This window comes from Sporosarcina sp. P25, assembly GCF_002743235.1.
In the GTDB taxonomy this organism is placed as follows: Bacteria; Bacillota; Bacilli; order Bacillales_A; family Planococcaceae; genus Sporosarcina; species Sporosarcina ureae_B.
Window position 1 is genome coordinate 1 of sequence record NZ_PDYV01000001.1, and the last position, 115,343, is coordinate 115,343.

A 115,343-nucleotide genomic window follows, 5' to 3' on the forward strand; every position below is an offset into this window, starting at 1 on the left:
TGATTTTCGCTCAAAGAAGTTGGTCGAGCGCTCTATGTTGTTTGGTTTTCGCTCAAAGTCGGTCGAGCGCTCAATGTTGTTTGGTTTCCGCTCAAAGAAGTTGGTCGAGCGCTCTATGATGTTCGATTTTCGCTCAAACAACCCAGCCGAGCGCTCTATGCTGTTTGATTTCCGCTCAAACAACCCAGCCGAGCGCTCTATGCTGTTTGATTTCCGCTCAAACAATCCAGCCGAGCGCTCTATGATATTCGATTTCCGCTCAAACAACCCAGTCAAGCGCTCTACCACATTCAAAATTCGCCCCAATCACCCCGGCACCTAATCAAAAAAGGTTGTCTTTTCACCTCCCGTACAGTAAGCTGTAATCAAACGCGCTCAGACTTACCACAACTGAACAAGATAGACAAAAATGGAGCCCTTTCTTTATGAAAGGAGCTCCATCTAATTTGGTGGCGATAGTTTATTTAATTTCGATTCGCTCAGCAGGCATCGGCATTCCGATGAAATGACCTTGCATCGCATCGATGCCCATTTCTTTCAGCAACGCAAATTGCTGTTCATTGCTGACACCTTCTGCAATCGTATATAAGTTTATTTTTTTCGAAAGTTGAATCAATCCTTCAATCAATTTCTGTGTCTTCGGATTACTCAACAACGTATCGATAAAGACGCGGTCAATTTTGACACTGGTAATTGGCAAATGCTGCAAGTATCGCAACGATGCGTATCCAGAGCCGAAATCATCGAGAGTGAACTGTAAACCGAGGTTTTGCAGTTCGGACATTTGCGCCAGTACAGATTGTTCTTCTTCCGCTTTAAGCGCGAATTTTTCTGTGAACTCCAATTGTACTTTGTTTGCGGGGCATCCTGTTTCATTTAAGATGGAGATTAATCGGTCTTTCCATTGTGGGTTTAACGATTCACGAATGGATGAGTTGATGGAAATATTCATATCATTACCTGCCCGATGCCATTTCGTTACGAACGTCATCGCTTCTTCTGCTACATACGCACCGATTTCTTCAATCAGACCGTTTTCTTCTGCAATCGGAATCAATTCATCGGGACTGATGATGCCAAGATCTTCATCTTCCCAACGGACGAGCGCTTCGTAGCAAGTGATTTTCTCGCTCGCTACATCAAATTGCGGCAGATAGGCTACATGCAATGAATTGCGATCCAGTGCTGTCAGCATCTTGCGGTCGATTTCCAAACGGCGGTTTAGAATTTTATGAGACTCAGCTGATAAAGAAGCAATCCGTCCGCCACCTTGACTGATGACATCGGCTGCAGCAGTCATCGCGACTTTATATAGTTGCGTGTATGTTCTTTGATCTTCAGGGAAACGTACAATCCCACCGCTAATCGAAAGAGTTTGCGCATTGTGACTAAGATAGATAGGTTGTTGTTTTAAGAATTCATAGAAACCTTGAATATACCAATCACCGAAAGCTGTCAGCACGACAAAGCTATTCGTATCGATACGCGCAATGGGACTATCCTGGAAGTAGCGCTTTAATCGGTTGGTGAATTCTTGGATTAGCTGTGTCTCAGATTCTTGAGATTGCAGCTCTTTCATAGTGTAGTAATGATCGATTGTCAAATAAACGAATGAAAAATGCGTTGCTTTTGCGATAGAGTCATTGACTACTTGTTCCAGCTTATGGCGACTCATGAGTCCAGTTTCTACGTCAATGAATGCAATTTCTCCTAAGCGTTCCTGCAAGCGTACATCTTCTGTAATATCAAGTTCTAGAAAGAACACAGACTGAAGATCTCCGGCATTGGATAGAGTAGGGACGGCAAGTGTATTCACAAAGAATGGCTCACCAGTGCGCGTCATTTTTTCTATTTTACCTGCCCATGTTTTTCCGGACAGCAAACAATCCCAAATGGAGTTCGCTATTTCCTGACTTTGAGATCGATCCGAAAACATTTGCCAAAACGATTTACCTAAAATGCGTTTGGGAGTCCAACCACTAACAGTTAGGTAATTTTGGTTGGTATAGGTGATTAGACCTTCGCCATCAGTATGTGTAACTAATTGGTATTTATTTAGACTATCGACTAGGGCTTGGTGTTCGCTAGTCTCTGGTAACGGAATTGTATGCATAGAGGTACTCCTTTCCAATTCTACTATATGACTATTATAAATGAAGTTTACGCATTGTCTACAACTGGCATGAGAATTTTATACTATGTTGGTGAAAAAACAACAATCTAGTTAGGGGTGATGGATCATGTTGCGATTAAAAGGAATTATCATGATTATTGTAGGTTCGATGTTATGGGGCGCTACTGGACCGATGATGGAGTGGATTTTGGACTATAGCGAAATGTCAGTTTCTATGATGTTAATCCTACGTTTGACAATTGCGGGTGCTGTAGTGCTAGCGTTATTAAAAGCAAAAGGCATACAAATTGGTCGTCCAATGAGACAGAAGTTGTGGTTGCGTAAAATGGTAATGTTTGGTGTTATCGGAATGCTTGGCGTCCAGTACGGTTTCGTCCAAACCATTGCACATAGTGACGCAGTAGTCGCAACATTATTCCAGTTCGTTGCACCGGTCTATATCATCATACTGCTTTCGATCTTTCAGAAATCATTCCCGCCAGGTAGTCAAGTAATCGGTATGATCGTTGCTTTATTCGGTTTGATCTTGCTTTTGACAAACGGTTCATTCTCCAGCATTTCTTTAGATACGTCTGCGATTGTGTGGGGAGTAATTGTGGGATTTGCCTTCACTTTTTACACGTTATATCCCGTAGTTCTTATGTCGGAGTGGGGTGTATTACTCGTTGTCGGCTGGGGGATGTTCATTGGCGGCGTGACGTTATTCATCATCAACTTACCGATGTTCTTCATGAATCTTGGTGCATTGGTCAACGGTCCAGCGATGGGTATGTTATTACTCGTCATCATTATGGGAACGCTTGCATTCATCATGTTCCTGCAAAGTATGACGTATATTTCACCTGTTGAAACAAGCGTCCTTTCCAGTTTCGAACCGCTCACAGCGATGATTGTCTCTGTGTTCTGGCTCGGTCAGTCGATGGGTGTCTGGCAAATAAGTGGCGCGGCCATCATGCTTGTAGGGGTTATTTGGTTATCTATCGGAGGGAATCGCAAGAAGGAAAACGCTCCGTTCCCGGAATCAATCCAAGAGTACGACCACAGCGAAGTATAGATTTGCGCCTGTACACGCCATATTCCTATATGACATAATGAGGTAAAGACGGCACGTAAAGGGTGAATCAGATGAAGACGGTTTTCCGCTATGCACTACCTTATAAATGGCCAATGTTCATTGCCATTTTACTCATGTTACTTGAACTATCGGTCGAATTAATGCAGCCTCTGCTGATCGGTAGAATTATAGATGAAGGAATTATGAAAGAAGACTTGAACACGGTTTTGATTTGGGGGAGCGTCATGATGGGACTCGCCTTTGTGGCGCTCTTTTCGGGCGTCGTCAATTCCTATTTCGCTGCACATGCTGCACAAAGTTTCGGCTATGATCTTAGGCAAGCGTTGTTTCAGCGTGTCCAAACGTTTTCACTCGCGGCATTTTTGCGCTTTCCGACGTCGAGTCTCATTACACGTTTGACAAGTGACGTGACGCTTGCACAAAACGCGCTCTTCATGGGATTACGAATTATGGCACGTGCGCCGTTGATGGTGCTTGGAAGTTTGATAATGGCATTCGTCGTCAGTCCTAAACTTGCGGTATTCCTACTGATCGGTGCCCCTTTCTTAGCTGCATTCCTCATCGTCATGGCGCGCAAAGGAGTCCGTTTATTTGGACTAGTCCAGCGCCGTTTGGACGGTGTCAATCATCTCGTACAAGAAAATTTACAAGCGGTTCGTCTCATTAAAGCCTATTTACGAGGTGTTTTTGAAACGAACCGTTTTTCTAAAGCGGCAAGTGCGTTGAAAAAAGATAGTGTACAGGCGATGCGCTTAATGGAATTAATTTTACCAGTGTTACTGTTTATTATGAACGTTAGTTTTATGGCGGTACTTTGGTTCGGTGCAGATGAAGTCCGCAATTCCAATATGCCTGTTGGAGATGTCGTAGCGGTCGTCAACTATACGATGCGCATGACGAGTGCCTTCTCGATGTTCTCCTTTTTGATTGTGATCTTCTCTCGCGCAAAAGCATCTTCCGATCGAATGGAAGAACTGCTAGTTGCCGATGATGATCTTGAAAAGCTAGAGGTCGCTGACAATCGCCACCGAGGTGCAGTTTCCGTTCGTTTCGAACACGTATCATTCCGTTATCCAGGAACGACTGAAGACGTGCTCCAAGACGTGTCGTTTGAAGTTCCAGCGGGCGAGAAACTCGTCATCATGGGGGCTACCGGTTCCGGTAAATCGACGATGCTTCAACTACTCCCGCGCATGTTCACCGCAACGCAAGGTACGGTGTGGATTGATGGTAAAAACATAGCAGATTGCCGCTCGATACGTTACGAAACCTAATCGGCTACGTGCCGCAGCAATCGATCCTTTTTACGGGCTCGATCGCTGATAATCTGTCATGGGGCAAACCGAATGCCACTGCCGATGAAATCGAAAAGGCCGCTAAAAAAGCACAAATTCATTCGTCTGTCATGGACTTTACAGATGGCTATGAAACACGTGTCGGGCAGCGCGGTGTGAATTTATCTGGCGGTCAGAAACAGCGACTGTCGATTGCTCGCGCGTTGATTCGTACACCGTCTTTATTGATTTTGGATGATAGCACCAGTGCGCTCGATGTCAAAACTGAGTCTTCATTATGGAAAGCTTTGCAGGAAGAAGATACGACGATGCTGATCGTCACGCAAAAAATACAAACCGCTCAAATTGCTGATGCGATTTTATTAGTATCAGATGGCGTGATCGTCGGCTATGGTACGCATGAAGAGCTACTTCAAACGTCCAGCTTCTATCGGGAAATTGCGGAATCGCAACAGAATGGGGGAGTAGCATGATGCGAAAACCATTTGGTTATGAACCGATTATCCGGAAGGCAGATTTATCAAAAGTACAACGTAAAAAAGTGCAGAAAGCGGGTAACTGGAAGTCCGTGCTCGCACGAATTTGGCGTTTGGTTGATCAACAACGAGGGTTACTGATTACAGTGTTGACTCTTGTTTTAATCAGTTCAGCCCTAGCGCTAATTGGCCCCTTGATGATTGGACACATTATCGACCAGTTCATCATTCCGAAAAAAGTGGACGGGCTCAGTATACAGATTGGTTTATTACTGCTTGTGTATGCAGGCTTCTCATTGTCTACGTATTTTCAAAATTACTGGATGGTCGGAATCGCACAGCAAACTGTCTACCGTCTGCGGACGCAATTATTTGGCCATCTACAGAAGTTGCCAATTCGTTTCTTCGATAAACGCCAACACGGTGAATTGATGAGCCGCGTGACGAATGATATTGAAAACGTTAGTCAAACACTAAATTCTTCGTTGATTCAAGTGTTTTCTAGTGTGCTGACACTCGTCGGTACGGTATCCATCATGCTGTATCTCAGTCCGTTATTGACGTTGCTGACGATGATCATCGTTCCTTTAATGTTCATTGCGATGCGTTGGATCACTCGACGTACGGGTATTTTATTTAAAGAACAACAGCGCGCAATTGGTGAATTAAACGGCATGATTGAAGAAACGGTTTCGGGTCAACGAGTCGTCAAAGCGTTCTCGCAGGAACAGAACGTCATAGAAGAGTTCGCGCAAAAAAGCGAACGTCTTCGTACAGCAGGTTTCTGGGCGCAGACGTATTCAGGTTTCATTCCGAAAGTGATGAACACGCTGAATAATATGTCGTTTGCGATGGTTGCGGGAGTAGGCGGACTGCTGGCGGTGACAGGGTATGGTGGTGTAACGGTTGGAACGATTGTCATTTTCAGTGAGTACGCAAGGCAATTTACGCGCCCTTTGAACGATCTAGCCAATCAATTTAACACCGTACTTTCCGCCATTGCAGGTGCAGAGCGAGTGTTTGCTATTATGGACGAGCCTGTTGAAAAAGACGAAGCCACGAAGCAGATCGAAACATTACATGGCGATGTCGAGTTCCGCAATGTGACATTTAGTTATGAAGAGGAAGCGATTATCAAGAACCTCAGTTTTCATGTTCGATCAGGTGAAACAGCAGCTTTCGTTGGAGCGACAGGAGCAGGAAAGACGACCATCATGCAATTGCTGTCACGTTTTTACGAAGTAGATAGCGGACAAATCTTGCTCGACGGCATCCCAATCGATGAACTACCGCGTCAAACTGTGCGCAGCCAAATGGCCTTCGTCTTACAAGATCCATTCCTGTTCGAAGCGACCGTGCGCGAAAATATTCGTTACGGCCGACTCGACGCAACGGACGAAGAAGTGGAAGAGGCCGCCAAAAAGGCTAACGCCCACAGCTTCATTAACAAGTTATCGATGGGGTATGATACGGTGCTGACAGCGGGAGGGGAAGAAATTTCGCAAGGTCAAAAGCAACTGCTATCTATCGCCCGTGCATTATTGGCGGATCCGACGTTACTATTGCTTGATGAGGCGACAAGCAGTATCGACACGGTGACAGAGCTAGCGATTCAAGAAGCGCTAGAGCGCCTGATGGAAGGACGGACTAGTTTCGTCATCGCACATCGTCTGAATACAATCAAGCAGGCAGACAAAATTTTCGTACTGGCAGACGGCGAGCTAATCGAATCGGGCAGTCACGAAGAACTGCTGGAACGCAAAGGCGTGTTTAATGGGATGTTGAATCATGAAGAGTAAGTGGGGCTGGTTGTTCGTGGGCCTTTATTCCCGATCAACTAGTGTCTCTTTCTGATGTTTGAGAGTGGAATGAGGATGTCTGAACAGAGTTACTTGAATTTGAAACATTCAATAGGTTGAACACTTTTACACTTTATGGGCGTATAAATAGTAGAACTATGATTGTTCAAGAATCGAGCCAAAAAGGAGGATCTTTATGAGAAAGTTCTTTTATTACTTCGGATGGACAATGGGTATAGGGGTTATGATTTATTTAGGTGCTAAATATCAGTTCCTGTTGAAACAAGAATATATGAAAAATTATGAAGTACTATCATTTATTTTGTTTTCAACAATATTTCCTATTGGTATTGGGATACTGCTCAGGTTGCCAAAACTTATAATTGAAATGAAAGAGAATAGACAATGGACCTTTGATTGGGCTAAATTCATGGGGATTGGGTTGCCATCTCTTGGTGTATTATCTATGTGTGTATTAATATTTACACCAGCGGGGGAAAATATTCTTCCGTTTGTACCAGAAATCATGTATCCGGGAAATTCCACCATTCAAACAATAGCTGGCGTGGTGTTTGGGTTTATTTTGTTAGATAGTGTAAAGAAATAATGAATGGTATATATTAATGGGTGTCGTTGTTTGAGAAATGTTGTGGCTGAAACGAGCCAACTTGTTAAGTGATTTACGGGGTCGACAATGAGCAATAAAACTACTTTTGCCGTTATTTTACTTTCGGGAGGCTATGAACTAGCTCTTGATAGGTATGTAATACCAAGAACTTTAATGATTATTTTCGTATTGTCTTTTCTATTTAAATTAGGTTTGGTTTTAGTTGAGCAAAAGACATATAACTTTTCATCAGAATCGGGGGCATTACAAGCATAGCTTTGTTCCAGAATAGGACCATATTAAGATTGATTGAAATTCAGAAAGGGGGTGAAACTAATGGTTAGCAGTAGTATTGGAAATGTTAAAACTCATAAAAAAATCGGATGGGGTTCATTGTCGTTACTGCTATTTATATTGGGTTTATTATTTTCTGTCTCCTTTGGAAAATACGATGCTATTGGCGATTATATCTTGCGTCTCATACGTGTAAAACCTTGGTCAAATGTTAATACAGGTATGCATTATACAGTGTTTTATTCTCTTGCTTTTTATATACCAGCACTAATTATTGGTTATAAATTCAAGAGCGATTGGGGAGCAAAAGTAGGTAGAATTTTATCAACGATCTTGGTTCTTTCTATTCTGGTAACACTATTGTTTTTCGTGATTATTTAAAACTTTCAATAATCGGGGGCGATTGTGTAGCGTGGTTTATTTGCACTCGCCTAGTTGATCGGAGTGGAAGCCGGCGACTCCGGGAGGATCAGCGGGACAGGTGAAACACCTAGCGAGCGAAGCGAGGAGTGTGGTTCATCGCCCGCCCTCCGGAACGCGTCCGGCTGCAACGCAGATCAACGGGTTCTAACCCAAACTGTCAATTAGTAGTGGGATCGTAGGATTTACGAATTAATTTGGTTAGTATATCTTACTTTATTTACACTAAACCATTAATAAAAAGACATGCAAAAAACCGCTAATTCATATACGAATTAACGGTCCGCTTTATTCTGCATTTTGTACCAGCTATTACTTCTTCTCATCAATATGAAGAGACTTGTCGTCTGTAAACTGTACATCCAACTCGAATTCATCATACGTATCGAGACCGTACCACTGCAAAATGCGATCAATCGCTTCTTCTTTAGTAGTCCCGCTATCAATCAAAATTTCCATAAACATTTTATGCATATCGTCAATCGCTTCATTGCCTTCTAGATTGACTTCTTGGAACTCGTTGACGTACTCTGCATCACCAGGCTTTACATCTTCATAATCCGTCTCGATTTTCTTATTGTCTTTCTTGATCGTTAAATCGAAATCTGTGAAGCCGTAACCGTCACCCGTGTTTATGGTACTACCTTCACCCTCATTTTCAATGCTGACCGCATCGTCATTGTTTGGTGCTTCGTCTTTTGACCCGCAGCCTCCGAGAAGTAAAATAGATGAAACTCCTGCAATGGATAACATTCGCATTACTGACATAAGCGCCACCCTTTCTAAAGTATATACTACTTGTATTATCTCCTTAAAAGAGCGACCTTAAACAAAAAATGATCTCTTTGTAGACAGGTGGGTGAGGAAAAGCTTAATTAATTATACTTTCGCTCCATAATTGAACCGAGCATCTGTCGAATCGGTAAGACTTGTCCGCTTGGTAGTCGAATCTTTCCATGAAAATAGCCGACATATTGATTAACCGACATCTTGCGTACGATATAATCATCAAGTGTTGGACATTGGAAAAATGGTTTAAACGTCAACTGGATATCATCCGAAAATTTTGTGTGGATTTTCCATGCGCTTTTCGGGTCTTCCTTATCGCTATCGAATAGTACATCCTCATGAAATTTATACATAGTGCCTTCAACGAAGACGGCATTTTCCGTCAGTCCCGTACCGTCCGTCCAACTACCACCGAAATTCAAGCCAATCCGTTTACCACTTGTCCGCTGGGAAGCCATCGCCCAGTCCCAATTCGTTCGGGTATTCCACACGCCGCGGCCAAAATCACAAACGGCAAAACTGTAATATGGATTGAAATCAAAACGTCGATCACCAAAACGCACATATCCACCGGTCGGCATAATCGAATGTTTGGAAGTGAAGTGAAATGAGTCCCGACTTTTCGGAATGACTACATTCAATGATTCATCATTCTCGGGATGAATAATATGCAAATCTGCGTGCAATACTTCATTATCAAAATCAGGAATGACAATGGATAGATGCGTTTCGCCTTGCATATGAACGAATTGAATCGTAATATCGTCGTGTACGAACTTGATACTATCGAGGGCTTCCTCTGGCATTTTAATACGTCTTCCAAAAGGGAGAGTTACATGTTTTTCATAGAAACGCTGGGTTTCATAGTTGAGTATGTAAATTAGACAAATCACTTTATGATCCAGATGTACAATCGAGGTAGTTAATAAAATGTCTTCCCCGTAGATGCACCAATTGTTCCAGCGTTTCTTCTTCATGAACTGTCCTCTTAAATTGCTTCTCACTAAAGGGCTGCGTGCGTATCCTATTGATTCAGGATTCAGAAGCCCTTTGGAGTCACACAGAGAAACAATTTCAGACAACTCTTTTTCTTCATGCTGCATACTCTTAACCACCTTTCTTGCCTATTGTCTTTTAAACGAACAGTTGATATACTCTATATTGTACCAGATTTGAGGGGCATTAGCTCAGCTGGGAGAGCGTTGCGCTGGCAGTGCAAAGGTCAGGGGTTCGAGCCCCCTATGCTCCATAAAAGTAATGACGGCAGTTCTTGAGAGAAATCTCTTAGAACTGTCGTTTTTTTATTCGAGGCTATACTAGTATTACTATATTCCCCTTCGTCATGCATAATGAAACTATTTACTATTGTATAATTATTCACCACGATGTATATTAAATAGTATAGAAAGTAATCGTTATAAGATCTTATCCGATATAGGGAGTATACAAGCAAACGTATACATATACTTGTAGACAGTTGGTAGGTGGTATCTTATAATTGTATTAATTTAGAATATTTATACTAGTGAAGAGAGAGAAGGGGAAATGTATGAAGAAGATGTTTACAGCACTATTACTCATCCTAGTATTGGTCATCGCGGGATGTAGTAGTAACGATGGAGAGGCAGCATCAACAGAAAAGTCCACGTTGAAGAATATTAAAGACAACAAAAAATTGGTGATTGGAATTGCACCAGGTTATTTCCCTTTTGAAATGAAAAGCATCGAAGGCGGTTTTGTCGGCTACGATATCGATCTAGCAAACGCAGTAGGTGAAGCGCTCAATACGGAAGTGGAATTTAAGCAATTCGTATTTGACGGCTTAGGGCCGGCTTTGCAAATAGGTGAAGTCGATATGGTCATCGCAGGTATGACGATTCGTGGGGATCGTGCACTATCCATTAGCATGTCCAATCCTTACTATAAAACAGGTCAGGCGATCATGGTGCCAGCTGCCAATAAAGGTATCAAATCATGGGAAGAGCTTGACGTAAAAGGGAATAAAATCGCGGTAGGTATCGGAACTACGGGTGCGCTGCTTGCGAAGTCTCAGTTCAAAAATGCGGAAGTAGTAGATTTCGAAGATTTCCCGTTGGCAGCTACGACAATGGGTTCAGGACAAGCTGATGCAGTCGTTTACGATGAACCTGCTATTGCGGTATGGCGCTTAGAGCACGAAGGGGAAGTTCATCAGCTCGAAGGTTTGCTGTCTGCTGAAAACTTAGGGATTGCAGTGAAGAAAAATGATTTTGAAACGATTCAATGGTTGAATTCATTTTTGCATAGCTATGTGGATAGCCCGGAAGAATTAGCATCAAGAAGTCGCTGGTTTGAGGAAAGCGACTGGCTAGATAAGGTTTCGGGAGAATAATATGGGCGGTTATGAATATGACTTCAGTGTAATATCGCAAAATATGGATATCTTTATTGCAGGGGCGTTGAAAACACTTGAAATTTCAGCGATCGCATTATTACTGGCTATTCCTCTAGGTATTATGATTGGAATGGGTAGGATTTCCCGCAATAGTTTCATCCGTATTCTTTCCTCAGCTTATGTAGAAGTCATGCGCGGCGTGCCGTTGCTAGTATTGTTGATTTGGATTTTCTTTGTACTCGGCCAATTTTTAAAACTCGGTTCTTATTGGGCATCGATTATCGGTCTAGCTGTCTTTACCGCAGCATTCATAGCAGAAATTGTTCGTTCAGGAATACAAGGAGTGCCAAGAGGGCAGATGGAAGCGGCTCGTTCGTCAGGTATGACGTACTGGCAGGCAATGCGCTTGATCGTCTTACCGCAAGCGTTCCGACGAGTTCTACCGCCACTAGCTTCACAATTCATCATGCTAATTAAAGACTCTTCTTTGATCTCGGTCATCGGTGCAACGGAATTAACGTTGAACGCAAAGAATCTCGTTGCCACTAGTATGCGTTCCATTGAAGTATGGACATTCATCGGTTTCGTTTACTTTGCGATGACGTTCACGTTATCCATGATCATTCGGGCGATCGAACAAAAATTATTAGCGAGAGAAAATTCATGAAGTTTGATGTGAAGGAGTGCCAGAAATGATTTCTATAAAAAACGTAAATAAAACATTCGGTATGAACCAAGTGCTGACAGATGTCACGCTTGAAGTACCTAAATCAAACGTTGTGGCCATCATAGGCCCAAGTGGAGCAGGAAAGTCTACATTAATTCGCACGATCAATGCGCTCGAGCCAATTGATGACGGAGAAATTGTAGTAGACGGCGTTTCCATCCACGATAGAAAAGTGAATATTAATAAAGCGCGTTCTGAAATCGGCTTCGTTTTCCAAAGCTTTAATCTCTATCCTTTCCTCACGGCGTTGCAAAATGTCACACTTGCGCCTATCAATGTAAAAGGACTAAGCAAAAGTGCAGCGGAAACGCGAGGGAAGGAGTTACTGACTTCGCTTGGTCTCGGCGATAAATTCGACGCGTATCCGAACCGGCTATCAGGTGGTCAACAACAACGTGTCGCGATAGCACGTGCACTCGCAATGGATCCGCAAGTGATGCTTTTCGATGAGCCGACTTCAGCACTTGATCCTGAGATGGTCACCGAAGTTCTCGATGCGATCCGTAAACTTGCTGAAAGTGGTATGACGATGGTCGTCGTGACCCATGAAATGGGCTTCGCCAAAGAAATTTGCGATGAAATCATCTTCATGGCAGACGGTAAAGTCGTGGAACAGGCATCACCTGCCAAGTTCTTCACGAATCCTGATTCTGAACGTGCCCAAAACTTTTTATCGAAAGTGTTACATCATTAATTGAACGTCCCTCGTTGTCATATGATATGGCAAGGAGGGATTTTTTTGTACGATCGACAAGCAGCAGTAGACTATGCGGATAAGTGGTGGAATAGCAGAAACCCTGCCTTTCCAAGTTTTGAAGATGACTGTACGAATTTCATTTCACAATGTCTGTTGGCGGGTGGAGCACCTATGCATGGACAACCAAATCGCGAAAAGGGTTGGTGGATGCAAAAAGGTACGTGGAGCTTCAGTTATACCGTTGCTCACTCCATGCGATGGTACTTAGCAACATCTACAAAAGGACTGACTGCAACTCAAGTGAAAACGCCTCAAGAATTACAGTTGGGAGATGTCATTTCATATGATTTCCATGGGGATGGCCGTTTCGATCATACGACGATTGTGACTGCCAAGAATGGGGATATGCCGCTCGTCAATGCGCATACGTATGATGCGTATCATCGTACATGGGATTATAAAGACTCTTATGCTTACTCACCGAATGCGAAGTATATCTTCTTCAAAATTAATGATCATTTCTCATAATTGTCCAGTTTTGCATCAAAGTGTTTCTCATAGCCTCTAGTAACAGACTACCAAGTTAGGGTATAATGAAAAGCAGATACTTATTGCAAAGGAGAAGGTTGAGTGTGAATGAACAAGCATTATCGGTAAGAGAGGCCATCGTCACACGGCGCTCTATTAAGAATTTTAACGGACAACCGATCGAACCAGAGATCATTCCAGAAATTATAGAAGATGCCGTTTGGGCTCCAAACCACGGAAACCGTAATCCTTGGCGATTAATCGTAGCGATAGGTGAACAGTATGAACAGCTTTTGGACGTCTTGAAGGAGTTCGGTGTAGCAAATTGGAAGCAGCTTTCTGACGAGGATCTCGAAAAACAAATGAAGAAGTTCTCGACTGCCAGTGCAGCTGTATTCGTCATCGTACCTGAAGATGTACGCCAAAAAGAGCGGCTGGAGGATTACGCAGCAGCTAGCATACTAATTCAAAATATCCAATTGCTTGCTTGGGATAAAGGAATAGGTACTTGTTGGAAAACACCACCGTTCATCGACAACCCGAAATTTCGCGAACGTTTAGGTGTAGAGGCAGGCGAGCGCATCATCAGCATGTTGCAGTTCGGCTATTTCGACACATCGCCGAAAGCTCCACCGCGTAAGTCGGTAGAGGAAATCCTAACGTACTTTGGTAATTATGAGGACGAAGAAGAGGAATCTTGAGAGTAGTAAAGTACCATTCTTCATGTAAAACAGGCTACCCCTTTTGTGGAGTAGCCTGTTTTTGTTATGTGAAAAGGGGAGAGGCGCTCATAGTTTTTAGTGAGTGATCTATTGCCATGTCTGAGCGCTCAATGCCTCCGCGTAACCGCTCAATCCAGCGTCACGAGCGCTCAATGCCTCCGCGCAACCGCTCAATCCAACGTCACAACCGCTCTATCGCCCCAGTAGCCCCATCAACCCCCTCACAAATCACAACCCGAGTTTTTCAATTTCTCCATAATAACTACTGATGACACGCAATCCTTTATCGAAATTCTCCAAATGGAAATGTTCATTCGGTGCATGGAAGTTTTCGGTATCCAGTCCGAAGCCCATTAAGACAACGGGTAACTTAAGAATTTCATCAAATGCTGCAACGATGGGTATGGAGCCGCCACCGCGTGTATAGACGGTAGGTACACCGTATACTTGCTCGTATGCTCTGCCAGCTGCTTGAATCACTTCGTGGTCGTATGGTGTTAGGTAAGGCTTGCCTTTATCAAATTCAGTGACCGTTACTTCACATCCGACTGGTTCGTGTTTCGCAATGTGTGCACGTAGTTTTTCTATGATTTCATCTGGCTCTTGATCAGGAACTAGACGGCATGTGATTTTTGCACCTGCTTCGGAAGGGAGGACGGTTTTGATGCCTTCTCCTGAAAATCCACCAAATACACCGTTGATCTCGAGTGTAGGACGGGCCCATGTGCGTTCTGTGTACGTGTAGCCGGGCTCCCCAGTTAATTCTTTGACACCGACTTCTTTTTTCACTGCTTCTTTATCGAAGTCGAGAGCTGCCCAACCTGCGCGTTCTTCTTCCGTCAGATCGCGAACTTGATCGTAGAATCCGTCGATGGCGATAGTTCCTTCGGCGTCACGGAATGAAGCTAGAATTTCGACGAGTGCGTGGATTGGATTTTGAACACCGCCACCGTATAGTCCGGAGTGTAAGTCTCCTTTAGGACCTTTCACATCGATTTGTACGCCGGCTAATCCGCGCAGCCCGTAGCAAATGGCGGGCTGGCCAGGTCCGTACATGCCGGTATCTGAAATGACGATGAAATCTGCCGCCAGCTTATCTTGATTATTTTGGATATATTCTTCGAGGCTCGGGCTACCGATCTCTTCTTCCCCTTCAATAATCAGCTTGACGTTAACAGGGAGAGTGCCTTCAACATTCATCAGCGCTTCGATTGCTTTACTGTGCATAAACACTTGCCCTTTATCATCGCTTGCTCCGCGTGCATATAATTTATTATCACGGATTGTTGCTTCAAACGGAGGTGTTTCCCATAAGTGAAGCGGATCAACAGGTTGCACATCGTAGTGGCCATAGATCAGGATGGTTGGCTGACCTTCAGCATGTAACCAGTCTGCATAGACAACGGATTGTCCAGCCGTTTTTTCAATCGACACGTTTTCTAATCCGACAGTTTCGAATTCATTCGCCAGCCATTCCGCCGCTTTTTGCATATCGGATTGATGTTCGGAAAGTGCACTGATGCTTGGAATTGCCAAGAAGCTCGTTAACTCTTCCAAGTGGCGGTCACGGTTGTTTGTGAAATAGTGGTCCAATGCTTGTGATGAAGTCATAGTAAACCCTCTTTTCTTTGGATATTTTCTATATCACAGTATAGCAGAAATTCGTGATGTATTAAGGTTTAGACACTTATGGATAAGGGAACCGAATGATAAAAGTATACGTCCTACCTGTATGTAGCATTAACGATTCAGATTATATATGTGATATACTTATGCAATAAGAAATGTTGAATTCATGTTAATAATATCTGATGAATGATGACAAATAAATGGAGAAACGTTGGAGGAGACGCAATTGTTTATTGCACTGGGACTATGTTTATTATTGTCCTTCTTTTTATCGGGAAGTGAAACAGCTCTGACTGCTATCAATCGAATGAAAGTTCAGTTGCGTGCGGATCAGGGAGACATTAAATCGATAAAATTACGAAAATTGATTTCCAAGCCGGACCGTATGATTACGGCGATACTAATTGGAAATAATATTGCGAATATTTTGATGCCTACGATTGTGACGATGATTGCAATCGATAAAGGATTGAGTATTGGGTTACTGACAGGGATCTTGACGGTTGTTTTGATTATATTCGGAGAAGTATTACCGAAAACGATTGCTGCGACATTTGCGGATCGTATCGCGTATATTGTAGCGCCACCTATTTCGGTACTTGTGAAGTTATTGATTCCATTGACATTGGTTTTATCGTTGTTCACCAATTTCTTTGTTCGCTTGATTTCTAAAGGAACGGTGACGGAAGCAACGTTGACGAAAGAAGATGTGCGTTCGATGGTGGATATTGCGTCTACAGAAGGCACATTCGGTCAGGATGAATCAATCCGTCTAAAAGGTATGCTAGATTTCCGCGATAAAGATGTTAGCGATGTAATGGAAACACACCGTACGGATATTATTTCACTATCGATGGATTCTACGTATGAAGATGTACGCGACGTCGTATTGCAGTATTTCTATACCCGCTATCCAGTATATGAAGAGAGTATCGACAAAGTGGTCGGTATTTTTTATTCGAAAATGTTGATTGAGTGGTCCATGTATCCCGAGCGAAAGTTTTCCGAGGTAATTGATCGCCAACCTTTGTTCGTCGTGCAGACCGCAAGCGTAGAGCTCGTGTTTAAGCGTATGTTAACGCAAAAGAAACATATGGCGATTGTGCTAGATGAATATGGTGGGACACTTGGAATCGTCACACAGGAAGATATTATTGAAGAAATGATTGGACAGGATATAGAGGATGAAACGGACGTGGAGGAAGAGTCGATGGTTTTCGAAAAAGAAGAGAATCATTTAATCTGCCAAGGACGTTTAGAGATTGAAGACGTTATTGAACTACTCGACATAGAGTTACCAACAGATCATGATACAATCGGTGGATTTGTTTTTCAGGAAGTGGGTCATATTCCAGAAGAAGGCGAGAAGTTTAGTTATAATTCATTGTTGTTTGAGATTGAGGAAATGGACCGAACGCGGATTTTGCGCCTAAAGATTACCAAGCAGGAACCGAAAGAAGAGGTTATGGAAGCGTAGAATTTGTCAAGTAATCTTACATAATTGTAAGGTTACTGAAAGAGAAAGCGATAGTTCATAATGTGTTTGTCGGTGATAATAAGGGTACCAGTTATAAAACGGAGGCTACTTATTATGAAAAACGACTTAAACGCATTATACGAAGAATATGGACGCTATATATATCATTTATGTCTTAAACTCACTCGCAATAAGGAAGAAGCAGAAGATCTCATGCAAGACGTATGGGTAAAAGTAGTGCGCTACAGTGGTGAAATGAGTGAAGTCAACCGTATGAAGGCTTGGTTGACGACGATTTGTATGAACACATTCCGCGACCGTTACAGAAAAAATGTACGTCACAGTCAATACGTGATGAATCAACCTGATACATTAGACGTTCCGATCTTGGATTTGGTTCCCAGTAATGCGAAAACTCCTGCTGAGTTGATGGAACAAAGTGATATTTCCGAGCTAGTACAACAGAAGATCAGCGAGTTGGACGGTATTTACCGGAAGACGATTGAGTATTTCTATGTGAATCAATATTCGTTAGTAGAGATCGCAGGGTTGATGAGTGTATCAATCGGCACTGTGAAGTCCCGCTTGTTCCGCGCGAAGAAGTACCTAAAAGAGTTGCTCGTGCAAGACGAAGCAGCCCAAGAGTATGTAATGGCCTAAGCTCACACTTGCTGTGGGCTTTTTTTATGGGGCAGGAGGGGATGGAAGCTCCAGCTGGTGGATGCTTTCCCATGGGTCTGCGGTGAGCCAACCAGTTCGCTACGCTCTCTTTTGGTTGTCTCACCTGTTCAGGCTGATACATCAGGAATCGCCACCAGCTTCCGCTTCCATCCTGCGTTGATCGTGTTGGGACGTAGATAACTCACTGTAGATAGTCTGCAAATTATTGTTTTGTCTTAACGTATTTAAAGACAAGTACTAAAGTTCACAACCACTTACAGAACTTACTTTAATGCACAACAAAAAGTATCTCACACTCGCATTGCAAGGGATCTGCGCGTAGGAGGGGCGACTCCTGGAGGATCAGCCCGACAGGCGAGACAACTAAGAGAGCGCAGCGAACAGTTGGCTCGCCGCGGGCCCTCAGGAAAGCGTCCCCTCCGAAGCGCAAATCCCCACCCCCAATCCACAGTCATCCTCACTATTCCCAAACCCAAAAAACAACCTCCATCAGCTATACACTCGATGGAGGTTGTTCGTATTAATTCGTCGCTTCAGCGAGCTGCTTATTCAAATCCGCGAGGCGCTCTTCCATTTTAGATAGACGAAGCTCCGCGTTTTCAATCATCTTCACATGACCTGTCGACTCTAACTTCTCCATATCGCCCTGTAAGCTGATGTAGTCCATCTTCAGCTCCGCGATCTCTTGCTCCAGCTGATCCTTTGTCATAATGGAAAACTCCTATCATAATGTTTTCCTTTAGTGTAACATATTCTGCCTCGTGCGTTTAGGGAACTCCAGCAAATAACGGATAGCCTCAAGTACCTTTTCATCGCTTGTGCCGATATCGATCTGCAACTGCTTTTTGATGGCGCGTTCCTTACGTGCGTCATGCAACAACGGTTCCATGATTGCATTCAGTAAGTTCGACTGAGTCACTTTACGACCGAGACCAAGATGGGTAAAGCCATTTCGTTCGGTTGGAAAGCCGAGGTTTGATTCGAACTCGTTTTGGGCAAGTACAATACAAGGTACACCGATCACGGCTATTTCATATGGTGTATAGCCCGCATCACACAGAACCATATCGGCTTTAGAGAATAGCTCTGCACGGTTGTCCGGGGCTTGTACGACTTTCGTGTTCGGTCGACTCAATGCCATCATTTGGATTTCACTCACATCATGTTTATAATTCTGGCCGAGTAGCACCAGTACGGACAAAGGAATTTGTAACTGCTTTAAATGTCGCAACGCACGAAACGTGAGATTGCCCGGGTCTTCATCGCCGAATGAAATGACGAGTTGCGAAGAAGATGGAGATTTTCTCTTAAGGCCCGCCTGCCGAAAAGATTCCAGTGTAGCATCTGCCATGAATGTCTGAGGTCCTACAATATAGTGGTCGGCATAAAGTTCTTGGGTTTCCGGGTACAGCGTCTGGATCACCCAGTCTGCTAATTGTCCGCCATCACCGAAATCATCGAAATGTAGAATGCTTGGCACTAGTTCATGAATTTTAGTCATTTCTTCTTTATAGCTTGGACCACTGTCTCGAATCAAAAGATCAGGCTGAAGTTTGCCTATTAATTTAATGAAGGAAGAAGAACCGATTACTTTATGGCATGTGAAATTTTCGCTTGGGACAGGTGTTTCTTGATCGTGTAAAAAGATGACTTGTGCTTCGCTTTTTAGCATATTTGCCAGTATTAATGCACGGCGTAAAGGATAACTTCCCTTACCTTCAGTTATGGAAAGATAGATTACGATTGTTTTTTGGACTTGTTTTTCGATAGGAACCACCCTTTCTGAATCTGCTTGTTCCTCTTACCCTATGAAAAATGGGAATAGTTTATTACAATGGGAAGAAAGCAGTTCAGAAAGGCTTGGAAGAGGGAAGGAGGCGACCTACCTAATGTTCAATTCATTGATTATGGATTTAATGTTGGTCGTGTTAATTGGCGTAGCGTCGCAATGGATAGCATGGCGGACGAGGATGCCAGCGATTGTCGTGATGGCAATTGCCGGGTTATTGGTAGGACCAATTTTCGGTTTGATCAATCCGCAGCAATCCATGGGGGATCTATATTCACCCATCATTACATTCGCAGTGGCGATTATATTATTTGAAGGCAGTTTAAATCTCGATTTTAAAGAAATTAAAGGATTTGGACGTCCTGTTGCGCGAATCGTAACGTTCGGCGCGTTCATTGCGTGGATCGCTGGGTCACTAGCCGCTCACTATATCGCAGGATTGTCGTGGGAAGTGGCATTTATTATTGGAGGACTATTCATCGTCACAGGTCCTACCGTAATCTTGCCTTTACTTAGACAAGCGAGGTTAAAACCCCGTGCAGCCGCGATATTGAAGTGGGAAGGAATTGTCGTTGATCCATTCGGTGCACTTCTAGCAGTATTTGCATTTGAAGTTATCAAATTCATCAATGATGAAGTAACGGCCAAAGCGATGTTGCTATTTTTTGGTGCATCACTGTTTTCCGTACTTCTTGGTTGGGGAACGAGTCGAATTCTAGGAACAGCATTTGAAAAAGGTTGGGTACCGGAATATTTAAAAGCGCCGATATTATTCGGCCTCGTGTTATTTGTCTTCGTATTATCTGATGAAATCATGCATGAGACGGGCTTATTAGCTGTCACGGCGATGGGAATGACGATGGCGAATATGCATTTGACTACTTTAGAAGACATCCGTAATTTTAAAGAGAATATTTCGGTATTGCTTATCTCGGGAATTTTCGTCATGTTGACGGCGTCGTTAGATCCACATATCTTAATCGAAATTTTGAATCCGAAAATTATTCTATACGTACTTGCGATGCTATTTGTCGTCAGACCGCTATCGATATGGGTATCAACAATTGGTACGGATTTGACGAATCGTGAAAAAACACTTATTGGTTGGATTGCGCCACGAGGGATTGTGGCACTGACCGTATCGGGCTATTTCGCTACGATATTGCTTGAGAACGGCTATGAAGATGCGGAGCTCTTAACCGCTTTGACTTTCGCACTTGTATTTGCGACCGTCATCGTCCATGGCTTTTCGATTGGTTGGCTTGCAAAGAAACTTAATTTGACCACGCCGATTGAATCGGGTGTAGTACTAATCGGCAGTACAAGGTTCGTAGCGGAACTTGCGAAGAATATTAGTGACGCTGGTCACAAAGTTTTGGTTGTGGAAAATTCATGGGGCGGTCTTTCCAATGCGCGAAAACTTAGCGTGCCCACATATATGGGGGATATTTTATCCGAGCATACGGGCTATCATTTGGATTTGACACCATACCGTTATATGTTGGCGATGACAAAGACGGATACTTACAACTCACACGTATGCGCCGATTTCACGCCGGATCTAGGAAGAGACTTGTTGTTCCAAACGACCACACATAAACGAAGCGCTGATCAACAGTTCAACCTGGCAACAGGGCAATTCCTATTCACGCCGAACTTGTCCATCCACGAACTAGATGATCGTATCAACCAAGGGCATGTGTTCCGTAAAACGTTGCTGACGAAACAATACAGCTACACACAGTACTTACGCGAGCGCGATGACCAGTCCATATTGTTGTACATCATACGGGCAACTGGTGATATAGAGTTCTACACGGCAGAAAAAGAATTACAAGCACAAACAGGGGATACGATCGTAGCGCTCTCGACGTTGAATAAAACGATCGAGCGGACGATTGACCGACTCGAAGAAAAGAACGGCAAAGCGAGTGTGCCAAAAGAAGTCGTAGAGACGAAGTTCTTGGAAGATACACCGAATGAAAAACCAGCGATTCCAGGCGAGACTCCACCGAAGATCATGAAAGATTGAGTGAATGGAAGTGGACGGTGTTGCACGAGTGTTGGGGTTAGGGATTAGCGCTTCGGAAAGAACGCTCTCCGGAGTGCCCATCCTACACGTCAATCCCTCGTAATATAAGTAGGTGATACGTATTGTTATTCATTAAAGTTAGGACTATTATCGTTTCTATCTATAAACCAAGCCCTTGAACCTAAGTAGGTTTCAGGGCTTTACTAATTCAAACACTTTCGACAGTAAGTGATTAGAAATGGAATCTGATCTGCACTTGAACTTAACTAAGTTTAAAGTCAACAACTATTCGCACACTATCTAAAGTGACGTATCTGCGTAGCTCCACTATCAACGTAGGATTGAAGCGGAAGCTGGGGCGACTCCGGGAGGATCAGCGTGAGTTCGAGACCCTGGACTGAGCTGAAAGCGAGGGAAGCGGCTCGGGCCACGCCCTCCGGAAAGCGTCCCCAGCTGGAGCTTCAATCCCATGCACTAACTAACTATTCACTACAAACACCATTCGATCTTAAACTTCAGCACTTTCCACCACACACTACATCAATCAGTGAATAGCTTTGTTTGATCACATACGAAAAAGGGTACTTATACTACACATATTCCCATAACAAACACTAGTAAATACCGCCCGACTTGCATATCCATATAGTATGAAATGCGTACCGAGTGGATAAAATGAAAACACCAACCTGCGCGAATCCAATCTTTAGATGGATTGGCGGTTCACGCATTACTGCGTAAACTAGTTATACTAGCTACACGTGTAGAAAGTTTCTATTCGGAGGTGGATACCATGAATGCTGTAATAGGGTTTGCGAGCGCCGCCGAACAACTGCAACGGTATGACGCAGTCCATAGAAAGAATGCCGGAAACGCGTATGAACGTCAAGCAGATTTCCGTGAACAGGCGCAAAAGACCAAAGATGAACTAGTGGCATTGCTGCGCGGAAACTCGCAACCAATGGGAAAACTTGAAGAAACGCAAAAAGACTTCCAAAAGCTTGGCGCAGGACAGATGAAAAATATTTCGATTCCACTCGGCAACAACTTGGATGAAACGATTGATTTATGGCGTAAAGTCCGCAAAGAGGCATACTCTGAATCACCACCAACGACAGCGGATTATCAACTAGCCAGTAATGCATCAGCGAAGATCACACAAGCTGAACTACAATTGGCGTTACATAACCGAGCCAAAACTATACGTGATCAAATGGAGAGTGTTGACAGTACGATTACAACTGACAGACCAAATCGAATGCAACAGCAATATAGCCATGCATTTTCCGTCTATCAAATACAAAATCAAGCCCGAATGAATCAGTACGAAATGAATCAGCCACAAATGAATGTCAGCGTATGATTTGATTCCATTGAAAGTGAAGCCTGTTTTGCTGTAACTCAGTAAACGGGCTTTTTCGATGATTTATATTTTGCTAGCTTTCTATTAATACGAAGAGAAAGGAAGTCCTACATATGTCAAAGAAGAAGTTACCGAAAACCAATGCAATTCGCATCATCGAAAGCGAGAAGATACCCTATGAAATCCATAGCTATCAAACGGATGACGGACATAATGATGGGGTTTCAGTTGCGAATAAAACGAATTTACCGGTTTCTCACGTCTATAAAACGCTCGTTGCCATGGCGAGTAAAACAGACTTGCTTGTCTATATCATTCCCGTTTCGGACGAGCTAGACTTGAAAAAAGCAGCGAAAACAGCTGGTTTCAAAAAAGTCGAAATGCTACCTATGAAGGAATTGACGAAAGAAACAGGCTATGTCCGTGGCGGTTGTTCGCCAATCGGTATGAAACGCGAGTTACCGACATTCATTGATCAACAAGCCGAAACAATCGACTGTATTTATGTCAGTGCGGGCAAAGTCGGATTACAAATGAAATTGGCGCCACAGGACTTAGCACATGTCGCAAAAGCAAAATTCAGTGATGTTGTAAAGTAAGGACACAACAACTTTGTTGATTTCTGTTACAATGAATCAATGAAGACACTGATAACTAGAAGAAAGAAGAATGTATATGCGTAATTTATTAGCTTGGCGATGGATATTTTTCATCGGGGGAATGATGATTATGTCGCTTGGCATTTCGTTGATGATTAAAGGTCAGCGGCTTGGGATTGCTCCATGGGACGTGCTCCATCTTGGTTTGTATCAAAACTTCGGATTAACGATAGGATCCTGGAGTATTATATCTGGTTTTGTTATCATTTCGGTGACATCGATTATTTTGAGGCAATGGCCGAGAGTAGGTACATGGCTTAATATGTTGATCATCGGGTTATTTATCGACTTTTTCAACTGGCTTTTACCTGATGTCACTTCATTGACTGCGCAAATTATTTTTTTCATCATCGGTGTATTCGTCCTATCGTATGGGGTAGGAATATATGTGTCACCGAATCTTGGTGCTGGACCACGTGACAGCTTGATGCTGTTGTTTGTTGAAAAGTTTGGCTGGAGTCTTCGATTGGTACGGACTACGATTGAAGCCATTGCTACACTTATCGGTTTCTTACTTGGTGGACCAGTAGGAATTGGTACATTGGTTGTCGTCCTATTCACTGGTCAAATCATTCAGATCGCCTTACCACAATGCAAGAAAATGTTATTGAAGATCACGCATCAAACAGACGAAAAAGTTTTATTACACTATAAAGGAGCATAAGCCCACTCGGCTGTGCTTTTTTTATTTACCTATACATATGATGAAATGAAGAAAGAAAGGATGGTCAATATATACGGACATATTACAGAATATATGGGAACGGCTTATACAGGACAAGGCGTGCAGCATAAATATGAGGAGTTGCTCGTGGAATCAAAGAAGACCATATTTTTGAAGTGTTTGCCTACGCATTCCTTATCACAAGTGTTCAATGACTTGGCGGTTTACTTCGTCAATAGGGGCTATAGTGTGGATAGATTCATGAATCCTGGCCATGTGGATAAAACCGATGCACTTTTCGTTAAAGGACTGGAACTGTTCATCTTGCAGGCATCCCATCCGATTTCATTCGAGCCGACAGATCTTGGCAAACGCCATAAAGTCTTTTGTTTCTATGACGTCTATCACCTAGATCAGCTACTCGAACGGCATGACGAAGTAAGTGCTTTGTTGAAAGAAGAAAGATCACGTTTTAGTCAATCGTTGAAAGAGTTAAAACGAGCAAAAGCGATTCATGATGAATGGGAAGTAGTTAATATTGCCCGAATGGATTGGCCTCGCCACGAAGAAATTACGGAAGAATTAAAGCAACAATTATTTGGAACGATTGAACTAACGAAACCGGCCCATGTCTCGCATCGGATTGTCGGTTCATTGTCAGCTGGCAGCGCACATGACTTCATCCCGTCTATCACGAAACGTACGAAACGTCGCTTTCTGATCAAGGGTTTACCGGGCACAGGCAAGTCGACGATGATGCGAGCGTTAGGAGACGAAGCACAGCGACGTGGGCTAGATGTGCTGTACGGTTGGTGCGGATTGGATCCGGCAAGTATCGATTTAGTACTGTTTCCGGAGTTATCGGTGTGTCTGTTTGATTCGACGCAACCCCATGCCTACGATGCAGAAAGTCCGCGTGATGAATTGGTCGATATCGTGCCGTTATGTGCAGAAGATGAAGAAGCGGAAAAGCAAATTGACGATATACGACGTCGTTATCAAACGGTGATTGGAGAAGCGGGAAGTCAGATGCAAGCCGCTGTGCAATCACAAAACAGCGCAAGAATTCAAATGGACCGTGCGTTAAACGTGGAAGCGTTCGAGAAGAAGTTGCAGGATTTATATGCGTTTATTAAAGCAATTGAAGAGAAATGATTTTGTATAAGATATAAAAAAAACCGCAAATTTGCGGTTTTTTACTTGAATTTATGAATATAAAAGGCTTCATTATACAACCAGTCAAGTGCATCCTGATCGTTTGCAGCCCATCGTTTTTCCATGTCGGGTAACATCCAAACCGTCTGGGAGGCATGTGCGCGTAATGCGGCAATCTTTTTATCTGCTACGTTAGGTGTATGGTGCACAACATGCGGTTCACCAAGTTGATTCAACGTATCATTATCGAATGCTTTCATATACAGTAGCGGCCGATTCGCTTCCAGTATACGGCTCATCGCTTCAATCACAGCCACGCCTGTTGCGTTGTGGTCGGGATGTACAGCAAGCGTCGGGTGGAATGAGATGACTAAAGAAGGATGTAATTCATCAATGAGATCAGTCATCATGTTAACCAGTTTTTCAGGATCTTCAAATTCTATCGTTTTGTCGCGAAGTCCCATCATGCGTAAATCTGTCAATCCCATCGCATCACACGCATCCAGCAATTCTTGTTTCCGGATTTGTGGAAGCGTCTCGCGGTTTGCGAAAGGAGGATTACCGAGATTTCTACCCATTTCGCCGAGTGTCAAGCAAGCATACGTCACAGGTACGCCCATTTCAATATATTCTGCAATCGTTCCGGCGGTGCCGAATGATTCGTCATCGGGATGAGGGAATACAACGAGTACATGTCGTTCTTTTTGCAACATCAAATAATCTCCCTTCTTAATAAGCAAATGGCGTTTCACTGATTTCAAGCGCTACCGCAAGCTTTCCGTCAGGTCCAAGTCCCGCCATCAGTAAACGATTATGCTCGTCGACTGTATAATGTGTGATCCCTTGTGCATAAATCCAGCCACTCGGCAACTTCAGACCGACACGGTGCGGAGATTCGCCTGCCACTTTGCCAAGTTCGTAACGGATAATGACATTACGAATAAACGCGCCCGCATTGAAAAATCCTTCTTGGAAATGTGAAGCATACGATCCATTTGTCGTTTCCAAATGTATGTAGACATCTTTATTGGCAAAGGAGTTCAGTAACTCTTGTAAATGTTTCACGTCAACAGATTCCATACTCATCCTCCTAAATCTTGCAGTCATTTCGCTGCAATCTTTCTATTTAAGTAGTATATAGATATTGCGGTTTGAATGCGATTAGACGGCTCACTAAAGGTCGGAGTGCACCTTTTACGCATGTGTTATACTTCCTGCAGTTCTACCTGTGGCACGTCGAACTGATTTTTCGCACCGTGCATGACAGGTCCTACATACTCATTAAGCTTCCAGCCGTGTGCGATTGCTGCTGTGACAAACTGCTTCGCTTGAATAACCGCGTCTTTAATCGACAAGCCATTCGCCAAATTGGCTGTGATAGCGGCTGCAAATGTACAGCCCGCACCATGATTATGATACGTATCAGATCTTTTTGATTTGAGTAATGTATACGTCAATCCATCGTAGAATAAATCCACTGCTTCTTCATGATCGAGTTGTTTACCACCTTTGATCACGACATTACGTGCACCGAGTTCATGAATTTTCTGTGCTGCTACTTTCATGTCTTCGATTGTTTTCGGTGTTTTCATAGAAGCTAATTGTCCCGCTTCGAATAAGTTCGGCGTAACGATTTCTGCTTTTGGCAGGAGATATGTAATCATCGCATCCGTATTGCCGGGATTCAATACTTCATCTTCCCCTTTACACACCATAACAGGGTCGATCACCACGTGATCCAAACCGGATTCATCAATTGCCTGACCTGCCGTTTGAATGACTTCTTCTGTACTCAACATGCCTGTTTTGATAGCATCGACTCCAGTAGACAATGCCGTTTTCAATTGTGCTTTTACGACATCGATTGGCAATGAATAAACATTATGTGACCAATTTTGATCGGGATCCATCGTGACAACCACTGTCACTGCCGTCATGCCATACGTACCGTGCTCCTGAAAAGTTTTTAAATCCGCCTGAATACCTGCACCGCCTGATGTATCCGAGCCTGCAATCGTTAAGGTTTTCTTCAATGACATAATAAAACGTCTCCTTTGCCTACTAAATTTTGTTGTTACGTATAGTATACAACTAATTGTCGAAATACAAACAACTCGGGTATGATGAAAGTCTAGGAAGCTTGTAATACGTACAGGTTTTGCCATTGAAACCTATTATTCTACAGAACGTACAAATAGAAGCGGAGTGTTGGATCATACGAGAGGATGTGAGCCATGAGTAAGCATGAATCGTCTAAGAGAGAGAAGAAAGATTGGACGAAGGCTGATGCTCAAGCCGCTGTGACATTCACTGGACGGAAAAAGACCAAACGGAAGCGAAGAGGAGGAATTCTCGAACTCGCCTTTACTTTATGGTCTTCGTGGAGAACAACATATATTTTATTAATTGTACTATTGGTCGCCGCACTTATTACCCTGCCAATCGCAGGCTTTTATTTAATGCAACTGGGCTCTACTTTTTCAGAACAAAAGACGGCATTTGTCGAGCGTGTCCAAGAGCTACAGGAACTGACAACGGCGGAAGCTTATACGAAAGTGCTCGTCAAACGTACTGACAATGAATTGTTCGGTAAAAACATCGGTGTTAATTTTCCTGGAACGAAGCGGAATTTATTAGTGGTCATTCCAGGTTCAATCAAGGCCGGAATTGATCTAAGTGAAATCACCGAGCAGGATATGCAAGTGGACGAAGAAGAGAAACGTATTGAGCTGACGATACCAAAAGCTGAATTCGTCGGTGGTGCGGAATTGTATTTCGATAAAGTGGAAGTCTATTCTGTAGAAGGATTATTTCGTGGAAAAGCAGACATTAAAGAAGGCTATGAATTAGCGAATGAAGCCAAAACGCTAATAATGGAAGAGGCATCCGAACAAGGTGTCCTGGAATCCGCAGAGAAAAATGCAGTAAAAACACTAAAAGATATGTTTTCATTTGCAGGCTATCAACTAGATATTGAATTTAAGGAGTGATGCATATGGTAGCAGAATTTCGTAATGATTGGGATCACATATTAAAAGATGAATTCGATAAACCGTATTATCAGGAGCTGCGTACTTTTCTTCGCGAAGAATACACAAATCACATCATCTATCCACAAATGTCTGATATGTGGACAGCTTTTAAACTGACGCCTTTTCAGGATGTCAAAGTCGTGATTTTGGGCCAAGATCCGTATCATGGGCCCAAACAAGCTCATGGTATGAGTTTTTCTGTGCAGCCTGGCGTGAAAGTGCCACCAAGTTTACGCAATATCTTTAAAGAGCTATCATCAGATATTGGAATGGATGTTCCGACTGAAGGAATATTGACAGGATGGGCCGAACAAGGTGTATTATTATTGAATACGGTATTGACTGTGCGCGAAGGAGCAGCTGCTTCGCATCGCGGAAAAGGTTGGGAACTCTTTACGGACGAAGTCATTCGTAAACTGTCGATGCGCAGTGCACCAATTGTTTTCATTTTATGGGGAAGACATGCGCAAGAAAAAGCGGCATTGATCAATCGCAGACGTCATGCCATTATCGAATCGCCTCATCCGAGTCCTTTCAGTGCATCTAGAGGATTCTTTGGCAGTAAGCCGTTTTCTAAAACGAATGACTATTTACGCAAGTGGGGAAGAGAGCCAATTGATTGGGCGAAAACTACCAAGTGAATAACTAGAAAGGATGTGTACGATGGCAGTCAATTGCTTCGACTGTATCTTCTTTTATACAACTTGGGACCCGGCAAGTCCGCGGGGCTGTAAGGCATATGGATTCAAGACGAAAATGTTGCCATCTATAGTGGTAAAGCGCTCTTCTGGTATGGAGTGTATGAAATTCGAACCGAAAAAGGGGATGAAAATGCGATGATCACAGCTGCACAATTGCTTGGAGAAATGGAGCAACAAGTACGCTTGGCGAAACAAACACAGAATGAGGCGACGCGAAGAGAAGCCATTTATGCTGTGCGGACGTTATGTAATTTGATGCTCGGTGATGACAGACCTTCTGCACCGGCCATCCCGCAAGCTATACAAATGAGCACTGTACATGCAACGCCGATTACGTCACTGAGCGAGCAACCATTACGTGAAGAAGATGCCAACGGTGAGTCGTTATTTGATTTTTAATAGCGCCACAAACCGTTCAAACACCTGTCATGTCTACGTGTTTTACTATGGTAGACTGGAAACAGGGTATACAATATTCGTTAGAAAGAAGGAATAATTATGCCGTTTTTTATTATTGCAGGAGCTATTAATGCCGCGATTGCAGTTGGGTTTGGGGCGTTTGGTGCACACGCATTGAAAGATCGTCTGTCCGAACATTACTTAGCCGTCTGGGAAACCGCGGTACAATACCAGATGTTCCATGCGATTGCATTACTCGCAATCGGTATTTTGATGAGCAACGCATTGCTTGGACCATCGACGCAACTATCATGGGCTGGCTATTTAATTCTAGCTGGTATCGTTATTTTCTCAGGAAGCCTGTATGTACTCAGCTTGTCTGGAATCGGAATTCTTGGCGCTATCACACCGATTGGTGGAGTTGCATTCATCGCGGGATGGATTATGTTGATCATTGCGGCAGTGAAATTCGGAAGATAACAAAGGAAAACCGCTCAAGGTGAGCGGTTTTTTCTTATGGCGTTTGGTCGAAGTAATTTAATTCCTCTGGGAACTCCGCATAATCGAAGTAGATCATAGGGAATAAATAGCGTCGCCCTGTATTGGCTTGGCTGAGGATGACGTGATCGCGTCCTGCAGCTTCTACCATACCTGTGATAGCTATCGTGTTTTTGCCTGCTTCTACCGCATGCTCGAATGAAAAATGAAAGACGCCGGGTTTTCCTCTGTTAAGCCGTAAAATATTCTCGATGTACGACTGTTCTCTAAAAGGTGTAGTTGGTACGTTCCCCTGTATATTTGTTTGTGGTGGTACCATTTGTTGCTGGGCATAGCCAGGATTCCAATAATATTGAACCATTTCAACATCCTCTCCAGATCTGTTAGTTTTACTTGCGGGCAGTCTTGTTGGGCGAGGGAAAGGTGCGTTTCGTGCTGAAGTAGCCTGTGTGAAACGGGCAAGCGCTTTTATTCCCTTTTTTTGTCGCGATGACAGCTAAAGCAAAACCCCCTTGGTTGTATCTTATGTTGGAAGGGTGGTGGGTATGAATGATGTTTTTTGGAGAGGAGTTCGAGTGCTGGGGGAAGGTAACGTTACGCTGCGTTCCAGGCGGACGCGTTCGGGAGGGCCCGCGGTAAGCCAACCAGGTCGCTTCGCTTCCTTTTGGTTGTCTTACCTGTCGAGCTGATCCTCCCCGAGTCGCCGCCTTCCACTTCGCTTCACTAGTGTTTCTATTGTGAATTGGAATGGGGAATTCAAGGTCTGAGTGAAGGTAGCGTTACGCTACGTTCCAGGCGGACGCGTTCGGGAGGGCCCGCGGTAAGCCAACCAGGTCGCTTCGCTTCCTATTGGTTGTCTTACCTGTCGAGCTGATCCTCCCCGAGTCGCCGCCCTCCACTTCGCTTCACTAGTGTTTTTATTGTGAATTGGAATGGGGAGTTCAAGGTCTGGGGGAAGGTAGCGTTACGCTACGTTCCAGGCGGACGCGTTCGGGAGGGCTCGCGGTAAGCCAACCAGGTCGCTTCGCTTCCTTTTGGTTGTCTTACCTGTCGAGCTGATCCTCCCCGAGTCGCCGCCTTCCACTTCGCTTCACTAGTGTTTCTATTGTGAATTGGAATGGAGAATTCAAGGTCTGGGGAAGGTAACGTTGCGCACAAAAAAGCCGCGAATTATTTCATTCGCGGCTTAGGTCTAAACGTATTATACTTCAAAAAATGCTGCGCGCTTGTCCGCGTCTAAAATCGTACCGATGAAGAATGAGCCAAATACGCCGTAACGTGCACTGACTTCGTCAAAACGCATTTCATAGACGAGCTTCTTGAACTGCAATATGTCATCAGAGAACAACGTGACGCCCCACTCGTAATCATCAAAGCCGACGGATCCGGAAATGATTTGCTTCACTTTACCTGCATATCCGCGGCCAATCATGCCGTGGCTGCGCATTAAACTTTTGCGGTTGTCCATGTCGAGCATGTACCAATTGTCTTCGCCTTCGCGCTTCTTGTCCATTGGATAGAAACAAACATATTGGCTACGTGGTAATTCAGGATACAAGCGTCCGCGTACATATGGGTTCTGATATGGATCTTCGTCAGATTCACCTGCTAGGTAATTTGATAACTCGACTACCGACACATAAGAATACGCTGGGATTGTGTAATCCGCAATGGTTAACTTATTGAATTCCGCTTCCAACTGCTGAAGTTCATCCATTGTAGGACGTAATGTCATTAGCATGAAGTCTGCCTTTTGGCCAACTACTGTATAAAACGCGTGACTACCTGTTTTAGCCTCATCCGCTTCTTGTATACGCTCCAAAAATGTTAGGAATTCATTGACTGCTGCCTGGCGCTCTTCTTTTGAAATCATTTTCCAAGAAGCCCAGTCCATCGTGCGAAAATCGTGAAGTACATACCAACCGTCTAATGTAATAGCTGCTTCATTCACTTGAATTCAGTCTCCTTTTAAATTAAAGTAGTTTCTACTTTAAGTGTATCATAAACAGTCTTTGCTCGTTAAGGAATAAGGTAAGACCCACGACATACATTACAAAAACGAATAGCTAGTTGACAGTTGTCTGAAAACTTAAGGATTCATAGTGTATTAATTTGTCTTTTCAGGTATGATGAATAGGAAAATATAACAAAGGGTGGGAATTACATATGGCAGATCTTTTTGAAGGTATTCGTAAAACGTTGGAAGGTAAGGGAAAGACGATTGTATTACCTGAAGGGGAAGACGTTAGAATACTAGAAGCAGCTGTACATCTTCAACAAGAGGGGATTATTACACCAGTTTTATTAGGTAATGAAGAAGCGGTAAATAAAGCAGCAAAAGATAGTGGCTTCGATATTTCTGAAATTAAGCTGATTGATCCTGCAAACGCTTCCTATTTTGAAGAACTGGCGGAGAAATTCGTTGAACGGCGTGCAGGAAAAGCTACAATTGAGCAAGCGCGCGAGCAATTGAAAGATGTAAACTATTTCGGAACTATGCTAATCTATACAGGACGTGTAGACGGTTTGGTGAGCGGAGCTGCCCATTCGACGGCGGATACAGTTCGTCCGGCATTGCAAATCATCAAGACGAAGCCTGGCATTTCAAAAACTAGCGGTGCTTTCATTATGATGAAAGCAGAAGAGCGTCTAATTTTTGCAGACTGTGCCATTACTGTGAATCCTTCCGCTAAAGAGTTGGCTGAAATCGCTGTGGAAAGTACGAAAACTGCAAAAGCATTCGGCATTGATCCGCGCGTTGCCATGCTTTCATTCTCTACTAAAGGTTCTGCTGTGACAGAAGAGACGGAAAAAGTAGTGGAGGCGGCTAGAATTGCTAAAGAATTAGCACCTGATCTATTGATTGATGGAGAATTTCAATTTGATGCAGCGTATGTACCCAGTGTAGCAGCGAAAAAAGCGCCCGAATCTGTCATCAAAGGCGATGCAAACGTCTTTATTTTCCCGACACTCGATGCTGGAAACATCGGCTACAAATTGACAGAACGTCTGGGTGGCTATGAAGCAATCGGTCCAATCCTTCAAGGCTTGAATGGCCCTGTCAACGACTTGTCACGCGGCTGTTCTGCGGAAGATGTCTACAAACTATCAATCATCACGGCAGCTCAGAGCTTATCATGACAGGCTCGTAGTTTGTGAACCGTCTACATATAATCCAGATCACTCACTATAGGAGAGCTAGAGATGTCACAAGATAAACGTTTACTAAATCAACCAGCTTGGCGTTTCATCGACGAATCGATTTCAGCACGTAATCGTTCCGCACTCGAATCATTCGCTATGGATGATACGTTATGCCAATTAGTTGGACAGCGACAAAGTGTACCGGTTGTCAGGACATGGGTACACGACAAGACAATCGTGTTAGGTATTCAAGATCATCGGATGCCGTTCATTCAACAAGCGATGGAAGGAATCGAGCGACACGGCTATCGTTCAATCGTCCGCAATTCGGGCGGTCTTGCAGTCGTGCTAGATGAAGGGATATTAAATATCTCCTTAATCTTTTCTGAACAAAAGTCTTCAATTGATATTCCGGTAGGCTACGAAGCGATGTTATCACTAGTTCAGCTATTATTTCCTGAACTTGGCGAACGGATAGAAGCCTATGAAATTGTCGGATCTTATTGTCCTGGATCGTATGATTTAAGTGTCGATGGCAAGAAATTCGCAGGGGTTTCTCAACGGCGTCTGCGTCAAGGAGTCGCTGTGCAAGTGTATTTATGCATTGAAGGCAGTGGTTCCGAACGCGCAAAATTAATTCGTGAAGTTTATGACAAAGGCTTACAGGGTCAGCAGACGAAATTCAGCTATCCTGTGATCCAACCGGATACAATGGCGTCATTATCGGAAATTCTGGATACACAATTGACGGTCAATGAAATCGTTATTCGTCTGCAAATAGTATTGCGTTCGTTGACGGAAGATGTGCGTCACGGTGGGTTAACAGACGAGGAAATGGAATTGTACGGATTTTATTTGCAACGTGTCTTTGAACGCAATCAAAAGATGTTATCATAGTACGAAAAAAAGCTGCCAATCAGTTATTGATTGGCGGCTCTTTTGATGTGATTAAATTCCCATTCGGTTCCATTTTAAACAACGGTGCGACGTGCTCACTTTCTTCATTCAAAGCGATTAATCGACGTGCACGATTCATGATTTGGACGAATTGCTCATAATCATCTTTCAACGTTCTATTCTCTTTTTTCAGATCTTCAATTTGCGCTTCTAGCGATTTCATTTGTTCCGTCGCTGTTTTTGCCGTCTGTCTCCATCGCAGAGCATCCGTATCCGCACCGCCGTTATGATGCATGCGAATTAAATAGGCAATGACCGTATCGAGTGATAGGGCGGATAGTGGAACTTGGATTTTCTCCTGACCATCTGCGCCTGTCTCGGGGTTATACATTTGTTGGTTACGTCTTTTAAAATCTGTACCTAGTACACGTAACGTTTGCTTTCTCTCTTTCTTCGCTTCAGAGAGTTCACCCTCGTAGTCTCTTCGCACGACGGCATTCCATCTGAACCCACAAGCTGCCGCTGTTCGGTTCAGTGCGTCACCTACTTCCTCAAATGCACCTAACTGTGTACTTCCTTCTCTTACATGTCGTAGCACCGTCTCTGCCAATAATTCATCGTCTTGTTCTAACCAAGCGTCTTGTCTAACTTTCACCATCTCCATGCCTCCTGTCTTGTACTCTCTTTCTACTGCCATTATGACCACGAAACGAATCTTTTATTCAGAGAGTCACAAAATTCTATGAAGATGGTAATAAAATGGGCGTTTATTTTGGGTGAGTAGGAGTTAAGTAAAGTGAGTGGGGGTAGGCTGACAAGGTGTTGGGGAGGGGATTTGCGCTTCGGAGGGGACGCTTTTACTGAGAGCCCGCGGCGAGCCAACCAGTCGCAAGCTCCCTTGGTTGTCTCTTCTGTCGGGCTGATCCTTTGGGACGCCAATCCCTTGCAATGCGAGTAGGTGTTACATTTTGTTGTGCATGGAAGTTAGGTTTGTAATCTATTTTGAACTTGAATAAGTTTAGCCAAAATAATATCTTACATATTAGCTACAGTGAGTGATCTAAGTACCACCACTCAATAAGTAGGATGGAAGCGGAAATTGGGGGCGACTCCCGATGGATCAGCCCGATCAGGTGAGACAACTAAAGGAACGCAGTGACTAGTTGGCTCACCGCGGGCCCATGGGAAAGCGTCCCCCAACTGGAGCTTCCATCCCCAAGTAGACACTAAGTCCTTCACGTTTATAAACACGTTTCATCATCAACCGTTTAAAATCCGTCATAGTGTACTATGTCGCGTCACGTCGTTTTTTGTTATACTGGAACGAATGAAGGATGAGGTGACGACATGGCGTACCAAAACGAAAAACTGCCCGAAGAAAAAGTGTTTAAAGACCCCGTGCATCGCTACATACATGTAAGAGATCGCGTAATATGGGACCTCGTCAACACACGCGAGTTCCAGCGTCTGCGCAGAATTCGCCAGCTTGGCACCACCTACTTAGTGTTCCACGGCGCAGAACACAGCCGCTTCCAGCATTCGCTCGGTGTCTATGAAATCGTCAGACGAATTCTCGATGATGGCTTCAGTGGGCGTGAAGAATGGGACGAAGAACAGCGGCTCGTCGCACTTTGTGCCGCACTATTGCATGATCTAGGACACGGGCCGTTCTCCCACGCATTTGAAAAAGTATTCAATCTGGATCACGAACAATTCACCCAGCAAATTTTATTGGAACAGACAGAAGTCCATGAAGTGCTGCGTCGTGTGTCGCCAGATTTCCCTCAAAAAGTGGCGGATGTTATCGACAAAACGTATCCCGATAAACTGGTCGTCAGCTTGATTTCCAGTCAAATCGACGCAGACCGTATGGATTATCTTCAACGCGATGCATATTACACAGGCGTTTCCTACGGCCATTTCGACATGGAACGGATTTTGCGTGTCATGCGCCCGACTGAAGACCAAGTAGTCATCAAGCATAGCGGCATGCATGCGGTGGAAGACTATATCATGAGCCGCTATCAGATGTACTGGCAAGTGTATTTCCACCCAGTGTCGCGAAGTGCAGAAGTGATTCTGATAAAAATTTTACACAGAGCGAAATATTTATTCGAAACGGGGTATGCATTTAAGCAAGAACCCGTGCACTTCATTTCGTTTTTTGCACAAGAGTTCAAATTGAAAGAGTATATAGCTCTTGATGAGGGCGTGTTATTGACGTATTTCCAGATGTGGATGGAAGAAGATGACACGATTTTAGCGGATTTGTGCGATCGCTTCGTGAATAGACGGTTGTTTCAATATGCCGAGTTCGATCCTGCAGTGCAATATATGAAATTCGGTGAACTTATTACATTGTTTAAAGAAGCAGGACTCGATCCTGACTATTATTTAGTGACGGATTCTTCATCAGACTTACCTTATGACTTTTATCGTCCAGGTGAAGAGAATGAACGTGTGCCGATTTATTTACAACTAGAAAATGGCGATTTGCGTGAACTGTCGCGAATGTCCGATGTGGTCGAAGCGATATCAGGAAAACGCAGAACAGATCATAAAATTTATTATCCTGAAGACTTGTTAGTAGATGGAAACCCGTTGCATGAGAAGATTTTGGAATTGTTAAGAGGTTAAGAGAGGGGTTGCGGGACTTGCTGCAAGAGCATGCAAAAATCGTTCAGTTTATATCGTTGGCGAATGAAGTAAATGGCCGTAAGAAAATGCAGAAGATGGTTTATATATTGAAGAAAATGAATTTCCCGTTTGCCGAGAAATATGAGCTCCATATGTATGGTCCTTATTCGGAAGAACTGACATTGCGAGTGGAAGAATTGTGTGAAATGGGCTTTTTGGCTGAACGTTTCGAGGACAAGGGTTCGTATAAGCAATATTGCTATCAAGTGACGGATGAAGGATCGAAATTCCTTACCACAGCAGAAGCACCGAAAGAACAGTTGCCAAAATGTATCGAACGATTAAATGAAAAGTCATCACGCTTTTTGGAATTGGTCTCCACATTGCTATTTTTCGATCAGCTGGACAAAGAAGATCAAATTGCTAAAGTACGTATCGTGAAAAACAAATTGAATTTTACTGATCAGGAAATGGATCAAGCTTTTGCCTTCATCGAAGAGATGCAAGTGAGTTCAGTCAGTTAAATGGATCAAGTAAAAAGGATTCTCACGATGAGAATCCTTTTGCTGATTTTACTGGTCACTCATAAGTTTCCCATTTTTAAAAAGATGATTTTTTGGCATTTCTTCAATGAAAACTGTTACGCTATCAGTAGTAGCACCAGTCGTTTCTACAACGGCTTGCGTAACTTTTTCACATAATGCACGTTTTTGTTCATCAGTGCGGCCTTCAAGCATTTTTACAGTAACGTATGGCATTTTGTTTCCTCCTTAGCAGAAAATTCAGGTATAGTACATATAATAACAGAGACGGAGGGCGATTTACATGGCAAGTGAGCAAAATTCAAAACCAAAGTTAGGCTTTACGATAATAAAAAATGACCCAACAGATGGACACAAAGGATTCGGCATAGGTTCGTTATCATTAGAAAACATCTCGCCTGTGATCATCGATGTAGAAGCGGGTACGGCGCAAGTGGAAATGGGTGCTATGCATGCCCGTAGTGATACGGAACGAGGAATTAAATTCACAACGGATCGCAAAGATTCTGAAGGCGGCAAACCATACTGGCTCGTTTGGGTGACAATTGATTACCGTGAGGAAGGTCCGTATTACGCAGGAATCACAGCTTGTGAAATGGTCGTCAACCGTGAAAAGAGACGCGGCTATAAGTTACTTGCAGACCACGTCAACCGTATGGACAAATCTATGAAACGTCAAATTATCGTAGACGATATGGACGATCGTTCGAAAAAAATTCTTAAGGACTTTCTGATATCACATAACGCAGAACTGTGGGAACGCAGTACACCTGAATTACACGAAGGTTTGCGTACAGAGTTAGACGTAAAACGGGATAATTGAAAAGTACAATTCTCGTCAAATGCGTCAAAAATGTGACAATTTGCATTACGTCCTCTTTGAGGTTGAATGTCTGCATCAAAGGAAGTAAACTAAACATACAGCTTTGCGCTGTAATCTAGGACACCCGCTATATAGACAGTCGTTTGATGAAACCACAAACCCAAGCAGTGAAGATTCATTCGATCACTACATAACGGTCAAAAAAGCCTCGCTCTCCGCGGATACGGAGAACGGGGCTTTTTTCAATGGGTATTTGGTGAGTGAAATATACTTCAAGTGCTCATAGTTTATGGCTGAGCGCTCTATGCAGGTGTGTGTTCGCTCATAGTTTGTCGCTACGCGCTCTATGTTGGCGCGCGATCGCTCATAGTCCATCGTTAAGCGCTCTATGCCGGCGTGTGTTCGCTCATAGTCCGTCGTTAAGCGCTCTATGTTGGCGCGCGATCGCTCATAGTCCGTCGTTAAGCGCTCTATGTTGGCGCGCGATCGCTCATAGTCCATCGTTAAGCGCTCTATGCCAGCGTGAGTTCGCTCATAGTCCGTCGTTAAGCGCTCTATACCAACGTGCGTTCGCTCATACTCCAGCGCTAACCGCTCTATCATCCCCGCTACCCGCTCATACCCCGAATGCTTCAAATCACTCAAAAAATGAAAACGGGAATAACTCCATTTTAGAATTTTCCTCTTCTCCGGAATGTTGTTCTCTCAACGAGCGATCCGTGCATAATTTCTTCGGCACATCTTTATCCTTCACATAGATCAACCGTTGCTTTGCACATTCATTGACCGCAATCCCGCCGGTTTCGATATCCACAATGACGCCTTGCACGCCAGAAGGGGGGAGGAATGGTTGTGGGGCTGTTCCTTCGTGTGCCGCTTCCATGAAATCAATCCATACCTTTTTCGAAACGGATTTATCCTCCAAATTTTCGAGTTGCTTGCCGCGGTCAAAGCCTGTCCAAATGCCCGCTGTTAATGTGGGCGAGAATCCAATCAAATATTGATCCGAAATCGTCGTTCCGGACTTCGCTGCATAAGTCCGCGTTTGTTTCGGTCGCATCGACAAGCCTGTAGAGGTTAAATAGTCATTGAAGACAGGGTCGAACATCCCCGTCATCAAATGCGTTAGCACAAATGCGTCTTGTTCCGACATCGCTTGCTTCGGTTTTTTCGAAGGATGTTCATAGACCAGTTTTCCGTTCGCATCTGTAATCGATAGAATCATTTGAGGTTCGACTTGTTTACCTTTTGACGCAATACGATTATACGCTGTCGTCATCTCGTACAATGTCACATCGGATGTTCCAAGCGCGACCGCTGGAGATTCGGGAAATGCCACATCGATGCCTAGCCGTTGCGCCATTTTTGTGTACGGCTTGTAACCGACTTGCTCAAGCGTCTTGACTGCATAGATATTATCTGAAATGGCAATCGCCTGTGCCAATGAAATCGGCTTCACCGCAAACTCCCCGTTAATATTGCTCGGCTCATATGTCGAACGACCGTCATCATAGGTAAACAGTGTCTTTTCGGCCGTCATGAAGGTTAACGGGCTCATGCCTTTTTCCATTGCTGCCGCATAGAGGATCGGCTTCATTGCAGACCCTGGCTGACGTTTCGCTTGAGTCACTCGGTTAAAGGAGCTGTCGCCAAAATCCACTCCACCTACCATCGACGTGACGAAACCCGTGTCTGCAGCCATGGAGATGAATCCAACTTGCAGGTCATTTGCAGGCATCGCTTGTTTAATGGCTTGTTCCGCGGCTTGCTGGTGCTGTTGATTCAACGTCGTTCGGATTTGCCAGCCACCTTCTGCGGGTACACGGCCTTTAGACGCGAGGATATCTTCCGCCTGTTGCCATGCAGCATCCAAAAAATAAGGAGCCACTTGCTTCATATCTTTCCAACTCTCTGTTTTTAGCACAATTCTCTCCTCCACCGCGCGTTCCTTTTGCGCAGTTGAAATATAATCATATTGCTCCATTTGATCGAGTACGAGCAGTTGGCGGTTGCGTGAATTCTCGGGATTATCAAGAGGTGAATAAATGGAAGGACCTTTTGCGATTGCTGCAATCGTGGCGGCCTCTTCCAATGTCAGCTCTTTCGCGGCTTTAGAAAAATAAAACCGGCTGGCCGCTTCCACACCGTACATTCCATGACCGAAGTAGACAGTATTTAAATAACCTTCCAAAATCGTATCCTTGTCATAGAAAATTTCGAGGCGATAAGCAAACAGCGCCTCATGGATTTTTCGTGTCCAAGACTTTTCGTGTGTTAAATACAGATTCCGCGCATATTGCATGGTAATCGTACTCGCACCTTGCGCCTTGCTCATCGTTTTAACGTCCTTCAGAATGGCACCGGCAAGTCGTTTATAATCAAATCCATTATGCGAATAAAATTTCTTATCTTCTGTTGCTACAAAAGCATCTGTCAGAAAAGGGGATATATCGGACAGCTTCATCCAATACCGTCTATGTTGTGAAAAGTGATCCCCGATCTGATGCCCACTATGATCGAGGAACAATGAAGCCTTTGGTACGCTCAATGAAGGGGCACCAAGTACTTGGGCATATATTCGAAGGGCGATTAAGACAGTCACGATCGCGGCTATCGACGTGATCGACAGGGATAATACAATCTTTTTCCACCTTTTTCTATTAGTGGACTTTATATAATCGGTACGTTTCATTGCTCATCACATCCCGTTCCATTCAGTATCTTTTGACAGTATGGGACGGTTATGGACGGATTAAACGGACTGTAGGAAAAGTTTAGACGTGTAACATTGAAACTGGTGCCGGAAGAAGTGTATAATGAGTGAATCTATTTACTTAAGGCGGTGAACGAATGGAAGCGCCAAAAATGGAAGTTCAGCTCCGTTCCGTTATTCAACATCCAGACCAGCAAGCGGAAACGCATACGATGCAGGCAACTGGAGAACTCATTGAGAAAAAAGGACAGGCCTATTTATTGTTTGAAGAACGAACAGAAGGAATGCCAGTAGTCCGAACGACCGTGAAATTACATGCTGAAGATGCCTTCATCATGCGTAAAGGCGGCGTGCAGATGCGATTGCCGTTCAGACAAGACGATATGCGCCTCGGCACGTACGGTAATGGCCCTGCAGTTATGGATTTAGCCGTTTATACCAATCAACTGGAGTGGGTTCCTGGACGCTTTACGGTAGCGTACGACTTACATTCAGAAGAAAGCTTATTAGGGAAATACCATTTGACAATAACCTACTCGGAGGTAACACAATGAATGCAGTAGAGCAGATTCAACATGAAATTAAAGAAGCATTGCACCAAGCCATTGAGAAAGCGCAACTAGTCGAAAGTGCAGATATTCCCGACATTAAATTGGAATCACCAAGAAGTAAAGAGAACGGAGATTATGCAGCGAATATCGCTATGCAGTTGACAAAACTAGCGAAAAAGCCGCCACGTGCAATTGCGGAAAGTATTTTAGAGCACCTCGATACGAAGAACACCGCAATCGACTCCATTGAAATCGCTGGACCTGGCTTCCTCAATATCCGCTTGAAAACAGACAGCCTCGGGGATATCGTGAAATCTGTCCTGGATCAAGGAGCAGACTACGGACGTTCCGATAGCGGACAGCAACAGAAGATCCAAGTTGAATTCGTATCAGCGAACCCAACAGGCGATTTGCACTTAGGACACGCACGTGGGGCATCCCTTGGAGATTCATTATGTAATATTCTCGACAAAGCAGGCTATGACGTAGCGCGTGAATACTATATCAATGATGCAGGTAATCAAATAAATAATTTAGCGTTATCGATCGACGTTCGTTATTTCGAAGCACTTGGATTGGAAAAAGAAATGCCAGAAGATGGCTATCGCGGCGCAGATATTATTACGATCGCAAAAGGCCTCGTCGAACAATACGGCGACAAGTATGTCCATGTTCCAGAACAAGAGCGACTTGCATTTTTCCGTGAACACGGCTTGAATATCGAACTGGATAAACTAAAGAAAGACTTGACGGACTTCCGCGTTCATTTCGACAACTGGTTCTCGGAAACGTCTCTATATAACAACGGTAAAATCGATGTTGCGCTCAATAAATTACGTGAAAATGGCCATGTCTTTGAAGAAGACGGTGCTACTTGGTTCCGTTCCACTACATTTGGCGACGATAAAGACCGTGTATTGATCAAACAAGACGGTTCATTCACATACTTAACGCCAGACATTGCTTATCACCAAGACAAGCTGAGTCGTGGATTTGATAAACTTATCAATATTTGGGGAGCAGACCACCACGGATATATTCCACGTATGAAAGCAGCTATCCAGGCGCTTGGCTATGACCGCGACACGCTTGAAGTAGAAGTGGCGCAAATGGTTCAGCTTTACAAAGACGGAGAAAAATTCAAAATGAGCAAACGCACAGGAAAAGCCGTCACATTGCGTGAACTCGTAGAAGAAGTAGGACTAGACGCTGTACGTTATTTCTTCGCGATGCGCTCAGGCGATGCACAAATGGACTTCGATTTAGATTTGGCCGTATCCAAATCCAATGAAAACCCTGTCTACTACGCACAATACGCACACGCACGTATTTGTTCGATCTTGCGTCAGGCAAAAGAACAGAATGTAGAAGCGTCAACAGAAAACGTCACGCTATTGCAAGACGAAAAAGAGTTAGAGCTACTGAAGAAACTCGGTGACTTCCCGAAACTAATCAGCGACTCGGCTCGTATGCGCGCACCGCACCGCGTGACAACTTACATTCAGGAACTAGCAGCTACATTCCATAGTTTCTACAATGCGAACAAGGTGCTAGATCCGGAAAACAAAGACCTTTCCGAAGCACGTTTGGCATTGATTACAGCTACTAAAACAACGATTGCCAACGCGTTGAAACTTGTAGGCGTTGAAGCACCTGAAAGAATGTAATATATCGAAAATGGCCAAGCGGGTTTACTGCTTGGCTTTTTCTTTATGAATGGTAAAGGGGAAGGCAACGTTTCGCTATGTTCCAGGCGGACGCGTTTCGGGAGGGCCCGCGGTAAGCCAACCAGGTCGCTTCGCTTCCTTTTGGTTGTCTCACCTGATCGGGCTAATCCTCCCCGAGTCGCCGCCTTGCACTTCGCTTCACTGGTGTTTCTTTCTTGAGATAGAGAGTGAAGTTCAAGGGCTTACGGGTGATTAAATTTTGAGGTTGGAAAAGGTAAGGCAACGTTTCGCTACGTTCCAGGCGGACGCGTTTGGGAGGGCCCGCGGTGAGCCCCCTAGTCGCTACGCTCCTTTAGTGGTCTCACCTGATCGGGCTAATCCTCCCCGAGTCGCCGCCTTGCACTTCGCTTCACTGGTGTTTCTATCCTGTGATGGAGAGCGAGGTTCAAGGGCTTACGGGTGATTAAATTTTGAGGTGGGAAAGGGGAAGGCAACGTTTCGCAGCGTTCCAGGCGGACGCGTTCGGGAGGTCTCATCGCGAGGCCTCTCAGCAAAGCGTCCCCCTGCTGGAGCCTCACTCCCTATGTCATACCCAAACTCCTCCTATCCCCTGTACAACCAACACTATTATCGCTATAATAAATCATAATTACATATCTTCTAAAAAGGTTCTCGAAAATTGAGATGAAAAGCGAAATCGGTTCAAATCCGATGCGGTCCCGCCACTGTACGTGCGATGCACAAGCCAGGTCACCTGCCTTTTTGGAAAATGAAGTTCCGCAGCAACCTACGAGGATAGGTGTGATGGAAGAGATCACGCATTGATTTCATCCCACCTAATCCTTCGAACTATCGGAGGGTTTTTTTCATGTCTGCGGCTTGCGTAATGCAACACACATATTGAAGGAGGAACACACATGAAGAAGTTTTGGCAACTACTGCTGACGGCTATGCTTGCGGTACTACTACTTGCAGCATGCGGAAGCGACAGTACAAAAGAAGAAACACCGGCAGATAAAAACCAAGCGGGTGAAGAAGCGAAAACAGAACAAGAGTCAACGGATACAACGAGTTACCCATACACCCTGACAGATGCAATTGGCGAAGAAATTACATTTGAACAAGCGCCGGAAACTGTCATTTCATTAATTCCAAGTAACACGGAAATTTTATTCGGTATTGATGCTGGCGATCAAGTCATCGCTGTAACAGAAAACGATGATTATCCTAAAGAAGTAACGGAGCTTGATACCGTAGGGGACTTTACGGTCAACATAGAAAAAGTGATTTCATTGCAACCGGAAGCGGTATTCGCACATGAAATGATGATGGGCTCGAATGAAGAAGGATTGAACCAAATTCGTGACGCAGGCATCCCTGTGATCGTCGTACAGAATGCAGGAACATTTGAAGAGACATATGAAACGATTGAAATGATTGGTGAAGTCATGGACAAAAATGCGGAAGCCAATCAAATCGTCGAAGATATGAAAACGAAAATTGCTGATATCGAAAAGAAAGCAGCAGATATCACGGATAAGAAGCGCGTGTTCGTTGAAAACTCCGATGCACCTGAAATCTATACGGCAGGAAAAGGCACATTCCCACAGCAGTTTTTGGATATCATTAACGCTGAGAACATTGTGACGGAAGAAGGCTGGATTATGATCAGTCCTGAAACGATTGTAGATGAAAATCCGGATGTGATTTTGGCGATCTATAGCTATGTTCCAAATGTCGTAGAAAATATTAAAACGCGTGACGGCTTTGATGCGGTGACTGCGATCAAAGAAGATCAAGTCATTCAACTGGATGAAGATATTACAAGCCGTACAGGTCCACGTTTAGCTGACGGATTAGAATTGTTTGCGAAAGCAATCTATCCTGAGGTATTCGGTGAATAAAACCGTTCTCGCCTACGTCGTGTCGATCGCCACATTGCTTGTGGCGATCTGGCTCGGTGTATCGATCGGTACAGTGAAAATACCAATAGAGACGCTATGGGATCAATCGGACACGACCGCAAGTAATATTTTGTGGAAGATTCGTATGCCGCGTGTGTTGCTGGCTGGAATCGTCGGTGCCTCATTGGCTATTTCAGGGGCTGCTTTTCAAGGGCTACTGAAAAACCCATTAGCTGATCCTTACACCCTCGGAGTGTCATCCGGTGCCTCTGTCGGCGCCGTGATCACACTCTTTTTTGGTATATCGCTGCCGGTCCTTGGCGCTTTCACCTTACCTGTATTTAGTATGATCGGTGCTGCAGTGACGATGTTTTTAGTGATCGGTTTTGCTCGAATGGTCGACCGGTCAATGAAAATGGAAACTATTATTTTAACAGGAATTATTTTCGGTTCATTTCTCGGCTCTGTGTTGTCGCTGATGATCGCGTTGACGCAAGAAGAACTCCGTCAGATTGTTGGTTGGCTTCTTGGTAGCGTATCGATGCGTGGCTGGAATTACATTGTAATGGTCTTGCCGTTTTTCATCATCGGCTCATTCATGCTGTGGCTTAATCGCCGCGAATTGAACGCTTTATTATTCGGTGAAGAACGTGCGCATCATCTTGGAGTCAATGTCAAACAGCGTAAATTGATGATTTTGCTAGGCGGATCGGTATTAACTGGCTCGGCTGTTGCGGTGTCCGGAACAATCGGCTTCGTTGGCCTAGTTGTCCCCCATATGACACGTATGTTATGGGGCTCCGATCACCGTCATGTACTGCCGTTATCATTATGTAACGGTGCATCATTATTGATCATTTGCGATCTCGTAGCACGAACGATTATTTCACCGGCTGAATTACCGGTCGGTGTCATTACAGCATTCATTGGCGCTCCGGTGTTTGCCTATATCTTTTACAAACAACGTAGAAAAGGAGCGATGTGAAGATGTTGCAAGTGGAAAACGTATCGGGAGGCTACGGCAAGGAACCGATTGTGCGAAATGTGTCGTTCCACGTGGAAAAAGGAGAAGTTCTCGGAATTTTAGGGCCGAATGGTAGCGGGAAATCCACGTTATTGAAAATTATATCGGGAATTTTGCCGAAACAAAGCGGGAAGGTCATGATTGCAGGAAAACCTTCTGGCGCCTATACCCAAAAGCAATTCGCGCAGCAAGTAGCCGTCTTGCCGCAGCTCCATGCCCATGCCTTTTCTCATAGCGTGAAAGACACTGTTGCTCTCGGTCGTTATCCGTATCAATCGGGGATTTTCTCGAGCTGGTCGGAGTTGGATGAGCGAGCAGTGCAGGAAGCGATGAACTATACAGGTGTCACGCGATATGAAAATACCGCCATTGAATTATTATCTGGCGGCGAGCAACAACGCGTATTTGTTGCGCAAGCGCTCGCCCAGCAAGCTCCTATTTTATTATTGGATGAACCGACGAACCATTTAGACATCGCGCATCAGCAACAATTGCTCGATACGATCCGCAATCAAGCGAGGCAGAAAGGGATCACAGTCATTTCGGTATTTCATGACATCAATCTGGCCGCTCTTTATTGCGATCGTCTATTGCTGTTGAAGAACGGGGAAGTAGCATCAATCGGCGAACCGCAAGACGTCGTGCTCGAGCAAGAGATTCATCACGTATACAATGCACGCGTCAAAACACAGCCCCATCCTGAAATGCCGAAGCCACAAATGACGCTGTTGCCGAACTTGCAAGAAAAGGTGCAACTATTCAGTGTAAAGAAAGCGGACGTAACGATTCAAGAAGATCATGTATTGTTGCAATCAAGCCAACCGCTGAAGACGATTTCTTCCGCTGTCCATAATGCGGGGCTTGGTTGGTACAAGACGTTTGTCAATCGAGGCGTGCGTGCGGATTATATGATCGATGATGTACAGCGCGAGAACACGGAATACTTGCGAACGCTTGGCTATCATTTGACAGATACAGTCGCCATGATGACTGCCGTTAGTCCGGAGCACGTTGAAGTAGAAGAATATGAAGGACAGTTCGGCTCGATTGTCGTGGCCGTGACAGCGGGTGTCGGAAACGCGGTAGATGTTTCGAAGTCTTGGCAACGTGAAGATATTCCTTACATAGGTACGATCAATACATGGGTATTCATTAATGGTGAATTAAGTGAAGAAGCTTTCGTTCAGGCGTTGATTACCGCAACAGAAGCGAAGGCGAAAGCACTGCAAGACGAGCAAGTGAAGGATCCTGAATCGAGCACGGTCGCTACAGGGACTTCGACAGATAGCTTGTTGATCGCATCTACGCAACAAGGAGAATACTTGCCGTACGCGGGGCCGATTACTCAACTCGGTAAGTTGATCGGTAAAGGGGTCTATGATTGTACGGTACGGGCAATTCATTCGTATCGATTAGCAGTAGGTGACCATCGATGATCCCTGCACATTTTATTGCGATTGCGATTGGCATGGTACTCGATCGAATCATTGGGGATCCACCCAACTGGCCGCATCCAGTCAAGTGGCTAGGCACGACGATTAGTAACTTGACGAAGCTATTGAATAAAGGCCGTATGCGCACAATAAAAGGTGCGATTGTATGGTTACTTATTTGTATGACGACATTTCTACTCGCCATTTGGCTCGTCAGTATCGCCTATCGCCTACATCTATTGGCGGGAATCGCAATCGAAGCGCTGCTCATTGCGGCGGGACTTGCACAAAAAAGTTTGCGAGACGCGGCGTTGCTCGTCTATGAGCCATTGAAGTCAGGAGATATGGACGAAGCCCGTGAAAAGCTAAGTTGGATTGTCGGCAGGGATACAAAGAAGCTCGACGAGAGTGCGATAGCCCGTGCTACGATTGAAACGGTTTCGGAAAATACGTCTGACGGCATCACGGCACCGTTATTTTGGGCGTTCTTGCTCGGGGCACCTGGTCTATGGTTATATAAAGCGGTCAATACACTCGACTCCATGGTAGGGTACAACGATGAGCGTTATCGGGAATTCGGAAAAGTTTCCGCACGCATGGATGATCTCTTTAACTGGATTCCTTCAAGAATTACAGGATTGCTCATTTTATTATGTACTCCGAATGAAGGTGGACATTCAATTAAAAAGCGAATTAGCGGTTGGTTAAGCGATGCAAAAAAACATATGAGCCCGAACAGCGGCTATTTGGAAGCAGCAACAGCTTGGCAACTCAATATCCAGTTAGGTGGGCGCAGTACATATCGCGGAGTAGTGTCGGAACGGGCGGTACTTGGCCCGTCAGTCGTTGCGAATAAAGAACATATCCGCTCCACAACATATCAAATGCAAGTCGTGTCTTGGACTTTCTGGTCACTCGGCACAGTAGTAGGAGGAATTTTCTATGCGATTGCCTGAACACGGTGCAAACAGCAAAAGACTGTATACATCAATAAATATTCCGATGCCTGATGAAGTGTTGGATTTCAGTGAAAACTGCAATCCAGCAGGACCACCACCGTCCGTAGTGGAAGCATGGCCTACGTTAATATCAACACTTAACGGCTATCCCGATCCAGATGGTCAGCCGTTTCGCTCGGCAGTTTCGGTTTTTCATCAAGTAGACGAACAACAAGTACTGATCGGTAATGGCGCCGCAGACATACTATCTTTATTGGCAGGGAATTACCGAGGCAAACGGGTCCTCTTGATTGACCCAACCTTTTCCGAATATCGCGCTACGCTTGAAGTGAATGGTGCAGAGGTCGTATCGCTTCAAGCAAGTGAAGCGGAAGGTTTTGAATTGCCTATGCGTCAAATTCTTGAGGCATTGCCTACAGCGGATGCGATCTATATTTGCACCCCTAATAACCCAACAGGCTTGTTGCCTACAAAAAACGAGCTACTAACGATTATAGAAGCAGCCAAAAACAGTTCGACAGATGTTGTGCTAGACGAAGCGTTCATTGATTTCGTTGATGAATCAAAATCCTTTATTCCGCAAGTCGCGAACTATTCGAATTTATTCATTGTCCGCTCGATGACGAAAATGTACGCGATTCCTGGTATCCGTCTAGGGTATGTAATCGCACATCCTGAACGGATCGAAAAGCTGAAACAACGAGCTTCGCATTGGCATGTCAACGGACTCGCTGCTGAAATCGGTGTGTTCTGTTTACAGGAAGAAGTGTACCGTCAACAAGCAATTTTGCACGCGCAAACAGAACGCATAAAGATGACACAGTTCTTGCGCTCACATAGTTGTGAAGTGCTTGACTCTTCCGCTAACTATCTCGTCATGAAGCCCATGCAAGATGCGAAGAAGCTTTATAAAGATTTATTGAATCAAGGGATCGTCCTGCGACATTCGGAAAACTTCCGCGGGATGGACGGGCGTTGGTTACGGATCGGAATGAAATCCGAAACGATGATGGATACACTGCGGGAGGCGATGGATCCATGGTTCAAGCGACAGTAACATTCATCAGTGGCGGGGCGCGCAGTGGAAAAAGTGCCTATGCGGAACGCCTACTTACGAATCAAAAGGCAAGTCGCCTCGTCTACATTGCATCTGGTGTAGTAGCCGATGAAGAGATGAAGCGTCGAATTGATCAACATAAAGAAGATCGTCGACATGCGAATTGGCACACAATCGAGCAACCGAAAAATCTCCAGGAAGTGTTGCCGTTTCTAAAATCGGGTGATCTCGTTCTATGGGACTGCCTGACTACGTGGCTCGCCAATGAAATGTATGAAGGATACGAAGAAGGTTCTCCTTGCGTTCATCGCTCGGGATGTTTAGAACAAAAGCAGAAACAACTACTTCACACGGTAAAGCAAATGAAAGAAATCGTTTCACAGCTAGTCATTGTTTCAAATGAAGTCCTCGATGAGTGGCCGCAATACGAAGAAGAGACGGAAATCTACCGCCAAACAATTGGCACGCTTCATCAACAAATCGTGGAGTTTGCAGATCATGCAATTGAAATGGATCACGGCATTCCGATCGTCTGGAAAGGTGAGAGTTTATGAACGGATTAATGATCGTAGGCACTGCGTCAGATGTAGGTAAAACGATGATTTGCAACGCACTATGCCGACTGCTTTCGAATGAAGGCGTCCATGTCGCACCTTTTAAATCACAAAATATGTCGGGCTTCTCTGAAACATTAGCGGACGGACGTGAAATCAGTCGCTCCCAATTTCAACAGGCAGAAGCGGCGCGTACTCAACCAATTGTTGAAATGAATCCCATTTTGATGAAGCCACGAGGGGATATGCGGGCTGATGTTCTTTTCATGGGCGTACCGCTCGAGACGATAGATGGGCAATTCTTTCGTGAAGAGTGGTTCGATAAAGGTCTTGCAACGATCCAAGGAGCATTAGATTATTTGTCCGATCACTACGACATGCTAATCATCGAAGGGGCGGGAAGTACCGCAGAAGTAAACTTGATGGACCGTGAACTGACGAATATGCGCGTTGCGGAGCTGGCAGATGTACCTGTCATACTAGTTGCGGACATTTCTAAAGGTGGCGCTTTTGCATCGATTGTCGGCACACTTCAACTTCTTTCAGCAGAAAGACGTCAGCGTGTCAAAGGGATTATCATCAATAAATTTTACGGCGACGCGTCCTTTTTCGAAGACGGGGTGAAATTCATTGAACAATACACCGGGATTCCGGTTGTAGGTATCATTCCGGTCTTAGAAAACCATGGAATTCCAGAAGAAGACATGGATCGTAACACGCTTCCTGCAACAGAAGGAGTCGATGTTTACGAACAATGGGCTGCTCACGTGAAGCAACATGTCGACTGGCCGTTGATTCAATCTATTTTGGCGTAAAGGAGCGGGAAGATGAATAGCATTTTATTAGCGCTCCAATTTTTCACGTCGCTACCTGTCCATAAAGAATTGCCGCTTGGGAAAAAAGAAGTGTCCGGTATGTACATCGCGTTGCCGTTCGTCGGTGGAGCAATCGGTTTACTACTAGCAGGCGTTGCGTATATTACGAGTGATTTCAATAGTTTCCTTTCGGCGGTACTGATTTTGCTAGCAGGTCTCATTGCGACTGGCGGTTTGCATGTAGACGGTTTTGCGGATCTCGGCGATGCATTCTTTTCCTATCAAGATCGTAAAAAACGTCTGACCATCATGGATGACCCGCGGCTCGGCGCATTTGGCACATTGTCGTTACTCGTTTTACTTTGCTTGAAAATCGGTTTATTCATGGAAATTCTACAGCTTGTAAACGGTTGGGCATTGCTTGTTGCGGTGCCGGTTCTCTCTCGTGCCGCTTTAGTAGCGTATTACACACTAACGAAAACCGCAAAGACAAGCGGCATTGCGTACTTTTTTAAACAACAATTCCTAAGCGGACGGATGCTAGTTGCGTCGAGCACCATTACTATCGTGACGATTATTCTGCTAACTATTCAATTGCGCTCCATTTTATTACTCCCCATTATGCTACTCGTCATATGCTTGTCGATCTGGCTTTATCATCGCTGGACGATCAAACATTTCGGAGGCGTCACAGGGGATCTATGCGGAGCATTCATTGAAGGAATGGAGGTGCTCTTATGGCTCGTCCTTATCGTATATTTCTCGTTCGGCATTTAAAGACGATTGCCAATGAACAGCGAGTTTATTGTGGATGGACGGATAGCGGATTAGTGTCACTAGAAGGCGAGGCCATTGAATTACCAGTAGCTGTCCAACAGGTAATTGGAAGTGATTTGATCAGAACCCGTCAAACCGCGACCATTTATTTTCCACAAGCAGAATTTGCAGCTGATCTACGCTGGCGGGAATGTCATTTCGGGGATTTTGAAGAACAGACGTATGATCAGTTGAAAAATGACCCCGACTATCGCAACTGGCTAGACGATTCATGGAACATCCCACCGCGCAATGGGGAAACATTGCAACAAGTAAAGTCACGCGTGTTGGATGCATTAGCTGAGTTGCCGAATGAAGCGGTCGTCGTGACGCATGGCGGCGTGATTCGCGTAGTGCTCGATACATTCACACAAAACCATCGTTCGTTTTGGGAATGGAACGTAACGAACGGATCCATTTGGCAACTCGAATGGGCTAGCGAGAAAGAATTCAAGGAGGGGAAGCCATGCACGTCTTTATCGGAGGTGCCTATAACGGCAAAACGGATTATGTGAGACGTTGGATTGGCGATACGGCAGCTTGTTTCTGTACAATGGATACAACAGCAACCGCTAAACCCGGTGAATCACTCATCATTTCGGATTTGCATGAGTGGCTAAAGACTACAGACATAACAGAAAGAGAAGCAAGCAATGCCGTGCGAGAAATCAGCGACCCGAACACCGTCTTCATTTTAACGGAAATCGGGCGGGGCATTGTGCCAATTGATGCACAGCAACGCGAACTCCGCGATCGATGTGGCCGTTTGTATCAGCAATTATTTGCAGAAGCGACAACTGTTACAAGAATCTGGTATGGTATTCCTCAAACAATTAAAGGAGTGAAGTGAAATGAAAATCTACACAAAGACTGGCGATAAAGGTACGACAAGTTTAATTGGTGGACGCGTCGCAAAAGACGATTTGCGTGTCGAAGCATATGGCACGATCGATGAACTAAATTCATTCATCGGTAAAGCAATGACGGAACTAGACGGGGAGAAGTTTGCGGATATCCTGACTGATCTTGAAACGATCCAAAATGAATTATTCGACGGTGGTGGAGACTTAGCAAACGTCATGAAAGAGCGTCATTACAAGCTCGACGAAGAACCTATCACTGTTCTAGAAAACCGAATCGATAAGCTAATGGAAGAAGCGCCCGAACTAGAGCGCTTCATTCTCCCTGGCGGCTCACCAGCGGCTGCGACATTACACATCGCGCGCACGGTCACACGCCGCGCAGAACGGGTGACCGTCACATTGATGAACGCAGCAGACGACGTATCACCCGTCGTGGGGCGCTATTTGAACCGTCTGTCAGATTACCTATTCGTGGCGGCACGCATCGTGAACGCTCGACTCGGCATTTCAGACAATGAATATGTCCGTAGCGCAAAAGTATTCCGCACGAATGTGAAAAAGGATAAGTGATCATACGTAAACAGGGACCCCTGATAATTCCAGAGTCCCTGTTTTTTATGGCGCGCTCAATCAGTCGGGGTATCCGCTCAATCCGTTCCGGTATCCGCTCAATGTTGGTGTCTAAGCGCTCAATGTCGATGCAAAACCGCTCTATCAATCCCCGCATCCGCTCAATGTCGACGCCTAAGCGCTCTATCCGCCCCGTCATCCGCTCAATGTCGACGCCAAAGCGCTCAATCCGTCCCGGTCTCCGCTCAATGTCAACGCCTAAGCGCTCAATCCGTCCCGTCATCCGCTCAATGTCAACGCAAAACCGCTCAATCCGTCCCCGCATCCGCTCAATCACAACGCCAAACCGCTCAATCCACACAATCACTTCAAACCCGAATCACATCATACAGTTCCATAAACTCTTTCTTACGCAAAATCTTCGGCACAGGATACAACGGGTTCGCTTCCGCTGAGGCGCGTTTAACCATTAGTGGAATATCTTCTACCATAATCCCATCCATTCGCTCCGGAATATTCATCGCATGATTCAACGCTCGAATGGCCTCAATGAACTTCTCAGCTTTCATTCGCTTCGTATCCGAATGATTTGTAACGCCAATTAAATCAGCCAACTCGGAAAGGGGAGTGTATACAGTTTTGCCGTAATACTCAAGTACGTGTGGCAAAATAATCGCATTTGCTAATCCGTGTGGTACGTTGTAAAATCCGCTGAGCGTGTGTGCAATTGCATGGATATTGCCGACATATGCTCGAGTAAATGCTTTACCGGCCAAATAAGAAGCTCGTTGCATATTCGTTCGCGCGGTCAAATTATCTCCATTGCGATAGGCTTCGTATAAATTCGTGAACACGAGTTGTACTACTGCCCGGCTATCATTCCACGTGTCTTTCGTATTACTGTTGCCAATATATGCTTCGACTGCATGAGTTAAGGCGTCCATTCCGGTAGCTGCGGTAATCGCTGGCGGCAACTTCATCGTCAACAATGGATCGAGTACAGCATAATGAGGGATCAGTGACGTGTCATTGATCGCATACTTCTCATGCGTCTCACTATTTGTCACTACCGCAGCGAGAGTCGCTTCACTTCCGCTTCCCGCTGTCGTAGGTACCGTGAACAACGTGGGGATTCGCTTGCGCACGTGGAATAAGCCTTTCAATTCGGGAATTTGTTTCTCGGGCCTCGCAATTCTTGCACCTACTGCTTTTGCACAATCAATCGGAGAACCGCCACCGAACGCAATTAATGCTTGACATTCATTCGCTACGTACAAACCTCGTGCTTCTTCAATGTTGACTATTGTAGGATTTGCGACAGTTTGGTCATATACCAAGTATTTGATACCGAGTGAATCGAGACCGAGTAGCATGACGTCTAGTAAGCCGAGTTTGGCGATGTTGCGATCTGTAATAATGAAAACATTATCCAGTCCAAGACTTTTCACTTTCCCCGCAAGGCCTTCCACACTACCAGGTCCAACTAGTAACTCAGGCTCTCGCCAAGGTAAAAAGTTCATTCCCACTTTGAGCCCTCTTTGAAATAATCGTGCATACACTCGCTTCATAACAAAACCCCTTTCTATTGTTAGCAACACATTATGAAAACGTTAGCATGAAGTGGTTAAATTTGCTATATTGAGTTACAATGAAAAAGAATATTCCTATTAGTTTGATAGTAATGTTATACTAGTTGTATAGAGCATAGATTTTCTCTAATTTGGAAATTCTAGCCCCTAGGTAAATTTGTAAATTAAAGTAATGTAGAATAAAGCCTATAAGGGCGGGCTTAGATGATAGAATAATGTTAATAAATAAAAAAGTACTTGACAAAAAGACCTTTCAACCATAGTGAGAAAATAAAAAATAAACTTATAAAAACAGTTGACTGAATGATCATTCATTATTACACTATACATAGAATATAATTGAAAGCGGTTTCTCAAAGGGAATCTCAAGTAGAAGAAATGGAAGGGGAATAAGAGATGAATATATTACTCATCGCAAACTGGATATTATTTGTAGCAGTCGTCGTATACGGCTTTGGTCTATTCCTATACTTATTAAAAACTCGCTACGAATTCATCCGACTGGGGAGAAAAGAAGAGTTCGACAATGACGTCAAAGCGCGTCTGAAGAAAATTTGGGTATACGTATTCGGACAAAAGAAACTACTGAAAGATAAAAAGAGTGGGGCCATTCACGTCATGTTCTTCTATGGTTTCCTACTCGTACAATTCGGGGCAATTGATCTGATCTGGAAAGGATTAAAGCCCGGATCACATCTGCCACTCGGCCCATTGTATCCGGCATTTACATTCTTCCAGGAAATCGTCGTATTCGTTATCCTAGTAGCGGTCGTATGGGCGTTCTATCGTCGTTATATGGAGAAACTAGTGCGTCTGAAACGCGGCTGGAAATCGGGTCTAGTTCTGATATTTATTGGACTACTTATGATTTCTACACTTGTTGCTAACGGCGCGAATATGATTTGGCATAATGAAGGCACTACATGGACAGAGCCAATGGCATCGATCATCGCAACAGTATTTAGCGGTGTTCCGACAAGCGTGGCCGTAGCGATATTCTTTGTCGGCTGGTGGGTACACTTACTGACATTGCTGACGTTCCTAGTGTATGTACCACAATCTAAGCACGCACACTTGATCGCAGGTCCAGCAAACGTGTATTTCCACCGCTTAGATCATGCGGGACGTTTGAAGCCAATCGATTTTGAAGCACTTGAAGAAATTGAAGACGAGGACGAAATGCCGCCACTTGGTGTTGGCAAGATCACGGATTTCACACAAGCGCAAATGATCGATTTCTATGCATGTGTAGAATGTGGACGCTGTACGAATATGTGTCCGGCAACGGGTACAGGTAAAATGCTGTCACCAATGGACTTGATCACCAAGCTCCGCGACCACCTAACAAACACCGGTGCAGTCATGACGAAACAACAACCGTGGGTACCTCAACTAATGTTTAAAAACTCACAAGGAAATCAATTGGCACTCGCTGCTACGGCAGATGGAATGACAATTGATGAACTATATAGTCCTTCATTAATCGGCGACGTCATTACAGAAGAAGAGATTTGGGCATGTACGACGTGCCGTAACTGTGAAGACCAGTGTCCGGTAATGAATGAACACGTAGATAAGATTATCGATCTTCGCCGTTATCTGGTGATGACGGAAGGAAAGATGGATGCGGATGCACAGCGCGCGATGACAAACATTGAACGCCAAGGTAATCCATGGGGACTTAACCGTAAAGAGAAAGAAAACTGGAGAGACGCACGTCCAGACTTGCACATCCCAACGGTGAAGGAAGCAAAGAAAGCAGGAGAAGACTTCGAATACTTACTATGGGTTGGTTCTATGGGTGCGTTTGATAACCGCTCACAGAAAATCGCTCTATCTTTCGCACATTTATTGAATGAAGCAGGGGTAAGCTTTGCGATTCTCGGTAACAAAGAGAAGAACTCCGGAGACACACCACGTCGTCTCGGAAATGAATTCTTATTCCAAGAGCTCGCAACAGCGAATATCGCGGAATTCGAAAAAGCGAACGTATCGAAAATTGTGACGATCGATCCGCACGCTTACAATATCTTCAAAAATGAATATCCAGATTTCGGTCTGCAAGTCATCGTTAAACACCATACCGAGTTGCTTCATGAACTGGTCATGGCAGGCAAGCTAGTACCGAAATATGCAATCGATGAAGTCATCACATTCCACGACTCTTGTTACTTAGGTCGCTATAACGACGTCTATGATCAGCCGAGAGAAATTCTAAAAGCGATTCCAGGCGTTCAGTTAGTAGAAATGGAACGTAGCCGTGAAGAAGGTATGTGTTGTGGAGCAGGTGGCGGTATGATGTGGATGGAAGAAGATACAGGCCAGCGCGTCAACGTAGCTCGTACTGAGCAAGCGCTTGAAGTTAGCCCAGGAATCATTTCATCTGGCTGTCCGTATTGTTTGACCATGTTGTCTGACGGAACGAAAGCGGTTGAAGTCGAAGAACAAGTCGGCACATATGATATTGCTGAACTATTGGAACGGTCGATCTTTGGAGAATTCCAAACAATCACTGAGCCTGAAGAAGAAGTGGTAGAAGAAATAGTAGTTGTGGAAGAAGTAGTAGAATCGAAGGAATTGATTTCGGAGCCTGAGTTAGCTGTAACGGTTGAAACAGGGGATGAAACATCGAAAATCGGCGATGGAAAAAGGAATTAAAATTATTGCGAATATCGTGTCAATACCGTACAATTAAGTTATCTAAAACGCTAACAATTGAATGAACTAAACAATAAGAGGGGCTATGCACCCTCTTATTTAGTAGTCATGTATCGAGCGAGCGTTCAGTCAGCATATAAACTAGGGGGAATGGGAAAATGAGAACAGTTATTTTACAAGGTGCTAGAACACCATTTGGAAAATTAAGCGGTGCATTGCAATCACAAACAGCAAGCGATCTAGGGGGCATTGCGATCAAAGAAGCATTGGCCCGTGCTGGCGTACAAGGCGATCAAGTGGATGAAGTGATTATGGGGACTGTTTTACAAGCAGGGCAAGGGCAGATTCCTTCACGTCAAGCAGCTGTCAAAGGTGGCATTCCATATGGCGTCAAAACGGAAACGATCAATAAAGTATGCGCTTCCGGAATGCGCAGTATCACACTTGCTGACCAGCTAATTCGTCTTGGTGATGAGACAACAATTGTCGCAGGCGGTATGGAATCGATGACCAATGCACCCTATTATGCAAATGTCCGTTCAGGTTTGAAAATGGGCGATAGCACATTGGTAGATGGCATGATTTATGATGGATTGACGTGTTCATTCTCCGAAGGCAATGTTCACATGGGCACATACGGAAACAGGACAGCAAACGACTTCTCAGTAAGCCGTGAAACGCAGGACAAATGGTCATTACGTAGTCATGAACGCGCACTGGAAGCGATGGAAAAAGGAGTGTTCGCAGAGGAGATCGTTGGAGTTAGCATTCCTCAACGGAAAGGTGATCCAATCGTTGTGACAGAAGATGAAGGCCCACGTAGAGGCAGTTCACTTGAAGCATTGGCGAAACTACGCCCAGCGTTCGGTAAAGACGGTAGTGTCACAGCTGGAAACGCACCCGGCATTAACGACGGTGCATGTGCTGTAGTGTTAATGAATGAAGACGAAGCGAAAAAGCAAGGCAAAGAACCGCTTGCTGTTATTCTAGGTCACGCGGAAGTAGCCATCGAACCGGAACGTTTCCCAGAAACACCAGGTCACGTCATTAAGGCATTACTTGAGAAAACAGGGAAAACAGCAGACGACATTGATTTATACGAAATCAATGAAGCATTCGCAGTCGTTGCGCTCGCAAGCTCACAAATTGCTGGACTGGACGAAGAAAAAGTGAACGTCAATGGTGGCGCAGTCGCACTAGGTCACCCAATCGGTGCAAGTGGAGCGCGTGTTGTACTTACATTGGCGAATGAACTAAAACGTCGCGGTGGTGGAATCGGTATCGCAGCAATCTGTTCAGGTGGCGGCCAAGGCGATGCGATCATGATTGAAGTACCCAAAACTAACTGAGCGGGGGCATTCCAGATGACAATTGAAAAAGTATTTGTAATTGGCGCAGGACAAATGGGCGGAGGAATTGCTCAAGTCTGCGCACAGGCGGGCTATCAAGTAACTCTTCATGATCTCAATGAAGAAGCATATGACCGAGGTTTTAAAGTCATCACGAAAAACTTAACGCGCAACGTGGAAAAAGGCCGTATGACTGAGGAAGAGAAAGAAGCCGTCCTCGGTCGTTTCACAAAATCACTAGATATGCAAAATGCAAAAGATGCCGACATCGTCATCGAAGCGGCAGTTGAAAATATGGCAATCAAAACAAAGATCTTCGCAGAGCTAGATGAGATCACACCGGAACATACTATTTTAGCGACGAACACATCTTCATTGCCCATCACGGAAATCGGTGCGGCTACAAAACGTCCAGGAAAAGTAATTGGTATGCACTTCATGAATCCAGTACCAGTCATGCAGCTTGTCGAAGTCATCCGAGGACTTGCAACAGATGATGATGTCTACGAAGCAGTTGAAGAGATGACGAAAAAGCTCAACAAAACACCTGTTGAAGTAAACGATGCACCAGGCTTTGTCGCAAACCGTGTGTTGATGCCGATGATCAACGAAGCGATCTTCACATTATACGAAGGTGTCGCAACGAAAGAAGCGATTGACGATGTTATGAAAATGGGGATGAATCATCCGATGGGGCCACTGCAACTGGCAGATTTCATTGGACTCGACACATGCCTCTACATTATGGAAACATTGTATGAAGGATTCGGCGACTCGAAATATCGTCCATGCCCATTGCTACGTAAATACGTCAAAGCAGGTTGGCACGGCAAAAAAACAGGGCGCGGTTTCTATTCATACGAATAAATGAATTAAGTTGAAAGCAAGAGGTGAAAAGGATGGACTTTACATTAACAGAAGAACAACTAATGATGCGCCAAATGGTTCGTGATTTCGCAAAAAACGAGATCGAACCTTGGATTCCACGGATGGAAGATGGGGAATTTCCACGTGAACTACTAGAAAAAATGGGTGAGCTCGGATTGATGGGAATTACAGCACCTGAACAGTATGGAGGTTCAGAAATGGACTTCTTGTCATATATCATCGCAATTCACGAACTATCAAAAGTCAGCGCCGTCATGGGAGTCGTGTTGTCTGTTCATACTTCTGTTGGAATGAATCCGATCCTCTACTTTGGTACGGAAGAACAAAAGAATCGCTACTTGCCAAAAATGGCATCCGGTGAATACTTGGGTGCATTTTGCCTGACAGAAGCATCGTCCGGATCAGACGCAGGTTCATTGAAAACGAAAGCGAAGCGAGTCGACGACCATTACATAATCAATGGCTCGAAAATGTTCATCACAAACGGTGGGGAAGCGGACGTCTACATCGTCTTTGCTAACACCGCTCCTGAAAAAGGAACGTATGGCATTACCGCATTCATTGTTGACCGGGATACACCGGGATTATCTATAGGCAAAGATGAAAAGAAAATGGGTCTAAACGGCTCGCGAACCGTCGCGCTTAGCTTCGACAATATGAAAGTACCTGTGGAAAATAGACTGGGTGAAGAAGAAGGCGGCTTCAAAATCGCCATGGCCAATCTTGACGTCGGTCGAATCGGCATCGCCGCTCAAGCGTTAGGCATAGCAGAAGCCTCACTAGAAGCTGCCGTTGCCTATGCAAAAGAACGCGAGCAATTCGGCAAACCCATCGCAGCCAATCAAGGCATAGGCTTCAAACTAGCCGACATGGCCACCGCAACAGAAGCGGCTCGACTACTAGTCTACCGCGCAGCTTGGCTACGTTCAGAGGGTAAACCATGCGGCAAAGAAGCGTCCATGGCCAAACTATTTGCATCCCAAGCCTCCGTAGATAACTCCATAGAAGCCGTCCAAGTATTCGGCGGCTATGGCTACACGAAGGATTATCCAGTAGAACGTTACTTCCGCGACGCGAAAGTATGCCAAATCTACGAAGGCACAAGCGAAATTCAAAAAGTAGTCATCGCCAAACATCTAACAAACTAACGTTAGAAGCGCTTAGGGGAGTGCAATGCGCGGTTCAGCCACACTTTGGCACTGTCAGCACAAACTACGCCATGGCAACCACCGCAACTTACTATTTTCAATGACGTTCTTTTGCTTCACCAGTATAAAATTAGGGATTGGAGCGGAAGAAGGGGCGACTCCTGGGGATTAGCGTGATCTTGAGACCCCAGACAGATGCCTTAATTTCTGCAAAGTACGCAGAAATACGGCAAAGCGAACCCTTCGCTGTTCGCTTGGCTCAAGATTGCGCCCCCGGAAAGCGTCCCCTTCTGTAGCTCCAATCCCCAAACCACAAACTAACATCAAGCGTTACTATTTCCAATGAAACTTTCATTAATCAAACAAAAGGGTGGGAGAACAATGGACTTTAAATTATCAGAAGAACACGAAATGATTAGAAAAATGGTACGGGACTTTGCACAAAAAGAAGTAGCACCAACTGCAGCACAACGAGATGAAGACGAAACTTTCGACATGGACATCTTCCACAAGATGGCCGAACTTGGACTTACAGGCATTCCATGGCCGGAAGAATACGGCGGCATCGGTAGCGACTACCTAGCCTACGTCATTGCAGTAGAAGAACTATCTCGTGTTTGCGCATCTACAGGTGTCGTCTTGTCTGCACACACGTCTCTAGCAGGATGGCCACTATTCAAATACGGTAACGAAGAACAGAAACAAAAATACTTACGTCCACTTGCGGAAGGTACGAAGATGGGGGCATACTGCCTGACAGAAGCAGGTTCAGGATCAGACGCAGGCGGCATGAAAACTACAGCGAAGCTTGACGGTGACGACTACGTGCTAAATGGCTCGAAAATCTTCATTACAAATGGCGGGATTGCTGACACATATATCGTGTTTGCTGTAACTGATCCGGAATCCAAACATAAAGGAACAAGCGCATTCATTGTAGAAAGCACTTTTGAAGGATTCTCTGTAGGTAAGAAAGAAAAGAAAATGGGAATACGTTCTTCGCCGACAACAGAAGTCGTATTAGATAACTGTCGCGTGCCAAAAGAAAACCTTCTTGGAGAAGAAGGGGACGGATTCATTATCGCAATGAAAACGCTCGATGGCGGACGTAACGGAATTGCTGCTCAAGCAGTGGGTATTGCACAAGGCGCACTTGACGCTGCTGTCGATTACTCGAAAGAACGTACACAATTCGGCAAGCCGATCGTGGCCAACCAAGGCATTAGTTTTAAATTAGCAGATATGGCGACAGCGATCGAAGCATCTCGTCTGTTGACATACCAGGCTGCATGGCTCGAATCTAACGACTTGCCATACGGTAAAGCGTCTGCCATGGCGAAACTAATGGCTGGTGACACAGCAATGAAAGTCACAACAGAAGCCGTTCAAGTATTCGGTGGCTACGGTTATACAAAAGATTATCCAGTGGAGCGCTATATGCGTGACGCAAAAATCACGCAAATTTATGAAGGTACTCAAGAAATTCAACGTCTCGTCATTTCTCGTATGCTGACGAAATAACAGGAGGTCTAATGCAATGCCGAAACATGAAGTGAAATCTACCGTCAAAGATGAAGAACTTATTCAGAAGCGACGCGCACAAATTAGTCGGGGCGCTGTGAAATTATTTATCGACAAAGGATTTCACCGAACGACTACACGTGAAATCGCCAAAGAAGCGGGCTTCAGTATTGGCACATTATACGAATATATTCGGACAAAAGAAGATGTTCTGTATCTTGTCTGTGACAATATTTATAATGAAGTCAATGTTCGTTTATCTGAGCACGATAATAATGACAACACGGTAGAAGGGCTACGTGTGGCGATTGCACGGTATTACGAAGTCATCGATCAAATGTCGGATGAGTTTCTCGTCATGTACCAAGAGTCGAAATCGTTACCGAGCGAAGCGCTTCGGTATGTACTTACTAAAGAACTAGAAATGGTCGAGCAATTTGAGACGATCATACGGAAGTGCATGGAAGCTGGGAATCTACGCATCGGACCGGATGAAGTATCATTGATCGCGCATCATATCCTCGTTTCGGGCCAAATGTGGTCATTCAGAAGATGGGCACTGCGCAGAGAATATACTTTACAACGCTACATTGAGATACAAACTGATCAAATTATCAAAGGTTTAGAGAAATAAATAACTTGCGGATTCCGCCATGGAGATATTCGTGGCGGTGGTCAGCATGTACGGAAGGTGGAAGGCAAATGGTAACTGAGGAAATCTATAAACCGAAACACCATATTCGTTTCGTGACGGCATCTAGTTTATTCGACGGGCATGATGCATCGATCAACATCATGCGCAGAATATTACAGGCAACCGGAGCGGAAGTTATTCATCTCGGACATAATCGATCTGTTGAGGAAGTTGTAAACGCTGCCATTCAAGAAGATGTACAAGGAATCGCTATGTCTTCCTACCAAGGCGGTCATGTGGAGTATTTCAAATACATGCATGACTTGTTGAAGGAAAGAGGCGCTTCCCATATTAAAATATTCGGTGGTGGTGGAGGAGTCATCATCCCGAAAGAAATCAAAGAGTTGCATGAATACGGTATCGAATGGATCTTTTCACCGGAAGACGGTCGGAAACTAGGTCTACAAGGTATGATCAATAAAATCATGGAACTATCGGATTTCTCCACGACTCCCGAAAGCGAAGAGGCTAACCTGGAACAACTGACAGCAGAAACGCCAGGTATCCTAGCGAATTTAATCACGTACGTAGAAGAAAACCATTTGAACAAAGATGAAGCGACGAAGCAATTACTCGATCGCGCACGCGCCATGTCTAAACAAACGCCAGTACTAGGGATCACAGGTACGGGTGGTGCAGGTAAAAGTTCATTGACGGATGAATTAATTCGTCGTTTCTTGCGTGAGTTCCCTGACAAAAGAGTGGCAATCCTTTCTGTAGATCCAACGAAGCAAAAAACGGGCGGTGCTTTACTTGGCGACCGGATTCGTATGAATGCAATCTTTAATAACCGTGTCTACATGCGTAGTCTGGCAACACGTGGATCACGTTCAGAGTTAACAACGGCTATCCATGATGTCCTTGATATCACAAAAGCGGCTGGCTATGACTTGATAATTGTAGAGACGAGCGGAATTGGGCAAGGAGATGCACGCATTACGGATGTATCCGACGTTTCGATGTACGTGATGACGAGTGAATTTGGAGCGCCGACACAGTTAGAGAAAATCGATATGATCGATTTTGCTGACTTAATTGTTATCAATAAATTTGAGCGAAAAGGTTCGGAAGATGCATTGATTCAAGTACGCAAACAATATCAACGTAGCCATTTGCTATTTGATCATGATCTTGACACGATGCCTGTATATGGCACGATTGCAAGCCAGTTTAACGATAAAGGCACCAACACACTTTTTGCAGCGCTTGTTGAAAAACTCAACAATGCAACGGATTCTGATTGGACGACAAGTTACACAGACTTCGTGACGAATCAAAAGCAAACCGTCATTATTCCGCCTGACCGTAGCCACTACTTGCGTGAAATCGCCTCAACAATCCGTAACTACCATGCGAAATCCAAACAGCAAGCAGAGCTGGCACGTCGCGTATTCCAACTTGAAGGTGCGATGGAAGCGGTGAAAGAAGCAGATTCCAATGAAGCGTTACTAGATTCATTGAATAGCTTGAAAGAAGGCGTCGAAGAGCAATTAACAAGCGAATCGAAGCGTGCTTTGAAAAACTGGGGGCCTTTGAAAGAGTCTTATGAGCAGGATGAATATGTCGTGAAAATACGCGACAAAGAAATCCGTACGACGCTTAATACTGTGAGTCTATCTGGCTTGAAGGTGCCGAAAGTAGTATTGCCACAATACAAAGATTATGGTGAAATTCTACGCTTTGTATACAGTGAGAACGTTCCTGGTTCATTCCCATACACTGGAGGCGTCTTTCCATTCAAACGTGAAGGCGAAGATCCGCGCCGTCAGTTCGCTGGGGAAGGAACACCTGAACGTACGAATCGTCGTTTCCATTATGTCTCAAAAGACGACGACGCAAAACGTTTATCCACAGCGTTTGACTCTGTAACATTATACGGAGAAGATCCCGATGAGCGTCCTGATATCTACGGAAAAGTTGGCGAATCAGGCGTGAGCATTTGTACACTTGAAGATATGAAAAAGCTCTATGACGGCTTTGATCTTTGTTCGCCTATGACGTCTGTTTCCATGACAATCAATGGACCGGCGCCAATTATTTTAGCAATGTTCATGAACGCCGCAATCGATCAGCAAGTACGTAAAAAAGAAGAAGAACTTGGACGGACACTTACTGTCGCAGAGTTCACTGAAGTACGTGAAATGACATTCCAAACAGTTCGTGGAACAGTACAAGCGGATATTTTGAAAGAAGACCAAGGGCAAAATACATGTATCTTCTCTACAGAATTTGCATTGCGTCTAATGGGCGATATCCAACAATATTTCATCGATAAAAAAGTTCGTAATTACTATTCTGTATCGATTTCGGGCTATCATATCGCAGAAGCAGGTTCGAATCCGATTTCCCAGCTAGCGTTCACACTGGCAAACGGCTTCACATATGTGGAATATTACTTGAGCCGTGGCATGCATATTGACGACTTTGCACCGAACCTGTCGTTCTTCTTCTCGAACGGCCTGGATCCCGAGTATACGGTAATCGGTCGCGTGGCGCGTCGCATTTGGGCGATTACGATGCGTGACAAATACGGAGCGAATGAACGCAGTCAAAAGTTGAAATACCATATTCAAACGTCTGGCCGTAGTTTGCATGCTCAAGAAATTGATTTCAACGACATCCGCACCACGTTACAAGCATTGATGGCGTTGCAAGATAACTGTAACTCGCTCCACACGAATGCATACGACGAAGCCATTACGACACCGACAGAAGAATCTGTTCGTCGTGCGATGGCAATTCAGATGATCATCATGAAAGAACACGGCTTGTCGAAAAACGAAAATCCGCTTCAAGGGGCTTACATTATTGAAGAAATGACAAGTCTCGTGGAAGAAGCGGTATTACAAGAATTCGATCGACTGAACGACCGGGGTGGTGTACTTGGCTCTATGGAGACACAGTACCAGCGCGGCAAGATTCAGGAAGAGTCGATGTATTATGAAATGAAAAAACACTCAGGAGAGTTACCGATCATCGGCGTCAATACGTACTTGAATCCGAATCCGCCATCTGAGGAAGATATCGATAATATGGAGTTGGCCCGTGCGACACAACAAGAAAAAGAGTCCCAAATTACCAACTTGCGCGCTTTCCAAGCCCAGCATGCTGACGAAGCAGACCAAGCGCTTGCTGATCTTCAGGAAGTGGCGATTACAGGAGGCAATGTATTCGCTGAGTTGATGAAGACTGTGCGAGTAGCCAGCCTTGGACAAATTACTAACGCACTTTATGAAGTAGGCGGGCAGTACCGCCGTAATATGTAACGCATCTCAAGAGGGGATGTCACAGAAGCCATAACTTCTGGCGGCATCCTTTTTTTTATATGGGATTAAAGTCAAAGTCAGAGTGTAGGTGCATGGGCTAAATGCATGGGATTGCAACTCCAGCTGGGGACGCGTTCCGGAGGGCGTGGCTTAAGCCAAGTGAACAGCGAAGGGTTCGCTTTGCCGTATTTCTGTGTGCTTTGCAGAAATTAAGGCATCTGTCCGGGATCTCAAGGCGCACGCTGATCCTCCCGGAGTCGCCCCAGCTTCCGTTTCAATCCTTACGAAGGGAGTGGGAGGACACAGAATACTAACTAGATATGGAATGTGAAATACTTTTGTTTCTGGTCTTATTTAAGGTCAAGTGCAGAATAGATTTTGAAACTGGTTATAGTGGGTGGAAATTAGTAGCAGAGACTCTCATTGCAAGGGATTGGCGCGTAGGAGGGGCGACTCCTGGAGGATCAGTTCGACAGGTGAGACAACCAAGGGAGCTTGCGACTGGTTGGCTCACCGCGGACGCTCAGGAAAGCGTCCCCTCCGAAGCGCAAATCCCTTACTGAACACTAATTCCAGCCACTTTATTTTATGTATCCTATGAAACCCAACGCGTTGTATAAAATTCATTCCTCGTCAAAGTGGATAATTTAGTAAGTTAGTCAGTATAATAAGAACAACAAACAAAAGGGACGTGCTGAATGTGAGATGGTACTATCATGCAATTATAATAGCTCTTTTAACTACACTTACACTCATCTTCTACAGCAGCGGACTCGGCGTAATCCCTTTTACCTTTACGGCGGTCTACCTGGGGTATTTGACCATTACGGAGTATAGAAATATAAAGAGAAGTAAAAGAATGTAGCATATTGGTAGAAATAACGTATATAATGTACACTATGCTTATATGCTACAGGACAAAAAACGTCGATCGACCAAATCATTAACTGACTTGGTCGGTTCAGCGTGTGATTGATAGAAGAAAGGACGTGCCATACATTGAATATCCATGACATGACAAAAGAAGAACTTTTGGAAGAATCGTTAATCAACATTACGCACCAAGTACTGACAGAGCGACGTGAATCCCTTACGTTGGCGGAATTGATGGAAGAGTTCCGTAAACTTACAGGTATAACCGAGAAAGAATTGAAAGCGAAAATGCTTCAATTTTATACAGACCTAAACATCGATGGTAGATTCCTTGCGATCCAAGACAGCCGTTGGGGCTTACGCGAATGGTATCCAGTGGATCAGATCGAAGAAGAAACTGCACCTGTCGTAAAAGTGCGCAAGAAGAAAAAGAAGAAAAAAGATTATGACGAAGATGATATCGAAGATGAAGATGATGACGAAGAAGAAATCTTCGATGAGGAATACGTTGAACTTGGCGAAGAAGATGACGCAGACGACGAAGAAGAGGAAGAAGAGGAAGTAGTCGAAATCGATGAAGATTTAATCGATCCTGACGACGACCTGGAAGTTATTCCTGAAGTAGAACTCGATATCGATGAAGAAGATGAAGATGAAGAGGAAGAAGAAGAAGAGTACGAGGAAGAGAAATAATTTCTTGACTTTTAGTGCCCAAAAATATAAGATTTGGATGGGCTCCTGAAAAGGACACATAAATTCGTGTATACGCGCTCCTAATTGTAGTTACGCTACAAACGGGGCGCTTTTTTGATTGTATATCGACCCTAATAGCTTGGAAAAAGAATAAATGGAGGCACTACACATGACAAAATATATTTTCATTACAGGCGGCGTCGTCTCTTCTTTAGGTAAAGGTATTAACGCGGCATCACTCGGACGTTTACTCAAGAATCGCGGTTTGAAAGTAACGAACCAAAAATTCGATCCATATATCAATATTGATCCACGCATGATGAGCCCGTACCAGCACGGGGAAGTTTTCGTAACAGAAGACGGAGCGGAAACGGATCTGGACATCGGTCACTACGAGCGTTTTATCGACATCGAATGTAACCGTTACTCCAACGTAACGATGGGGAAAGTGTATGATCTAGTATTGCGCAAAGAACGCGCTGGCGAATACAACGGAGCAACAGTTCAAGTAATCCCTCATATTACCAATGAAATTAAAGAATTGATCAAACGTGCGGGCCAAACATTGAACGCGGATGTTGTTATTACGGAAATTGGGGGAAGCGTAGGGGATATCGAATCATTGCCATACCTTGAAGCTATTCGCCAATTGAAAACGGACCTTGCGAAAGATGACGTCATGTACATTCATAACACGCTCATTCCATATTTGCATGCAGCTGGGGAAATGAAAACGAAGCCGACACAGCATAGTGTGAAGGAATTGCGTAGTCTTGGAATTCAGCCGAATATGATCGTTGTGCGAAGCGAATATCCAGTACCGCAAGAAATGAAAGACAAGATCGCATTATTCTGTAATATCAAGCCAGAAGAAGTGATCGAAGCACTTGATGCGGAAACTCTATATGAAGTACCTCTTCGTTTGCATGAGCAAAACATGGATCAGCTAGTCGTCGATTACTTGGGTCTTGAAACACCACAGCCTGAACTTTCGGAAGTGGAAGACTTAGTGAGATTGGTTAAGTCACTAAAAGAAAAAGTAACAATCGGTTTAGTTGGGAAGTATGTAGAATTACAAGATGCATACATTTCAGCAGTAGAAGCGATGCGTCACGCTGGATACGCGTTCGATGCAGACATCGATATTAAGTGGATCAACTCGGCGGATCTGACTTCTGAAAACGTTGCGGAACTTCTTGGTGACGTAGATGGTATTCTGGTGCCAGGTGGCTTCGGAGATCGTGCAATCGATGGTAAAATTGAAGCGATCACGTATGCACGTGAACAGAAGATTCCATTCTTTGGTATCAGTTTAGGTCTACAGTTAGCAGCTACTGAAATCGCACGTAACGTCATCGGTCTGAAAACAGCTCATTCACTTGAGTTCGACACAGAGACGGAGCACCAGATTACGACATTCCATCCGGATTGCCGTACAGCACGCGAAGCAGACAGTACATTGCGCTTAGGTGCTTATCCATGTAAAGTAGCCGAAAACACGAAGGCTTCTGCTGCATATGGCGAAGAGTTAGTGTACGAGCGTCATCGCCACCGTTATGAAATGAACTTGGCATACCGCGCGCAATTGGAAGAGGCAGGGTTCATCGTTTCTGGAATTAGTCCGGACGGTCGCTTGATCGAAATTATGGAGATGAAAGATCATCCATACTTCGTCGCTTGCCAGTTCCACCCAGAATTTGCTTCCCGTCCAAATCGTCCATCACCACTGATCCGCGATTTTATCCGCGCGGCGCTTGAGCATAAAAACTAAAAAAAATGCCCACAGAAGATTTTCTTCTGTGGGCATTTTTGACTTTATATATGACTAGAGATAAGAAAGTGGAGTGAGTGCATGGGATTTCCGCTCCAGATGGGGACGCGTTCTGGAGGGCGCGGCCCAAGCCAAGTGAACAGCGAAGGGTTCGCTTTGCCGTATTTCTGTGTACTTTGCAGAAATTAAGGCATCTGTCCGGGGTCTTGAACTCGCGCTGATCCTCCCAGAGTCGCCCCCATCTTCCGCTACAATCCTACTTTTGTAGTGGATGGATGTAGACGACTTACTGGAAGTAGTATGCAAATATTCTTTAGCTCTAAACTTAGTTCAGTTCAAGTTCAAATAAAAGTCCAACAGAAAAAGTAATTACAATCGGAACTTCAATGGACCCTGATAAGTATCACCCATTCACATTGCAAGGAATTGGAGCGAGAGCCGTAACGAAGGACGGCTTTTGCGAGTAAAAGCGCAGCGAAGGGGTGTGGTTCACCGCCCACCCATAAGACACGCGTCCCCTCCGTAGCGCAAATCCCCACCCTAACACCACTGCCAGCCTATCCCAGATTAAAGCCCGTCTTCTTCATCCGCCAACATATCATCAATCGACAGCTTTACCGCCTCATACACAAACAACGCAGCAAGCGCGTGGGGTTGTACGATTCTTTCGCCCGTAGGACCTGGAATCAATCCTTTTTTCAAACCTGTCGAAATATACGTGTAGGCAAGAGAAGCGAGTTCATTATCGTCATCATCCTTATCGGCAGCCAACACAGCAAACGGGATGAATTGATCTGCAAGCTTCCGTGCTAGCTCAAGCGCCTCTGGGCGATCTGTCTTTCGCACAAGTAACCATACGCGATCCGCCGTCGTCAGCTCTAACTCTTTTGTATAGCGAATAGCTCCATCCAACGGTTCGACACCATCTAGTGCAGTTGCAGTAACAGCCGCCAATTCATCAAAAGCTGCCAAGACGATTCGTCCTTCGCCTACTACCGCTTGCGCCAATAAACGAGCAGTTTCTTCCATTGACTCTTCTTGTCCTTCTGCTATTCTTTCCAGTAGACCCCTAATTTGTGTAGTCAATATTTTCATGAAAATCCCTCCAAAAGCTCAGTATAAGTGAGAAAAGAAAGAAGTGCAAAATAGTTGACGAAAAATAGAGGAGTTTTTAGAAATTTCTTGAATAGTAAGACATATACAAATAGAAGCATTAGTGAATTTCTATAAATCGGGAATCACTATATACTTATAATAATAATAGGATTAAACCGATGGAGTTAGATCAAATATGTAAAATAAGGTGATCGGGATGGGGGAAATTTGGATGAAGCATTTATTAATTGTGGATGACCAACCAGGGATTCGATTATTACTGGAGGAAATCTTCAAACCAACAGGAATAATGACAGCGCTTGCATCAAATGGGAAAGAAGCGTTAGAAATAGTTCAGAAACAAAATCCAGATTGTATTTTACTTGATATGAAGATGCCCGGTATGAATGGGGTCGAAGTACTACGAGAAATCCGAACCCTCTCACCTGACGCAATTGTCATGATGATGACGGCGTACAGTGAAATTGAATTACTAGAAGATGCCAACAAACTTGGTATTGATCAGCACTTTACCAAGCCGTTTGATATATTCGAAGTGCGTGATAGTGTCTTAAAAAGGTTGGAATCACTAGACGGCTGATAGTAGTAATCAGCGTATGAATTTGATATGCTAGTGGATAGAAATTAATATAATAAAAACACATAAAATTCGTGGGAAACTCAAGGAGGAATTTAATATGCCGCTGGTCTCGATGAAGGAAATGATGATTCAAGGTAAAGAGCAAGGATATGCAATCGGTCAATTTAACCTGAATAACCTGGAATATACGCAAGCGATCTTACAAGCAGCTGAAGAAGAGAAATCACCTGTTATTTTAGGTGTATCAGAAGGCGCTGCACGTTATATGGGCGGATTCAAAACAGTCGTTATGATGGTCAAAGGATTAATGGAAGACTACGGGACGACTGTGCCGGTAGCGATTCATTTGGATCATGGTTCTAGCTTTGAGAAGTGTAAAGAAGCGATCGAAGCAGGTTTCACTTCTGTTATGATTGATGCATCTTCTAAATCACTTGAAGAAAACATTGAAATCACGAAAAAAGTGGTAGATTTCGCGAAGCAACATAATGTATCGGTAGAAGCTGAACTTGGCGTAGTAGGCGGTCAAGAAGACGACGTGATTGCAGACGGCGTTATTTATGCAGATCCAGCTGAATGTAAAGAGCTTGTAGAAAAGACAGGTATAGATTGTCTGGCACCTGCACTTGGTTCTGTACATGGACCGTATAAAGGTGAACCGAATCTTGGGTTTGAAGAGATGGAAGAAATTTCACAACAAGGAGATATTCCACTTGTGTTGCACGGAGGTACAGGTATTCCGACGAAGGATATCCAACGTGCCATTTCACTTGGTACGTCTAAAATCAACGTCAACACAGAAAATCAAATTCAAGGAACACAAGTTGTGCGCGACGTCTTAAACGAAGATTCCGAAGTCTATGATCCACGTAAGTACCTTGGACCAATGCGCGAAGCGATTAAAGCTACAGTAATCGGCAAAATGCGTGAGTTTGGTAGTTCAAAGCAAGCGTAATTACAGAATTTCGATAGAACAAAGGAGGAGCGCAATATGTCTCCTTCTTTTGCTTTTTAGCTAAATAAATAGCCAACAACTAGGAGGACAACACACGTGAAATTTTTTATAGATACAGCCAATTTTGAGGAAATTAAAGAAGCGCATAGCTGGGGGATCATCTCTGGTGTCACGACCAACCCATCGCTTGTTGCGAAAGAAAATATTTCATTCCATGACCGCTTGAAAGAAATTACAGCACTCGTACCGGGTTCTGTCAGTGCGGAAGTAATCGCTCTAGATGCAGAAGGTATGATTGAAGAAGGGCGCAAACTTGCGGCACTTGCAGAGAACATCACGGTGAAATTACCGATGACACCTGAAGGGTTGAAAGCTTGTTCTGTATTTGCAGCAGAAGGTATCAAAACGAACGTTACTCTCGTTTTCAGTGCTAATCAAGCCTTGCTTGCAGCTCGCGCAGGCGCGACATACGTTTCACCGTTCATCGGACGTTTAGACGACATTGGCCAAAATGGTGTTGAATTAATCGAAACGATCTCGGATATCTTTACAATTCACGACTTAGATACACAAATTATCGCAGCTTCCATCAGACATCCACAGCATATTACGGCTGCCGCACTGGCAGGAGCGCATATTGCAACAACTCCATTCAACGTACTTCAGAGTCTGTTTGCACATCCATTGACAACTAAAGGAATTGACCAGTTTTTGAAGGACTGGGAAACCAGAACGAATAAGTGATAGAACAAAAGGAGCTTGAAATGGACGTTTATAAAATCAAAGGGGGAAAACGACTGCAAGGAACGATCAGAGTGAGTGGAGCGAAGAACAGCGCAGTGGCACTTATTCCCGCTGCTATTCTAGCTGACTCACCTGTTACAATTGCAGGTCTTCCCGAAATTTCAGATGTCTATACATTGCAGGCGCTCGTCGAAGAAATCGGCGGCAAAGTGGAAATGAAAGATGGCACGATGATTATCGATCCAACTGAAATCATTTCTATGCCATTGCCTAACGGTAACGTCAAAAAACTTCGTGCATCCTACTATATGATGGGAGCGATGCTTGGCAAGTTCAAGCATGCAGTCATCGGATTACCTGGAGGTTGTCATTTAGGGCCACGTCCGATTGATCAACACATAAAAGGCTTTGAAGCACTTGGTGCAAAAGTCGAAAATGAACATGGCGCTATTTATTTGCGTGCAGATGAGTTGTATGGCGCGAAAATTTATTTAGACGTCGTCAGCGTGGGAGCTACGATTAATATTATGCTGGCCGCTGTTAAAGCAAAAGGTAAAACGGTTATTGAAAACGCTGCGAAAGAACCTGAAATTATTGATGTTGCGACTTTGCTTTCCAATATGGGCGCGAATATTAAAGGTGCAGGAACGAACGTTATTCGAATCGAAGGCGTAGAAACCTTGCACGGTACGAAACATACCATCATTCCGGACCGTATTGAAACAGGTACACATATGATAATGGCAGCTGCAATTGGAGATGGCATCACAATCGATAATGTCATTCCGTTGCACGTTGAAGCTGTTACAGCGAAACTTCGTGAAATGGGCGTGAAAGTAGAAGTCGGTGAAGAACAGATTTTCATTCCGAAAACTGAAAAACTTCATGCCGTCGATGTGAAAACTCTCGTCTATCCGGGGTTCCCGACAGACTTGCAGCAACCATTTGGCGTTTTGTCGACACAAGCAGAAGGTTCATCCATTCTGACAGACACGATCTATCCAGCACGTTTTAAACAAATCGATGAGCTTCGTCGAATGAATGCTGACGGTAGAGTAGAAGGTCGATCAGCCATCATAACAGGACCAACAGAATTGCAAGCTGCAACAGTGGAAGCTACAGATTTACGTGCCGGCGCTGCGCTATTGATTGCGGGCTTATTAGCAAGCGGAGAAACAGAAATTCATGAAATTGAACATATTGAACGTGGATATGGCGACATTATTGAGAAGCTGCAAAATCTCGGTGCCGATATCAATAAAGTAAAAGTGCTCACTCCATCTTCAATTTCTGAGTGACGCAAATTGTCAAAACGTGTATAATGGACTCAAACGACACATCCATTACGTAGAAAGTAGCCGATGGATGCGGACGTAGGCAAATGAAAGGTAATACGCAATACGCGCCTTACCGCAAACAGGAGGAACAAAACATTATGGAACGTAGTTTATCAATGGAATTAGTACGTGTAACAGAGGCAGCAGCCGTTGCGGCAGCCCGTTGGATGGGACGCGGTTTAAAGAACGAAGCAGATGACGCGGCAACAGAAGCTATGCGTACGGTATTCGATACAATTCCTATGGAAGGCGTAGTCGTTATTGGTGAAGGTGAAATGGACGAAGCACCTATGCTGTATATCGGTGAAGAGCTTGGAACAGGCCACGGACCTGCTGTAGATATCGCTGTTGATCCAGTCGAAGGTACGAATATCGTAGCAGCAGGTGGATGGAACGCATTAGCAGTTCTTGCTGTTGCAGATAAAGGCAACTTGCTAAATGCACCGGATATGTACATGGACAAAATCGCAGTAGGACCTGAAGCGGTTGGTAAAATTGACATCGACGCAAGTGTTACAGATAACTTAAAGGCTGTAGCAAAAGCGAAAAATAAATCAGTATCTGACTTAGTAGCATCTGTCTTGAATCGTGAACGCCACGCAGCAATCATCGAAGAAATTCGTGAAGCGGGTGCACGTATTAAATTGATCGAAGATGGCGACGTAGCAGCTGCTATTAACACAGCGTTCGATGATACAGGTGTGGATATTTTATTCGGTAGAGGCGGTGCTCCTGAAGGGGTAATCGCAGCGGTCGGATTGAAATGTCTTGGCGGAGAAATCCAAGGGCGTCTCGTTCCTTCAAATGATGAAGAGAGAGAACGTTGCATCAAAATGGGCATCGACGTAGACAAAGTGCTAATGATGGACGATTTGGTAAAAGGAGACGACTGTATTTTCGCAGCAACTGGCGTAACAGACGGCGAATTGATGGATGGCGTACAGTTTAAAGGTTCGTACTGCCGAACTCAGTCGATCGTTATGCGCTCGAAATCAGGAACTATTCGTTTCGTAGAAGGTCGCCACAGCATGAAGAAAAAACCTCTTCTCGTAATGCAAGACTAACTCCCTCAATACCCGGCGTCACAGCCGGGTTTCTATTTCCTAAAACTATCTAGATCCATAATGTCCGGCTACTGAAGGAAAGGAAGTACACCATGTACTTTCCTTTCTATTTACTATGCCGAATTTCCCATACAATAAATGAAGAGTGGTGTACGCATAGATGACAATGATTACCCTTGCGGACCTTGAGAATATGACGCTTAAAGAGTTATACTCTCTTGCAAAGCAGTTTAAGATTACCAACTATAGCAAACTGACAAAGAAAGAATTGGTCTTCGCTATATTAAAATCCCGCGCCGAACAAGAAGGCTTTTTCTTCATGGAAGGCGTCCTCGAAATTATTCAATCTGAAGGATACGGATTCCTACGTCCTATTAATTACTCATCCAGTTCAGAAGATATCTACATCTCAGCATCCCAAATCCGTCGCTTTGATCTGCGTAACGGTGACAAAGTAACAGGTAAAGTCCGTCCGCCAAAAGAAAACGAACGTTTCTATGGTTTATTACAAGTGGAAGCGGTCAATGGGCAAAATCCGGAAGTCGCACGCGAACGCGTTCATTTCCCGGCATTGACACCTTTGTATCCGGATCGTCAAATTAATTTGGAAACGTCAAAGAGCAATGTTTCCACACGTATCATGGACCTCGTCTCGCCAGTCGGATTTGGTCAACGTGGATTAATCGTCGCTCCTCCGAAAGCTGGTAAAACGATGTTGCTGAAAGAAATTGCCAATTCGATTACAACAAATCATCCTGACGCGGAACTCATTGTACTACTGATCGACGAACGTCCAGAAGAAGTAACGGACATCGAACGTTCTGTTAAAGCAGATGTAGTCAGTTCCACATTCGATGAAGTACCTCAAAACCACGTCAAAGTGGCTGAACTCGTACTTGAGCGCGCGATGCGTCTCGTCGAAAGTAAACGCGACGTCATTATCTTAATGGACTCCATCACACGGTTGGCACGCGCATTCAACTTGGTCATCCCACCAAGCGGACGCACACTATCTGGAGGAATCGACCCAGCGGCTTTCCACCGACCAAAGAGATTCTTTGGCGCTGCACGTAACATCGAAGAAGGCGGAAGCTTAACCATCCTTGCCACAGCCCTAGTCGAAACCGGCTCGCGCATGGACGAAGTCATCTACGAAGAATTTAAAGGAACCGGCAACATGGAGCTACACCTAGACCGTAACCTAGCCGAACGCAGAATCTTCCCAGCACTCGATATCCGTCGCTCCGGCACACGAAAAGAAGAACTACTCATTCCGAAAGACAACTTGGAAAAATTGTGGGCCATTAGAAAAACATTTTCAGATTCCCACGACTTCACCGAACGCTTCATGAAAAAATTGAGCCAGTCCGAAAACAACGAAGAATTCTTCAACAAGCTTAACGAAGAAATGAAAGCAAAAAAAGGTAAGGGACTCATCTGATGTACTAAGATTGAAAGTTGACTTTCTGCTCTTAATCCAACATGAAAAAGTAATGTGTGTACTCATAAGGCAAGGTTGCAGCGAAAGTTGGGGGACGACTCCGGGAAGATTAGCTCAACGAGTGGTCCTCCGGAAAGCGTAACCCAGCTGTAGCGGAAACCCAACCCTTCGCCAAGTCCGCTTATCCATTAAATACCCAAATCAAACAGTTGCACAACGTATCGGATTTTGCTATACTAATCAAGTACAGTTTTCTGTACACCGCATATACGGCTGACAAACACGGGTCGTGTACGGCATCGATCGTTTTATTGGCAACTGGTCAATGAAACATCCATAATTTCACACTCTGTTCCAGATGGTTCAGGGCGAAAGGAGAGATATCGATGAAAGCAGGAATTCATCCCAATTACAAACTTGCAACAGTAACTTGCTCATGTGGCAATACATTTGAAACAGGTTCTGTAAAAGAAGATATTCGAGTGGAAGTATGCTCAGAATGTCACCCATTCTATACTGGCCGTCAGAAGTTTGCTACTGCAGATGGACGAGTTGACCGTTTCAACAAAAAATACGGCATCAAGTCAGAAGAACAAGAGTAATAAAAGCCAGATACCCGTCAGGTGCAGTCGTGCCAGACGGGTATTTTTATTAATTTATTGCGTAGTTGTGTGAAAAGCGCTCTATCTGTGTGTGTACTCGCTCATAGTTGCACGCAAAGCGCTCAATCTGCGTGTGAATCCGCTCATAGTTGCGCGAAAGGCGCTCTATCCGCGTGGCTATCCGCTCATAGTTGCGCGAAAAGCGCTCTAACTGTGTGGCTATCCGCTCATAGTTGCGCGAAAAGCGCTCAATCCGCGTGTGTACCCGCTCATAGTTGCACGCAAAGCGCTCTATCTGCGTGTGTACCCGCTCATAGTTGCACGCAAAGCGCTCAATCCGCGTGTGAATCCGCTCATAGTTGCACGCAAAGCGCTCAATCCGCGTGTGTACTCGCTCATAGTTGCACGCAAAGCGCTCAATTCGCGTGTGTACCCGCTCATAGTGGCACGCAAAGCGCTCAATCCGCGTGTGTACCCGCTCATAGTCGCACATTATTCGCTCTAATCACATCACCACATACATAAGCACGACATCGAAAGGAGATTGACCATGTACGTTTCAATGCAAGGCGGCTGGATGGAAGTCATCTGCGGCAGTATGTTTTCAGGTAAATCGGAGGAGCTCATTCGCCGCATTCGTCGCGCGGAATTTGCCAAACAAAAGATTGCGGTATTCAAACCGGCGATTGACGATCGGTATAGTGAGGAAGCTGTTGTCAGCCATGATGGCACGTCAACTATTGCCAATCCCATTTCCAAAGCGAGCGAAATACTGGACCTCGTATCAGATGATTTCGATGTGGTCGCCATTGATGAAGCTCAATTTTTCGACAAAGATATTATAGATGTCGCGATCGCACTTGCTGATCGCGGATTTCGCGTGATCATTGCAGGACTCGATCAAGACTTCAGAGGTGAACCGTTCGGGCCGATGCCGGAGTTAATGGCAGTGGCCGAACTGGTAACAAAACTTCAAGCGGTCTGTACCGTTTGTGGATCACCTTCAAGCCGAACGCAACGATTAATAGATGGACAACCTGCATGCCAAGATGATCCTATCATTCTTGTCGGTGCATCCGAAGCGTACGAACCACGTTGCCGTCAGCACCACCAAGTACCCGTCAGTCGTGCGCAGCATGCAAAATAAACATATATCCGTCTATCCTAAAGCAAGAAAGGATAGACGGTTCTGCTATATACTAGTATATAACCCATTATTTCAGAAGAGGTGAACCGACTATGTTCGATAGACTACAAGCAGTGGAAGACCGTTATGATCGACTCAATGAACTACTTAGTGACCCGGAAATTGTCAATGATCTAGATAAATTACGAAACTATTCAAAAGAACAATCTGATTTACAAGACACGGTCGAAGTATACCGTGAATACAAAAGTGTCTACACTCAATATAACCATGCGAAAGAAATGCAAGATGAGCCACTTGATGACGAAATGAAAGAATTAGTCAAAATGGAAATCGATGAACTCGAAGACCGTATCGAGTCGCTTGAAGAACAATTAAAAGTATTATTAATTCCCAAAGACCCGAATGACAATAAAAGTGTCATCATGGAAATCCGAGGCGCCGCAGGTGGAGACGAGGCGGCCTTATTTGCCAGTAGTTTATATCGTATGTATACACGCTACGCGGAAATGAATCATTGGAAAGTGGAAGTGATCGATTCATCACCAACTGAACTTGGCGGATTCAAAGAAATTATTTTCATGATCGATGGCAAAGGTGCTTATTCCAAGTTGAAGTACGAAAACGGAGCGCACCGCGTGCAACGTGTACCGGAAACGGAATCAGGTGGACGAACACATACGTCGACTGCTACCGTTGCGTGCTTGCCTGAAGCAGAGGAAGTAGAAATTGAGATTCATGACAAAGATATCCGTACCGATACATTCGCTTCATCGGGACCGGGCGGACAATCCGTCAACACGACCATGTCTGCAGTGCGCCTTACGCATTTGCCGACTGGGACGACGGTATCGATTCAAGACGAAAAATCCCAAATCAAAAATAAAGAAAAAGCGATGAAAGTCTTGCGTGCGCGTGTCTACGATAAGTTTATGCAAGAAGTGCAAGCGGAATACGATGAAAAACGGAAAACGGCCGTTGGATCAGGGGATCGTTCTGAGCGCATTCGCACATACAACTTCCCGCAAAATCGTGTGACTGACCACCGAATCGGTTTGACCATCCAAAAACTCGATCAGATTATAGAAGGGAAATTGGATGAAGTAATCGATGCATTGATTATAGAAGAACAAGCACATCGCTTGGAAAGTTTGGATCGCAATGACTGAGACAATGTATGAGTCTGTACAACGAGCGCAACAATTGCTTCAAGCGCGCGATATGGACACGCATGCTGCTGAACTGGCTATGCGTTCTGTCACGGGAATGAGTCGGGCTCATTATGTAGCCAGTTTCCGTGAACCTATTTCGCGTGAAACGTATGAACAATACTGGTCAATCATCACGGAATTATTGACTGGTAAACCCATTCAATATATTCTCGGTGAAGAGTCTTTTTACGGCTATTTATTCGAGGTCAATGAACACGTCTTGATTCCACGTCCTGAAACGGAAGAACTCGTCCACTATGCATTACAACGAGCGAATCAATTATTCGAGGACCGAGTTATACAAGTGGCGGATATTGGAACGGGGAGTGGAGCGATTGCTGTCGCGTTCAAAAAAGAACGACCGACTGCCAACGTAACCGCCACTGATTTCAGTGAAAAGGCGCTAGAAGTCGCAAAACGCAATGCAAAGCGCAATGAAGCGGATGTAACCTTTATGCAAGGAGATATGGAAGAACCGTTGAAATCGCAAAAATGGGATATCATCCTATCCAATCCACCGTACATCGCAGACCATGAAAAATCTGTTATGTCGCCAACTGTTTACGATTTCGAACCACAAACGGCATTGTTCGCTGAAGAAGACGGACTCTATTTTTATCGCAGACTAGCAGAGAATCTTTTGCCTTTGATGAATCGCCCTGCGCTCATTGGTTTCGAAATTGGCTATCAGCAAGGAGCTATCGTGCAAGGTTATTTGCAAAAATCCTTTCCGGAAGCGACTGTGGAAATCGTTCAGGATATCAATAAAAAAGATCGAATGATATTTTGTGAGATTCGATGAATAAAATCTCCTCCTGCGGGACAAGATAGAGTGCAGGAGGGGATGACATGTTACAAGATTATCCGATTAACCAACAACCGACTCATACTTCGAAACTATTGGCGTTTATAGAATTTGTACTTATATTACTTACTATTCAAGCGGTGTTACTTGTATTCGGTCAGCAGGCAGCTACAGGAGAAGCGACGCAATTTCGCGTTCTCGCAAACTCTAATACGGTAGCAGATCAACAAGTGAAACGAAATGTACAAGAGAAAATTGCACCATTACTTGAGCAGGCGATCAATCAATCTACGAACATGCAGCAAATCAATGATAAACTTCAAATATTAGAGCCGACGCTTCTTGAAATCGCAAAAGCAGAAGGGAACGGCGCGCACGTAACGCTCGAGCACAGTGCCGCAGTGATTCCACCAAAACGAGTAGGGTATTTTATTCAGCCTCAAGATATTTACGATGCATATGTCGTGAAAATCGGTGCGGGTCGTGGGGATAATTGGTGGTGTTCATTGTTTCCGAATGTTTGTTTCCCGGAAGAAGCTACAGTGAATGAAACAGAAGAAGAACCTGTTACATTCTTCATTTGGGAGTGGATAAAGTCACTGTTCGAATGAAACTATTCACATTTATTGTGGATAAGATCGATAAAATGTGTATAAAAAGGGGTTGAGCAAGTGGACACTATACAAAAAATAGTGGATAACCTAGTGGATAACGATAGAGTCTATGAACAGGCTGTGGATATCCTGAATTCTGGAGGGATAGTTGCCTTCCCGACTGAAACAGTTTACGGTTTAGGAGCCATTGCGACAAATGAGCAAGCAGTACAGCGGATTTTCGAAGCAAAAGGAAGACCTTCAGATAATCCGCTGATCGTACATATTGGGAAGCAGTCAGACGTTGAAAAATTCGCAACTGATATTCCCGAAATTGCAGGTATATTAATGAAAGCATTTTGGCCGGGGCCATTGACGTTGATTATGGAGAAAAAGCCTGGAGTCATTGCAGATGTCGTCACGGCGGGACTTAGTACAGTAGCCATCCGTATGCCTGACCACCCGATAGCATTGGCATTATTGCGCAAGCTGGATCAGCCGTTAGCAGCACCAAGTGCAAATCGTAGCGGAAAGCCAAGCCCTACGGAAGCAGATCATGTCTATCACGATTTAATCGGAAGAGTTCCGCTGATTTTGGATGGTGGAGAGACAGGGGTAGGCCTCGAATCGACCATTTTGGATATCACAGTTACACCGCCTGTCATTTTGCGTCCGGGTGGCATTACGAAAGAGCAGCTGGAAGAATTGATTGGCACCGTCCATATGGCGAAGCTACCTACAGATCAAACGTCAACACCGCGCGCGCCGGGGATGAAATATGCCCATTATGCACCTGAAGCACCGCTATTTATCATAGAGCCGAATGCAGATTCTATTGCGCATGCGTTAGAGACTATTCATCTACAAAATAAGCGAGTCGCGATCATTGGACCTGATGAGTTATACACAGAAAACGCGGATTGGTACTTTTCCACAGGTTCTATCAACAGTCGGGAAGCGATGGCATCGAGTCTCTACAAAGCGATTCGCCAATGCGATCACACGGAGGCAGATATAATCCTCGCAATTGAGACTGATCATTCGGGTATCGGTGCAGCGGTGATGAACCGTCTCGATAAAGCTTCAGACGGCAAGCGTTTCACTGAATAACATTTCACTAATGATGAATAGCTCCCTTTAGCACCCGCATAAGATAAGTAGATGCGAGACTTGCGAGGGGGCTACTTTTTTGATAGAAATCATAGCGGCTATCGTTACAACGATCGATATCCTAATCGTCTATACATTACTCCGATTGCGGCGAGGTCGATTGATGATCATGCTGTGGACTACTATACTGAATGTCTTGCTGCCACTTATCGGTTTCTACGCAGGGGAATGGGTGATGATCTATTTTGTAGGATGGGGTCATGCGCTCTCAAGTGTACTCTTGTCACTCATAGGTCTTCACATTTTACTCTCGGACAGTGAACAGCCATCAGTCGTTAATAAAATATCTCCATTTTTCTTGGCGCTGATCGTCAGTATAGATGCATTCGGAGTAAGTGTGACATTCGGTATGATGCAGCTGAACAAATGGCTGTTTGTTTTGGCGTCCGGCTTCTTTTCTGTTCTATTTTCGGGCATCGCTTTATTGTACACAGGCCGTTTGCGTATAATTAATGGTACATTTATTCGACGATTGGCAGGTATTATATTCATATGCATGGGTGTATTGTCCTTGTTTTTATAAAAAAAGTGTTTCTTTTTTCTCATAAATCCGTTATTCTGTAAAGTAGGTGAAGAAAATGAATATTTATTTTATTTGTACAGGCAACACATGTAGAAGTCCTTTGGCAGAAGCATTAGTCAATCACGCCAATGTGCCAGGTATTACGGCGAAATCAGCAGGTATCCATGCGATAGATGGCTTGCCGATTTCCAAGAACTCAGCACAGTTGTTGACGGAAGAAAAAATACCTTTCACTCCTTATTCTAATGAAGTTACGTCAGCTGATATGGAGTGGGCAGATATTGTTTTAACGATGACAGCAAACCATCGAGATATCCTACACAGTCGTTTTCCTGCAATGAAAGAAAAAGTGTTTACATTAAAAGAATACGCGGGGACAATGACGGATCTTGATGTACATGATCCATATGGTGGAGATTTGGAAACATACCGCACCACATTTTATGAGCTGACTAAACTCATTAACTCCGTCATCCGACAGCAAACGGAGGAGAACTTATGAATGAACCGAAAAAAGTAGGGCTACGGGCGAAACTCGTCTTATTTATTGTGATTCTGGCAGTCATCACATATACGACGAGTGCGGTATTCATTAACTGGGTCCAGCCAACATTCTTCCCGAATGTACGGCCATTCGTTTTTCAACTGCTTACATATGCGATGGGCATTATGTGGTCAGGTATTTTAGCGGCCATGTTCAGCACTATTTTGACCAAGCCATTGCAACGTTTGGAAACTGCTGCTATGAAAGTGGCGGATGGGAAAATTGGTACGGACATTCAACTGCCAAACTCATCGGATGAAATTCATTCCGTCTCCAAAGCTTTCCAGCAAGTGGTCGTCAATTTGCGCAACATTATCGAACAAATCGAATCCAACTTTCAAGCTACTGCTCAATCTGTCGATGAATTGACAAAGGAGACGAGCGCAGCGTCCGGCCAATCCGATGCCATTGCACGTACTATTGGAGAAATTTCCGATGGTGCAGAAAACACGTCGGAGTCGATTCGGGAAACAGTCAATGCGATTGAAGACATTCGTCAACTCGCGGTGGAAGTCAATCATCGAGCGGGACAATCATCCGAGCAATCTAAAGTGATGTTAAAGGAATTACACGCGACAACAGAAATCTTCCAATCGGTATTAGCGGGAATTCATCAAATGAGCAGCCAAAGCGAGCATTCATTGGAAACGATACAAGTACTAGATGAAAACGCACATAAAATCGGTGAAATCGTGGAACTTGTCGGCAACATCGCGGGGCAGACAAATCTTCTGGCGCTTAATGCTTCTATAGAGGCGGCGCGGGCAGGAGAGCATGGTAAAGGCTTCGCTGTCGTGGCGGAAGAAGTCCGTAATTTAGCGGATGAAAGTGCCAAGGCTGTCCAGATGATTTCTGGACTTGTTCAAACGATCCAATCAGACGTCAAACAAGTCGTAGCTGAAATGAAGCAACAAGTGGAAACGGCATCCACTGAGGCCAAACGTGCGACGAAAACAAATGGAAACGTTGAAACGATGACCGCCACCATTCAGACAATGGCACTTTATGTAGAAGAAATCAGCCAAATCGTCGGCGATCAAATGCAGACGATCGAGCATACGGCTAAACAGTCGATGGAAGTAGCAACGATTGCAGAACATACTTCCGCGGGAGCAGAAGAAGTTCGTGCGGCCACTGAAGAGCAGGTGGCGTCGATAGATCAAACCAAGAACAAGGCGTTGGAGCTGAAGGAGCAATCGGAAGAATTATATAAAGTGATCCGGAAGTTCGACCGAACGCCAATGTAATACGTAATGACGATTCTGAGGTGTTTCACGCTCTGGATCGTTTTTTATTTGTGGAGCTTCTTTCTTTAGAACCATAACCGGAATAAATACTACACAGTAGTGCAGGTCCCAAAGGTGAAACATTCTGAATCAAATGCCCAATCTTCATCTTGCAACGACGAAAAAACGACTTCTTATAGCTTAAACACGTACAATCATTTCGTTTTATTCATATAACATTCGTCTTTATGACAAAACTTCAACGTTTCAAAATGATAATTTCAAAAATAGTACAGTAAAACCGATGATTTTTTTATTGAACAATGATAGAATAAGCGATAAGTAAAAATAGAAATGAGGGTGCGCAGTGAAAGTTGCAATTTCTTCAGACCACGGAGGCAACAATCTCCGAAAAGAGATCACCAATCTATTAACCGAACTCGACATAGAATATATCGACTACGGACCGGATGCCGACACTTCCGTCGACTATCCAGACTATGCAGTACCAGTAGCGAATGACGTCGTAGCGGGGAAAGTAGACCGCGGAATCTTGATTTGTGGCACAGGAATCGGCATGTCCATTTCCGCCAATAAAATCAAAGGCATCCGTTGCGCGCTCGTTCATGATGTATTTAGCGCAAAAGCAACACGCGGACATAATGATTCCAACATGTTAGCAATGGGAGAACGCGTAATTGGACCAGGGCTAGCGCGAGAAATCGTTAGTACTTGGCTTGAGACAGAATTTGAAGGCGGCCGTCACGAGCGTCGTATAAATAAAATGATGGAGCTTGAAAAGAACTAAAGAAAGCAGGTGGAACATGTGGATGCCATTCAATTATGGAAACTGCAGCTAGAACAAGCATTGACCGAATTTGCCGAACAAGCACCACCTGCCGAGGAGACGATTTTCGTTATCGGCTGTTCTACTTCTGAAGTAGCAGGTGCACGCATCGGTACGAATGGTGCCCTGGAAATAGGAGAAGCCTTATTCGCGCCGCTTCAAGCGTTTGCGGATAAACACCATGTACATTTAGCTTTCCAAGGCTGTGAGCACATCAACCGTGCCATTACATTGGAACGCAAGACGGCGCAGCAATTTCATTTGGAACCTGTATCCGTCGTACCCGTTTTTAAAGCGGGTGGCTCGATGTCTACCTATGCGTACAAACAATTCAGCGATCCTGTCGTAGTGGAATCAGTGCAAGCGAATGCCGGCATCGACATCGGACAAACGTTAATTGGCATGCAAATGAAGCCAGTTGTCGTACCGATCCGTACGTCGATTAATAAAATCGGTGAAGCTGTCATCACACTTGCGACAACTCGTCCAAAATTAATTGGCGGAAGTCGTGCGAAATACGAATAAACCGTGTACAATACAAGAAAATATAAAACTATCAGAATAAAAGGGGATACTATCCAATGGACTTAAGCAATGTACAACACAATGATGCAGCAGTTTATGAAGCAATCATGGCTGAAAAGAACCGTCAAAACTCGAACATCGAATTAATCGCATCTGAAAACTTCGTAACGGAAGCAGTAATGGAAGCACAAGGATCATACTTGACGAATAAATATGCTGAAGGATATCCAGGCAAGCGTTACTACGGCGGATGTGAGCACGTAGACGTAGTCGAAAACATCGCACGCGATCGCGTAAAAGAAATTTTTGGCGCGGCATATGCAAACGTACAGCCACACTCCGGTGCTCAAGCAAACATGGCAGTTTACTTCACAGCACTTGAGCCGGGCGACACAGTTCTTGGGATGAACCTTTCTCACGGCGGCCACTTAACACACGGTTCACCAGTTAACTTCTCCGGAAAGCTTTATAATTTCGTAGATTACGGTGTAACAAAAGAAGAAGAAGTGATCGACTATGAAGACGTTCGTCAAAAAGCGCTTGAGCACAAGCCGAAAATGATCGTTGCGGGTGCAAGTGCATATCCACGCGCAATCGACTTCGCGAAATTCCGTGAAATTGCGGATGAAGTCGGCGCATATTTGATGGTAGATATGGCGCACATCGCGGGTCTAGTCGCAGTAGGTGAGCATCAAAACCCAGTACCACACGCGCACTTCGTGACCTCTACAACGCATAAAACATTGCGTGGACCACGTGGCGGGATCATTCTATTGAATGAAGAAACAGCTGAAGAATTTGGCAAGAAAATCGACAAAACAGTATTCCCGGGCGTTCAAGGTGGTCCTTTGATGCACGTAATTGCTGCAAAAGCGGTAGCGTTCAAAGAAGTATTGGATCCTTCATTCAAAGAATATGCACAACAAGTAAAGAAAAACGCTGTAGCATTGGCTGAAAAACTACAATCAGAAGGTATCGACGTCGTTTCTGGCGGCACAGACAACCACATTGTACTTGTAAAGCTAAAATCACTTGAACTAACAGGTAAAGTAGCAGAGCACGTACTGGACGAAATCGGTATCACAGTAAATAAAAACACAGTACCATTCGATACAGAAGGACCATTCATCACTTCTGGTATCCGCATCGGTACACCGGCTGTTACTACTCGTGGTTTCGTAGAAGAAGATATGGTGGAAGTGGGACGTATCATCGCAACATTATTGAAAAACCACGAAGACCCGTCAGCAAAAGACGAAGCACGCAAAGCCGTTACAGCTCTAACAGATCAGCATCCTCTATATAAGTAAGAAAACTAGCGCCTTGACCTTGTGTCGGGCGCTTTTTTATGTGGTGGGCGAGTGTGTATGAGCGGAAGTTTGGTGTTATAGAGCGGTTAAGTGGGAAGATAGAGCGGTTTGACCAGCTGATAGAGCGCTTAAGCATGAAGATAGAGCGGATCAGCCGGCCAATAGAGCGCTTAAGCGTGGGGATAGAGCGGCCCGCCCAGCTTATAGAGCGCTCTAGCGTGAGGATAGAGCGGATTCGCCGGCCAATAGAGCGATTAAGCGTGAAGATAGAGCGGCCCAGCCAGCTAATAGAGCGCTCAAGCATGAAGATAGAGCGAATCCACCAACCAATAGAGCGCTCCCAAAAGAAATATGATTCTTCACAAGATTAAATGTCCACCCTGCTTTATTTTCATTATGACAAATCACACAAGTTCACTGCGCCTGCCGCTTGATTTCTGTTATAATGTACAAGATATTCCGAAAAGGAGCGATACCAATGGGAAAAGTACATGTATTTGATCATCCATTAATTCAGCACAAATTGACGTTTATACGAAAGGCCGATACAGGAACGAAAGAATTCCGCGAGCTTGTGAACGAATTAGCCACACTTATGGCTTTCGAAATCACACGTGATCTTCCGACGCAAGAAATCACGATCCAGACACCTGTCTGCGAAGCTAAATCTCGTATCTTGGCAGGAAAGAAATTAGGGATTGTTCCGATTTTACGTGCGGGAATCGGCATGGTAGACGGGATTATCGATTTAATTCCGGCTGCAAAAGTAGGACATGTTGGATTATTCCGCGACCCAGAAACTCTAAAGCCTGTTGAATACTTTGTAAAATTGCCTTCTGACGTGGCTGAGCGCGAATTCATCGTAGTGGATCCGATGCTTGCGACAGGGGGAACTGCAGTTGAAGCCATCAATTCAATGAAAAAGCGTGGCGCGGTTAACATTAAATTTATGTGTTTAGTTGCAGCTCCTGAAGGCGTCGAAGTTCTGACGAAAGCACATCCTGATGTGGACGTGTATATCGCGGCGCTAGACGAAAAGTTGGACGAACACGGCTATATCGTCCCTGGACTAGGTGACGCGGGTGACCGTTTATTCGGCACGAAATAATGGAGGGATCATTCATTGACTAAGAAATGGAAAGTGATGACGATTTTCGGTACGAGACCGGAAGCTATCAAAATGGCGCCGCTTGTTCTTGAATTGGAAAAGCACCCGGATGAAATCGAATCCATCGTCACAGTCACTGCCCAGCATCGTCAAATGCTGGACCAGGTGCTGGAAACATTTAAAATCACACCAGACTATGATTTGAATATCATGAAAGAACGCCAAACGCTCATCGATGTGGCAACACGTGGCCTAGAAGGTTTGGACAAAGTAATGAAAGAAGCGCAACCGGATATCGTGCTCGTCCACGGTGATACATCGACGACATTTATCGGCAGTCTCGCTGCGTTCTATAATCAAATTTCAGTAGGTCACGTTGAAGCGGGGTTGCGTACATGGAATAAATATTCGCCATACCCTGAAGAAATGAACCGTCAATTGACAGGCGTGATTGCCGATCTACATTTCTCACCGACTGAGAAATCAGCACAAAATCTGATCGATGAAGGTAAAAACAAAGATCGCATCTACGTCACAGGCAACACGGCAATTGACGCATTGCAAACGACGGTAGATCCGGATTATCATCACCCGATTTTTGATCAGCTGGGAGACGACCGGTTAGTGCTATTGACTGCACATCGCCGTGAAAACCTCGGTGAACCCATGCGCAATATGTTCCGTGCAATCAATCGCTTGCTCGACAAACACGATGACATCCAAGTGATCTATCCAGTACACATGAATCCGGCTGTTCGTGAAGTGGCGGATGAATTGTTAGGCGACAACGACCGCATTCATCTAATCGAGCCGCTAGAAGTACTCGACTTTCACAACTTCGCAGCGCGTTCGCACATCATCCTCACAGACTCAGGCGGCATCCAAGAAGAAGCACCATCGCTTGGAAAACCTGTTATTGTTCTGCGAGACACAACCGAACGCCCAGAAGGTATCGATGCAGGAACATTGCGCCTGGCGGGAACAGAAGAAGAAAACATCTTCCAACTTTCCGACGCGCTGCTATCCGACGATGCGGAGTACGAAAAAATGTCCAAGGCTCATAACCCATACGGTGATGGCCATGCATCTGCACGAATAGTAGAGTCGCTACTCAAATATTTATCTTCATTATAAGAACCGAAACAGCAGAGAATTCTCATCTGCTGTTTTTTTGTCCGCCAATAAAAGTGGCTAAGACAAGAGAGGGGAGGGGCTTGTAGTTCGGGATGAAGCTCCAGCTGGCGTATGTTTAAAACCTATTTACTAAGTGGTTGAAATTACATCACTCACCGACAATAGTATTTGAACTATAGTTATTTTGTGAATTCAGCTCACCCCAACACTCTGCCGACCTCCCATAGCAATAAACCACTGTACTCTAGAACATTTCATTCTGAAAACACTAACAATATTTCACTCTAAAAAAACGATGAAATAACCATATATAACCAGAAAACAAATATGTCGAATGTTTGACAATGAGAACACATTGTGAATTTATTCACCTGAATCAATTGACATAAAAAACCCTCTATTGTATGCTAACAAAGGGTAAGATTGATAAGGAACTCATACATAAATTGAGTACAGAAATCATGTTTCGTAGGTTTCAAGTCTTCACTCGGAAGCGCTACATCCTAACTCTTTGTCGACGTCGCACATAGCAACGTCACCTGGTGGACGGAAAAGGCGATTCACTTACAATTTCCAGATTTCTTCACAAGGAATCTATGTCGTTGAAAAAGATCAAAACGACAAAGACTCACTGCTCGACACAAGTCGGGAATTACTGAACACTTCAGACGCTGTAATCCAAAATACGAATTGGGAGAATAAACAATGCAAAGTATGCAGGAAATTTTCAAACAGCAGAAGAAGAGTTTCTTTTTTTTGCTTGCATTGTTCGTGCTCGGTTGGTTCTTCTTGGACTACCGGACTATCTTCGCTGGGCTCATCTTAGGTTCACTTTTCGGTATGTATAACTTTTGGATTCTCGTTCGACGGATGGAACGGTTTGACCGGTCTATCGATGAAGGGAAGCGAGCGAAGTCATTAGGTATGGGCTTACGTTTTGCATCAGGTGTAGGGGCTACGGCCATTGCACTCGTTATGCCGGAGGAGTTTGATCTGATCAGCACGGTAATCGGGTTAATGATACCCTATGCATTGCTGTTTACTGGTCATCTGCTGTTCCATTTAAAGCAATGACACTTTACTAGCAAGGGGAGGTGAACAAAAACGTGAATCATGAAAATCCACAGTTTATTTTATTCGGAATCGGGTTTAACCCATCGAATATACTGATGTTATTTGTAACGTGTCTGATTGTCTTCCTGATTGCAGTTGCATCTACACGGCGGCTTCAGATGAAACCTACGGGTATGCAGAACTTCATGGAGTGGGTCATGGACTTTGTCAAAGGCATCATCAAAAATAACATGGACTGGAAAACGGGAGGCCGCTTCCACGTACTAGGCATCACTTTGATCATGTTTGTCTTTGTTGCAAATATGATTGGACTTCCATTCGCAATCGTATGGGATCACCAACTCTGGTGGAAATCACCGACAGCCGATCCAGTTATCACGTTAACCCTCGCTGCTACAGTTGTTGCGTTAACGCATTACTATGGTGTGAAACAGCTCGGAATGGGCAAGTATTTGAAAACGTACTTCCAGCCAATTCCATTCTTGGCACCATTGAAGGTCATTGAGGAATTCGCAAATACGTTGACACTCGGTCTTCGTCTTTACGGTAACATTTTCGCAGGTGAAATCTTGATTGGTTTACTTGCAACATTGGGTGCTTCAAGCATCTTCGGTCTTGCCGGAGCTGTTATACCAGCACTTGCATGGCTCGGTTTCTCGGTATTCATCGGGGCGATCCAAGCATTTATCTTCGTTATGTTAACGATGGTCTATATGGCTCACAAGGTCAGCACAGATCACTAAACATATATTTACCCTGTAACCAGGGAACAAAACTACAAAGAATATTAGGAGGAAATACAAAATGGCAGGTATGGGTTTATTAGCAGCAGCTATTGCAGTTGGTCTAGGTGCACTTGGTGCAGGTATCGGTAACGGTTTAATCGTTTCTAAGACAGTTGAAGGGATCGCTCGTCAACCAGAAGCACGTGGCGTTCTACAAACAACAATGTTCATTGGTGTTGCATTGGTTGAGGCACTTCCAATCATCGCAACAGTTATTGCGTTTATCGTAATGAACAAATAATATTTGTGTTATATGGCGAAGCATGCAGTCTAGGTCTTCGCCATTGCTTTATGTCAACAACTAAACAATTGATAGATCTGAATGAATAGAGTGTTCCAATTAGAGTAAGAAACGAAAGAGTCATGAGCTCTTGAAGGGAGTGAAACAATCGTGTTGGATACCTTCGTCCTCTTATCAGCAAACGCTGACGCAGGATTTTTAGCTAGTTTAAACCAACGTCTAAATTTAGGCGACATTATCGTCACTGTAGTATTTTTCACGATTCTCATGGTACTTCTAAAGAAGTTTGCATGGGGTCCGTTAATGGGCGTGATGGATCAACGGGCGCAATTAATCGCTACTGAGATCGAACAAGCCGAAGCAAGTCGTCAAGAATCTGCAAAGCTTCTTGAAGAGCAACGTGTTCTGTTAAAAGAAGCACGCGAAAGCGCACAATCTATCGTAGAGAGTGCGAAGAAACAAGGTGAAGCTCAACGTGAAGAGCTAATTATGGCTGCACGCGCTGAAGCAAACCGTATGAAAGAATCTGCAACTCTCGAAATCGTTACCGAAAAAGAGAAAGCCGTTGCAGCAGTTCGCGAAGAATTCGTATCTCTTTCTATCTTGGCTGCGTCTAAGGTTCTTGGGAAAGAAATTTCTGAGGAAGATAACCGTGCATTGATCGAAGAAACGATTGTGAAGGCAGGCGAAGGGCGATGAGCCAATCGGTAATCGCAAAACGTTATGCCGTTGCATTATTCGAAGCAGCACAGGAAAAGCAACAAACGCTTTCCGTGCAAACTGATTTAAAACAATTGCAAAAAGTATTCGCTGAAGAAAAGCAATTTGACGAGTTATTAATTTCGCCAAAGTTTTCTATTCAGAAGAAGAAAGAATTGATTGGACAGCTTTTCAATGGAGCAAACCAACTTGTATTGAACACACTATATGTGTTGATCGATGCAGGCCGTATTGAAGAAATAGGCAATCTAATCGAAGACTTCCAGGAACTCGCTAACGAGGCTTCCGGAGTTGCCGAAGCGAAAGTCTACTCTACACGTTTGCTTTCAGATGAAGAAAGCACAGCTATCTCTACTGCCTTTGCACACAAAGTAGGAAAACAATCATTGCATATCGAGAACATTATTGATCCAAGCTTGATCGGTGGCATCCGCCTTCAGATCGGCAACCAAATTTACGACAGTAGTGTCAGTGCAAAGCTGGCGCGTCTGGAACGTCAATTAATCAATTAATTTGAATTAAGAGGGGTGACATACATGGGCATCAAAGCTGAGGAAATTAGCGGTCTGATCAAACAACAGATCGAAAATTATCAGTCTGAAATGGAAGTAAGTGAAACAGGTACTGTAATCCGTGTAGGTGACGGTATCGCACTTGCTCATGGCCTCGACAATGTCATGGCGGGGGAACTTCTTGAGTTCTCTACCGGCGTAATGGGTCTGGCACAAAACTTGGAAGCGAACAACGTAGGTATCGTTATCCTTGGGCCATACACAGACATTAAAGAAGGCGATGAAGTTCGTCGTACAGGCCGTATTATGGAAGTACCAGTCGGAGAAGAATTGATCGGACGTGTAGTCAATTCACTTGGACAACCAGTTGATGGACTAGGTCCAATCAATACAACAAAAACTCGTCCTATCGAAAGCCCTGCACAAGGGGTTATGGCGCGTAAATCAGTTCACGAACCATTGCAAACAGGAATCAAAGCGATTGACGCTCTAGTTCCAATCGGCCGTGGACAACGTGAATTAATCATCGGTGACCGTCAAACAGGTAAAACTACTGTTGCAATTGACGCTATCCTAAACCAAGCTGACCAAGACATGATCTGTATCTATGTTGCAATTGGTCAAAAAGAATCTACTGTTCGTGGAGTTGTTGAAACTCTACGCAGAAACGGTGCACTCGATTACACAATCGTAGTTACTGCATCTGCATCAAGCCCGTCGCCAATGCTTTTCTTGGCACCATACACAGGCATTTCGATGGCAGAAGAATTCATGTTCGCAGGCAAGCACGTGCTAATCGTTTATGATGATCTATCTAAACAAGCAGCAGCTTACCGTGAACTGTCCTTGCTACTTCGTCGTCCTCCAGGTCGTGAAGCATATCCAGGGGATGTCTTCTACCTACACAGCCGCCTACTTGAGCGTGCTGCGAAGTTGAATGACGAACTAGGAGCAGGATCTATTACAGCATTGCCGTTCGTTGAGACACAAGCAGGAGATATCTCTGCTTATATCCCAACAAACGTAATTTCTATTACAGACGGACAAATCTTCTTGCAGTCTGACCTATTCTTCTCAGGTGTACGTCCAGCGATCAACGCCGGTCTTTCCGTATCCCGTGTTGGTGGATCAGCGCAAATTAAAGCAATGAAGAAAGTTGCCGGTACACTTCGTTTGGACTTGGCAGCATTCCGTGAACTAGAAGCATTCTCACAATTCGGTTCGGATCTTGACCCTACTACGAGAGCGAAACTGGACCGCGGTCACCGCACAGTTGAAATCTTGAAGCAGGACTTGAACAAGCCGTTGAAAGTCGAATACCAAGTAATCAGTCTATATGCACTGACACGCGGTTACCTCGACGATATTCCAGTAAAAGACGTATTGCGTTTTGAAAGTGAAATCACTAGCTGGTTAGAATCCAACCATACGGAAGTGTATGACCACATTCGTACAACGAAAGATCTTCCAGCTGATGACGTAATGAGCGCAGCGTTCAACGAATTCAAGAAAAACTTTGTGACTTCTGAAGCATAACTTTTCATTGAATGGATCTAAAAATAAAGGTGGTGAATAGCCAGTGGCGTCCTTACGCGAGATAGAAAGCCGTATTGCTTCAACAAAAAAGACGAGTCAAATCACGAGAGCGATGCAAATGGTATCTGCTTCCAAACTGAACCGTGCCGAAGTGAATGCGAAGAAATTCGTACCTTACATGGATAAAGTAGAAGAAGTAGTTGGTGCCATTGCAGCCGTAACGAAAGATTCCGGACATCCTCTATTAACTGCACGTCCCGTAAAGAAGTCTGCGTACATCGTAGTCACTTCTGACCGTGGACTAGTTGGTGGATATAACTCGCACATTTTCCGTGCAGTTACCCGTGCAATCGAACAACGCCATAAATCGAAAGATGAAGTGGTCATTATCGCGATCGGTCGTAAAGGCTATGAATTCTTCGACCGTCTGGGTTACCAGATTGAAGAAAGCCTGATCGGACTTTCGGATCACCCTCGTTTTGAAGAAGTAAAAGATATCGCGAATCGGGCTGTTGGCATGTTCACAGAAGGCGTTTATGATGAAGTGTACTTGTATTACAACCACTTCATCTCCGCCATCTCCAACGAAGCAACTGAACGTAAATTGCTTCCACTCACAGATATTTCATCTGTATCTGCTTCATCATCTTATGAGTTCGAGCCTTCAGCAGAAGCGATTCTCGAAACACTTCTCCCACAATACACGGAGAGCCTCATTTATGGAGCGGTACTCGATGGAAAAGCGAGCGAACATGCTTCCAGTATGACAGCGATGAAGACGGCGACAGACAATGCGTCTGACCTAATCGATTCGTTAACATTACAATTTAACCGCGCTCGTCAAGCAGCGATCACTCAGGAAATCACTGAAATCGTAGCCGGCGTAGCAGCACTCGAATAATAGATTTGAAACAGTAAGACAGGAGGGAAAAGCATGAGTAATGGACATATTCTTCAAGTTATGGGTCCGGTTGTCGACGTAAAGTTTGAAAACGGACAACTTCCAGCGATCTATAACGCATTGAAGGTTAATATCGATCGTTCCAACGGAGTGGTTGAAGTATTGACTTTAGAAGTAGCACTTCACCTTGGTGATGATGCAGTTCGTACGATTGCGATGTCCTCGACAGATGGTCTGAAACGCGGTACGTCAGTTATTAATACAGGCGCACCAATTTCTGTTCCAGTCGGCGACGTTACACTCGGACGTGTATTTAACGTACTAGGTGAGGAAATTGACCTGCGTGAGCCAGTTCCTGCTGATTCACAACGTGACCCGATTCACCGTTCTGCACCAACATTTGAATTCCTTTCTACAGAGGTAGAAATTCTTGAAACTGGAATTAAAGTAGTTGACTTGCTTGCACCATACATCAAGGGTGGTAAAATCGGACTCTTCGGTGGTGCGGGAGTTGGTAAAACAGTTCTAATTCAGGAATTAATCAACAACATCGCACAAGAACACGGTGGTATTTCCGTATTCGCAGGTGTTGGAGAACGTACTCGTGAAGGAAATGACTTGTACTTTGAAATGACAGATTCAGGCGTTATCAAGAAAACGGCAATGGTATTCGGTCAAATGAACGAGCCACCAGGCGCACGTATGCGTGTGGCACTTTCTGGCTTGACTATGGCTGAGTATTTCCGTGATGAGCAAGGACAAGACGTTCTATTGTTCATCGATAACATCTTCCGCTTTACACAAGCAGGTTCTGAAGTTTCTGCACTACTTGGACGTATGCCTTCTGCGGTTGGTTACCAGCCAACATTGGCAACTGAAATGGGTCAGTTACAAGAACGAATCACTTCTACAAATAAAGGATCAGTTACATCGATCCAAGCAATCTACGTACCAGCGGATGACTATACGGATCCAGCTCCGGCAACAACTTTCGCTCACTTAGATGCAACAACGAACTTGGAGCGTAAACTTTCAGAGATGGGTATCTACCCAGCTGTGGATCCACTAGCTTCTTCTTCACGTGCATTGAGTGCAGAAATCGTTGGACCGGAACACTACCGTGTAGCGCGTGAAGTACAAACAACTCTTCAACGATACCGTGAATTGCAAGATATCATCGCAATCTTAGGTATGGACGAGTTAGACGAAGATGACAAGCAGATCGTTGATCGCGCTCGTCGTATTCAGTTCTTCTTGTCACAAAACTTCCACGTTGCTGAGCAGTTTACAGGACAAAAAGGTTCTTACGTTCCAGTTCCTGAAACAATCAAAGGCTTTGCTGAAATTCTAGAAGGTAAGTATGACCACTTACCGGAAGATGCTTTCCGTTTAGTTGGACGTATCGAAGAAGTTATCGCAAAAGCAAAAGCTATGGGTGTAGAAGTCTAAGAAAAGGGACCAGGAGGGAAAAAAATGAGTAAAATCAAAGTGAATATCGTCACTCCCGACGGCCCTGTTGTTGAAATGGATGCGAACATGGTGATTGCAGTTACCGAAGCTGGTGAGATCGGGGTTCTACCCGGTCACATCGCGATGGTCGCGCCGCTTCAAATTGGTGCACTTCGCCTAAAAACAGATGGCAAAACAGAAACAGTCGCAGTCCACGGAGGCTTCATCGAGGTCCGTCCTGAAGTTGTCACTGTATTGGCACAGAGTGCGGAACTGGCTGAGTCCATTGATATCGCACGTGCAAAGAAAGCTGCTGAAAAAGCTGAACAAGATCTTCAGAAAAAAACTGACGCCCTTTCTCAAAACTTAGCAGAGCTTGATTTAAAACGTGCAATTAACCGCATGCAAGTGTATGAACAACGTATTTAATCTATAAATGAAATGGGCGGACAGACAATCTCTGTCTGCCCATTTTCTCTATATTCTAGAAAAAGGAGTGGAAACGATGGACAGCATGTTAGGCAGCAATCCATTACTCGCGATCGTATCGCATATATTCTTCATCGGCATCAGCTTCGTTGCACTACAAGCAATCTTGCCAGAAAACATCATACGAAAAAACCGCGTATTCCAAACACAACTTTTGTTTATTTTGCTAAGTATTGCTATTGGTTCCACTGTATCAAAATTCTTTTTAGACATATCCTATTGGTCAGGAAGATGGGCAACATGGTTTTGATTTCCTTCAGCTGAAGCTCTACCAGTTCGACTAGCGGAAATCAGAACTCTAGCTGAAGGAAATTAAAACGGCTATTTTGGATCTAGTGTGGTTTTGTCACATGAACTGTTAAAACTAGCGAAATTCACAGCGTGTTTACAAATGAAATATACTTCACAAAACGCTCTCTATTTTCTTAAACTGTAATATACATGTAATAAAAATATCTTCCATTGCGTGTAAAATGTAGAATTAGCGGGTAATAACAGTATTGTGGCTATAAATGAATGATCAAATGCAATCACTTTGTGTCAGATCCCCACATATACTACATCACGCAAGAAATAACACAAAACTGCGCCGGAAGTTACTTGTTTAGTAGGGTTTTACAAGGTACAATAGTATATGTTTTATATGTGGAATTTGAATTTGACAAATGAACTGCAACACCAATGAAAAATGTTTATAGACGATTATTGATAATAGGCTGTGGGTGAAGGATAAATTGGACTCGGAGGGGCTACTGGTGGAAAAAATTATTATTAACGGCGGACGGACTTTACAAGGGAACGTACGCGTAGAAGGTGCGAAGAACGCGGTATTACCGATTTTGGCTGCTGCTTTATTGGCATCTGAAGGTGTGAATGTTATTCGTGACGTTCCAAATCTTTCAGATGTACGGACAATTAATGAAGTGCTTAAAAGTTTGAACGCAAAAATCACGCATGATCCGGAAAAAGGGGAAGTCATCGTAGATTCACGTGGAAGACTAGCTGATGAAGCACAATTTGAATTTGTACGTAAAATGCGCGCATCCATTTTAGTAATGGGACCGTTACTGGCGCGTAACGGATTCGCGCGTATCGCATTGCCGGGCGGCTGTGCAATAGGTTCAAGACCTATTGACCAACACTTGAAAGGCTTCGAAGCAATGGGAGCAGAAATTTCATTTGGACATGGCCATGTGGAAGCGAAAGTAGACGGCCGTTTAAAAGGCGCGAAAATCTATTTGGATTTCCCGAGTGTAGGCGCAACAGAAAATATCATGACGGCTGCTGCTCTTGCTGAAGGTACAACGATCATCGAGAACGCTGCCAAAGAACCTGAAATCGTCGACTTGGCGAATTTCATCAATGAAATGGGCGGTAAAGTAGTAGGTGCAGGTACGGATAATATTCGTATCGAAGGTGTAACGACAATGTATGCATCGACTCACCATATTATTCCGGATCGTATCGAAGCTGGAACATTCATGGTAGCTGCAGCCATCACGGGTGGAGACGTCACAATCGACAACGCAGTACCTGAACACTCTACAGCACTCATTTCCAAGTTGACGGAAATGGGCGTAGAAATCACACAGCTGGATGAAGGGATTCGTGTTACAGCGAAACACCCACTTAAGGCAGTCGATTTGAAGACGATGCCGCATCCAGGTTTCCCGACAGATATGCAATCACAAATGATGGCATTGATGTTAACAGCTACCGGTATCGGTGTGTTAACGGAAACGGTATTTGAAAATCGTTTTATGCACGTTGAAGAATTCCGCCGTATGAACGCAGATGTGAAGATCGAAGGACGTTCTGTTATTGTTTCAGGACCTTCAAAAATCCAAGGTGCGGAAGTCGCAGCCACAGACTTGCGTGCCGCTGCATCACTCATCCTAGCCGGACTCGTAGCAGAAGGCGTTACACGTGTGACTGAATTGATTCACTTGGATCGCGGTTATGTGGACTTCGATAAGAAGCTCAAAGCTCTAGGCGCAGACATAACACGTGTCTCCACTGAACAAGAAGTTACAGAATCTCAATTCGCATAATGATTGACACCATGGACAGTTCGCTGTTCATGGTTTTTTCATTATCTGCGATGAATACCCATTCTCCCCTCAACATATAGTCTAGTATGTACAAAAAACTACTCCTTTTATTCATCATTCTCACATTATTTTTTATTCCTTTTCTTGTAAGACAAGCACCAGAGATCAAACTGGTAGAAAAAAGAGAGGAGAAGTATTGCGATGTGCTGATCACGGTCATAGGTGTGGACGAGCCGATTCCGCTTGAAGAGTATGTTGTCGGAGTGGTAGCAGGTGAGATGCCTGCCGATTTTCATCCCGAAGCATTGAAAGCTCAAGTCATCGCTGCCCGCACCTATGCCGCAAGAAACACAGATAAAGGAATCAAGCCGATTGCGAAAGACGTCTCTGCGCAAGTATACCGCACAGAAGCCGAACGTAAAGAGCGCTGGGGCAAGTCATTCAAAGACAATGAAAAGAAAGTCCGCAAAGCAGCAGAAGAAACGCAAGGACAAATTATTGTGTACGGCGAAGAAATCATATCTGCCATGTTTTTCTCTACATCTAATGGAAAAACAGAAGCTGCACAAAATTTCAGCGGCAATCCAGTGGAGTATTTACAAAGCGTGGAAAGTCCAGGGGAAGAAGAAGTAGCACCTACCGTAGAGCGCAAGCAAGAACTAACATTGACTGAATGGAATCGTAAACTCGGTTTCAACTGGGACGCCAATCAATTTCGTGAACTGAAGCTCGTCCGCAATCAAACCGGACGTGTCCAGAAAATCATGGCTGGACAATATGAAACAAGTGGTCGACAAATTCGAGAAAAACTTCATTTGGCTTCTACCGATTTCAATATTGCGTATGACATCAACAATCAAATCGTCCATATTACGACCGTTGGCTACGGCCATGGAGTTGGGATGAGTCAATACGGCGCAGAAGCCTTCGCGCAAAAAGGATGGACTGCAGACCAAATTGTGTCGCACTATTATACAGGCACAAAAATCCAAAAAATAAATTTACCTGAAGATCGATGTTTAAAATCCTCGTAACTTGCAAAGAATGCAAGTGAGGTGATGAACATGCGAGAAGAAAAACCAAAAGCCCCTTCTCAGGAGAACAAGAAAACGAAGAACGGCTGGTTCTGGCCTGCCATTTATACGAGCGTAGCGCTTTTATTCATCGGCATGGTATGGGGATACACCGCATTGACGACGGAAGATTCTGTGCCGTCTGAAGTGGCAAAAGTAGAGCAGCCAAAAGAAAATGGCACGGTAGAAACAAATGCAACAAAAGAAACACTGAAGTATCCATTCGATGAAGCAAAAGTAGATCAAGTCGCCATCTTACAAGAATTCTATGATGCAGAAGCAGACGAAGCAGTGCGTGAGAAAGCACTACTCGTATTCAACCAGACGTATGTCACAAGCAAAGGACTTTCCCTATCAATGGATGGTGAACCATTCGAAGCCGTAGCGGCAATGAGTGGAACAGTCGAAGAAGTTATCGTGGATTCATTCAAAGGAACGGAAATTAGATTGAAACACGCTGACGGTAAGACGACGGTCTACGGTTCATTGACAGGCGTCCTCGTTAAAGAAGGCGACGTAGTCCAACAAGGCCAAGTGCTTGCCACAACGACTCAGAATGAATGGAATCCAGAAGCAGGCGTCCACTTGCAATTTGAAATCCAGCAAGATGGTGTATCTGTAAACCCACACGATTTCCTAGCATTTTAATACGTAGCACCCAAAGCCATTCCAGCCCCCGGAATGGCTTTTTTCATATATTGTTACATATTCGCATACACTACATTAGTCAAAGGAGTGAATAGAGAAAGGAAGAGGGCGTGCACGAGCAAATTAGAAAACGCTGCGTACGACTGGGCAAGCTACTGATCGAGACCAACTTGACAGTGCGCGCGCTAGCCACTGCGACCGGCTACTCCAAAAGCACGGTCCACAAAGACTTAACTGAACGATTACCAAATGTAGATCCATGCTTGTCACGGAAAGTCGCAGAAATTCTGGCCTACCACAAATCCATCCGCCACCTGCGCGGAGGAGAAGCCACCCGCCAAAAATGGAAAAATGAAACCGAAGCACAAAAAGCAGATGCCTAGCCACACTGAAAATGAAGCAGTAATGTACTGTACCCATACAAGCAGCCTGAAATTATGAAAAGCTATCCAGAGGAATGTATCTGGATAGCTTTTGTTTGGTTGGGCCGCGTGCGCTCAATATCAGCTGGCCTATCCGCTCAATGCTGCGCGTGATCCGCTCTATGTCGGTCCGCGAATGCTCAATGGGCTGGCCTCTCCGCTCAATGCCGCGTGTGATTCGCTCTATAGGGGTCCGCGAGCGCTCAATGTGTCATCCTACCCGCTCAATCGCCCGCGCCATCACGCTCTATGTCGGTCCGCGAACGCTCAAAGTGCTGGCTTATCCGCTCAATGCCGCGTGTGATTCGCTCTATAGGGGTCCGCGAGCGCTCAATGTCGCGCGTGATCCGCTCTATGTCGGTCCGCGAACGCTCAAAGTGCTGGCTTATCCGCTCAATGTCGCGCGTGATCCGCTCTATGTCGGTCCGCGAACGCTCAAAGTGCTGGCCTCTCCGCTCAATGCCGCGCGTGACCCGCTCTATGCCGGTCCGCGAACGCTCAATGGGCTGGCCTCTCCGCTCAATGCCGCGCGTGATTCGCTCTATGTCGGCCCGCGAGCGCTCAATGTGCTGGCTTACCCGCTCAATGCCGCGTGTGATTCGCTCTATAGGGGTCCGCGAGCGCTCAATGTGTCATCCTACCCGCTCAATCGCCCGCGCCATCACGCTCTAAGTAGGTCCGCGTGGGCTCAATATCAGCTGGCCTATCCGCTCAATGCCGCGCGTGATCCGCTCTATGTCGGCCCGCAAACGCTCAATGTGCTGGCCTATCCGCTCAATGCTGCGCGTGATCCGCTCTATGTCGGCCTGCAAACGCTCAAAGTGCTGGCCTCTCCGCTCAATGCCGCGTGTGATCCGCTCTATAAGGGTCCGCGAGCGCTCAATGTGTCATCCTACCCGCTCAATCGCCCGCGCCATCACGCTCTAAGTAGGTCCGCGAACGCTCAAAGTGCTGGCTATCCGCTCAATGCCGCGTGTGATCCGCTCTATAAGGGTCCGCGAGCGCTCAAAATGTCATCCTACCCGCTCAATCGCCCGCGCCATCACGCTCTATGTAGGTCCGCGTGGGCTCAATATCAGCTGGACTATCCGCTCAATGCTGCGCGTGATCCGCTCTATGTCGGCCCGCAAACGCTCAATGTGCTGGCTTACCCGCTCAATGCCGCGCGTGACCCGCTAAATAAATCACGAGCCATCGCTAACTTGCTGGTGGCTTTTCATTTTGACGACTCCTCTCGAATACTGCCAAATAAAGTAGAAATATGATATAATAAACAGCTAATGAATGTAATCGGATAGGGCGTATGAGGAAGGGGTCGGTCATGATGTTTTCAAAAGATATTGGGATAGACATGGGTACCGCCAATGTATTGATATATGTGAAAGACAAGGGTCTCGTCATTAACGAACCGGCTGTTATTGCGATCGATAAACGTACGGATGAACCTGTAGCCTTTGGTGTAGAGGCCTATCAAATGATTGGTCGTTCACCGGAATATATTCAGATCATACGTCCAATGAAAGCTGGGAACATTGCGGATTTTGAAATGGCGCGTGTGTTGATCAGACACTTCCTCGAGAAAGCGCTAGGAAAAAGCCTGCGTATCAAACCTTACATCACGATATGCTGTAAAGCGGATACAACGCGAGTGGAAAAGAGTGTGATCCGCCAAGTGATGATGGGAGCCGGAGCCAAACAAGTCGTAATTGAAGAAGAATCGAAAGTGGCGGCGATTGGGGCAGGTATGGACATATCGAAGCCTTCAGGCAATATGATAGTCGATCTTGGTGCAGGCACGACAGATGCTTCCGTGCTGTCGATGGGAGAAATCGTATCGTTTGAGAAAACGAAAATCGGTGGCTTTCATTTTGATCAATGCATTATCCAACATATACGAAAAAAACATAATGTGTATATAGGAGAAAAAACGGCCGAACAAGTGAAAAAAGACATGGGCGTTGTGTTGAAGGATGGAAAGAAACCGAGCGCGATGAACGTGCATGGTAGCGACCTTGCGACAGGTATTCCGAAAACAATTGAAGTGACGGCGGAAGAGATTCATCAGGCATTGTTTCTGCCGATCAATAAAATCGTCGAGACGACAAGAAAAGCACTGGAAGAAACAATGCCGGAGCTCGCTGCAGACATTGCACAGCGCGGCATCCTATTAATCGGAGGCGGTGCATTGCTTCCCGGATTAGATACTTTATTATCCGAACATCTCAATGTGCCGGTATTCATTGCGGAAAATGCGCTCACTTGTATAGCAGAAGGAACGGGACAGCTCATGGACTCGGTCAGTAAAACTTCAACACGCATAATTTGAACTGCCATCAAGCGACAAGTAGTGTATACTAAAAACAACGATTATTCGACATGATGAAGCAAAGGAGTGAAATGAAATGTTTCGTGGTTTTTATACAGTAGGATCAGGCATGATTGCACAGCAGCGTCGTACGGAAATGCTATCAAATAATATCGCGAACGCCAACACGCCAGGCTATAAGGCGGAGCAATCGACGATTCGTGCATTTCCTGACATGTTGATGTCTCGTTTGGATTCGACGCGCGTGCCGACGGAAAAAGGCTTAAACTTTAGAAATCTATCCCCAGTAGGCGAACTGTCGACAGGCGTGTATATGCAAGAAACTTTGCCTTTATTCGCGCAAGGCCAGTTGCGTGAAACGGAACAGAAGACCGATATTGCATTACTGGATGGACCGATGGAAGTCAATGAAGAAACAGGCGTTGCAGGAACGGTATTCTTTACGCTAGAAGGCGAGAATGGCGGTCAATTCTACACACGAAACGGTAATTTCGCTGTCAACGCAGAAGGGTACCTGACCAATCCATCGGGCTTATACGTCCTTGACGATGCGGGCAATCGGATCGAACTGACAAGTGATGATATTCGCGTAACGGATTCAGGAGTGATCTTCGCGGGACAAACGGAAATCGCGACACTAGGTATTGCCTACTCTGACGGACCGGACACATTATCCAAACAAGATAACGGGCTCTACACGACAATCGACGGCAATGCGTTACCGACTGGCGGTACGTACACGATGCAACAAGGATTTCTTGAAGATTCCAACGTCGATGCCGCGCGCTCGATGACGGATATGCTGACAGCCTACCGTGCATTTGAAGCCAATCAGAAAATCCTGCAAGCGTATGATCGCAGTATGGAAAAAGCGGTCAATGAAGTAGGACGAGTTAATTAATGACTACATATAGAAGTATGCGTAAAGGAAGTGACCTTTGATGATTCGCACGATGACCACAGCGACCAACACGATGAACCAGTTGCAGCAACGTCTCGACTTGATTGGCAACAACTTATCGAACGTCGGTACACATGGATATAAATCCTCGTCTGCTACATTCCAGGAACTATTATTCCAACAAATCAATAATGACAAAGCAGATCGGGCCGGGCGTAGCTCAGATCTTGGCATTCGCATGGGGACCGGCGCACACCTCGGCAGCCTGCAGATGAACTGGAAAGTAGGCTCTGTACAAATTACGGACCGTCAGCTAGACTTTGCGTTAACGGAGCCGAAACAACATTTTAATTTGATCCAGCCAACAGACGGCGGAGAAGAAATCATTTATTCGCGTAAAGGAAATTTCTACTTGTCACCAACTGCAAATGGCAACAATGCGCTAGTCAATGAAGAAGGACTCGCAGTGGCGGATAGCGCGGGCCGTCCCATCGTCTTTTCTGGACAAGCGACCGATTATCAAATTCGTCCAAACGGTGTATTGCAAGTAACTACACCGCAAGGCACACAGGAATTTAATCTGGGCGTCACCGTCTTAGAAAAGCCAGATTCGATGGTTCAGCTTTCTGCAACCACTTTTGGTTTGCCAACAGATCTAGCAGCACTCGGACTGACAGCAAATGATATATTGACAGAAATGACTGGTGCTCGACGAAATCAGATTGGCTTACAAAATCAAGCGCTCGAAACTTCCAACGTAGAGTATGAAAAAGAAATGGCAGATTTAATTTCGACGCAACGTGCCTATCAATTCAATGCACGTTCCGTAACAATGGCGGACCAGATGATGGGCTTAATTAACGGCATTCGCTAACGCGTGCAATAGGAGTACTTACTATGACAGATAAAAATTCAAATTTCAAAAAAATAACAGAACCACTTTCACCTGTGAAACCATTCGAACCATTGAAGAAACCAACAGAGATAGAAGATCCGATTGAGCTTACAGAAACAGATCCCGTTGTGACAACTGAAATGGACAAAGTCGCAATTACGCTGTCAGAGCCTCTTGCAACAGACAAAGAAGTTCCGGAAGATATTCAGTCGACAACAGAGACAGAACCGCTAGAAACAGCTCCTGACGCACCAGAACAAACTCTTCTAAGCGAAACGGAGCCTGTGAAAAGACGATCTGCATCAAACGAGGGCGACGTGACATTCTGGAAGAAGATGACGTCAAAACGGCCACGAAAAAAACGTTCCGAAAAAGTTGCAAAACCGGTAAGCGAAATGCGTTGGGTTCAAGTACGCATGATTCCCATCTGGCTACGATTGCTACTTATACTGTTGTTAATGGTCTTAGCGGCAATAGCAGGTACAATGGTTGGTTTCAGTGTAATCGGCGACGGCTCAGCAGGCGATGTCTTCAAAAAAGAGACATGGCAGCATATTTTTGATATCATGAACGGTAAATAGTACAGAAACCTCTGAAATCTTCAGAACTTCTGGAATAAAGGAGACAAATTTCATGCTAAATGCTCAACAAATACAAGAAATCATCCCGCATCGCTATCCATTCTTGCTCGTCGATCGCATCGAAGAACTCGAAGAAGGCAAGCGCGCAGTCGGGTTAAAAAATGTTTCAATCAATGAAGACTTCTTCAACGGCCACTTCCCGGGCTACCCAGTAATGCCAGGAGTCCTAATCGTAGAAGCACTCGCTCAGGTAGGCGCAGTCGCTTTACTCAAAAAAGAAGAAAACAAAGGCCGTTTAGCATTTTTTGCAGGCATCGACAACTGCCGTTTCAAGCGTCAAGTCGTACCAGGCGACACGCTTCGTCTCGAAGTAGAAATCGTCCGCTTGCGTGGAACCATTGGTAAAGGAAAAGCCGTCGCAACCGTCGAAGGTGAAGTAGCATGTGAAGCAGATATTACATTCGCACTCGGACCTGTGCAAGAGCAATAATATCATGATGCCGTACTAAAAAGTTGATAGAATAATCATTGGAATGCCGGTATGGGCATACAGTGGGAGGGTATACTACAGCATGTTAAAAAAGCTTTCTCCAAATATTAAGAGCAGCATCACTCGTTCCATTTCCCAATCATTCGAACAATATATGAGTGAAATTGGCTGGTCAGCAGAAGAATATAACATCGAACAGTTTTATGCGAACTGGCGGGAATACATTACGACCAAAGCACTTTGGTACGACAAGATTCCTGAAGACATCAAAGTAGACGCCGAGTTCCATAAAGAGTTAGCGGAACGCGTGGAGGAAGTACTAATCCGCATCCTCAACGATCCGCCGACAGAAGAGCAAATCGCACAAATTGAAATGTTACAAGAAAATCTCGACACACATTATGATTATGGCTGTAAAGCGGAAGCTGTATACGTTCAAAACGTATTGGAAACCACATCAGGTCATACGAATAATTAAAACGAATAGTTCTCTCCTTTACGCACAAGCTATCCATGAACATACCGATACGTATCGTTCACAGCTCGTAAAAAGGAGGGAATTTTTTTATGATCAGAAAAGCTCTGCCCGTGGTTTTTGCTTCCGCACTCGTTCTGACCGCATGTAACACGAACGACGGCGCACTGCCAAGCAACAACGAAACACCTATGCAAGATGTGGAACGTAACAATACGCCAAACGACAACAAGCGTATGGGTCCTAATCTCGACGGTCTTGACGACAACAATGACCGTGGCATCATGAAGAGAGAAGGCGAAGATATCATCGACGACACGCGCGAAGGTATCGAAAAAACTCGCGACGAACTCATCGATGACAACAACGAAAACCGTGGCGCACGCGACGACACCAACGTGGACGGCAACATGAACGGTAACAACGCTGCTCCAGACGGCGTATTGCGCGATGAAGATCGTAAAGTACGATGATTCCCGCCATTATAAAAACGACCCTGCATATTGAATGCTTGGGTCGTTTTTATTATGGGTGGGGTAGTCTATCAAGGTCCGCGGGCGCCCAATGTGTCTGACGTACCCGTTCTATCGCTCGCGCCAATCATGCTCAACCCCTGTCCGCGGGCGCTCAATGTGACGGCTTACCCGCTCTATCGCCCGCGCTATCCGCTCAATCCTGGTCCGCAAGCGCTCTATGCGTTGACGTACCCGCTCTATCACTCCCGCTATCCGATCAAACTCGGTCCGCGAGCGCTCAATGTGTCTGACGTACCCGTTCTATCGCCGCTCGCGCCAATCCATGCTCAAACCCCGTCCGCGGGCGCTCTATGTGCTGGCTTACCCGCTCTATCGCCCGCGCAATCCGCTCAATCCTGGTCCGCAAGCGCTCTATGTGTTGACGTACCCGCTCTATCACTCCCGCTATCCGATCAAACTTGGTCCGCGAGCGCTCAATGTGTCTGACGTACCCGTTCTATCGCTCGCGCCAATCCATGCTCAAACCCCGTCCGCGGGCGTTCAATGTGTCGGCTTACCCGCTCTATCGCCCGCGCTATCCGCTCAATCCTGGTCCGTAAGCGCTCTATGTGTTGACGTACCCGCTCTATTGCCCGCGCTATCCGCTCAATCCTGGTCAGCCAGCGCTCTATGTGTCGACGTACCCGCTCTATGCAACCCCCCCACACACCCACCCTAATACCCACCAAAACACAAAAAAAGCCACCCCCAAAAAAGGGCAGCCCAACCATCATAACTTTGTCTTCTCATCCATCTCCATATCGCGCTTCAACTTCGGCCGATCCCACATCGCCGTTTGGAATTGCTCGAGCAACGCATCGCCTTCCAATCCTTCAGCCAACAATTCTTCAAGCAAATATTCCGGATACTTCGAGCGGACACGCTTCAGACGTCCCTTCATTAGCACGGAAATGCGGTCACCAATCTGACGCCAGTTTTCAACCGCCACATCGAACGAAGCGGGCTCGTTGCCAGGATACGAAATGACGACGCGGACGGTCAACAACGTCTCCTCAGCTTTCCACTTTTCCATAATATCCTTATACTTGGCATCAATGAACAGCTCAAGCACCCACAAACGGTGACTGTTCTCCTGGTTGATGATAATGCCGTCAAACAGCGGAAACGCAAGCACGCCACTCTCCTGAAGCACTTCCACCGAAATCATCTTAAACGTCTTCAATCCCATCACCTCGGTACAATTTTCCCAAGTATAGCATAAAAATCTTAAAATACTCGAGTATTCAAAAATGCCGTTTACCTCGCCACGTGGAAATCGCATGATACCGCGAATGTCCAAAAATCCCTTCGAATAAAAATTGAAAAACCACACCGAAAATGGCGTCAAAATTCAATTTTGCCTCTTTGCCATACTGACCCTATGTGGATTACGATAAGGGCAGCACAAAGAAAGGAGGAACAAACTCGTGAACCAAGTGGCTTTAGTAGGGCGCATCACCAAAGACCTCGTATTAAAAGAACACTCGTCAGGACGTGTCAATACCACGTTCGCCCTCGCTGTCAATCGTAGCTTCAAAAACGCAAACGGGGAAATAGCAACCGACTTCGTGCCATGCTCCGTTTGGGGACGATCCGCCGAAAACCTAGTCCGTCACTGCGGCAAAGGATCGCTCGTAGGCGTCAGTGGAAGCATTCAGACCCGGAACTACGAAAGGGAAGACCGTTCGAAAGTGTATATCATGGAAGTCATGTGCAGCGACATCCGCTTTCTTTCGAAGTCATCCAAACCTCAACAGGCAGAAATGAAAACGCATTCATCTACTGAGCCCGAACGTTTTGAAGAAGCGAAATCAACCGAAACCGCACTACCTATTTTTTAACACTATCCAACTTGGAAAGGAGAGGGGACAAAGGCATATCCGCCGTCGCACATCCGTTGCTGATCAATTCCTGAAAAGAGATGGATGACACACAATTGAAGAGAAATGAAAAAAGAGAAAATCACACGACACTACAAGCATATTCGCCAACTAGCATGACTCGGCTGAAGCAAGAGCGGGTGGGGACTCGATCCTCTGTGATGCCGGGAGTACATTCAGCATAGGAACTGAATCAATTTTACGCCAACTCATCCGTCGCCCGTCTTTGTCGGAGACCACTTCCACTTGGCGGGCTGACGGAATACATACCCGCTCATAGAAAGGATGAAGCCCACATGCACAGCACACCTACAGTCGCGCAGAAACAAGATATTCAACGCCTCGAAGACCAGATTGGCCAGCTGATCCGCATTATTGCCAACCTGAACGAGCGCATCAATTACCTGGAAACGATCAAAACGAATCCATTCCTCATTCCCTCCGATATAAAATGAATGCAAAAAGACCTGCATCCTATTTCGATACAGGTCCTAGTGATTACTATGTCAATTAAACGTCAGCAAATCCTCGAGCTCTCGATCATTGAGCTCCGTCAACCACTGACTCGAATGAATCAAATCAGCTGACAACGCTGCTTTCTCGACGAGCATCTCGTCAATTTTTTCCTCGATCGTCCCAACGGTTACAAATTTATGCACATGTACGAATTTGGTCTGCCCGATACGGTACGCACGATCCGTTGCCTGGTTCTCCACAGCCGGATTCCACCAACGGTCTGCGTGCAATACGTGATTCGCCTGCGTCAGATTCAAGCCGGTGCCCCCAGCTTTTAATGATAAGATGAAAATCGGGAATTCCCCGTTTTGGAACGCCTCGACCAATGCGTCACGTTGTCCTTTCGGCATACTGCCCGTCAAGAACGGCACGTCAATTCCGTGTAGCTCGGACAAACACTGACGGATCATTTGCCCCATGCCGATATACTGCGTGAAGATCAAGCATTGCTCACCGTTCGCCGCAATCTCCGCTGCCATCGAAACGATTCGCGCCATTTTATTGGATCGGTTCGTCAATTCGGCAGCAGGGGCTGGCGGTTCTTTTAAGAATAAAGCCGGATGGTTACATAATTGTTTCAAACGGCTGAGCATTTTCAAGATTAAGCCTTTGCGCTCAAATCCTGTCAGAGTCTCGAGTTTGAATTTCGTCTCCGAAACAAAACTTTCATACAATGCCGCTTGCTCAGGAGTTAGCGGTACATATTCATTTTGCTCGAGCTTCTCAGGCAAGTTCAGGCGCAACTCCGGATCATTCTTCGTCCGGCGCATCATGAACGGCTGAATTCGAGCACGCAATTTCCGCTTCTCCGCTTCAAGATCATCACGCTCAATCGGCACGATGAACTCTTCGCTGAATTTACGGAAACTGCCAAGATACCCTTTATGAATGAAATCAAAAATGGCCCATAACTCCGACAAACGGTTCTCGATCGGCGTACCGGTCAATGCGATATGATGCCCACCGCGCAACTTCCGTATTGCTCGTGACTGCTTCGTCTGCAAGTTCTTAATATTTTGTGCTTCGTCAATAGTTACATTCGCAAACTCGTACATCGACAGCATCTCGCCGTCTTGTGTGGCGGTACCATACGTCGTCAAAATAATATGCGTTTGACGCTTGCTCATAATATCCGCAAACTGCTCCTCGCGCGCACGATTCGTCCCGTAATGTACATGTACGTTCAAAGAAGGCGCGAAACGCTCGAGCTCCTTTTGCCAGTTCCCCATGACACTTGTCGGACAAATGATTAGCGAAGGGGAGTCGGTTTCCGGTAAATTATGCACATACAACAAATACGTAATGAGCTGTACGGTTTTCCCAAGTCCCATATCATCCGCCAGCACAGCACCGAATTTATTGTCGCGCATGAAATGAAGCCACTCGAAACCTTCTTGTTGATACGGACGCAACTCGGCATGCAACGTCTCAGGTACCGTAACCGCCGGTAAACCTTTCTTGTCATGCAACATATTCATTACTTTACGCAAAGACTGTTGCATCGAAAACGCGACTAACGGATCGTCTTCTTCCTCTTCATCGTAGACCGGCGCAATCTCTTCCGGCACTTCATTGAACAGCAAATCCTTCACTGTCCATTCGCCATCATCGACTTGTTCCATCAACTCACGAATGCGTTTGAGCCATGCGGGATCCAAATGGAACCACTCATCGCCCGCGCGAATGTACTCACGGTTTTCATCGACCATCTTCTGGAACTGATTCTTATCGATCTTTTCCCCGGCAAGTGAAAACTGCCAATCAAACGACAACACTTGATCGAGACTCGCTGACGAGCGATACGACTGCATACCCGCAGACGTCCGAATCTTCAACTTCGTCTCTGTCACGGTTTTTAACCAAGCGGGCAGTATAACCGGATAATCAAATGCCTGACATAGTGGCAGATCTTCCTGAATGAAAATCCGCACTTGCGCATCATTTAACGGCACATGCATGAACTGTCGCGGCTCATACCATTCGACGGAACGGAAAATCCCGACCATTTCGGATTGACGCTCTTCAATCTCTTCCGCGTACGGCTTGCGTTTTGCAGGTAAAGCATTTTCAATCGAGCCCGCTATTTTACCGATCGCTGGCGACCACTGCGCACCGCGATCACTAATTAGAATCGTCTCAAGCAACCAATCGGTCCCATCGATCTCCGGCTCCGTCAAACGAAGTGCTACGCGGAATGGTAACTTCGACTTTTCGGTATTCGGCCATCCATACTGCTGAAAATGCGGCAACAAAGCAGGGAAGTCTGCCATCGAGACACCGAGTGTCGCCAACTGGCCGCGCATCGCAAGCGAGATATACCGCCCCGCCTGCTGAGATAAATGGGTTTGATCGAGATCAAACGACAGTCCAGACTCATTCGCTTCAACATACGAAAACAGCGCAGGATCATTCCATAACGTCGCTGCCTCGCGAATGGCTGTCAGGATTTGTTGGTCGTTAGAAGTCGCACCTGCGTATTGCACATACGGATGACTACCAGACGAGAACAAACGCAACAACATATCGATCGATATATCGAGCCAATTATCACGTTGCTCCACCAACATGCCATACATCGTAGGTTCATCCGAATAAAATAAATACGACACTAGCATATCCGCATCGATCTTGCGCGTTTCACCTGCGACATTTGCGGACACGATGAAGATGCCGTCTTGTCCTTCTTGTAACGTTAACTCTAATGAAAGTTGTAAGATGTTCGAATCGGTCATAAAAGTAGATTTCCTTTCTCCATCTCTTCCATCAGTGCACGCAGACGTGGAAATTGCTGGCGGACTGTATGGACATAACGGTTCCAAAATTCATCGCGGCCATCGCGCTTCGCAGCAGCCTTCATTTGCTTCCATAAACGCACTGCACGGCGATAGCTATCTCGATTTTTCTCTTTGACTAATTTCAATGCTTCGGCATGCATGAGAGGGAACACCGCTTGCGAATCTTCTGCGAGTGCTGTTTTCATCGCCGAGCTATCGATCATATCGACTGACCCGCGCGTTAAATGCATAAGCGCAGCCCATTCAGCATAACGATTACGTTCGAATAAAAACTTGCCATATGCACGACTTGCTTCCGGTCCATACGATTGGAACAGTTGATCGCGCTGATCTTCTGGCACATCGGATAGCGCCAGCAACTCGTCGATATCCTCGGCAAACGCGGAACGGTTGCGCGTCGCAAGCTGCTGATAATGCTCGGCTAAATGAGGAAGCAATTGCAACATAATTGACTGCACAATATCAAAATCCTCATCTTCCTTCGCGTAGAGCGCAAATGCCAACCACTGAGGAACAGCGGTAGCATCTAGCGTATTCAGTTCCTCATCGAGCTCGTCAAACCGTCCCGATGTCAAATAGAGAAACGCACGGAATAATGGCGCGTCTGCTGCCGTTTCTTTTTGCAGACGTTCAATCTCCTGCGTCAATTCAGCTTCATCGGAATACAGCTCAGTATAGACGAGACGGAACGCTTCAAAACGTTTCGAGAATAAACCATCCTCGTCCAGTGCGAATGAATGGATCAAATCTTTGAGCTTCGTATGAAAGGCGTCCGTCTCAAATAGACGCGATTTTGAACTCAGCTGTTTGATGCCTGCTTTCATTTCAGACATTTGCTCATTGAGCCAGATCGTCAGCTGCCATTTGCCGTAATGATAGGAATCATTCGCCGAAAGTTCACTTTTAAGGAATGGCCATGCCGCCCGCAATAATGTTAGTTGATAGTACAGCGAAAAGAGCGGCTTCCATTCCCATTCAAAAGGAGAAAGCCGCGTTTTCTGGTGTTCAATTTTGGAAGCATAATGCAAGAATCCAGTCGGTCCGTCACTCGCATTCAACTCGCCAAGGGGCTTCACTAATTCGGATAATGCGTTCAACCAAGCTTCGGGCGTCCGTTCATTGATCGACAATTGTGTCTGCACAGTTCCTGACTGGCGCCATGTATTCAGCCAATCCGATAATGAATGAAACTGCGAGTACAAATGAAAGACGACCGAGATCTGATGCGCGCACCAGTCTCCGTCGGCACATGTACAGTACGGCTCCATCGTCATGAAAGAAAGACGTGCGAATTCGGATTCTGTACCCGAAATGTTTGCCATCAAGGATTGCTCGGTTTCCGTGTAGCGATACGCACCGATTGCGTTCATACGTACAAGTGAAGCAGCCTTGCGTATAATTTCCGCCTGTGCAGGGACAGACGGCTGAAATGTATGTTTAATATGATTCATGAATTCTTCAATTTGTGATTCGTGCATATTTGCGATTCGTTCAATAGTGATGGCCACCGAATCCACTCCTTACTTAAGCATTCCTCCTATTATACCGTTTTTATCGGTCCTTTACCACAACTTGAGGAGCATAAAAACAATCAGATCTTATTTATCTGTTTGGTTTTCGAACAACTGCATGAAGTTCAACATGCCTGATAGCAACAACTGGCGGTTTTCGTAGTCCAATGAATTAGCCCGTAAAATAAATTCTTTCAACAGTGGCTCGTTTTCAATTAGCGATCCGTACTGTGTAAGAAATCCTTTTTCATACGTGGCGCTACTGTCGAGCGTCTGATTCGAAAAAGGACGTACCGTCTTTAACGGTTTGTCCAGAATCATCGCAAGTAATACATCATCCGGTATGTTATAGATTTTCTTAATGATCGGCACCAAATAAATTGGGAAAGCTCGTTCACTCGATTCATATCTAGACATCGTCGCACCATCGACTCCAAGATCCTCAGCCATTTGTTTTTGTGAAATATGTAAATACTCATCGCGGTATTCTCGTAATTGTGTTCCGAAACTCATTTTCATCACCCGTTTTTCTCGCCATCGTATAAGAAAAGAATCCGGTATTTCGGTAAATTGTCATTTAAACAATACGAATTGACGAATCGGCAATTCCGATGTTTTTCTACAATAATGTGAGAAGATTGTGATAAAAAATAGAAAGTAGGCGAAAATGATAGAAAAAGTGCAATTGATTTTACATTTTCCTCAATTGCGGCACCGTTTACAAAAGCCAGAACTTATGATCACAAATGCACCACATTTCTTCGAATCTCTCGAACAGCATTCCGAAAAAACTGTCCATGATCCAAATGGGGAAGTTTCATATTTGTATAACGTCAGGCGTGACGAGATGATCTTTGAGCAAGTTGTCATTTCATACGCGGACTGTCAAATGATCTTTTCTTACGAGAAAACGAATGTCGATGCGAGTAAACAATTACTGGAACAATTGAAAGAGGGAAACATCGAGTATCGGCCGGTGTCCAAAACTTTTCTCGTAGAGGCGTGATGAATAACCCGAAAGACGGCTGGATTTGCTGCTATGACCGTTTTCTGAAAAATTCTCTTGGTATATTAGATGGTTTCCGACTCATATCATGCACAAAATCCTCTTTAATGTGATATATTAATAATAATCGGAAA

At 44.9% G+C, this 115,343-nt stretch carries 115 protein-coding genes, 1 tRNA gene, 2 pseudogenes and 1 riboswitch; of the genes and pseudogenes, 96 read left to right on the forward strand and 22 right to left on the reverse strand.

What is annotated here, in order from left to right; all coding sequences use genetic code 11:
* Positions 1–306: pseudogene (locus CSV70_RS16315) on the reverse strand (DEAD/DEAH box helicase); the annotation flags it as partial.
* Between the two features lie 154 nt (positions 307–460).
* A complete protein-coding gene (locus tag CSV70_RS00005; RefSeq protein ID WP_099661064.1) occupies positions 461–2,113 on the reverse strand; it encodes a sensor domain-containing protein in 1,653 nt (550 codons plus the stop codon).
* Positions 2,114–2,240: 127 nt separating this feature from the next.
* Between CSV70_RS00005 and CSV70_RS00010 the strand changes: the two genes are divergently transcribed.
* The 6 genes and pseudogenes from CSV70_RS00010 (at position 2,241) to CSV70_RS00035 (ending at position 8,061) form a co-directional block, all read left to right on the forward strand.
* A complete protein-coding gene (locus CSV70_RS00010) occupies positions 2,241–3,188 on the forward strand; it encodes a DMT family transporter (protein ID WP_099626896.1) in 948 nt (315 codons plus the stop codon).
* A 71-nt stretch (positions 3,189–3,259) separates the two neighbouring features.
* Positions 3,260–4,977: pseudogene (locus tag CSV70_RS00015) on the forward strand (ABC transporter ATP-binding protein).
* Positions 4,974–6,779 (forward strand): ABC transporter ATP-binding protein, encoded by a 1,806-nt coding sequence (locus CSV70_RS00020; RefSeq protein WP_369822325.1) that lies wholly within the window; start codon positions 4,974–4,976, stop codon positions 6,777–6,779. Before CSV70_RS00015 ends, CSV70_RS00020 begins: the two are co-directional and overlap by 4 nt.
* 196 nt (positions 6,780–6,975) lie before the next feature.
* Positions 6,976–7,386 carry a hypothetical protein gene (locus tag CSV70_RS00025; protein ID WP_099661063.1) on the forward strand — a complete coding sequence of 137 codons (411 nt, stop codon included), beginning with the start codon at positions 6,976–6,978 and terminating at the stop codon, positions 7,384–7,386.
* 87 nt (positions 7,387–7,473) lie between these two features.
* A complete protein-coding gene (locus CSV70_RS00030) occupies positions 7,474–7,662 on the forward strand; it encodes a hypothetical protein (RefSeq protein ID WP_085132635.1) in 189 nt (62 codons plus the stop codon).
* 60 nt (positions 7,663–7,722) lie between these two features.
* A complete protein-coding gene (locus CSV70_RS00035; protein WP_085132636.1) occupies positions 7,723–8,061 on the forward strand; it encodes a hypothetical protein in 339 nt (112 codons plus the stop codon).
* Between the two features lie 351 nt (positions 8,062–8,412).
* Here CSV70_RS00035 and CSV70_RS00040 read toward each other — a convergent pair whose 3' ends face one another.
* Positions 8,413–8,868, reverse strand: coding sequence for a YusW family protein (locus CSV70_RS00040; protein WP_099661062.1), 456 nt, complete (start codon positions 8,866–8,868; stop codon positions 8,413–8,415).
* A gap of 107 nt (positions 8,869–8,975) precedes the next feature.
* Complete coding sequence (locus CSV70_RS00045; RefSeq protein ID WP_085132638.1) at positions 8,976–9,992, reverse strand: DUF2804 domain-containing protein; 1,017 nt, start codon at positions 9,990–9,992, stop codon at positions 8,976–8,978.
* Positions 9,993–10,065: 73 nt separating this feature from the next.
* On the opposite strand from CSV70_RS00045, the gene CSV70_RS00050 reads away from it, so the two are divergent.
* From CSV70_RS00050 to CSV70_RS00075, 6 genes are all read left to right on the forward strand, one after another.
* A tRNA-Ala gene (locus tag CSV70_RS00050) sits at positions 10,066–10,138 on the forward strand.
* Positions 10,139–10,438: 300 nt separating this feature from the next.
* Positions 10,439–11,260 carry a transporter substrate-binding domain-containing protein gene (locus CSV70_RS00055; protein WP_099661061.1) on the forward strand — a complete coding sequence of 274 codons (822 nt, stop codon included), beginning with the start codon at positions 10,439–10,441 and terminating at the stop codon, positions 11,258–11,260.
* 1 nt (position 11,261) lies between these two features.
* On the forward strand, positions 11,262–11,930 hold the full coding sequence (locus CSV70_RS00060; protein ID WP_085132640.1) for an amino acid ABC transporter permease: 669 nt from the start codon (positions 11,262–11,264) through the stop codon (positions 11,928–11,930).
* Between the two features lie 25 nt (positions 11,931–11,955).
* Positions 11,956–12,684: an amino acid ABC transporter ATP-binding protein gene (locus CSV70_RS00065; protein WP_085132641.1), complete on the forward strand. Its 729-nt coding sequence runs from the start codon at positions 11,956–11,958 to the stop codon at positions 12,682–12,684.
* A gap of 45 nt (positions 12,685–12,729) precedes the next feature.
* Complete coding sequence (locus CSV70_RS00070; RefSeq protein WP_232319148.1) at positions 12,730–13,215, forward strand: amidase domain-containing protein; 486 nt, start codon at positions 12,730–12,732, stop codon at positions 13,213–13,215.
* Between the two features lie 104 nt (positions 13,216–13,319).
* Positions 13,320–13,916: a nitroreductase family protein gene (locus CSV70_RS00075; RefSeq protein ID WP_099629570.1), complete on the forward strand. Its 597-nt coding sequence runs from the start codon at positions 13,320–13,322 to the stop codon at positions 13,914–13,916.
* A gap of 249 nt (positions 13,917–14,165) precedes the next feature.
* On the opposite strand, the gene CSV70_RS00080 is transcribed toward CSV70_RS00075, so the two are convergent.
* Positions 14,166–15,548 carry a dipeptidase gene (locus CSV70_RS00080; RefSeq protein ID WP_085132643.1) on the reverse strand — a complete coding sequence of 461 codons (1,383 nt, stop codon included), beginning with the start codon at positions 15,546–15,548 and terminating at the stop codon, positions 14,166–14,168.
* 244 nt (positions 15,549–15,792) lie between these two features.
* Here CSV70_RS00080 and CSV70_RS00085 point away from each other — a divergent pair, with 244 nt between their 5' ends.
* Both CSV70_RS00085 and CSV70_RS00090 read left to right on the forward strand, forming a co-directional pair.
* Entirely contained in the window at positions 15,793–17,043 is a 1,251-nt protein-coding gene (locus CSV70_RS00085) for a hemolysin family protein (protein ID WP_085132644.1), read from the forward strand.
* Positions 17,044–17,157: 114 nt separating this feature from the next.
* Positions 17,158–17,703 (forward strand): RNA polymerase sigma factor, encoded by a 546-nt coding sequence (locus CSV70_RS00090; protein WP_085132645.1) that lies wholly within the window; start codon positions 17,158–17,160, stop codon positions 17,701–17,703.
* A gap of 541 nt (positions 17,704–18,244) precedes the next feature.
* Here CSV70_RS00090 and CSV70_RS00095 read toward each other — a convergent pair.
* Together CSV70_RS00095 and CSV70_RS00100 are read right to left on the reverse strand one after the other, a co-directional pair.
* Positions 18,245–18,433, reverse strand: coding sequence for an SE1832 family protein (locus CSV70_RS00095; protein WP_029053516.1), 189 nt, complete (start codon positions 18,431–18,433; stop codon positions 18,245–18,247).
* 30 nt (positions 18,434–18,463) lie between these two features.
* Entirely contained in the window at positions 18,464–19,501 is a 1,038-nt protein-coding gene (locus CSV70_RS00100) for a glycosyltransferase family protein (RefSeq protein ID WP_099661060.1), read from the reverse strand.
* Positions 19,502–19,613: 112 nt separating this feature from the next.
* Here CSV70_RS00100 and CSV70_RS00105 point away from each other — a divergent pair, with 112 nt between their 5' ends.
* From CSV70_RS00105 to CSV70_RS00125, 5 genes are all read left to right on the forward strand, one after another.
* Entirely contained in the window at positions 19,614–21,545 is a 1,932-nt protein-coding gene (locus CSV70_RS00105; protein ID WP_232319149.1) for a cation:proton antiporter, read from the forward strand.
* 793 nt (positions 21,546–22,338) lie between these two features.
* Positions 22,339–22,908, forward strand: a complete 570-nt coding sequence (locus tag CSV70_RS00110) for a hypothetical protein (protein ID WP_099661059.1) — start codon at positions 22,339–22,341, stop codon at positions 22,906–22,908.
* A 113-nt stretch (positions 22,909–23,021) separates the two neighbouring features.
* A complete protein-coding gene (gene ybaK, locus CSV70_RS00115; RefSeq protein ID WP_099661058.1) occupies positions 23,022–23,507 on the forward strand; it encodes a Cys-tRNA(Pro) deacylase in 486 nt (161 codons plus the stop codon).
* Positions 23,508–23,583: 76 nt separating this feature from the next.
* Entirely contained in the window at positions 23,584–24,231 is a 648-nt protein-coding gene (locus CSV70_RS00120; RefSeq protein WP_099628070.1) for a YczE/YyaS/YitT family protein, read from the forward strand.
* 45 nt (positions 24,232–24,276) lie between these two features.
* Positions 24,277–25,386 (forward strand): hypothetical protein, encoded by a 1,110-nt coding sequence (locus CSV70_RS00125; RefSeq protein WP_143560906.1) that lies wholly within the window; start codon positions 24,277–24,279, stop codon positions 25,384–25,386.
* A 41-nt stretch (positions 25,387–25,427) separates the two neighbouring features.
* Here the strand turns inward: CSV70_RS00125 and bshB2 are convergent, their stop codons facing one another.
* The 3 genes from bshB2 to thiD all read right to left on the reverse strand — a co-directional run bounded on the left by bshB2 (position 25,428) and on the right by thiD (position 27,425).
* A complete protein-coding gene (gene bshB2, locus CSV70_RS00130; RefSeq protein ID WP_085132651.1) occupies positions 25,428–26,102 on the reverse strand; it encodes a bacillithiol biosynthesis deacetylase BshB2 in 675 nt (224 codons plus the stop codon).
* A gap of 13 nt (positions 26,103–26,115) precedes the next feature.
* Positions 26,116–26,466: a YojF family protein gene (locus CSV70_RS00135; RefSeq protein ID WP_085132652.1), complete on the reverse strand. Its 351-nt coding sequence runs from the start codon at positions 26,464–26,466 to the stop codon at positions 26,116–26,118.
* Positions 26,467–26,591: 125 nt separating this feature from the next.
* Positions 26,592–27,425, reverse strand: coding sequence for a bifunctional hydroxymethylpyrimidine kinase/phosphomethylpyrimidine kinase (thiD, locus tag CSV70_RS00140; RefSeq protein ID WP_085132653.1), 834 nt, complete (start codon positions 27,423–27,425; stop codon positions 26,592–26,594).
* A 195-nt stretch (positions 27,426–27,620) separates the two neighbouring features.
* Here thiD and CSV70_RS00145 point away from each other — a divergent pair, with 195 nt between their 5' ends.
* From CSV70_RS00145 to CSV70_RS00165, 5 genes are all read left to right on the forward strand, one after another.
* The gene (locus tag CSV70_RS00145; protein ID WP_085132654.1) at positions 27,621–28,376 is read left to right on the forward strand and encodes a DUF4230 domain-containing protein; all 756 of its coding nucleotides are present in this window, start codon (positions 27,621–27,623) and stop codon (positions 28,374–28,376) included.
* Between the two features lie 5 nt (positions 28,377–28,381).
* Positions 28,382–29,059, forward strand: coding sequence for a uracil-DNA glycosylase (locus CSV70_RS00150; protein ID WP_085132655.1), 678 nt, complete (start codon positions 28,382–28,384; stop codon positions 29,057–29,059).
* Between the two features lie 22 nt (positions 29,060–29,081).
* Positions 29,082–29,258, forward strand: a complete 177-nt coding sequence (locus CSV70_RS16645) for a uracil-DNA glycosylase (protein WP_083034898.1) — start codon at positions 29,082–29,084, stop codon at positions 29,256–29,258.
* Positions 29,255–29,518: a YwdI family protein gene (locus CSV70_RS00160; protein ID WP_085132656.1), complete on the forward strand. Its 264-nt coding sequence runs from the start codon at positions 29,255–29,257 to the stop codon at positions 29,516–29,518. Before CSV70_RS16645 ends, CSV70_RS00160 begins: the two co-directional genes overlap by 4 nt.
* Before the next feature lie 99 nt (positions 29,519–29,617).
* Positions 29,618–29,998 carry a DUF423 domain-containing protein gene (locus CSV70_RS00165; RefSeq protein WP_085132657.1) on the forward strand — a complete coding sequence of 127 codons (381 nt, stop codon included), beginning with the start codon at positions 29,618–29,620 and terminating at the stop codon, positions 29,996–29,998.
* 34 nt (positions 29,999–30,032) lie between these two features.
* On the opposite strand, the gene CSV70_RS00170 is transcribed toward CSV70_RS00165, so the two are convergent.
* Together CSV70_RS00170 and hemQ are read right to left on the reverse strand one after the other, a co-directional pair.
* Positions 30,033–30,377 (reverse strand): spore coat protein GerQ, encoded by a 345-nt coding sequence (locus CSV70_RS00170; protein ID WP_085132658.1) that lies wholly within the window; start codon positions 30,375–30,377, stop codon positions 30,033–30,035.
* 840 nt (positions 30,378–31,217) lie between these two features.
* Positions 31,218–31,967 (reverse strand): hydrogen peroxide-dependent heme synthase, encoded by a 750-nt coding sequence (gene hemQ, locus CSV70_RS00175; RefSeq protein ID WP_085132659.1) that lies wholly within the window; start codon positions 31,965–31,967, stop codon positions 31,218–31,220.
* A 215-nt stretch (positions 31,968–32,182) separates the two neighbouring features.
* Between hemQ and pta the strand changes: the two genes are divergently transcribed.
* Both pta and lipL read left to right on the forward strand, forming a co-directional pair.
* Positions 32,183–33,157 carry a phosphate acetyltransferase gene (gene pta, locus CSV70_RS00180; protein ID WP_085132660.1) on the forward strand — a complete coding sequence of 325 codons (975 nt, stop codon included), beginning with the start codon at positions 32,183–32,185 and terminating at the stop codon, positions 33,155–33,157.
* Between the two features lie 63 nt (positions 33,158–33,220).
* Positions 33,221–34,057 carry an octanoyl-[GcvH]:protein N-octanoyltransferase gene (gene lipL, locus CSV70_RS00185; protein ID WP_085132661.1) on the forward strand — a complete coding sequence of 279 codons (837 nt, stop codon included), beginning with the start codon at positions 33,221–33,223 and terminating at the stop codon, positions 34,055–34,057.
* Between the two features lie 19 nt (positions 34,058–34,076).
* Here the strand turns inward: lipL and CSV70_RS00190 are convergent, their stop codons facing one another.
* A complete protein-coding gene (locus CSV70_RS00190) occupies positions 34,077–34,715 on the reverse strand; it encodes an RsfA family transcriptional regulator (RefSeq protein WP_085132662.1) in 639 nt (212 codons plus the stop codon).
* A 689-nt stretch (positions 34,716–35,404) separates the two neighbouring features.
* Here CSV70_RS00190 and CSV70_RS00195 point away from each other — a divergent pair.
* Complete coding sequence (locus CSV70_RS00195) at positions 35,405–36,694, forward strand: HD domain-containing protein (RefSeq protein WP_085132663.1); 1,290 nt, start codon at positions 35,405–35,407, stop codon at positions 36,692–36,694.
* A gap of 17 nt (positions 36,695–36,711) precedes the next feature.
* Complete coding sequence (locus CSV70_RS00200; RefSeq protein WP_085132664.1) at positions 36,712–37,218, forward strand: YwgA family protein; 507 nt, start codon at positions 36,712–36,714, stop codon at positions 37,216–37,218.
* 48 nt (positions 37,219–37,266) lie between these two features.
* Here CSV70_RS00200 and CSV70_RS00205 read toward each other — a convergent pair whose 3' ends face one another.
* A complete protein-coding gene (locus tag CSV70_RS00205; protein WP_085132665.1) occupies positions 37,267–37,452 on the reverse strand; it encodes a 2-hydroxymuconate tautomerase in 186 nt (61 codons plus the stop codon).
* A 67-nt stretch (positions 37,453–37,519) separates the two neighbouring features.
* Here CSV70_RS00205 and CSV70_RS00210 point away from each other — a divergent pair, with 67 nt between their 5' ends.
* A complete protein-coding gene (locus CSV70_RS00210) occupies positions 37,520–38,059 on the forward strand; it encodes a YwhD family protein (RefSeq protein WP_085132666.1) in 540 nt (179 codons plus the stop codon).
* A 186-nt stretch (positions 38,060–38,245) separates the two neighbouring features.
* On the opposite strand, the gene CSV70_RS16995 is transcribed toward CSV70_RS00210, so the two are convergent.
* The gene (locus CSV70_RS16995) at positions 38,246–38,662 is read right to left on the reverse strand and encodes a hypothetical protein (RefSeq protein ID WP_099661056.1); all 417 of its coding nucleotides are present in this window, start codon (positions 38,660–38,662) and stop codon (positions 38,246–38,248) included.
* Between the two features lie 34 nt (positions 38,663–38,696).
* A complete protein-coding gene (locus CSV70_RS00220) occupies positions 38,697–40,751 on the reverse strand; it encodes a transglycosylase domain-containing protein (RefSeq protein WP_099661055.1) in 2,055 nt (684 codons plus the stop codon).
* A 158-nt stretch (positions 40,752–40,909) separates the two neighbouring features.
* Between CSV70_RS00220 and CSV70_RS00225 the strand changes: the two genes are divergently transcribed.
* From CSV70_RS00225 to CSV70_RS00285, 13 genes are all read left to right on the forward strand, one after another.
* Complete coding sequence (locus tag CSV70_RS00225; RefSeq protein ID WP_099661054.1) at positions 40,910–41,326, forward strand: YwiB family protein; 417 nt, start codon at positions 40,910–40,912, stop codon at positions 41,324–41,326.
* Positions 41,323–42,990 (forward strand): arginine--tRNA ligase, encoded by a 1,668-nt coding sequence (gene argS / locus CSV70_RS00230; RefSeq protein ID WP_085132670.1) that lies wholly within the window; start codon positions 41,323–41,325, stop codon positions 42,988–42,990. The genes CSV70_RS00225 and argS overlap by 4 nt, the downstream gene beginning before the upstream one ends.
* Positions 42,991–43,639: 649 nt before the next feature.
* Positions 43,640–43,766, forward strand: a riboswitch (cobalamin riboswitch).
* A gap of 141 nt (positions 43,767–43,907) precedes the next feature.
* Entirely contained in the window at positions 43,908–44,894 is a 987-nt protein-coding gene (locus CSV70_RS00235; protein ID WP_099661053.1) for an ABC transporter substrate-binding protein, read from the forward strand.
* Positions 44,887–45,879: a FecCD family ABC transporter permease gene (locus tag CSV70_RS00240; RefSeq protein ID WP_099627772.1), complete on the forward strand. Its 993-nt coding sequence runs from the start codon at positions 44,887–44,889 to the stop codon at positions 45,877–45,879. The genes CSV70_RS00235 and CSV70_RS00240 overlap by 8 nt, the downstream gene beginning before the upstream one ends.
* A gap of 2 nt (positions 45,880–45,881) precedes the next feature.
* Positions 45,882–47,354, forward strand: coding sequence for an adenosylcobinamide amidohydrolase (locus CSV70_RS00245; RefSeq protein ID WP_085132673.1), 1,473 nt, complete (start codon positions 45,882–45,884; stop codon positions 47,352–47,354).
* The gene (gene cbiB, locus CSV70_RS00250) at positions 47,354–48,307 is read left to right on the forward strand and encodes an adenosylcobinamide-phosphate synthase CbiB (RefSeq protein ID WP_099661071.1); all 954 of its coding nucleotides are present in this window, start codon (positions 47,354–47,356) and stop codon (positions 48,305–48,307) included. Before CSV70_RS00245 ends, cbiB begins: the two co-directional genes overlap by 1 nt.
* Positions 48,294–49,367, forward strand: coding sequence for a threonine-phosphate decarboxylase CobD (cobD, locus tag CSV70_RS00255; protein WP_099661052.1), 1,074 nt, complete (start codon positions 48,294–48,296; stop codon positions 49,365–49,367). Before cbiB ends, cobD begins: the two co-directional genes overlap by 14 nt.
* Positions 49,349–49,921: a bifunctional adenosylcobinamide kinase/adenosylcobinamide-phosphate guanylyltransferase gene (locus tag CSV70_RS00260; RefSeq protein ID WP_099661051.1), complete on the forward strand. Its 573-nt coding sequence runs from the start codon at positions 49,349–49,351 to the stop codon at positions 49,919–49,921. Before cobD ends, CSV70_RS00260 begins: the two co-directional genes overlap by 19 nt.
* Entirely contained in the window at positions 49,918–50,736 is an 819-nt protein-coding gene (locus tag CSV70_RS00265) for a cobyric acid synthase (protein WP_099661050.1), read from the forward strand. The genes CSV70_RS00260 and CSV70_RS00265 overlap by 4 nt, the downstream gene beginning before the upstream one ends.
* A gap of 12 nt (positions 50,737–50,748) precedes the next feature.
* A complete protein-coding gene (cobS, locus tag CSV70_RS00270) occupies positions 50,749–51,513 on the forward strand; it encodes an adenosylcobinamide-GDP ribazoletransferase (protein WP_099661049.1) in 765 nt (254 codons plus the stop codon).
* Entirely contained in the window at positions 51,474–52,067 is a 594-nt protein-coding gene (locus tag CSV70_RS00275) for a histidine phosphatase family protein (protein ID WP_099661048.1), read from the forward strand. Before cobS ends, CSV70_RS00275 begins: the two co-directional genes overlap by 40 nt.
* Positions 52,019–52,402, forward strand: coding sequence for a bifunctional adenosylcobinamide kinase/adenosylcobinamide-phosphate guanylyltransferase (locus CSV70_RS00280; protein WP_099661047.1), 384 nt, complete (start codon positions 52,019–52,021; stop codon positions 52,400–52,402). Before CSV70_RS00275 ends, CSV70_RS00280 begins: the two co-directional genes overlap by 49 nt.
* 1 nt (position 52,403) lies before the next feature.
* Positions 52,404–52,985, forward strand: coding sequence for a cob(I)yrinic acid a,c-diamide adenosyltransferase (locus CSV70_RS00285; RefSeq protein WP_085132680.1), 582 nt, complete (start codon positions 52,404–52,406; stop codon positions 52,983–52,985).
* A gap of 368 nt (positions 52,986–53,353) precedes the next feature.
* On the opposite strand, the gene CSV70_RS00290 is transcribed toward CSV70_RS00285, so the two are convergent.
* On the reverse strand, positions 53,354–54,553 hold the full coding sequence (locus tag CSV70_RS00290) for an iron-containing alcohol dehydrogenase (RefSeq protein WP_099661046.1): 1,200 nt from the start codon (positions 54,551–54,553) through the stop codon (positions 53,354–53,356).
* Between the two features lie 417 nt (positions 54,554–54,970).
* Between CSV70_RS00290 and CSV70_RS00295 the strand changes: the two genes are divergently transcribed.
* The 9 genes from CSV70_RS00295 (at position 54,971) to CSV70_RS00340 (ending at position 69,435) form a co-directional block, all read left to right on the forward strand.
* Positions 54,971–57,232 (forward strand): (Fe-S)-binding protein, encoded by a 2,262-nt coding sequence (locus tag CSV70_RS00295; protein WP_099661045.1) that lies wholly within the window; start codon positions 54,971–54,973, stop codon positions 57,230–57,232.
* Between the two features lie 158 nt (positions 57,233–57,390).
* Positions 57,391–58,581, forward strand: a complete 1,191-nt coding sequence (locus CSV70_RS00300; RefSeq protein ID WP_099661044.1) for an acetyl-CoA C-acetyltransferase — start codon at positions 57,391–57,393, stop codon at positions 58,579–58,581.
* 15 nt (positions 58,582–58,596) lie between these two features.
* Positions 58,597–59,448, forward strand: coding sequence for a 3-hydroxybutyryl-CoA dehydrogenase (locus CSV70_RS00305; protein WP_085132683.1), 852 nt, complete (start codon positions 58,597–58,599; stop codon positions 59,446–59,448).
* Between the two features lie 32 nt (positions 59,449–59,480).
* Entirely contained in the window at positions 59,481–60,617 is a 1,137-nt protein-coding gene (locus tag CSV70_RS00310) for an acyl-CoA dehydrogenase (protein WP_099661043.1), read from the forward strand.
* Between the two features lie 381 nt (positions 60,618–60,998).
* Positions 60,999–62,138, forward strand: coding sequence for an acyl-CoA dehydrogenase (locus CSV70_RS00315; protein ID WP_099627783.1), 1,140 nt, complete (start codon positions 60,999–61,001; stop codon positions 62,136–62,138).
* Between the two features lie 16 nt (positions 62,139–62,154).
* The gene (locus CSV70_RS00320; protein ID WP_099661042.1) at positions 62,155–62,772 is read left to right on the forward strand and encodes a TetR/AcrR family transcriptional regulator; all 618 of its coding nucleotides are present in this window, start codon (positions 62,155–62,157) and stop codon (positions 62,770–62,772) included.
* 68 nt (positions 62,773–62,840) lie between these two features.
* Positions 62,841–66,098, forward strand: coding sequence for a fused isobutyryl-CoA mutase/GTPase IcmF (icmF, locus tag CSV70_RS00325; RefSeq protein ID WP_085132687.1), 3,258 nt, complete (start codon positions 62,841–62,843; stop codon positions 66,096–66,098).
* Between the two features lie 999 nt (positions 66,099–67,097).
* The gene (gene rpoE, locus CSV70_RS00335) at positions 67,098–67,664 is read left to right on the forward strand and encodes a DNA-directed RNA polymerase subunit delta (RefSeq protein ID WP_099661040.1); all 567 of its coding nucleotides are present in this window, start codon (positions 67,098–67,100) and stop codon (positions 67,662–67,664) included.
* Positions 67,665–67,833: 169 nt separating this feature from the next.
* Positions 67,834–69,435, forward strand: coding sequence for a CTP synthase (locus CSV70_RS00340; protein WP_085132689.1), 1,602 nt, complete (start codon positions 67,834–67,836; stop codon positions 69,433–69,435).
* 567 nt (positions 69,436–70,002) lie between these two features.
* On the opposite strand, the gene CSV70_RS00345 is transcribed toward CSV70_RS00340, so the two are convergent.
* Entirely contained in the window at positions 70,003–70,530 is a 528-nt protein-coding gene (locus tag CSV70_RS00345) for a DUF2529 family protein (protein WP_099661039.1), read from the reverse strand.
* A gap of 232 nt (positions 70,531–70,762) precedes the next feature.
* On the opposite strand from CSV70_RS00345, the gene CSV70_RS00350 reads away from it, so the two are divergent.
* The 42 genes from CSV70_RS00350 (at position 70,763) to CSV70_RS00560 (ending at position 107,459) form a co-directional block, all read left to right on the forward strand.
* Positions 70,763–71,131, forward strand: a complete 369-nt coding sequence (locus tag CSV70_RS00350; RefSeq protein ID WP_085132691.1) for a response regulator — start codon at positions 70,763–70,765, stop codon at positions 71,129–71,131.
* A gap of 97 nt (positions 71,132–71,228) precedes the next feature.
* Positions 71,229–72,086 carry a class II fructose-bisphosphate aldolase gene (locus CSV70_RS00355; protein ID WP_085132692.1) on the forward strand — a complete coding sequence of 286 codons (858 nt, stop codon included), beginning with the start codon at positions 71,229–71,231 and terminating at the stop codon, positions 72,084–72,086.
* 96 nt (positions 72,087–72,182) lie between these two features.
* Positions 72,183–72,830, forward strand: a complete 648-nt coding sequence (gene fsa, locus CSV70_RS00360; RefSeq protein WP_085132693.1) for a fructose-6-phosphate aldolase — start codon at positions 72,183–72,185, stop codon at positions 72,828–72,830.
* 20 nt (positions 72,831–72,850) lie between these two features.
* Positions 72,851–74,128, forward strand: a complete 1,278-nt coding sequence (locus CSV70_RS00365) for a UDP-N-acetylglucosamine 1-carboxyvinyltransferase (protein WP_085132694.1) — start codon at positions 72,851–72,853, stop codon at positions 74,126–74,128.
* 137 nt (positions 74,129–74,265) lie between these two features.
* Positions 74,266–75,231: a class II fructose-bisphosphatase gene (glpX, locus tag CSV70_RS00370; protein ID WP_085132695.1), complete on the forward strand. Its 966-nt coding sequence runs from the start codon at positions 74,266–74,268 to the stop codon at positions 75,229–75,231.
* A 160-nt stretch (positions 75,232–75,391) separates the two neighbouring features.
* The gene (gene rho / locus CSV70_RS00375) at positions 75,392–76,672 is read left to right on the forward strand and encodes a transcription termination factor Rho (RefSeq protein ID WP_085132696.1); all 1,281 of its coding nucleotides are present in this window, start codon (positions 75,392–75,394) and stop codon (positions 76,670–76,672) included.
* A 386-nt stretch (positions 76,673–77,058) separates the two neighbouring features.
* Positions 77,059–77,274, forward strand: a complete 216-nt coding sequence (gene rpmE / locus CSV70_RS00380; protein ID WP_085132697.1) for a 50S ribosomal protein L31 — start codon at positions 77,059–77,061, stop codon at positions 77,272–77,274.
* Positions 77,275–77,824: 550 nt separating this feature from the next.
* A complete protein-coding gene (locus CSV70_RS00385; protein WP_085132698.1) occupies positions 77,825–78,421 on the forward strand; it encodes a thymidine kinase in 597 nt (198 codons plus the stop codon).
* 92 nt (positions 78,422–78,513) lie between these two features.
* Complete coding sequence (prfA, locus tag CSV70_RS00390) at positions 78,514–79,590, forward strand: peptide chain release factor 1 (RefSeq protein WP_085132699.1); 1,077 nt, start codon at positions 78,514–78,516, stop codon at positions 79,588–79,590.
* Positions 79,583–80,434 (forward strand): peptide chain release factor N(5)-glutamine methyltransferase, encoded by an 852-nt coding sequence (gene prmC, locus CSV70_RS00395; RefSeq protein ID WP_099660805.1) that lies wholly within the window; start codon positions 79,583–79,585, stop codon positions 80,432–80,434. Before prfA ends, prmC begins: the two co-directional genes overlap by 8 nt.
* 47 nt (positions 80,435–80,481) lie before the next feature.
* A complete protein-coding gene (locus tag CSV70_RS00400) occupies positions 80,482–81,048 on the forward strand; it encodes a stage II sporulation protein R (protein ID WP_099660806.1) in 567 nt (188 codons plus the stop codon).
* A 60-nt stretch (positions 81,049–81,108) separates the two neighbouring features.
* On the forward strand, positions 81,109–82,140 hold the full coding sequence (locus tag CSV70_RS00405; protein WP_099660807.1) for an L-threonylcarbamoyladenylate synthase: 1,032 nt from the start codon (positions 81,109–81,111) through the stop codon (positions 82,138–82,140).
* A 79-nt stretch (positions 82,141–82,219) separates the two neighbouring features.
* The gene (locus CSV70_RS00410) at positions 82,220–82,723 is read left to right on the forward strand and encodes a manganese efflux pump (protein WP_085132703.1); all 504 of its coding nucleotides are present in this window, start codon (positions 82,220–82,222) and stop codon (positions 82,721–82,723) included.
* A gap of 55 nt (positions 82,724–82,778) precedes the next feature.
* On the forward strand, positions 82,779–83,225 hold the full coding sequence (locus CSV70_RS00415) for a low molecular weight protein arginine phosphatase (protein WP_085132704.1): 447 nt from the start codon (positions 82,779–82,781) through the stop codon (positions 83,223–83,225).
* Entirely contained in the window at positions 83,222–84,514 is a 1,293-nt protein-coding gene (locus CSV70_RS00420; RefSeq protein WP_099660808.1) for a methyl-accepting chemotaxis protein, read from the forward strand. The genes CSV70_RS00415 and CSV70_RS00420 overlap by 4 nt, the downstream gene beginning before the upstream one ends.
* A gap of 346 nt (positions 84,515–84,860) precedes the next feature.
* A complete protein-coding gene (rpiB, locus tag CSV70_RS00425; RefSeq protein WP_085132706.1) occupies positions 84,861–85,301 on the forward strand; it encodes a ribose 5-phosphate isomerase B in 441 nt (146 codons plus the stop codon).
* Positions 85,302–85,319: 18 nt separating this feature from the next.
* Positions 85,320–85,865: a TIGR01440 family protein gene (locus CSV70_RS00430; protein ID WP_199093104.1), complete on the forward strand. Its 546-nt coding sequence runs from the start codon at positions 85,320–85,322 to the stop codon at positions 85,863–85,865.
* A 56-nt stretch (positions 85,866–85,921) separates the two neighbouring features.
* The gene (gene glyA, locus CSV70_RS00435) at positions 85,922–87,175 is read left to right on the forward strand and encodes a serine hydroxymethyltransferase (RefSeq protein WP_085132708.1); all 1,254 of its coding nucleotides are present in this window, start codon (positions 85,922–85,924) and stop codon (positions 87,173–87,175) included.
* Positions 87,176–87,653: 478 nt separating this feature from the next.
* A complete protein-coding gene (gene upp, locus CSV70_RS00445; RefSeq protein ID WP_085132710.1) occupies positions 87,654–88,283 on the forward strand; it encodes a uracil phosphoribosyltransferase in 630 nt (209 codons plus the stop codon).
* Between the two features lie 15 nt (positions 88,284–88,298).
* A complete protein-coding gene (gene wecB, locus CSV70_RS00450; RefSeq protein WP_085132711.1) occupies positions 88,299–89,417 on the forward strand; it encodes a non-hydrolyzing UDP-N-acetylglucosamine 2-epimerase in 1,119 nt (372 codons plus the stop codon).
* Between the two features lie 705 nt (positions 89,418–90,122).
* Positions 90,123–90,491, forward strand: a complete 369-nt coding sequence (locus CSV70_RS00455) for an ATP synthase subunit I (RefSeq protein ID WP_099627792.1) — start codon at positions 90,123–90,125, stop codon at positions 90,489–90,491.
* 32 nt (positions 90,492–90,523) lie between these two features.
* The gene (gene atpB, locus CSV70_RS00460; RefSeq protein WP_085132713.1) at positions 90,524–91,234 is read left to right on the forward strand and encodes a F0F1 ATP synthase subunit A; all 711 of its coding nucleotides are present in this window, start codon (positions 90,524–90,526) and stop codon (positions 91,232–91,234) included.
* Between the two features lie 70 nt (positions 91,235–91,304).
* Complete coding sequence (atpE, locus tag CSV70_RS00465) at positions 91,305–91,517, forward strand: F0F1 ATP synthase subunit C (protein ID WP_029053447.1); 213 nt, start codon at positions 91,305–91,307, stop codon at positions 91,515–91,517.
* Between the two features lie 147 nt (positions 91,518–91,664).
* On the forward strand, positions 91,665–92,216 hold the full coding sequence (gene atpF / locus CSV70_RS00470) for a F0F1 ATP synthase subunit B (RefSeq protein WP_369802596.1): 552 nt from the start codon (positions 91,665–91,667) through the stop codon (positions 92,214–92,216).
* Positions 92,213–92,749, forward strand: a complete 537-nt coding sequence (locus tag CSV70_RS00475) for a F0F1 ATP synthase subunit delta (RefSeq protein ID WP_085132714.1) — start codon at positions 92,213–92,215, stop codon at positions 92,747–92,749. The genes atpF and CSV70_RS00475 overlap by 4 nt, the downstream gene beginning before the upstream one ends.
* A gap of 24 nt (positions 92,750–92,773) precedes the next feature.
* Positions 92,774–94,285 (forward strand): F0F1 ATP synthase subunit alpha, encoded by a 1,512-nt coding sequence (gene atpA / locus CSV70_RS00480; RefSeq protein WP_099627793.1) that lies wholly within the window; start codon positions 92,774–92,776, stop codon positions 94,283–94,285.
* A gap of 43 nt (positions 94,286–94,328) precedes the next feature.
* The gene (atpG, locus tag CSV70_RS00485) at positions 94,329–95,186 is read left to right on the forward strand and encodes an ATP synthase F1 subunit gamma (protein WP_085132716.1); all 858 of its coding nucleotides are present in this window, start codon (positions 94,329–94,331) and stop codon (positions 95,184–95,186) included.
* A 33-nt stretch (positions 95,187–95,219) separates the two neighbouring features.
* Positions 95,220–96,635 (forward strand): F0F1 ATP synthase subunit beta, encoded by a 1,416-nt coding sequence (gene atpD / locus CSV70_RS00490; RefSeq protein ID WP_085132717.1) that lies wholly within the window; start codon positions 95,220–95,222, stop codon positions 96,633–96,635.
* Positions 96,636–96,659: 24 nt separating this feature from the next.
* Entirely contained in the window at positions 96,660–97,064 is a 405-nt protein-coding gene (locus tag CSV70_RS00495; RefSeq protein WP_099628226.1) for a F0F1 ATP synthase subunit epsilon, read from the forward strand.
* A 76-nt stretch (positions 97,065–97,140) separates the two neighbouring features.
* Positions 97,141–97,374: a DUF1146 family protein gene (locus tag CSV70_RS00500; RefSeq protein WP_198166009.1), complete on the forward strand. Its 234-nt coding sequence runs from the start codon at positions 97,141–97,143 to the stop codon at positions 97,372–97,374.
* 505 nt (positions 97,375–97,879) lie between these two features.
* Positions 97,880–99,175 carry a UDP-N-acetylglucosamine 1-carboxyvinyltransferase gene (gene murA / locus CSV70_RS00505; RefSeq protein WP_085132719.1) on the forward strand — a complete coding sequence of 432 codons (1,296 nt, stop codon included), beginning with the start codon at positions 97,880–97,882 and terminating at the stop codon, positions 99,173–99,175.
* A gap of 203 nt (positions 99,176–99,378) precedes the next feature.
* Positions 99,379–100,209: a stage II sporulation protein D gene (gene spoIID, locus CSV70_RS00510; protein WP_233191730.1), complete on the forward strand. Its 831-nt coding sequence runs from the start codon at positions 99,379–99,381 to the stop codon at positions 100,207–100,209.
* A 30-nt stretch (positions 100,210–100,239) separates the two neighbouring features.
* Complete coding sequence (locus CSV70_RS00515; protein ID WP_198166010.1) at positions 100,240–100,896, forward strand: M23 family metallopeptidase; 657 nt, start codon at positions 100,240–100,242, stop codon at positions 100,894–100,896.
* A 110-nt stretch (positions 100,897–101,006) separates the two neighbouring features.
* Complete coding sequence (locus CSV70_RS00520; RefSeq protein ID WP_029053436.1) at positions 101,007–101,279, forward strand: sporulation transcriptional regulator SpoIIID; 273 nt, start codon at positions 101,007–101,009, stop codon at positions 101,277–101,279.
* 74 nt (positions 101,280–101,353) lie between these two features.
* Complete coding sequence (locus tag CSV70_RS00525; protein ID WP_143560907.1) at positions 101,354–102,583, forward strand: hypothetical protein; 1,230 nt, start codon at positions 101,354–101,356, stop codon at positions 102,581–102,583.
* 59 nt (positions 102,584–102,642) lie between these two features.
* Positions 102,643–103,644: a rod shape-determining protein gene (mreB, locus tag CSV70_RS00530; RefSeq protein WP_099660905.1), complete on the forward strand. Its 1,002-nt coding sequence runs from the start codon at positions 102,643–102,645 to the stop codon at positions 103,642–103,644.
* Between the two features lie 76 nt (positions 103,645–103,720).
* Positions 103,721–104,545, forward strand: a complete 825-nt coding sequence (locus tag CSV70_RS00535; protein WP_085132722.1) for a flagellar hook-basal body protein — start codon at positions 103,721–103,723, stop codon at positions 104,543–104,545.
* Positions 104,546–104,585: 40 nt separating this feature from the next.
* Positions 104,586–105,419, forward strand: a complete 834-nt coding sequence (locus tag CSV70_RS00540) for a flagellar hook-basal body protein (protein WP_099660812.1) — start codon at positions 104,586–104,588, stop codon at positions 105,417–105,419.
* Between the two features lie 23 nt (positions 105,420–105,442).
* Positions 105,443–106,021: a DNA-directed RNA polymerase subunit beta gene (locus CSV70_RS16650; RefSeq protein WP_233191731.1), complete on the forward strand. Its 579-nt coding sequence runs from the start codon at positions 105,443–105,445 to the stop codon at positions 106,019–106,021.
* Between the two features lie 52 nt (positions 106,022–106,073).
* Positions 106,074–106,511 (forward strand): 3-hydroxyacyl-ACP dehydratase FabZ, encoded by a 438-nt coding sequence (gene fabZ / locus CSV70_RS00550; RefSeq protein ID WP_099628230.1) that lies wholly within the window; start codon positions 106,074–106,076, stop codon positions 106,509–106,511.
* Between the two features lie 82 nt (positions 106,512–106,593).
* Positions 106,594–106,989: a hypothetical protein gene (locus CSV70_RS00555; protein ID WP_232319152.1), complete on the forward strand. Its 396-nt coding sequence runs from the start codon at positions 106,594–106,596 to the stop codon at positions 106,987–106,989.
* A gap of 89 nt (positions 106,990–107,078) precedes the next feature.
* Positions 107,079–107,459, forward strand: coding sequence for a hypothetical protein (locus CSV70_RS00560; protein ID WP_099627798.1), 381 nt, complete (start codon positions 107,079–107,081; stop codon positions 107,457–107,459).
* Between the two features lie 772 nt (positions 107,460–108,231).
* Here CSV70_RS00560 and CSV70_RS00570 read toward each other — a convergent pair.
* Entirely contained in the window at positions 108,232–108,684 is a 453-nt protein-coding gene (locus tag CSV70_RS00570) for a YwpF family protein (protein WP_085132727.1), read from the reverse strand.
* Positions 108,685–108,928: 244 nt separating this feature from the next.
* Between CSV70_RS00570 and CSV70_RS00575 the strand changes: the two genes are divergently transcribed.
* Positions 108,929–109,342, forward strand: a complete 414-nt coding sequence (locus CSV70_RS00575; protein WP_085132728.1) for a single-stranded DNA-binding protein — start codon at positions 108,929–108,931, stop codon at positions 109,340–109,342.
* Positions 109,343–109,677: 335 nt separating this feature from the next.
* Complete coding sequence (locus CSV70_RS16375; protein ID WP_157111257.1) at positions 109,678–109,836, forward strand: hypothetical protein; 159 nt, start codon at positions 109,678–109,680, stop codon at positions 109,834–109,836.
* A 51-nt stretch (positions 109,837–109,887) separates the two neighbouring features.
* Here the strand turns inward: CSV70_RS16375 and CSV70_RS00585 are convergent, their stop codons facing one another.
* The 3 genes from CSV70_RS00585 to CSV70_RS00595 form a co-directional block, all read right to left on the reverse strand.
* A complete protein-coding gene (locus tag CSV70_RS00585) occupies positions 109,888–112,629 on the reverse strand; it encodes a DEAD/DEAH box helicase (RefSeq protein ID WP_099660814.1) in 2,742 nt (913 codons plus the stop codon).
* Positions 112,626–114,200, reverse strand: coding sequence for a hypothetical protein (locus tag CSV70_RS00590; RefSeq protein ID WP_099627801.1), 1,575 nt, complete (start codon positions 114,198–114,200; stop codon positions 112,626–112,628). Before CSV70_RS00590 ends, CSV70_RS00585 begins: the two co-directional genes overlap by 4 nt.
* 90 nt (positions 114,201–114,290) lie before the next feature.
* Complete coding sequence (locus CSV70_RS00595) at positions 114,291–114,716, reverse strand: helix-turn-helix transcriptional regulator (RefSeq protein ID WP_085132732.1); 426 nt, start codon at positions 114,714–114,716, stop codon at positions 114,291–114,293.
* A gap of 154 nt (positions 114,717–114,870) precedes the next feature.
* Here CSV70_RS00595 and CSV70_RS00600 point away from each other — a divergent pair, with 154 nt between their 5' ends.
* Entirely contained in the window at positions 114,871–115,209 is a 339-nt protein-coding gene (locus CSV70_RS00600; protein WP_099660815.1) for a hypothetical protein, read from the forward strand.
* Positions 115,210–115,343 lie beyond the last annotated feature (134 nt).

Bases quoted from the DNA above. Each gene is read 5' to 3' on its own strand.
- CSV70_RS00005 (WP_099661064.1), bottom strand. From the start codon at position 2,113: ATGCATACAATTCCGTTACCAGAGACTAGCGAACACCAAGCCCTAGTC.
- CSV70_RS00010 (WP_099626896.1), top strand. From the start codon at position 2,241: ATGTTGCGATTAAAAGGAATTATCATGATTATTGTAGGTTCGATGTTA.
- CSV70_RS00020 (WP_369822325.1), top strand. From the start codon at position 4,974: ATGATGCGAAAACCATTTGGTTATGAACCGATTATCCGGAAGGCAGAT.
- CSV70_RS00025 (WP_099661063.1), top strand. From the start codon at position 6,976: ATGAGAAAGTTCTTTTATTACTTCGGATGGACAATGGGTATAGGGGTT.
- CSV70_RS00030 (WP_085132635.1), top strand. From the start codon at position 7,474: ATGAGCAATAAAACTACTTTTGCCGTTATTTTACTTTCGGGAGGCTAT.
- CSV70_RS00035 (WP_085132636.1), top strand. From the start codon at position 7,723: ATGGTTAGCAGTAGTATTGGAAATGTTAAAACTCATAAAAAAATCGGA.
- CSV70_RS00040 (WP_099661062.1), bottom strand. From the start codon at position 8,868: ATGTCAGTAATGCGAATGTTATCCATTGCAGGAGTTTCATCTATTTTA.
- CSV70_RS00045 (WP_085132638.1), bottom strand. From the start codon at position 9,992: ATGCAGCATGAAGAAAAAGAGTTGTCTGAAATTGTTTCTCTGTGTGAC.
- CSV70_RS00055 (WP_099661061.1), top strand. From the start codon at position 10,439: ATGAAGAAGATGTTTACAGCACTATTACTCATCCTAGTATTGGTCATC.
- CSV70_RS00060 (WP_085132640.1), top strand. From the start codon at position 11,262: ATGGGCGGTTATGAATATGACTTCAGTGTAATATCGCAAAATATGGAT.
- CSV70_RS00065 (WP_085132641.1), top strand. From the start codon at position 11,956: ATGATTTCTATAAAAAACGTAAATAAAACATTCGGTATGAACCAAGTG.
- CSV70_RS00080 (WP_085132643.1), bottom strand. From the start codon at position 15,548: ATGACTTCATCACAAGCATTGGACCACTATTTCACAAACAACCGTGAC.
- CSV70_RS00090 (WP_085132645.1), top strand. From the start codon at position 17,158: ATGAAAAACGACTTAAACGCATTATACGAAGAATATGGACGCTATATA.
- CSV70_RS00095 (WP_029053516.1), bottom strand. From the start codon at position 18,433: ATGACAAAGGATCAGCTGGAGCAAGAGATCGCGGAGCTGAAGATGGAC.
- CSV70_RS00105 (WP_232319149.1), top strand. From the start codon at position 19,614: ATGTTCAATTCATTGATTATGGATTTAATGTTGGTCGTGTTAATTGGC.
- CSV70_RS00110 (WP_099661059.1), top strand. From the start codon at position 22,339: ATGAATGCTGTAATAGGGTTTGCGAGCGCCGCCGAACAACTGCAACGG.
- ybaK (WP_099661058.1), top strand. From the start codon at position 23,022: ATGTCAAAGAAGAAGTTACCGAAAACCAATGCAATTCGCATCATCGAA.
- CSV70_RS00120 (WP_099628070.1), top strand. From the start codon at position 23,584: ATGCGTAATTTATTAGCTTGGCGATGGATATTTTTCATCGGGGGAATG.
- CSV70_RS00125 (WP_143560906.1), top strand. From the start codon at position 24,277: ATGAAGAAAGAAAGGATGGTCAATATATACGGACATATTACAGAATAT.
- CSV70_RS00135 (WP_085132652.1), bottom strand. From the start codon at position 26,466: ATGGAATCTGTTGACGTGAAACATTTACAAGAGTTACTGAACTCCTTT.
- thiD (WP_085132653.1), bottom strand. From the start codon at position 27,425: ATGTCATTGAAGAAAACCTTAACGATTGCAGGCTCGGATACATCAGGC.
- CSV70_RS00145 (WP_085132654.1), top strand. From the start codon at position 27,621: ATGAGTAAGCATGAATCGTCTAAGAGAGAGAAGAAAGATTGGACGAAG.
- CSV70_RS00150 (WP_085132655.1), top strand. From the start codon at position 28,382: ATGGTAGCAGAATTTCGTAATGATTGGGATCACATATTAAAAGATGAA.
- CSV70_RS16645 (WP_083034898.1), top strand. From the start codon at position 29,082: ATGGCAGTCAATTGCTTCGACTGTATCTTCTTTTATACAACTTGGGAC.
- CSV70_RS00160 (WP_085132656.1), top strand. From the start codon at position 29,255: ATGATCACAGCTGCACAATTGCTTGGAGAAATGGAGCAACAAGTACGC.
- CSV70_RS00165 (WP_085132657.1), top strand. From the start codon at position 29,618: ATGCCGTTTTTTATTATTGCAGGAGCTATTAATGCCGCGATTGCAGTT.
- CSV70_RS00170 (WP_085132658.1), bottom strand. From the start codon at position 30,377: ATGGTTCAATATTATTGGAATCCTGGCTATGCCCAGCAACAAATGGTA.
- pta (WP_085132660.1), top strand. From the start codon at position 32,183: ATGGCAGATCTTTTTGAAGGTATTCGTAAAACGTTGGAAGGTAAGGGA.
- lipL (WP_085132661.1), top strand. From the start codon at position 33,221: ATGTCACAAGATAAACGTTTACTAAATCAACCAGCTTGGCGTTTCATC.
- CSV70_RS00190 (WP_085132662.1), bottom strand. From the start codon at position 34,715: ATGGTGAAAGTTAGACAAGACGCTTGGTTAGAACAAGACGATGAATTA.
- CSV70_RS00195 (WP_085132663.1), top strand. From the start codon at position 35,405: ATGGCGTACCAAAACGAAAAACTGCCCGAAGAAAAAGTGTTTAAAGAC.
- CSV70_RS00205 (WP_085132665.1), bottom strand. From the start codon at position 37,452: ATGCCATACGTTACTGTAAAAATGCTTGAAGGCCGCACTGATGAACAA.
- CSV70_RS00210 (WP_085132666.1), top strand. From the start codon at position 37,520: ATGGCAAGTGAGCAAAATTCAAAACCAAAGTTAGGCTTTACGATAATA.
- CSV70_RS16995 (WP_099661056.1), bottom strand. From the start codon at position 38,662: ATGATAGAGCGGTTAGCGCTGGAGTATGAGCGAACGCACGTTGGTATA.
- CSV70_RS00220 (WP_099661055.1), bottom strand. From the start codon at position 40,751: ATGAAACGTACCGATTATATAAAGTCCACTAATAGAAAAAGGTGGAAA.
- CSV70_RS00225 (WP_099661054.1), top strand. From the start codon at position 40,910: ATGGAAGCGCCAAAAATGGAAGTTCAGCTCCGTTCCGTTATTCAACAT.
- argS (WP_085132670.1), top strand. From the start codon at position 41,323: ATGAATGCAGTAGAGCAGATTCAACATGAAATTAAAGAAGCATTGCAC.
- CSV70_RS00235 (WP_099661053.1), top strand. From the start codon at position 43,908: ATGAAGAAGTTTTGGCAACTACTGCTGACGGCTATGCTTGCGGTACTA.
- CSV70_RS00245 (WP_085132673.1), top strand. From the start codon at position 45,882: ATGTTGCAAGTGGAAAACGTATCGGGAGGCTACGGCAAGGAACCGATT.
- cobD (WP_099661052.1), top strand. From the start codon at position 48,294: ATGCGATTGCCTGAACACGGTGCAAACAGCAAAAGACTGTATACATCA.
- CSV70_RS00260 (WP_099661051.1), top strand. From the start codon at position 49,349: ATGGTTCAAGCGACAGTAACATTCATCAGTGGCGGGGCGCGCAGTGGA.
- CSV70_RS00265 (WP_099661050.1), top strand. From the start codon at position 49,918: ATGAACGGATTAATGATCGTAGGCACTGCGTCAGATGTAGGTAAAACG.
- cobS (WP_099661049.1), top strand. From the start codon at position 50,749: ATGAATAGCATTTTATTAGCGCTCCAATTTTTCACGTCGCTACCTGTC.
- CSV70_RS00275 (WP_099661048.1), top strand. From the start codon at position 51,474: ATGGCTCGTCCTTATCGTATATTTCTCGTTCGGCATTTAAAGACGATT.
- CSV70_RS00280 (WP_099661047.1), top strand. From the start codon at position 52,019: ATGCACGTCTTTATCGGAGGTGCCTATAACGGCAAAACGGATTATGTG.
- CSV70_RS00285 (WP_085132680.1), top strand. From the start codon at position 52,404: ATGAAAATCTACACAAAGACTGGCGATAAAGGTACGACAAGTTTAATT.
- CSV70_RS00290 (WP_099661046.1), bottom strand. From the start codon at position 54,553: ATGAAGCGAGTGTATGCACGATTATTTCAAAGAGGGCTCAAAGTGGGA.
- CSV70_RS00295 (WP_099661045.1), top strand. From the start codon at position 54,971: ATGAATATATTACTCATCGCAAACTGGATATTATTTGTAGCAGTCGTC.
- CSV70_RS00300 (WP_099661044.1), top strand. From the start codon at position 57,391: ATGAGAACAGTTATTTTACAAGGTGCTAGAACACCATTTGGAAAATTA.
- CSV70_RS00305 (WP_085132683.1), top strand. From the start codon at position 58,597: ATGACAATTGAAAAAGTATTTGTAATTGGCGCAGGACAAATGGGCGGA.
- CSV70_RS00310 (WP_099661043.1), top strand. From the start codon at position 59,481: ATGGACTTTACATTAACAGAAGAACAACTAATGATGCGCCAAATGGTT.
- CSV70_RS00315 (WP_099627783.1), top strand. From the start codon at position 60,999: ATGGACTTTAAATTATCAGAAGAACACGAAATGATTAGAAAAATGGTA.
- CSV70_RS00320 (WP_099661042.1), top strand. From the start codon at position 62,155: ATGCCGAAACATGAAGTGAAATCTACCGTCAAAGATGAAGAACTTATT.
- icmF (WP_085132687.1), top strand. From the start codon at position 62,841: ATGGTAACTGAGGAAATCTATAAACCGAAACACCATATTCGTTTCGTG.
- CSV70_RS00340 (WP_085132689.1), top strand. From the start codon at position 67,834: ATGACAAAATATATTTTCATTACAGGCGGCGTCGTCTCTTCTTTAGGT.
- CSV70_RS00345 (WP_099661039.1), bottom strand. From the start codon at position 70,530: ATGAAAATATTGACTACACAAATTAGGGGTCTACTGGAAAGAATAGCA.
- CSV70_RS00350 (WP_085132691.1), top strand. From the start codon at position 70,763: ATGAAGCATTTATTAATTGTGGATGACCAACCAGGGATTCGATTATTA.
- CSV70_RS00355 (WP_085132692.1), top strand. From the start codon at position 71,229: ATGCCGCTGGTCTCGATGAAGGAAATGATGATTCAAGGTAAAGAGCAA.
- CSV70_RS00365 (WP_085132694.1), top strand. From the start codon at position 72,851: ATGGACGTTTATAAAATCAAAGGGGGAAAACGACTGCAAGGAACGATC.
- glpX (WP_085132695.1), top strand. From the start codon at position 74,266: ATGGAACGTAGTTTATCAATGGAATTAGTACGTGTAACAGAGGCAGCA.
- rho (WP_085132696.1), top strand. From the start codon at position 75,392: ATGACAATGATTACCCTTGCGGACCTTGAGAATATGACGCTTAAAGAG.
- rpmE (WP_085132697.1), top strand. From the start codon at position 77,059: ATGAAAGCAGGAATTCATCCCAATTACAAACTTGCAACAGTAACTTGC.
- CSV70_RS00385 (WP_085132698.1), top strand. From the start codon at position 77,825: ATGTACGTTTCAATGCAAGGCGGCTGGATGGAAGTCATCTGCGGCAGT.
- prfA (WP_085132699.1), top strand. From the start codon at position 78,514: ATGTTCGATAGACTACAAGCAGTGGAAGACCGTTATGATCGACTCAAT.
- prmC (WP_099660805.1), top strand. From the start codon at position 79,583: ATGACTGAGACAATGTATGAGTCTGTACAACGAGCGCAACAATTGCTT.
- CSV70_RS00400 (WP_099660806.1), top strand. From the start codon at position 80,482: ATGTTACAAGATTATCCGATTAACCAACAACCGACTCATACTTCGAAA.
- CSV70_RS00415 (WP_085132704.1), top strand. From the start codon at position 82,779: ATGAATATTTATTTTATTTGTACAGGCAACACATGTAGAAGTCCTTTG.
- CSV70_RS00420 (WP_099660808.1), top strand. From the start codon at position 83,222: ATGAATGAACCGAAAAAAGTAGGGCTACGGGCGAAACTCGTCTTATTT.
- glyA (WP_085132708.1), top strand. From the start codon at position 85,922: ATGGACTTAAGCAATGTACAACACAATGATGCAGCAGTTTATGAAGCA.
- upp (WP_085132710.1), top strand. From the start codon at position 87,654: ATGGGAAAAGTACATGTATTTGATCATCCATTAATTCAGCACAAATTG.
- CSV70_RS00455 (WP_099627792.1), top strand. From the start codon at position 90,123: ATGCAAAGTATGCAGGAAATTTTCAAACAGCAGAAGAAGAGTTTCTTT.
- atpE (WP_029053447.1), top strand. From the start codon at position 91,305: ATGGGTTTATTAGCAGCAGCTATTGCAGTTGGTCTAGGTGCACTTGGT.
- CSV70_RS00475 (WP_085132714.1), top strand. From the start codon at position 92,213: ATGAGCCAATCGGTAATCGCAAAACGTTATGCCGTTGCATTATTCGAA.
- atpA (WP_099627793.1), top strand. From the start codon at position 92,774: ATGGGCATCAAAGCTGAGGAAATTAGCGGTCTGATCAAACAACAGATC.
- atpD (WP_085132717.1), top strand. From the start codon at position 95,220: ATGAGTAATGGACATATTCTTCAAGTTATGGGTCCGGTTGTCGACGTA.
- CSV70_RS00495 (WP_099628226.1), top strand. From the start codon at position 96,660: ATGAGTAAAATCAAAGTGAATATCGTCACTCCCGACGGCCCTGTTGTT.
- CSV70_RS00500 (WP_198166009.1), top strand. From the start codon at position 97,141: ATGGACAGCATGTTAGGCAGCAATCCATTACTCGCGATCGTATCGCAT.
- CSV70_RS00515 (WP_198166010.1), top strand. From the start codon at position 100,240: ATGCGAGAAGAAAAACCAAAAGCCCCTTCTCAGGAGAACAAGAAAACG.
- CSV70_RS00525 (WP_143560907.1), top strand. From the start codon at position 101,354: ATGTATCTGGATAGCTTTTGTTTGGTTGGGCCGCGTGCGCTCAATATC.
- mreB (WP_099660905.1), top strand. From the start codon at position 102,643: ATGTTTTCAAAAGATATTGGGATAGACATGGGTACCGCCAATGTATTG.
- CSV70_RS00535 (WP_085132722.1), top strand. From the start codon at position 103,721: ATGTTTCGTGGTTTTTATACAGTAGGATCAGGCATGATTGCACAGCAG.
- CSV70_RS00540 (WP_099660812.1), top strand. From the start codon at position 104,586: ATGATTCGCACGATGACCACAGCGACCAACACGATGAACCAGTTGCAG.
- CSV70_RS16650 (WP_233191731.1), top strand. From the start codon at position 105,443: ATGACAGATAAAAATTCAAATTTCAAAAAAATAACAGAACCACTTTCA.
- fabZ (WP_099628230.1), top strand. From the start codon at position 106,074: ATGCTAAATGCTCAACAAATACAAGAAATCATCCCGCATCGCTATCCA.
- CSV70_RS00555 (WP_232319152.1), top strand. From the start codon at position 106,594: ATGTTAAAAAAGCTTTCTCCAAATATTAAGAGCAGCATCACTCGTTCC.
- CSV70_RS00560 (WP_099627798.1), top strand. From the start codon at position 107,079: ATGATCAGAAAAGCTCTGCCCGTGGTTTTTGCTTCCGCACTCGTTCTG.
- CSV70_RS16375 (WP_157111257.1), top strand. From the start codon at position 109,678: ATGCACAGCACACCTACAGTCGCGCAGAAACAAGATATTCAACGCCTC.
- CSV70_RS00585 (WP_099660814.1), bottom strand. From the start codon at position 112,629: ATGACCGATTCGAACATCTTACAACTTTCATTAGAGTTAACGTTACAA.
- CSV70_RS00595 (WP_085132732.1), bottom strand. From the start codon at position 114,716: ATGAGTTTCGGAACACAATTACGAGAATACCGCGATGAGTATTTACAT.
- CSV70_RS00600 (WP_099660815.1), top strand. From the start codon at position 114,871: ATGATAGAAAAAGTGCAATTGATTTTACATTTTCCTCAATTGCGGCAC.